This window comes from Pseudomonas sp. RA_105y_Pfl2_P56, from assembly GCF_963970845.1.
Lineage (GTDB): Bacteria > Pseudomonadota > Gammaproteobacteria > Pseudomonadales > Pseudomonadaceae > Aquipseudomonas > Aquipseudomonas baetica_A.
This window is the reverse complement of the sequence record NZ_CAXAPL010000008.1, coordinates 1-115,343: the sequence shown is the minus strand read 5'-3', so window position 1 is coordinate 115,343 and position 115,343 is coordinate 1. Positions and strand designations below refer to the sequence as shown.

The 115,343-nt window shown below is 58.9% G+C and carries 92 protein-coding genes and 1 tRNA gene (1 of these 93 running past the window's edge); 44 read left to right on the top strand and 49 right to left on the bottom strand.

Features of this window, described 5'->3' with window-relative positions; all coding sequences use genetic code 11:
- The 3 genes in view from arnA to arnB are tightly spaced (each overlapping or abutting the next) and all read right to left on the bottom strand, a layout consistent with a single transcriptional unit that may run on beyond the window.
- A protein-coding gene (arnA, locus tag AACY11_RS08100; RefSeq protein WP_339465076.1) for a bifunctional UDP-4-amino-4-deoxy-L-arabinose formyltransferase/UDP-glucuronic acid oxidase ArnA crosses the window boundary here: on the bottom strand, positions 1-1,847 show its 5' portion. 160 nt of this gene lie to the left of the window's left edge; only the first 1,847 of its 2,007 coding nucleotides appear in the window; its start codon is at positions 1,845-1,847; the stop codon falls past the left edge of the window.
- A complete protein-coding gene (gene arnC / locus AACY11_RS08095; RefSeq protein WP_339494364.1) occupies positions 1,844-2,866 on the bottom strand; it encodes an undecaprenyl-phosphate 4-deoxy-4-formamido-L-arabinose transferase in 1,023 nt (340 codons plus the stop codon). Before arnC ends, arnA begins: the two co-directional genes overlap by 4 nt.
- Positions 2,863-4,011 (bottom strand): UDP-4-amino-4-deoxy-L-arabinose aminotransferase, encoded by a 1,149-nt coding sequence (gene arnB / locus AACY11_RS08090; protein WP_339494363.1) that lies wholly within the window; start codon positions 4,009-4,011, stop codon positions 2,863-2,865. The genes arnC and arnB overlap by 4 nt, the downstream gene beginning before the upstream one ends.
- 429 nt (positions 4,012-4,440) lie before the next feature.
- Between arnB and AACY11_RS08085 the strand changes: the two genes are divergently transcribed.
- A complete protein-coding gene (locus AACY11_RS08085) occupies positions 4,441-5,331 on the top strand; it encodes a site-specific integrase (RefSeq protein WP_339465112.1) in 891 nt (296 codons plus the stop codon).
- Here AACY11_RS08085 and AACY11_RS08080 read toward each other — a convergent pair whose 3' ends face one another.
- The 6 genes from AACY11_RS08080 to AACY11_RS08055 all read right to left on the bottom strand — a co-directional run bounded on the left by AACY11_RS08080 (position 5,332) and on the right by AACY11_RS08055 (position 13,387).
- Positions 5,332-6,390, bottom strand: a complete 1,059-nt coding sequence (locus tag AACY11_RS08080) for an ABC transporter ATP-binding protein (RefSeq protein WP_339465073.1) — start codon at positions 6,388-6,390, stop codon at positions 5,332-5,334. It abuts the gene before it with no gap.
- Positions 6,387-7,982 carry an ABC transporter permease gene (locus tag AACY11_RS08075; RefSeq protein WP_445261976.1) on the bottom strand — a complete coding sequence of 532 codons (1,596 nt, stop codon included), beginning with the start codon at positions 7,980-7,982 and terminating at the stop codon, positions 6,387-6,389. The genes AACY11_RS08080 and AACY11_RS08075 overlap by 4 nt, the downstream gene beginning before the upstream one ends.
- Before the next feature lie 3 nt (positions 7,983-7,985).
- Entirely contained in the window at positions 7,986-8,999 is a 1,014-nt protein-coding gene (locus AACY11_RS08070; protein WP_339494361.1) for an iron ABC transporter substrate-binding protein, read from the bottom strand.
- Positions 9,000-9,210: 211 nt separating this feature from the next.
- The gene (locus AACY11_RS08065) at positions 9,211-10,728 is read right to left on the bottom strand and encodes an ArnT family glycosyltransferase (protein ID WP_339465069.1); all 1,518 of its coding nucleotides are present in this window, start codon (positions 10,726-10,728) and stop codon (positions 9,211-9,213) included.
- Positions 10,725-12,446 (bottom strand): lipid IV(A) 4-amino-4-deoxy-L-arabinosyltransferase, encoded by a 1,722-nt coding sequence (arnT, locus tag AACY11_RS08060; protein ID WP_339494359.1) that lies wholly within the window; start codon positions 12,444-12,446, stop codon positions 10,725-10,727. The genes AACY11_RS08065 and arnT overlap by 4 nt, the downstream gene beginning before the upstream one ends.
- A gap of 275 nt (positions 12,447-12,721) precedes the next feature.
- A complete protein-coding gene (locus AACY11_RS08055) occupies positions 12,722-13,387 on the bottom strand; it encodes a histidine phosphatase family protein (RefSeq protein ID WP_339465067.1) in 666 nt (221 codons plus the stop codon).
- Between the two features lie 327 nt (positions 13,388-13,714).
- Between AACY11_RS08055 and AACY11_RS08050 the strand changes: the two genes are divergently transcribed.
- Complete coding sequence (locus AACY11_RS08050; RefSeq protein WP_339465066.1) at positions 13,715-15,019, top strand: sensor histidine kinase; 1,305 nt, start codon at positions 13,715-13,717, stop codon at positions 15,017-15,019.
- On the opposite strand, the gene AACY11_RS08045 is transcribed toward AACY11_RS08050, so the two are convergent.
- The 5 genes from AACY11_RS08045 to AACY11_RS08025 form a co-directional block, all read right to left on the bottom strand.
- Entirely contained in the window at positions 14,977-15,528 is a 552-nt protein-coding gene (locus tag AACY11_RS08045) for a PqiC family protein (RefSeq protein ID WP_339494357.1), read from the bottom strand. The two genes, AACY11_RS08050 and AACY11_RS08045, sit on opposite strands and share 43 nt — an antisense overlap.
- Before the next feature lie 16 nt (positions 15,529-15,544).
- The gene (locus AACY11_RS08040) at positions 15,545-17,200 is read right to left on the bottom strand and encodes a PqiB family protein (RefSeq protein ID WP_339465064.1); all 1,656 of its coding nucleotides are present in this window, start codon (positions 17,198-17,200) and stop codon (positions 15,545-15,547) included.
- A 105-nt stretch (positions 17,201-17,305) separates the two neighbouring features.
- Entirely contained in the window at positions 17,306-18,607 is a 1,302-nt protein-coding gene (locus AACY11_RS08035) for an NAD(P)/FAD-dependent oxidoreductase (protein WP_339494356.1), read from the bottom strand.
- A complete protein-coding gene (locus AACY11_RS08030; protein ID WP_339465062.1) occupies positions 18,604-19,692 on the bottom strand; it encodes a polyamine ABC transporter substrate-binding protein in 1,089 nt (362 codons plus the stop codon). Before AACY11_RS08030 ends, AACY11_RS08035 begins: the two co-directional genes overlap by 4 nt.
- A gap of 98 nt (positions 19,693-19,790) precedes the next feature.
- The gene (locus AACY11_RS08025) at positions 19,791-21,149 is read right to left on the bottom strand and encodes a glutamine synthetase family protein (RefSeq protein ID WP_339494354.1); all 1,359 of its coding nucleotides are present in this window, start codon (positions 21,147-21,149) and stop codon (positions 19,791-19,793) included.
- Positions 21,150-21,311: 162 nt separating this feature from the next.
- Here AACY11_RS08025 and AACY11_RS08020 point away from each other — a divergent pair, with 162 nt between their 5' ends.
- Entirely contained in the window at positions 21,312-22,220 is a 909-nt protein-coding gene (locus AACY11_RS08020) for a helix-turn-helix domain-containing protein (RefSeq protein ID WP_339494353.1), read from the top strand.
- 83 nt (positions 22,221-22,303) lie between these two features.
- Here AACY11_RS08020 and AACY11_RS08015 read toward each other — a convergent pair whose 3' ends face one another.
- Positions 22,304-24,553, bottom strand: a complete 2,250-nt coding sequence (locus tag AACY11_RS08015; protein ID WP_339494351.1) for a response regulator — start codon at positions 24,551-24,553, stop codon at positions 22,304-22,306.
- Between the two features lie 377 nt (positions 24,554-24,930).
- Complete coding sequence (locus AACY11_RS08010) at positions 24,931-25,632, bottom strand: VIT1/CCC1 transporter family protein (RefSeq protein WP_339494394.1); 702 nt, start codon at positions 25,630-25,632, stop codon at positions 24,931-24,933.
- A 216-nt stretch (positions 25,633-25,848) separates the two neighbouring features.
- Here AACY11_RS08010 and AACY11_RS08005 point away from each other — a divergent pair, with 216 nt between their 5' ends.
- Genes AACY11_RS08005 through AACY11_RS07985 form a run of 5 tightly spaced genes read left to right on the top strand, consistent with a single transcriptional unit; the run spans position 25,849 to position 29,663 of the window.
- Positions 25,849-26,097 (top strand): hypothetical protein, encoded by a 249-nt coding sequence (locus tag AACY11_RS08005; protein ID WP_339465058.1) that lies wholly within the window; start codon positions 25,849-25,851, stop codon positions 26,095-26,097.
- Complete coding sequence (gene adhP, locus AACY11_RS08000; RefSeq protein WP_339494349.1) at positions 26,094-27,128, top strand: alcohol dehydrogenase AdhP; 1,035 nt, start codon at positions 26,094-26,096, stop codon at positions 27,126-27,128. Before AACY11_RS08005 ends, adhP begins: the two co-directional genes overlap by 4 nt.
- A 13-nt stretch (positions 27,129-27,141) precedes the next feature.
- Positions 27,142-28,632, top strand: a complete 1,491-nt coding sequence (locus tag AACY11_RS07995) for an NAD(P)H-hydrate dehydratase (protein ID WP_339494348.1) — start codon at positions 27,142-27,144, stop codon at positions 28,630-28,632.
- Between the two features lie 25 nt (positions 28,633-28,657).
- On the top strand, positions 28,658-29,470 hold the full coding sequence (locus AACY11_RS07990; protein ID WP_339494346.1) for a c-type cytochrome: 813 nt from the start codon (positions 28,658-28,660) through the stop codon (positions 29,468-29,470).
- 7 nt (positions 29,471-29,477) lie between these two features.
- The gene (locus AACY11_RS07985) at positions 29,478-29,663 is read left to right on the top strand and encodes a hypothetical protein (RefSeq protein ID WP_445261955.1); all 186 of its coding nucleotides are present in this window, start codon (positions 29,478-29,480) and stop codon (positions 29,661-29,663) included.
- Positions 29,664-29,741: 78 nt separating this feature from the next.
- Here the strand turns inward: AACY11_RS07985 and AACY11_RS07980 are convergent, their stop codons facing one another.
- The 6 genes from AACY11_RS07980 to AACY11_RS07955 form a co-directional block, all read right to left on the bottom strand.
- The gene (locus AACY11_RS07980) at positions 29,742-30,548 is read right to left on the bottom strand and encodes a PRC-barrel domain-containing protein (RefSeq protein ID WP_339494345.1); all 807 of its coding nucleotides are present in this window, start codon (positions 30,546-30,548) and stop codon (positions 29,742-29,744) included.
- Between the two features lie 141 nt (positions 30,549-30,689).
- Positions 30,690-31,145: a YeeE/YedE family protein gene (locus AACY11_RS07975; RefSeq protein WP_339465052.1), complete on the bottom strand. Its 456-nt coding sequence runs from the start codon at positions 31,143-31,145 to the stop codon at positions 30,690-30,692.
- A 2-nt stretch (positions 31,146-31,147) separates the two neighbouring features.
- Positions 31,148-31,582, bottom strand: coding sequence for a YeeE/YedE family protein (locus tag AACY11_RS07970; RefSeq protein ID WP_339494343.1), 435 nt, complete (start codon positions 31,580-31,582; stop codon positions 31,148-31,150).
- Between the two features lie 181 nt (positions 31,583-31,763).
- On the bottom strand, positions 31,764-33,047 hold the full coding sequence (gene dctM, locus AACY11_RS07965; protein WP_339465050.1) for a C4-dicarboxylate TRAP transporter large permease protein DctM: 1,284 nt from the start codon (positions 33,045-33,047) through the stop codon (positions 31,764-31,766).
- A complete protein-coding gene (locus AACY11_RS07960) occupies positions 33,044-33,676 on the bottom strand; it encodes a TRAP transporter small permease (RefSeq protein ID WP_339465049.1) in 633 nt (210 codons plus the stop codon). The genes dctM and AACY11_RS07960 overlap by 4 nt, the downstream gene beginning before the upstream one ends.
- A gap of 62 nt (positions 33,677-33,738) precedes the next feature.
- Positions 33,739-34,734, bottom strand: coding sequence for a TRAP transporter substrate-binding protein (locus AACY11_RS07955; RefSeq protein WP_401157649.1), 996 nt, complete (start codon positions 34,732-34,734; stop codon positions 33,739-33,741).
- Positions 34,735-35,177: 443 nt separating this feature from the next.
- Here AACY11_RS07955 and AACY11_RS07950 point away from each other — a divergent pair, with 443 nt between their 5' ends.
- From AACY11_RS07950 to arcC, 11 genes are all read left to right on the top strand, one after another.
- Complete coding sequence (locus AACY11_RS07950; RefSeq protein WP_339465048.1) at positions 35,178-35,942, top strand: Crp/Fnr family transcriptional regulator; 765 nt, start codon at positions 35,178-35,180, stop codon at positions 35,940-35,942.
- 89 nt (positions 35,943-36,031) lie between these two features.
- Entirely contained in the window at positions 36,032-37,492 is a 1,461-nt protein-coding gene (gene atpD, locus AACY11_RS07945) for a F0F1 ATP synthase subunit beta (protein WP_339494342.1), read from the top strand.
- The gene (locus AACY11_RS07940; RefSeq protein ID WP_339494341.1) at positions 37,473-37,877 is read left to right on the top strand and encodes a F0F1 ATP synthase subunit epsilon; all 405 of its coding nucleotides are present in this window, start codon (positions 37,473-37,475) and stop codon (positions 37,875-37,877) included. The genes atpD and AACY11_RS07940 overlap by 20 nt, the downstream gene beginning before the upstream one ends.
- Entirely contained in the window at positions 37,874-38,215 is a 342-nt protein-coding gene (locus AACY11_RS07935) for an AtpZ/AtpI family protein (protein WP_339494340.1), read from the top strand. Before AACY11_RS07940 ends, AACY11_RS07935 begins: the two co-directional genes overlap by 4 nt.
- A complete protein-coding gene (locus AACY11_RS07930; RefSeq protein ID WP_221731736.1) occupies positions 38,208-38,534 on the top strand; it encodes an ATP synthase subunit I in 327 nt (108 codons plus the stop codon). The genes AACY11_RS07935 and AACY11_RS07930 overlap by 8 nt, the downstream gene beginning before the upstream one ends.
- On the top strand, positions 38,525-39,226 hold the full coding sequence (locus tag AACY11_RS07925; protein ID WP_339494339.1) for a F0F1 ATP synthase subunit A: 702 nt from the start codon (positions 38,525-38,527) through the stop codon (positions 39,224-39,226). The genes AACY11_RS07930 and AACY11_RS07925 overlap by 10 nt, the downstream gene beginning before the upstream one ends.
- 42 nt (positions 39,227-39,268) lie before the next feature.
- Positions 39,269-39,559, top strand: coding sequence for a F0F1 ATP synthase subunit C (locus tag AACY11_RS07920; protein WP_221731738.1), 291 nt, complete (start codon positions 39,269-39,271; stop codon positions 39,557-39,559).
- Positions 39,560-39,562: 3 nt separating this feature from the next.
- Positions 39,563-40,336, top strand: a complete 774-nt coding sequence (locus tag AACY11_RS07915; RefSeq protein WP_339494337.1) for a F0F1 ATP synthase subunit delta — start codon at positions 39,563-39,565, stop codon at positions 40,334-40,336.
- The gene (locus AACY11_RS07910) at positions 40,333-41,931 is read left to right on the top strand and encodes an alternate F1F0 ATPase, F1 subunit alpha (RefSeq protein ID WP_339494336.1); all 1,599 of its coding nucleotides are present in this window, start codon (positions 40,333-40,335) and stop codon (positions 41,929-41,931) included. The genes AACY11_RS07915 and AACY11_RS07910 overlap by 4 nt, the downstream gene beginning before the upstream one ends.
- Entirely contained in the window at positions 41,931-42,839 is a 909-nt protein-coding gene (locus AACY11_RS07905) for a F0F1 ATP synthase subunit gamma (protein ID WP_339494335.1), read from the top strand. The genes AACY11_RS07910 and AACY11_RS07905 overlap by 1 nt, the downstream gene beginning before the upstream one ends.
- Before the next feature lie 29 nt (positions 42,840-42,868).
- Positions 42,869-43,819, top strand: a complete 951-nt coding sequence (gene arcC / locus AACY11_RS07900) for a carbamate kinase (RefSeq protein ID WP_339465044.1) — start codon at positions 42,869-42,871, stop codon at positions 43,817-43,819.
- Positions 43,820-43,887: 68 nt separating this feature from the next.
- Here arcC and AACY11_RS07895 read toward each other — a convergent pair whose 3' ends face one another.
- The 3 genes from AACY11_RS07895 to AACY11_RS07885 form a co-directional block, all read right to left on the bottom strand.
- Positions 43,888-44,274 (bottom strand): DUF1850 domain-containing protein, encoded by a 387-nt coding sequence (locus AACY11_RS07895; protein WP_339465042.1) that lies wholly within the window; start codon positions 44,272-44,274, stop codon positions 43,888-43,890.
- A complete protein-coding gene (locus AACY11_RS07890) occupies positions 44,271-46,298 on the bottom strand; it encodes a TRAP transporter permease (protein ID WP_339494334.1) in 2,028 nt (675 codons plus the stop codon). Before AACY11_RS07890 ends, AACY11_RS07895 begins: the two co-directional genes overlap by 4 nt.
- 82 nt (positions 46,299-46,380) lie before the next feature.
- Positions 46,381-47,334, bottom strand: coding sequence for a TAXI family TRAP transporter solute-binding subunit (locus tag AACY11_RS07885; RefSeq protein ID WP_339494332.1), 954 nt, complete (start codon positions 47,332-47,334; stop codon positions 46,381-46,383).
- Positions 47,335-47,566: 232 nt separating this feature from the next.
- Here AACY11_RS07885 and AACY11_RS07880 point away from each other — a divergent pair, with 232 nt between their 5' ends.
- On the top strand, positions 47,567-48,889 hold the full coding sequence (locus AACY11_RS07880; protein ID WP_339465109.1) for a chloride channel protein: 1,323 nt from the start codon (positions 47,567-47,569) through the stop codon (positions 48,887-48,889).
- Here AACY11_RS07880 and AACY11_RS07875 read toward each other — a convergent pair.
- The gene (locus AACY11_RS07875) at positions 48,883-50,178 is read right to left on the bottom strand and encodes a DUF2254 domain-containing protein (RefSeq protein ID WP_339465039.1); all 1,296 of its coding nucleotides are present in this window, start codon (positions 50,176-50,178) and stop codon (positions 48,883-48,885) included. The two genes, AACY11_RS07880 and AACY11_RS07875, sit on opposite strands and share 7 nt — an antisense overlap.
- Positions 50,179-50,472: 294 nt before the next feature.
- Between AACY11_RS07875 and AACY11_RS07870 the strand changes: the two genes are divergently transcribed.
- The 3 genes from AACY11_RS07870 to AACY11_RS07860 all read left to right on the top strand — a co-directional run bounded on the left by AACY11_RS07870 (position 50,473) and on the right by AACY11_RS07860 (position 54,686).
- A complete protein-coding gene (locus tag AACY11_RS07870) occupies positions 50,473-51,927 on the top strand; it encodes a TrkH family potassium uptake protein (RefSeq protein WP_339494330.1) in 1,455 nt (484 codons plus the stop codon).
- A gap of 162 nt (positions 51,928-52,089) precedes the next feature.
- The gene (locus AACY11_RS07865) at positions 52,090-53,964 is read left to right on the top strand and encodes a DUF294 nucleotidyltransferase-like domain-containing protein (protein ID WP_339494329.1); all 1,875 of its coding nucleotides are present in this window, start codon (positions 52,090-52,092) and stop codon (positions 53,962-53,964) included.
- Positions 53,964-54,686 (top strand): 3'-5' exonuclease, encoded by a 723-nt coding sequence (locus tag AACY11_RS07860; RefSeq protein WP_339465036.1) that lies wholly within the window; start codon positions 53,964-53,966, stop codon positions 54,684-54,686. Before AACY11_RS07865 ends, AACY11_RS07860 begins: the two co-directional genes overlap by 1 nt.
- A gap of 28 nt (positions 54,687-54,714) precedes the next feature.
- Here AACY11_RS07860 and AACY11_RS07855 read toward each other — a convergent pair whose 3' ends face one another.
- The 5 genes from AACY11_RS07855 to AACY11_RS07835 form a co-directional block, all read right to left on the bottom strand.
- Positions 54,715-56,202: a SulP family inorganic anion transporter gene (locus tag AACY11_RS07855; protein ID WP_339494327.1), complete on the bottom strand. Its 1,488-nt coding sequence runs from the start codon at positions 56,200-56,202 to the stop codon at positions 54,715-54,717.
- Positions 56,203-56,363: 161 nt separating this feature from the next.
- Entirely contained in the window at positions 56,364-57,485 is a 1,122-nt protein-coding gene (locus AACY11_RS07850) for a mechanosensitive ion channel family protein (protein ID WP_339465034.1), read from the bottom strand.
- 101 nt (positions 57,486-57,586) lie between these two features.
- Positions 57,587-59,257 carry a BCCT family transporter gene (locus AACY11_RS07845; protein ID WP_339494326.1) on the bottom strand — a complete coding sequence of 557 codons (1,671 nt, stop codon included), beginning with the start codon at positions 59,255-59,257 and terminating at the stop codon, positions 57,587-57,589.
- 195 nt (positions 59,258-59,452) lie between these two features.
- A complete protein-coding gene (locus AACY11_RS07840) occupies positions 59,453-68,098 on the bottom strand; it encodes a GH36-type glycosyl hydrolase domain-containing protein (protein WP_339494324.1) in 8,646 nt (2,881 codons plus the stop codon).
- Between the two features lie 58 nt (positions 68,099-68,156).
- Positions 68,157-68,804, bottom strand: coding sequence for a BON domain-containing protein (locus tag AACY11_RS07835; protein WP_339465029.1), 648 nt, complete (start codon positions 68,802-68,804; stop codon positions 68,157-68,159).
- Between the two features lie 205 nt (positions 68,805-69,009).
- On the opposite strand from AACY11_RS07835, the gene AACY11_RS07830 reads away from it, so the two are divergent.
- Positions 69,010-69,702, top strand: coding sequence for an HAD family hydrolase (locus AACY11_RS07830; protein ID WP_339494321.1), 693 nt, complete (start codon positions 69,010-69,012; stop codon positions 69,700-69,702).
- Here the strand turns inward: AACY11_RS07830 and AACY11_RS07825 are convergent.
- Genes AACY11_RS07825 through tpiA form a run of 3 tightly spaced genes read right to left on the bottom strand, consistent with a single transcriptional unit; the run spans position 69,689 to position 74,006 of the window.
- Entirely contained in the window at positions 69,689-70,732 is a 1,044-nt protein-coding gene (locus tag AACY11_RS07825; protein ID WP_339494319.1) for a class I fructose-bisphosphate aldolase, read from the bottom strand. The two genes, AACY11_RS07830 and AACY11_RS07825, sit on opposite strands and share 14 nt — an antisense overlap.
- Complete coding sequence (locus AACY11_RS07820) at positions 70,729-73,155, bottom strand: phosphoketolase family protein (RefSeq protein WP_339494317.1); 2,427 nt, start codon at positions 73,153-73,155, stop codon at positions 70,729-70,731. Before AACY11_RS07820 ends, AACY11_RS07825 begins: the two co-directional genes overlap by 4 nt.
- Positions 73,156-73,157: 2 nt before the next feature.
- Positions 73,158-74,006 carry a triose-phosphate isomerase gene (tpiA, locus tag AACY11_RS07815; protein WP_339465025.1) on the bottom strand — a complete coding sequence of 283 codons (849 nt, stop codon included), beginning with the start codon at positions 74,004-74,006 and terminating at the stop codon, positions 73,158-73,160.
- Between tpiA and AACY11_RS07810 the strand changes: the two genes are divergently transcribed.
- The 7 genes from AACY11_RS07810 to AACY11_RS07780 all read left to right on the top strand — a co-directional run bounded on the left by AACY11_RS07810 (position 74,005) and on the right by AACY11_RS07780 (position 83,453).
- Positions 74,005-74,202, top strand: a complete 198-nt coding sequence (locus tag AACY11_RS07810; RefSeq protein ID WP_339494315.1) for a hypothetical protein — start codon at positions 74,005-74,007, stop codon at positions 74,200-74,202. The two genes, tpiA and AACY11_RS07810, sit on opposite strands and share 2 nt — an antisense overlap.
- Positions 74,203-74,301: 99 nt before the next feature.
- Positions 74,302-74,910, top strand: a complete 609-nt coding sequence (locus AACY11_RS07805; RefSeq protein ID WP_339465023.1) for a hypothetical protein — start codon at positions 74,302-74,304, stop codon at positions 74,908-74,910.
- Positions 74,911-75,474: 564 nt separating this feature from the next.
- Positions 75,475-77,400 carry an IucA/IucC family protein gene (locus AACY11_RS07800; protein ID WP_339494313.1) on the top strand — a complete coding sequence of 642 codons (1,926 nt, stop codon included), beginning with the start codon at positions 75,475-75,477 and terminating at the stop codon, positions 77,398-77,400.
- Positions 77,390-78,598 (top strand): MFS transporter, encoded by a 1,209-nt coding sequence (locus tag AACY11_RS07795; RefSeq protein WP_339494310.1) that lies wholly within the window; start codon positions 77,390-77,392, stop codon positions 78,596-78,598. The genes AACY11_RS07800 and AACY11_RS07795 overlap by 11 nt, the downstream gene beginning before the upstream one ends.
- A gap of 14 nt (positions 78,599-78,612) precedes the next feature.
- The gene (locus tag AACY11_RS07790) at positions 78,613-80,718 is read left to right on the top strand and encodes a TonB-dependent receptor (RefSeq protein WP_339464182.1); all 2,106 of its coding nucleotides are present in this window, start codon (positions 78,613-78,615) and stop codon (positions 80,716-80,718) included.
- A 373-nt stretch (positions 80,719-81,091) separates the two neighbouring features.
- Positions 81,092-82,189 (top strand): carboxynorspermidine decarboxylase, encoded by a 1,098-nt coding sequence (locus AACY11_RS07785; protein WP_339464183.1) that lies wholly within the window; start codon positions 81,092-81,094, stop codon positions 82,187-82,189.
- Between the two features lie 28 nt (positions 82,190-82,217).
- Entirely contained in the window at positions 82,218-83,453 is a 1,236-nt protein-coding gene (locus tag AACY11_RS07780) for a saccharopine dehydrogenase family protein (RefSeq protein ID WP_339464184.1), read from the top strand.
- Between the two features lie 89 nt (positions 83,454-83,542).
- On the opposite strand, the gene AACY11_RS07775 is transcribed toward AACY11_RS07780, so the two are convergent.
- From AACY11_RS07775 to AACY11_RS07745, 7 genes are all read right to left on the bottom strand, one after another.
- Complete coding sequence (locus tag AACY11_RS07775; RefSeq protein ID WP_445261492.1) at positions 83,543-84,175, bottom strand: hypothetical protein; 633 nt, start codon at positions 84,173-84,175, stop codon at positions 83,543-83,545.
- Complete coding sequence (locus tag AACY11_RS07770; RefSeq protein WP_339464186.1) at positions 84,175-84,873, bottom strand: hypothetical protein; 699 nt, start codon at positions 84,871-84,873, stop codon at positions 84,175-84,177. Before AACY11_RS07770 ends, AACY11_RS07775 begins: the two co-directional genes overlap by 1 nt.
- 53 nt (positions 84,874-84,926) lie before the next feature.
- The gene (pstB, locus tag AACY11_RS07765; RefSeq protein ID WP_339494393.1) at positions 84,927-85,688 is read right to left on the bottom strand and encodes a phosphate ABC transporter ATP-binding protein PstB; all 762 of its coding nucleotides are present in this window, start codon (positions 85,686-85,688) and stop codon (positions 84,927-84,929) included.
- 76 nt (positions 85,689-85,764) lie between these two features.
- Positions 85,765-86,658, bottom strand: a complete 894-nt coding sequence (gene pstA / locus AACY11_RS07760; RefSeq protein WP_339464187.1) for a phosphate ABC transporter permease PstA — start codon at positions 86,656-86,658, stop codon at positions 85,765-85,767.
- Positions 86,658-87,623: a phosphate ABC transporter permease subunit PstC gene (gene pstC / locus AACY11_RS07755; protein WP_339494308.1), complete on the bottom strand. Its 966-nt coding sequence runs from the start codon at positions 87,621-87,623 to the stop codon at positions 86,658-86,660. Before pstC ends, pstA begins: the two co-directional genes overlap by 1 nt.
- A 75-nt stretch (positions 87,624-87,698) precedes the next feature.
- On the bottom strand, positions 87,699-88,730 hold the full coding sequence (pstS, locus tag AACY11_RS07750) for a phosphate ABC transporter substrate-binding protein PstS (protein ID WP_339464189.1): 1,032 nt from the start codon (positions 88,728-88,730) through the stop codon (positions 87,699-87,701).
- 198 nt (positions 88,731-88,928) lie between these two features.
- The gene (locus AACY11_RS07745; RefSeq protein WP_339494306.1) at positions 88,929-89,537 is read right to left on the bottom strand and encodes a dTMP kinase; all 609 of its coding nucleotides are present in this window, start codon (positions 89,535-89,537) and stop codon (positions 88,929-88,931) included.
- A gap of 212 nt (positions 89,538-89,749) precedes the next feature.
- Between AACY11_RS07745 and AACY11_RS07740 the strand changes: the two genes are divergently transcribed.
- From AACY11_RS07740 to AACY11_RS07690, 11 genes are all read left to right on the top strand, one after another.
- Positions 89,750-91,552 carry a sensor domain-containing phosphodiesterase gene (locus AACY11_RS07740; protein ID WP_339494304.1) on the top strand — a complete coding sequence of 601 codons (1,803 nt, stop codon included), beginning with the start codon at positions 89,750-89,752 and terminating at the stop codon, positions 91,550-91,552.
- Between the two features lie 144 nt (positions 91,553-91,696).
- Positions 91,697-94,102, top strand: coding sequence for a glucose/quinate/shikimate family membrane-bound PQQ-dependent dehydrogenase (locus AACY11_RS07735; protein ID WP_339494303.1), 2,406 nt, complete (start codon positions 91,697-91,699; stop codon positions 94,100-94,102).
- A gap of 369 nt (positions 94,103-94,471) precedes the next feature.
- Entirely contained in the window at positions 94,472-95,152 is a 681-nt protein-coding gene (locus tag AACY11_RS07730; RefSeq protein ID WP_339494302.1) for a response regulator transcription factor, read from the top strand.
- Positions 95,130-96,515 carry a sensor histidine kinase gene (locus AACY11_RS07725; RefSeq protein ID WP_339494301.1) on the top strand — a complete coding sequence of 462 codons (1,386 nt, stop codon included), beginning with the start codon at positions 95,130-95,132 and terminating at the stop codon, positions 96,513-96,515. Before AACY11_RS07730 ends, AACY11_RS07725 begins: the two co-directional genes overlap by 23 nt.
- Positions 96,516-96,732: 217 nt before the next feature.
- The gene (locus tag AACY11_RS07720; protein ID WP_339494300.1) at positions 96,733-97,839 is read left to right on the top strand and encodes a D-alanyl-D-alanine carboxypeptidase family protein; all 1,107 of its coding nucleotides are present in this window, start codon (positions 96,733-96,735) and stop codon (positions 97,837-97,839) included.
- A 178-nt stretch (positions 97,840-98,017) separates the two neighbouring features.
- Entirely contained in the window at positions 98,018-99,712 is a 1,695-nt protein-coding gene (locus AACY11_RS07715; RefSeq protein WP_339494299.1) for an amidase, read from the top strand.
- 138 nt (positions 99,713-99,850) lie between these two features.
- Positions 99,851-101,143: an OprD family porin gene (locus AACY11_RS07710; protein WP_339464197.1), complete on the top strand. Its 1,293-nt coding sequence runs from the start codon at positions 99,851-99,853 to the stop codon at positions 101,141-101,143.
- A gap of 288 nt (positions 101,144-101,431) precedes the next feature.
- A complete protein-coding gene (locus AACY11_RS07705; RefSeq protein ID WP_339494297.1) occupies positions 101,432-102,085 on the top strand; it encodes a hypothetical protein in 654 nt (217 codons plus the stop codon).
- The gene (locus tag AACY11_RS07700) at positions 102,082-102,603 is read left to right on the top strand and encodes a hypothetical protein (RefSeq protein ID WP_339464199.1); all 522 of its coding nucleotides are present in this window, start codon (positions 102,082-102,084) and stop codon (positions 102,601-102,603) included. Before AACY11_RS07705 ends, AACY11_RS07700 begins: the two co-directional genes overlap by 4 nt.
- The gene (locus tag AACY11_RS07695) at positions 102,600-103,121 is read left to right on the top strand and encodes a hypothetical protein (protein ID WP_339464201.1); all 522 of its coding nucleotides are present in this window, start codon (positions 102,600-102,602) and stop codon (positions 103,119-103,121) included. The genes AACY11_RS07700 and AACY11_RS07695 overlap by 4 nt, the downstream gene beginning before the upstream one ends.
- A gap of 540 nt (positions 103,122-103,661) precedes the next feature.
- Positions 103,662-104,021 carry a DUF6124 family protein gene (locus tag AACY11_RS07690; protein WP_339494296.1) on the top strand — a complete coding sequence of 120 codons (360 nt, stop codon included), beginning with the start codon at positions 103,662-103,664 and terminating at the stop codon, positions 104,019-104,021.
- A 73-nt stretch (positions 104,022-104,094) separates the two neighbouring features.
- On the opposite strand, the gene AACY11_RS07685 is transcribed toward AACY11_RS07690, so the two are convergent.
- The 7 genes from AACY11_RS07685 to fdnG all read right to left on the bottom strand — a co-directional run bounded on the left by AACY11_RS07685 (position 104,095) and on the right by fdnG (position 113,178).
- Positions 104,095-104,190, bottom strand: a tRNA-Sec gene (locus tag AACY11_RS07685).
- Between the two features lie 6 nt (positions 104,191-104,196).
- A complete protein-coding gene (selB, locus tag AACY11_RS07680; protein ID WP_339464308.1) occupies positions 104,197-106,113 on the bottom strand; it encodes a selenocysteine-specific translation elongation factor in 1,917 nt (638 codons plus the stop codon).
- Entirely contained in the window at positions 106,110-107,522 is a 1,413-nt protein-coding gene (gene selA / locus AACY11_RS07675) for an L-seryl-tRNA(Sec) selenium transferase (protein WP_339494295.1), read from the bottom strand. The genes selB and selA overlap by 4 nt, the downstream gene beginning before the upstream one ends.
- Positions 107,523-107,570: 48 nt before the next feature.
- Positions 107,571-108,497 (bottom strand): formate dehydrogenase accessory protein FdhE, encoded by a 927-nt coding sequence (gene fdhE, locus AACY11_RS07670; RefSeq protein ID WP_339464203.1) that lies wholly within the window; start codon positions 108,495-108,497, stop codon positions 107,571-107,573.
- 3 nt (positions 108,498-108,500) lie between these two features.
- Entirely contained in the window at positions 108,501-109,166 is a 666-nt protein-coding gene (locus tag AACY11_RS07665; RefSeq protein WP_339464204.1) for a formate dehydrogenase subunit gamma, read from the bottom strand.
- Positions 109,163-110,098, bottom strand: a complete 936-nt coding sequence (gene fdxH, locus AACY11_RS07660; protein WP_339494292.1) for a formate dehydrogenase subunit beta — start codon at positions 110,096-110,098, stop codon at positions 109,163-109,165. The genes AACY11_RS07665 and fdxH overlap by 4 nt, the downstream gene beginning before the upstream one ends.
- Positions 110,099-110,112: 14 nt before the next feature.
- On the bottom strand, positions 110,113-113,178 hold the full coding sequence (gene fdnG / locus AACY11_RS07655; RefSeq protein WP_339494291.1) for a formate dehydrogenase-N subunit alpha: 3,066 nt from the start codon (positions 113,176-113,178) through the stop codon (positions 110,113-110,115).
- Between the two features lie 321 nt (positions 113,179-113,499).
- Here fdnG and AACY11_RS07650 point away from each other — a divergent pair, with 321 nt between their 5' ends.
- The gene (locus tag AACY11_RS07650) at positions 113,500-114,648 is read left to right on the top strand and encodes a MalY/PatB family protein (protein ID WP_339494289.1); all 1,149 of its coding nucleotides are present in this window, start codon (positions 113,500-113,502) and stop codon (positions 114,646-114,648) included.
- Positions 114,649-114,885: 237 nt separating this feature from the next.
- The gene (locus AACY11_RS07645) at positions 114,886-115,179 is read left to right on the top strand and encodes a hypothetical protein (protein ID WP_339464208.1); all 294 of its coding nucleotides are present in this window, start codon (positions 114,886-114,888) and stop codon (positions 115,177-115,179) included.
- A gap of 40 nt (positions 115,180-115,219) precedes the next feature.
- Here the strand turns inward: AACY11_RS07645 and AACY11_RS07640 are convergent.
- Positions 115,220-115,343 (bottom strand): integrase core domain-containing protein (locus AACY11_RS07640; protein ID WP_445261975.1); only part of this gene is annotated, 124 nt, incomplete at its 5' end.

Sequence of the window (115,343 nt, the reverse complement as noted above, 5' to 3'; positions counted from 1 at the left end):
TGATAACCGGCACCGTAGAACGCCTTGCTCTCGACGTCGCGGAAACCGGCGAACGGCGGGAAGTTGTCGCGCAGCGGGTGGGCTTCGAACTGACGCAGCAGCTCTTCGCCCAACTGACGGATGCTCGCTTCGTTGTCCGGGTTGCCGATGTTGATGATCTGGCCGTTGCAGGCGTCGTTGTCGTTATCGATGATCCGCGCCAGCGCTTCGACGCCGTCGGCGATGTCGGTGAAGCAGCGTTTCTGCTCGCCACCGTCGAACAAACGAATCGGCGTGCCTTCCACCAGGTTGAGGATCAGTTGGGTGATTGCACGGGAGCTGCCGATACGCGCCGAATCCAGACGATCGAGGCGCGGCCCCATCCAGTTGAATGGGCGGAACAGGGTGAAATTCAGCCCCTTGGCGCCATAAGCCCAGATCACCCGGTCCAGCAGTTGCTTGGACACCGAATAGATCCAGCGCTGCTTGTTGATCGGGCCAACAATCAGGTTTGAAGTGTCTTCGTCGAAGTTCTTGTCTTGGCACATGCCATAGACTTCCGACGTCGACGGGAAGATCACGCGCTTGTTGTACTTGACGCAGTAGCGCACCAGTTTCAGGTTTTCTTCGAAGTCGAGCTCGAACACGCGCAGCGGATTGCGGGTGTATTCGATCGGCGTGGCGATGGCCACCAGTGGCAGCACCACGTCGCACTTCTTGATGTGGTACTCGATCCATTCGGAGTGAATGCTGATGTCGCCTTCAACGTAGTGGAAGTGCGGATGACTGCGCAGACGGTCGATGGCATCAGAGCCGATGTCCAGACCGTAGACTTCATAGCGATCATCACGCAGCAGGCGCTCGGACAGGTGATTACCGATGAACCCGTTGACGCCCAGGATCAGCACGCGAGTACGGCGTGGCCCACGACCGGATTCAGCGCCGCGCAGCAACGAGCCGTCGACCAGACCCAGTTCGCTGGCCAGTTGCGGGCCACTGAGGAACAGACCGTTGTCGTTGCGCTGACCCGAGAGGATCACCAGCGAATCTTCACCGCAGGCAATGCGCAGCGGATCGACACTGATCACCCGGCCCGGGGCCTGGCCTTCGTTGCCTTTGACGACTTCGGCGCTCCAGACGATCAGCTTGTGTTCGCCCACGGCGCAGAAAGCGCCCGGATACGGCTGAGTCACGGCGCGAGTCAGATTGAACAGTTGCTCGGCCGGATTGGCCCAGACCAATTTGCCGTCCGCCGGCGTACGACGCCCAAACACCGTGGCTTTGGATTCGTCTTGCGGCGTTTCGCTGATCTTGCCTTGAAGCATCGCTGGCAAGGTGTCGCGCAACAGATCAGCGGCGGCAGTACGCAGTTTGCCGTGCAGGCTCAGTGCGGTGTCGCTGCGTTCGATGGCGACGCGTTGCTGAGCCACGATGGCGCCGGCATCGGCACGTTTGACCATGCGGTGCAGGGTCACCCCGGTTTCGGTTTCGCCGTTGACCAGCACCCAGTTCGCCGGAGCGCGGCCACGGTAGCGCGGCAGCAGCGAACCGTGCAGGTTGAACGCGCCTTTTTTGGCAAGGGCCAGCAGCGGCTCGCTCAGCAGGTTGCGGTAGTAGAACGAGAAAATGTACTCAGGGTCGAGTTTGGCAATGCGCTCGATCCACAGTGGGTGGTTAACGTCTTCCGGCGCGTGAACCGGGATACCTTTGTTGGCGCACAGTTGCGCCACAGAACTGTAGAAGGCGTTTTCTTTCGGGTCGTCGGCGTGAGTGAACACCGCTGCGATGTCAAAGCCGCTGTCGAGCAGGGCTTGAATGCCGGCGCAGCCAATATCGTGGTAAGCGAAGACAACAGTTTTTGCACTCATGAGTGAACCTGACCGGTAGTAGAGGAAGAAGAGAGACCATCAACAGTGACGGCAGGCGCCGGGCTATCGGCGTGGCTGCGCAACACTTTTTCAATGAAGAAACGCGGGCGGGCGCGCACATCGCTGTACATGCGGCCCAGGTATTCGCCGAGCAGGCCCATGCCGATGAACTGGCCGCCGGTGAACACGAACAGCACGGCGAACAGCACGAACGTGCCGTCACCGGCCCAACCGGCGCCGAAGGCCAGCCGCAGTACGATCAACGCCACCGCAAACAGCACGCCCAGCCCAGCCATCGCGAAGCCGACAATGCTCAGCAAACGCAGCGGTGTGGTGGTCATGCAGGTGGTCAAGTCGAACATCAGGTTGATCAGGCGCATCGGGCTGTACTTCGAATCGCCATGCTCACGCTCAGCGTGGGCGACGACGATTTCCGTGGTGTGGCGGGCGAAGCTGTTGGCCAGAATCGGAATGAACGTGCTGCGTTCGCGGCAGGCGAGCATCGCGTCAATGATCGTGCGGCGGTAGGCGCGCAGCATGCAGCCGTAGTCGCTCATGGCGACGCCGGTTGAGCGTTGCACGGCAAGGTTGATCAGCTTCGACGGATAGCGGCGCAGGGCCGAGTCCTGACGGTTGCCGCGCACGGTGCCGACCACGTCGTAACCCTTTTCGGCTTCGGCCACCAGTCGCGGGATTTCTTCTGGCGGGTTCTGCAGGTCGGCATCGAGGGTGATGACCACGTCGCCCTTGCACTGTTCGAAACCGGCCATGATCGCCGCGTGCTGGCCGTAGTTGCGGTTGAGGATGACCGCCACAAACGGGCTGTCTTCGCGGGTGGCGGCTTCTTCAAGAAGCATGGCGGAGTCGTCGCGACTGCCATCGTCCACGAGGACAATTTCAAAGTCGTGACGCAGCAGCCGGCAGGCCGCTTCGGTGCGGCGCAGCAGTTCCGGCAGGCTCTCCTGTTCGTTGTAGACCGGGATAACGATCGACACGCAACGGATTGGGTAAGGTTTCACAGGCGTTTGTCCATTAGGGTGGCGATGGCGCCGACCACGCGATCAAGGTCTTGATCGGTCATGTCGGGGAACAGCGGAATCGAGCACAGCCGCGCCGAGTTCCATTCGGTGTTGGGCAGGTACAGGTCGGGGTCACGCTGGCGATACCAGGTGTGCAGGTGGGTGGCGATGAAATGGATACCGGTGCCGATGCCCTGATCCTGCAAACCTTTCATGAAGGCTTCGCGGTCCATGCCGCAACGCTCGCTGTCGATGCGCAGGATGAACAGGTGCCAGGCGTGCTGTTGCGCGTAGTCGGGCACGGCCAGTGGCTGCACCGGCAGGCCTTCGAGTTTTTGTCGGTAGGCAGTGGCCAACTCGGTACGGCGGGCGTTGATCGCTTCGAGGCGCTGCAACTGCACCAATGCAATCGCTGCGTTGATGTCGGCCAGGTTGTATTTGAAACCCGGCTCCATCACTTGCGCCTGTGGCTTGCGCCCGCCGGTCAGGCGGTCGTAGGCATCGACGCCCAGACCATGGAATTTGAGCATGCGCACGCGACTGGCCAGGGCTTCATCGTCGGTGACGAACATCGCGCCTTCGGCGCAGGTCATGTTCTTGATCGCATGGAAGGAAAAGATGGCTGTGCCTTGCGCGCCAACGTGGCGGCCCTTGTAGCGGGTGCCGGCGGCATGGGCCGCGTCTTCGATCACTGCGATACCGTGCTTGTCGGCCAGGGCGTACAGCGGATCGAGATCGAACGCGGCACCGGCGTAATGCACCGGAATAATCGCTTTGGTGCGTGGGGTGATGGCCGCTTCGATGCGCACAACGTCGGTCATCAAGGTGTCGCGGTCGACGTCGACAAACACCGGTTTGGCGCCGATCAGCGAGATCATGTTGGCGGTCGACACCCAGGTTTGCGACGGCGTAATGACTTCATCGCCCGGGCCGATGCCCAACGCCAGCAACGTAATATGCATCCCGCCGGTAGCCGAAGACAGTGCCACGGCATGATGGCACCCCACGTATTGAGCGAACTGTTCTTCAAGTGCCTGGTTTTTCGGTCCGGTGGTGATCCAGCCCGAGCGCAATACTTGCTCGACGGCTGCAATTTCTTCATCGCCGATACTCGGGCGGGAGAAGGGGAGAAACGCCTGACTCATGGGCACCTCAATGAGAAAAAAAGAAAGCCTCACGATTTTCATCGGATCCAGTACCAGCGTAGACGCAGAATTCTTTTCTACATCAACAGGTTGTTAGAACAACCTGACGTCGGGCTTTGGTTGACTTTTCGAGCCTCGCCCGGCAGTTTGTTCACTGCCGCCGCTGGCTCTATCGGGCTTAAGGTTATGCCCGATTTTGTGAAAGGAATATGAAAAAGTAGTCGGCGATTCGTTTATCTAAAGTTCATTAAGGCACTGTTCAGACTTCTGCCTTTTATTGATTTTTTTACAGGAAAAGTCTTACGGAATTAATCGGCTTATATTAAAAACATTACATTTTAAAGTTGTTGTGTTGAACAGTTTTTACTCAAGGCATTTCGTTTGATTGACTTACCCCTTACACCGACAGAACCGCCAAAAACCAACCCGATGTCTCTGTATCTGGCGCGCTTGGCCCCCTCCAGCCAACTGACCATGCGCTATGTTCTGCAGGACGCCGCTGACCGTCTCGGCTTCGAAGACATGAATGTCGAGGACATTCCCTGGCACGCTTTACAACCGGAAGATGTTGTTGCGTTAGTCGCAGCATTGCGCGAAGACAACTATGCGCCGAATACGTCTTCGCTTTATGTAAATGCCGTGCGCGGCGTCATGAACGAAGCCTGGCGCATGAGCCTGATTAGTCAGGATCACCTGTTAAAGATGCGTTCGGTAAAAGGTATTGCCGGCACGCGACTGTCTCAGGGCCGAAATCTAAAGCGCACGCTGATCCATGAGTTGATGGAAGTCTGCGCCGCCGACCCTCGTCCGCAAGGGCTGCGCGACGCGGCGGTGATTGCGTTGCTGTACGGCACCGGCATGCGCAAGTCAGAGTCGGTGGACCTGGATCTGAACCAGGTCGACTTCAGCGAGCGCAGCCTGACCGTGGTGGGCAAGGGCAACAAGCAACTGATCAAGTACGCCCCCGCTTGGGCGTTTGCCAAGCTCAATGCATGGCTGGAATTGCGCCGTACGCAACTCAAGGAAGGCGAGAGCGACGATGCGTTTCTGTTCAACCGCATCCGCCGTGGCAGCCATATCACCCGCGAGCGCATCACCAAACACGCGATCTATTACATCGCCCGTCAGCGTGGCACGCAGGTCGGGGTAAAAATCATGCCCCACGACTTCCGGCGCTCATTCATCACCCGCGTCATCGAAGAACATGATCTGTCGATTGCACAGAAACTGGCGCACCACAGCAATATCCAGACGACCGCCAACTACGACGTGCGTGATGACAACGAGCGGCGGCGTGCGGTGGATCGCTTCGATCTGTGATCAGGCCATCGCCAACACATGGGCCGCGCCGAGTACCGACAGATGAACCTCGCTACCGGCCGGCGGCGCGTGCATGCCGGAGCTGCGCACCAACAGTGAACGGCCAGGGCCATGGCTGGTTTCTGCGCGTAGTTCGACCGTCAATGTGCAGGTGTTACCCGCGAACTCCCGCTCAGTGACCACCGCATGACAGCCTTTGGTGCTGGTCATGGCGTCGGACAACTGCAATTGCTCAGGGCGCAACATGATCTGTGCATGGCCGATGAAACCGTCGCTGTTGACCGGCACCGCGCCCAACTCGCAATGGGCCCAGCCGAATTCGATGCGCGCCGGCATCACGACGGCTTCACCGAGAAAATGCGCGGTCTGCTCATCGTCCGGGTATCGGTAGAGATCCATGGGATGCCCGGATTGCACCAGACGCCCTGCACGCATGACCGCCAATTGATCGGCAAACGACAGCGCCTCACCTTGGTCATGGGTGACCAGGATCGTGGTGACGCCAGCGTCTTCGAGCAGCCGCGCGACCATTTTGCGCATGGCGCTGCGCAGGCCGGTGTCGAGGGCAGAAAACGGCTCATCGAGAAGCATCAGTCGGGGCTGCTGGGCCAGTGCCCGGGCGAGTGAAACCCTTTGTTGCTGGCCGCCGGACAATTCGTGGGGCCATCGACCCGCCATGTTGGCCTCCAGCGATACGCTGTCCATCAGCTGTGCGATGCGTTCATTTCGAGCCTCACCCGTCAGCGTCAGCCCAAAGCCGATGTTGGCGGCGACGGTCATGTGCGGAAACAGTGCCCCGTCCTGCGGCACATAGCCGATCTGGCGTTGATACGCCGGCACCGCATGAGTGCTGTCTACCAGCACCTGACCGTTAAGCAACAGGCTGCCGGCATCAGGAAATTCGAATCCGGCGATCATTCGCAGCAACGTGGTTTTGCCGGAGCCGGAAGGGCCGACGATGACCGTGCGGCTGCCGGTGGGGACGGACAGACAGATGTTATCCAGCGCTTTCTGTGCGCCAAAGGATTTGCTCAGGGTAATCAGTTCGAGTGCGTTCATCGGCCAGCGGTGCGCCTGGATTGGTGATAGAGAATGGCCGTCAGCGGTAGCGATAGCAGCACCATCAACAGTGCATAAGGCGCCGCAGCGGCGTAGTCGATTTCGCTGGTCATGGCCCAGAAGCCCGTGGCCAATGTCCGCGTGCCGTTGGGAGCGAGCAGCAGGGTCGCCGTCAGTTCATTGGTGATCGCCAGAAACACCAACGCGGCACCTGCCGCTGCGCCCGGTGCGGCCAGGCGCAAGGTGATCAGCCACACGGCGCGTAACGGCGAGCGGCCGAGGCTTTGCGCGATGTTTTCCAACTCCACCGGCGCTTGGGCGAAACCGGCACGCAGGCTGACCAGCGCCCGTGGCAGGAACATCAGCAGATAGGCCAGCAGCACAGTGATGGTGGTCTGGTAGATCGGCCGGGCGAAATGGATAGTGATCGTCACCAACGCCAGCGCCACAACGATTCCTGGCAATGAACTGGTGATGTAATTGCAGCCTTCAAGCAGGCGCTGCAACCTGCCCGGTGCGCGGATCGACAGCCAGGCAATCGGAATTGCCGCCAGGCTGGTCAACAGTGCACCGGCCACGCCCAATGACAGGGTTTGCAGTAAAGCGGGCAACAACTCACCGCCTTGCCAGACCTCAACGCCGCCAGTGACGAGCCAACGCCCCAACGTCAGTAAAGGCACCCCGAGGGCGAGCAGAGCGATCACGGTTTGCAGGGTCAGCCCGAGTGCAACGGTGCCGCGGCCCAAAAGCACCGTGCGTTGTTCACGCGCACTGCCTGAACCCACGCGGGCATAACGCGCCTGACCACGGGCGGCAGATTCGACCGTCAGCATCGCCAGACAACACAACGCCAGAACCCCGGCCAGCATGTTTGCCGCCGGGCCGTTAAAGGTCGATTTGAACTGATCGAAAATAGCCGTGGTGAAGGTGTCGAAACGGATCATCGCGTAGAGGCCGTATTCGGCGAGCAAATGCAGGCCGACCAGCAAGGCACCGCCGCCAATCGCCAGGCGCAACTGCGGCAATACCACCCTGAAAAACACCGCCCACGGTTTGAGACCCAGGGATTCGGCGACGTCTTCAATGGCCGGATCCAGTCGACGCAACGTTGCCGCAATCGGCAGATAAAGAAACGGGAAATAGGCGATCACCGAGACCAGCACACCGGCCGGCAGTCCGTGAATCGATGGAATCAGACTGACCCACGCATAACTGTGAACGAACGCCGGCACCGCCAGCGGCGCGACGGCCAATAAGGACCAAAAGCGCCGACCGGGCAGGTCAGTGCGCTCAGTCAGCCACGCGAGCGCGGTGCCGATCACGATGCACAGCGGCAGAGTGATCAACACCAGCAGCACCGTGTTGATCAACAACTCGGCTACCCGAGGGCGAAACACCAACGCTTCGATGGTCGCCCAACCCGTGGCCCACGACACACCGACCACAAACGCAATCGGTAGCAGCGACAACAATGAAACCCCGATCGCCAGGGCGACCACCCACGAGCCCCGACGCCCCGTCACGGCGCGGGCTCTGCGCGGGCGGTGGGCACCCGTGGTCGCGGCAACTTGTGCAGGTAAGGTTTGCGGCAGCACTTACAGCAGTCCTGCCTGGGTCATCAGCTCGACGGCTTTTTGGCTGTCGAGTTTCGACGCATCGACTTTGGGCGCATCCAGATCTTTCAGCGGCGTCAGCTTGGCATTGGACGGTGCGCCTTTGCCTACGGCGTATTCAAACGAATTGCCGCTATGCAGAATTTCCTGACCTTGTTTGCCCGTGATGTAGTTGAGGAACTGCTGGGCCTCCTCCTGGTGTTTGCTGGAGGCCAGCACGCCTGCGCCGGAAATGCTCACGAATGCACCCGGATCCTGATGTTTGAAGTAATGCAGTCGGGTGTTCTTGCTGTTTTCGCCGGTTTTGGACTGATCGACGAAGCTGTAATAGTGATAGATCACGCCGCTGTCGATCTGCCCGGCGTTCACCGCTTTGAGCACGGCGCTGTTCCCACGATACACGGAGACATTGGCTTTCATGCCTTTGAGCCAATCGAGCGTGGCGGCTTCGCCTTTCTGCTCAAGCACGGCGGCGACGATCGCCTGGAAGTCGGCACCGGCAGGGGAGGCGGCCCAGCGATCTTTCCAGCCGGGTTCTGCCAGATCGAGCAGGGATTTGGGCAAATCTTTTTCCGCGAGTTTGGCCGGGTTGTAGACGAACACCGTCGAACGCGCAGCGATACCGACCCAACGCCCGTGAGCCGGGCGGTACGCCGAATCCACTTGTTCCAGCGTTTTCGGCGCTACGGGGGCGAACAGCTTGGCGTTGTCGACCAGCACCATCGCCGGTGAGTTCTCGGTGAGGAACACGTCTGCCGGTGAGGCTGAGCCTTCCTGTACGAGCTGATTGCCCATCTCGGTGTCATCGCCATTACGAATCGTCACGGGAATACCGGTCTCTTGAGTGAATCCGGCGACCCAGGCCTTGGTCAGGCTTTCGTGCTGTGCGTTGTAGACCAGCAGGCCAACGCTATCAGCGGCGAACGTCTGGCCCGCACCGAGCAGGGCGGTGGCGAGCAACGCGCGTTTCAGAAAGGACGGAAACTGTGGATTCATGACGAGAACGCTCCTGATTTTCAGACGTTATGGGCAAGCACTCGCGCGCAGACTTCAATGCGAATGATTTGCATATGTTGGGCCGTCGGCAATGTAGAGAAACAAATGAGAAAAAAACGTCAAACGCACCGTTAATACATGTCATTTCTATTCAGATTGCCAGCGGCGTCGCAGACGCACGATTGCCGTGCGTCATTCAACGTCAGGTTATTCAGGAGGGATTGGGGATGTACGCGATGCTTTGGTCTGTGCGCCCGTGGAAAAACTGCTCGCCACGCGTGGGGGTGGTGGTGACGATCTGGTGATCGGCGCTCAGGTATTGGAGCGGCAGTGGGTCGCCTTTGCGGTACTGGGCAACGATGATTGTGCGTTGCGGCTTCCAGTGCTCGCCGCTGGTGCGTTCCAGCCACGCCATCATCTGCGCCGAACTGCCGGTGCGCGGAAAATCACGGCTTTGCGGCACATAGTAGAAGGGCGCGCCACCGGTTTGCAGGTACATCGGCACTTTGTTGTCGACCTCGACCATCACCATGCGCCACTGATTGAGTGGCGCCTGCAGGCTGGCCTGCTCGCGCACGGTTTCGCCAAAGCGAATCGCACCGCCACCGCTATTGGTCCATGGATAGATGACGCCGAGCACGGCGACCAGCACGACGGTGGCCGCAGCGAATCCTCTCATCCATCCGCGCCCCTGGGTATTGCGCGCCGCCATGCGCCGGGTGATCCACCACGCACCGAGCAGTTGCGCGAAAGGTACCAGCGGCAGTACGTAGTAACTGCGCCGACTGCCACTGGCGGTGAAAAACAGCATCAGCAGGGCCAGGCCCTGGATCAGCCAGCGGGCGTCGGGTTCGATGTGGCGCCAGCGCCGCGCCGCGACCCACAGCGCAATGATCCAGCATGGCGCCCATGGCAAGGTATAAACCGGCAGATAGAGCAGATAAGTGTAAATCGGGCCCATGTTGTCGAACGGCTCGAAGAACCGCACGACGTTTTCACGCAGTACCAGGCCCAGACCGCTTTGGCTGTAATTCGGCGCGCCATAGAGGTGGGACAGCAGGAACGGCAGCATGTAAAACGCCCCGGCGATCACCAGCGCTACCGCCAGACGTCCATTCAAATGACGTTTCCAGCGGCCTTCGCTGAGCAGGTGCGGCAACAGCAGCAGGCCCGGAAGGATGAATCCGATCAGCCCCTTGAACAGCGACGTCAGCGACAGCAGCCCGAAGAAGACGACGTAACGCCAGAGCCTTGTGTCCTCCGGCCCGCGCCAATACCACCAGAACGCAGCCAGTACGCCGCACACCGTCAGGATGTCGGCGGTGGCGACCCGCGCCCAGAAAACAAAATAGAAGGTCGTGGCGAGCATCCACCCGGCGATCAATCCCGTGCCTTTGCGAAATAGCTGCTCGCCGATCAGATACACCAGCCAAACACTCAGCCATGCCGCGATGACCGAAGACAGCCGTAACGACCAGTGGCCCAAACCGCCCATCAGCCAGGCTGAAGCGGTGATCAGCCAATACGACAGCAGCGGCTTGTCGTAGTACGGATCGCCTTTGAGATACGGGTCGAAATAGTCACCGCTTTGCAGCATCTGCAAGGCGATGTTGGCCCAGCGGGTCTCCGCGCCCCAGAGTTCACGGCTGCCCAGCCCCAGCAGCAACATCAGCGCGGTGGCGGCGAGAAGGATCAGCAAGGCACGCCGATCATTGGCACTCGATGTCATGGCTGGCTCTGCGCAAAGATGAAAATTTGCAGGTTGCCCCGCTGAAAGTGCTTGCCGTCCACCGGCAACAACTCAATTTCCTGGAACTCCTGGGCGCTGTTGACCCGCATCACCACCCCCACCGAGCCTTTCTTGCGCGCTTCGGTCATCCACTGGCCGACGCCGTCGAGACTGACCTTGCGTGAGGCCATGGCCGGGTCGTCGAGGCCGTACTTGAGTTCGCCGACCGTGTTGAACAGATCCACCTGCGGTCGTTTCAAGCGCCACGCCAGGGCTGACGCCGCACCGAGGTCGTTACTCAGCAGCGAGGTGGTTTCGCTCAGCGCCTGCTGATGCTCGGCAATAAACTGATCCGGCATCTTGCTGTCGACGATCTGCGCGGGCATCGCCGCAGGCAGCAGCGCGATCAACAAGCCTATCCCCAACGCCGGCATTGCCCACAACGTCAGTGGCCGCAGCACCTGCAGCGCGTTGGCGATGATCCAGCCGATCAGCACGATGTAGGCCAACGACAGGCTGAACATCTCGGTATTCTGGTAAATCTCTTTGGTGCCCTGCAGGTAGAGCAGCGCAATCAGCGCAACACTCGCCAGCACGGTATTGATCACGCCGTTCAGGCGCAGTACCCGCGCCTTTCGCTCGTCCAGCCAGTTGACCACCGTGCGCCCCATCACCAGAGCCAAAGGCAACAGGCACGGCATGATGTACGTCGGCAGTTTGCCGCTGCTCAGGCTGAAAAATGCCAGGGGCAGTAGAAACCACAGGGCAACGAAGGCGATTTTCGGGTCGTGCCTCTCGCGCCAGGTGCGGATGATGGTCGAGGGCAGGAGCACGGCCCACGGCAGGCTGCAAGCGAAAAGCAGCGGCAGGTAGAACCACCACGGACGTGCATGCTGCGCGGCGGCGCCAGCGGCAAAACGGCGGATGTGCTCATGCCAGAAGAAAAACCGCCAGAAGTCCGGTTCACGGTAATAAACGGCTAATGCCCAAGGTACGCTGACGATGGCTGCGACCAGCACCGCCACCGGGCCGTAACGCAACAGTTCGCCAAACCGGCGTTGCCAGACCATGTAGGGCAGGGCGACCAGCACCGGCAATAGCAACGCGAGAAAGCCCTTGGTCATCAGGCCCATGCCACACGCGATCCCCAACAGGGCCCAACTGCCGAGGCGGGCGCGGGGAGTGGAACTGTCGATGGCAAACCACACCGCGACCAGACTCAGGTTGACCCATAGCGTGAATTGCGGATCGAGATTGGCATAACCGGCTTGCCCGGCGATCAGGCCGAAGCTCATGTACAGCAGAGCGACGGCTGCGCTGATTCGCGGGTTATTCCACAAACGGCGCGCTATGAGATAGGCCAACCAGACGCTTGCGCCGGTACTCAGTGCCGAGGCGATCCGCACGCCGAACAGGTTGTCGCCGAAAATCGCCTGACCGATGGCGATCATCCAGTAACCGGCAATCGGTTTTTCAAAATAACGAATGCCCATGAAATGTGGTGCAACCCAGTTGCCGCTCAGCAGCATTTCCTGGCTGATCTGGCCGTAACGGGTTTCATCGGGGATCCACAAGCCGTGACTCATCAGCGGCAGCAGGTAAAACACCACGAAGGCGAGTATCAGGCCCGGGATCGCCAGGCGTTCGGCGAGGGAGGGTGCATTGTGTAGCGGTGAGTTGCGGGCAGTGTGGCGCAGTGGATTATTCTCAGACGTCATGACTGGACCTTGGGGCAGAGCAGGGTGTTTGTTTCAATAACGCACTTGGCACAATCCGAGGCGAGCGTGTTATTGGTGGATGAATGCAAGTAAGTTAAGTCCGACAGACATTTCCTGTATTCAGCGAACTTTTCTGCTTCCAGTACAAAGTTCGCCTTGCTAAGACAAGCTAAAAAAACGCGAATGTCCAGCGTTCAAATATGTACAAAATCAATTATTACAAAGTCAGGGGCAAGTCGGAGAGACTTTTATGTTCGCTGCATTCATTGACCGGTTTATTGCTGGGCGATTTTCGACCACGCGTTTTCATTCAAAATGCCCAGGACTTTAAGTTCGCCTTGGGGGGCTATGCGTACCAACAATGCACTGCCGTATTGAGCTGTCACCGCGTGGGGGTAACCGGTCTGCTTTTCAAAATCGCTGATGCAGCCGCTGTGGGTGATCAGCACCAGGTTATGACCTGCCGTCTTGTGCGCCACGACGTCATTGCGCATCGTCGGCCCACACACCTCCAGCCAGTCCTGTGTGATGGCGTCCTGGCCGAACATGGAGTGGGCGGTTTGTGCGGTACGGGTGAGCGGACTACTGAACACTTCGGCCCGCTTCATGCCCAGCCGCACGAACCCTTGTCCGACGGCAACAGCCGCGTCACGTCCTACCTGAGTAATGCCATCTGCCGGCCCCAGGCAAAGGTTGGTTGACCGGTCACACCGTTCGGTATGTCGCACCAGTGCGACAACTTCTCCAGCCTGCCAGGCTTTCATCCATTGGGCGGTGACGGTGCTCGCAGCGTTGCCCAAATCCTTTGGGGAACGCTGTGACCAGACAAAACCGCTGACCAATGCGGTGACCAGCACCAGGCCAAAAGCCGTTAGCAAGAGACGCAGACGGGAATAACGCCATTGTTTGGCAGGTCTTTTTAATTGTAATGATTCAATCAAGTTACTGCCCCTTGTGTAGATACTTGAAGTCTCGCTGGTGCAATGGAGGGATGACGATTAAACCAGCTTCACGATTGTTTACTTGAATGGAGGCTGAACATTGCGCTGATGATCATGGCGGTGTGGTGAAGAACATGTGAAAAATTTGCGAGCGCATCAGCAAACAAACTAAAACGGCTATTTGATAACCAAACTCAATTGCTGTTTTATTCGTGAAGCCCCCTTAACAAAAGTTGCCAGTGCCGGTAAAGCTGCAAGCATGAACACAACCGTGCAGCGCCCTTTTTTTGCGATTGAACTGAGCAGTCGTGGAGTCATTTCTAGCCAATGGACTTTAAGCAAAGCCTCACCAAACGGATTGTGGTCGTCTTCGCCTCGATGAGCGCCCTGGTCGCCGGTGTGTTTGCGCTAGGGATTGTCGCCACCGTGCACGTGGTCGAGCGCAATTTGACCCGTACCACGCTCGGCGGAGGGTTGCACCGGTTACTGGCGATGGATGACATCAGCCACTGGAACCATAAACCTGAAAAAAGTGAGCTGTTTTTTTTTGAGGGCGGACGAGGGGCCATGGCGCTCACCGCGCAACTGGCAGCATTGCCTTTGGGCTTTCAGGAGATCCAGTTTGACGGCGATGACTTCTACGCGATGGTGGAAGCTGTTGGCGGACGAAAATACGTACTGTTGCGGGACCAGGAAAACCTTGAGCAGCGTGAGCGCTTGCTGTTCATCGTGGTGATTGTCGGTTTCATGCTCAGCGTGTTGCTGGCCATTGGGCTGGGCCGTCTACTGGCGCGGCGGGTCATGGCCCCGGTGATCCGCCTGGCGAACCAGGTCAGGCATCGCGACCAACTCATTGAACTGGCTCCGCCTCTGCATCCGGACTATGCCGCCGACGAAGTCGGCGAACTGGCGTTGTCGTTCGATCAGACGCTGGGCCGGTTAAGGCAAACGCTGAGCCGGGAGAAACTCTTCACCAGCGACGTCAGCCACGAATTGCGCACACCGCTGATGGTGCTCGCCAGTTCCTGCGAACTGTTGCTGGCCAACCCTTCACTGGACGCGCGCTCCTCGGCGCAAGTCAACCGCATCGCCCGGGCCAGCGACGAAATGCGCCAGTTGGTCGAGACATTCTTGCTGCTGGCCCGCAAGCAACAGGAAGCCGGCACTGAATCTGCCTGCTCGCTCAGGGAGGTCGCCGATGCTTTGGTTGAAGTCTGGGGGCGGTTGATTCGTGAAAAGGGCCTGGAATTTATCTACGACGCGCAACACGCAGGAACGGCACTCTACAACCTGACCTTTGTGCAGTCGGTCATGGGCAATCTGTTGCGCAACGCCTGGCACTACACCGATCAAGGGTTTGTCCGCCTGACCCTCCACGAAAACAGCTTTGTGGTCGAGGATAGCGGCATCGGTATCCCCGAGGAGCAACACCATGCGATGTTCCAGCCATTCGTGCGCGGCGATGAGCAACGCGGGGAGGGCCTCGGCTTGGGGCTTTCACTGGTGCAGAGAATCTGTAACCAGCAGCATTGGCAGGTGCAACTCACCAGCCGTGAGCCCAACGGGTGTCGTTTTACCGTGACGCTGACTCAGGAAGACGCTGGGCACCTGTGCAGATCGCCGGCGGTCTGACTGATCAGGGCAGCCAGACGTTTGACGTTGTTCTGCTGGGCCGAGACCAGTTCATCGATACTGGGGCCTGACGGCGTTTGCAGCGTGGAACGGCAGGTCAACAGGCCGTTGTCGGTATCGCCGAGCGGCCGCAGTCGCCATGTTGCATCGATCAACGCGTACTGGCCGGGAATCGAGTCGAAGCGTTGTACATCGATACGCACCGAGACAGTGCCCCGCCCGCTGATGTTGCTCAGTTGGTCGGTCAAGGCACTGCGCAACTCATCCGCCAGACTCGCGCCCCACCAGTGGGTTTCCAGAATCGCCAGGCCGCTGCTGCCCTCGCGGACGACAATTTGCGGACGATCCACCTGGGGCGGCACGGTGATCCCTTCAATCGGGATTTGTGTGCCCGCCCGGTGACTACCGGGTTGCACCGGCGTCAGGGTGTGAAAGCTGATCGGGTCGCTGCGGCAAGCACCCAGCAACATGAACGCAGCGAGCACGGTGATCTTCAGTGGTAAAGCCATGGGTTAGCTCCTGTGCTCAATTGCGTGGCGGTCCTTTCAGGTCCAGTGGCGCGGCGTTGTCGGGGCGCCCGCGAATCAGCGATTCCGGGTGACGGCCCAGATAATCCGACAGCTCACGCAAGGAGCGCGACATGCGTGCGAGTTCATCGAGGGTCTGGTTGAGTTTTTCGCGCTGCGGCGAATCTTCGGCCAGGGTCGAGTTGGCGGACTGCAAGGTTTTGCTGACGTCGGCGAGGGTGGTCTGCACGCCCGGCAGGGTCTTGGCGTTGAACTGGGTCAGACCTTTGCGCAGTTCGACCAGATTGCTGTCCAGGTTGCTGGCGATGCTGCCGACCGGGAGTTTGTTGAGCTTGTCGATCATGGCTTCGAGTTTGACCTGTAGCTGTTCGAGGCTGCCGGGAACCGTCGGAATCACCACTGGGCGCTGCGTCGGGTCAAACGCGACTTTTTCGGCTTTCGGGAAGAAGTCCAGGGCGATGTACAACTGTCCGGTCAGCAGGTTGCCGCTGCGGGCTTGCGCACGCAGGCCCTTGTCGATGAAGGTGCCGATCAGGCGTATGCCGGCAGCTTCGTCATCGGGGTTGTGCTTGAAGGTCTTGAGCATTTTTCCGTAGGCCAGACCGAGGCGCTGCGGGTATATGACAATGCCGACATTCAGCGGGAAGCTGCTTTTGTTCGCGTCGAAATCCAGATTGATCGCCACCACCCGGCCGATCTCTATGCCGAGGAACTCCACCGGAGCGCCGACCTTGAGCCCGCGCAAGGACTGGTCGAAACGCAAGCTCAGGTATTGCGCTTTGCCGCTGGGTGGGGCGAGGGCGGTTTGCTGGTCTTCGAACAGTTCGAAGTGTTTGTCATCGGCCGCAGCAACGTCATTGGGGCTGTAGTCCGGCGCCCGAAAGGCAATACCACCGACCAGCATCGACGACAACGATTCGGTCTTTAACTGAAAGCCGTTGGCGCCGACGCTGACGTCAATACCGCTCGCGTTCCAGAAACGGGTGTTTTCGGTGACAAAAGCATCGTTGGGCGCATGAATGAACACTTCAATGTCCACGCCCTTGCCGTCAGATGCCAGTGCGTAGCTGACGACCTGACCGACCGGGATCTTGCGGTAGTAGATCGGCGAGCCGATGTCCAGCGAACCGAGATCCGGGGCGTGCAACATGAAGCGCTTGCCGGGTTCGCCATAGGTGATCGGTGGTGGGTTTTCCAGACCTTTGAAGTGTTTGGCTCGGGTGTTGGACTGGCCGATATCGGCACCAATGTAGTCGCCGGAAAGCAGGGTATCGATACCCGACACACCGCCGGCCCCAATACGCGGGCGCACCACCCAGAACTGGGAGTCTTCGCGGGTGAAGGATTCGGCACGCTTGGCCAGTTTGATGGTGGCGTTGACGCTTTTCTGGTCATCGCTCAGTTCGACATCGGTCACCTGACCGATCACCACGTTGCGGTATTTGACCTCGGTCTTGTTGGCCACCAGGCCGCTGCCGGTCTTGAAGTTGACGGCGATGGTCGGCCCTTCCTGCAGAAGGTTGTGCACCACCAGCGAAATCCCCACCAGCACCGCAACGATTGGCACGATCCAGACCAATGACACACTGAAGCGTCGGGTCTTTATCGGCGCCTGGCCTGGTGCTCGCGGCTCGTCGGTGGCTGACGACTTCATCCGTGTCCTCCTTCAATAATTGGGCACTGAGCGTCAGGAACGCAAAAGCACTTCATCAATATAGAAGTGCTGGGCGATAGAGCAAATGTGCGGAAGGGAAAGACCTCAGCCGAGCATCTCGCGTAACCGATACCAGAACATTCCCAGTGCCAGCAGCGGCGAACGCAAGGCCGGGCCGCCGGGGAAGGTCATGTGCGGCACGCCGCTGAACACGTCCATGCCCTGGCTGTGACCGGCATCAATCGCCTCGCCGAGCAGTTTCGCGCACCAGTGTGTGACGTTCAGGCCATGGCCGGAATACCCCTGGGCGTAGAACACGTTCGGGTGCTGCTTGAGTCGGCCGACCTGCGGGAAGCGGTTGGCGGTGATGCCGATTTTGCCGCCCCACTGATATTCCACGCGCACGTCCGCCAGTTGCGGGAAGACCTTGAGCATCTTCGGCCGCATGTAGGCGGCGATGTCCGCCGGATCGCGTCCGGAATAATGGCAAGCACCGCCGAACAGCAGGCGCCGGTCCGCCGAGAGCCGGTAATAATCAAGCCCGACCTTCTGGTCGCACAGCGCAAAATTGTTCGGGATCAGTTGCGCGGCACGTTCGTCGGACAATGGTTCGGTGGCGATGATGTAACTGCCCGCCGGCAGCACTTTGCCGCTGAGCTGTTTTTCGAGCTCATCCAGGTGCGCGTTGCAACCGAGTACCAGGCTGCCGGCACGTACGGTGCCGGTGGCGCAACGCACTTGCACGGTTGTGCCGTGGATGATTTCCAGCACCGGACTCTGCTCGAAGATGCGCACACCCAGGGACGCGGCCAACCGCGCTTCGCCCTGTACAAGATCAAGCGGATGCAGGTGACCTGAGCCCATGTCGATCAGACCGCCCGCATAGCCTTCGGCGTTGACCACTTGCTGGCGGATCTGCTCGGGGCCGACCAGCCGGGTTTCATGGGTGTAACCGAGTTCGGCGAGGCCAACGTGTTCGTCCTTGAAGGCAGCAAATTGCGCGGCCGTGTTGGCCAGCTCACAGAACCCCCAGTGCAGATCGCAATCGATGCTGTTGTCGCCGATGCGCTGGCGCACCAGCTCCACCGAATCAATGCCGGAGCGCTGCAAGTAGCGCACGCCTTCCTGACCGACATAACGGGCGAAACCTTCGACCTCGTGGCCGATCCCGCGAATCAACTGACCGCCATTGCGCCCGCTGGCGCCCCAGCCAATGCGCCGGGCTTCGATCAGGATCACCGAGAGTCCGCGCTGCGCCAGTTCGATGGCGGTATTGACCCCGGTGAACCCGCCGCCGATCACGCAGACATCGGCACTCAGATCGCTGTCCAGTATCGGGTAGGGCGTGGTCGCCCGCGCTGAAGCAGCGTAATAGGAGCGGGCGTGTTCTTGGCTGTACTGATTCATTTGTTGGACTTCACTTTGCTCCAGGAGCGGGTCATCAGACGCATGATCGCCTGGGGCGGGGTAGAGGAGATGTAGAGTTTGTCGAGCACGGCCTGCGAGGGATAAACCTCAGGGTTGTTGACCAGGTCCTGATCCATGTATTGCTTGGCGGCCGGGTTCGGATTGGCGTAACCGACCGAAGTGCTGACTTTGGCGATCACTTGCGGATCGAGCAGGTAATTGATGAAGGCGTGGGCTTCTTTCGGGTTGCTGGCGTCTGCCGGGATGGCTAGCAGGTCGAACCACAGGTTGGCGCCTTCTTTGGGAATGGCGTAGGCGATGTTCACGCCGTTCTTGGCTTCTTTGGCGCGGTTGGCAGCCTGGAACACGTCGCCGGAGTAACCGAAGGCTACACAGATGTCGCCGTTGGCCAGGTCCGAGACGTATTTCGATGAGTGGAAATAGGTGATGTAAGGGCGAACGCTCAGCAGCTTCGCTTCAGCCTTTTTAAAGTCTTTCGGGTTTTCACTACGAGGGTCCATGCCCATGTAGTTGAGTACGGCGGGGAAAACTTCGTCGGCCGAGTCCATCATCGAGACGCCGCACTGGCTGAGTTTTTTCATGTTCTCAGGCTCGAACAGCACGGCCCAGGAGTCGATGTGATCGATGCCCAACACTTGCTTGACCTTGTCGACGTTGTAACCGATGCCGTTGGTGCCCCACAGGTAAGGCACTGAGTGCAAGTTACCGGGATCGTTCTTTTCCAGCAGCGTGAGCAATTTCGGGTCGATGTTCTTCCAGTTCGGCAACTGCGAACGATCCAGTTTGAGAAAGGCGCCGGCCTTCACCTGACGGGCGAGGAAATGGTTGGACGGCACCACGACGTCATAACCGGTGCGACCGGCGAGCAGCTTGCCTTCGAGGGTTTCGTTGGAGTCGAAAACATCGTAGATCACCTTGATTCCGGTCTTGGCCTGGAAGTCGGCGAGGGTGGTTTCACCGATGTAGTCGGTCCAGTTGTAGACGCTGACCTGGGGTTCGGCGTGGGCCACGGCGCTGAACAGCACGCTCAGAGCAACCGGAAGTACGGATTTCAATAGACGCATATCGACACCTCTTCGAATTATTGGATTTTTCAGGTGGTTCGCTATTCCCCTTATGGGAGGGGGCTTGCCCCCTCCCACAGAGGATTTGTGGAATTGGCTTAAACGCTCAGCATCAGGAACTCGCGTTCCCACGAGCTGATCACGCGCTTGAAGTTTTCATGCTCGGCACGTTTCACCGCGACGTAGCCGCGTACGAATTTGTCGCCCAGGTAGTGCGCAACGGTGTCGCACTCTTCCATTTGCGTCAGGGCTTCTTCGATGGTGATCGGCAAACGCAGGTTGCGGCGTTCGTAGGCGCGGCCTTGTACTGCCGCACTTGGCTCGATGCCCTCGACCATGCCGATGTAACCGCAGAGCAGACTCGCGGCAATTGCCAGGTACGGGTTGGCATCGGCACCCGGCAGGCGGTTTTCAACGCGCATGGCTTGCGGGCTGGAGGTCGGCACACGCAAACCAACGGTGCGGTTCTCTTCGCCCCATTCGACGTTGACCGGTGCCGAGGTGTCCGGCAGGAAACGGCGGAACGAGTTCACATTGGGCGCGAACATCGGCAGCACTTTAGGGATGTACTTCTGCAAACCGCCGATGTAATGCAGGAACAACTCGCTCATTTGCCCATCGGCGGTGGCGAAGATCGGCTGGCCGGTGGCGATATCCACCACACTTTGGTGGATGTGCATGGCGCTGCCCGGTTCGTCACCAATGGGCTTGGCCATGAACGTCGCCGCGACGTTGTGCTTGAGCGCCGCCTCACGCATGGTTCGTTTGAACACGGTGATCTGGTCGGCCAGATCCAGGGCGTCGCCGTGACGGAAGTTGATTTCCATCTGCGCCGGGCCGTCTTCGTGGATCAGCGTGTCGAGGTCCAGACCTTGCAGTTCGCACCAGTCATAGACGTCTTCGAACAGCGGATCGAATTCATTGGCCGCATCGATGGAGAACGACTGCCGGCCGCTCTCGGCGCGCCCCGAACGACCCAGCGGTGCCTTGAGCGGCAAGTCCGGGTCTTCGCAGCGCTGGGTCAGGTAGAACTCCATTTCCGGCGCCACAATCGGCTTCCAGCCTTTGTCGGTATACAGCTGCAAGACTTTCTTCAGCACGTTGCGCGGCGACAGTTCGATCGGGTTGCCGAACTTGTCGAAGGTGTCGTGGATGACGATGGCCGTCGGCTCGATGGCCCATGGAATCACGTAGACCGCATCGCTCACCGGTTTGCAGATCATGTCGATGTCGGCCGGGTCGAGCAGGTCGTAGTAAATGTCGTCGTCGACAAAATCCCCGGTTACCGTTTGCAGCAGCACACTCTCCGGCAGGCGCATGCCGCGCTCCTGGAGGAACTTGTTGGTCGGTGCGATCTTGCCGCGGGCGATGCCGGTCAGGTCGCTGACCACACATTCAACTTCGGTAATCTTGTGATCTTTCAGCCAAGTGAACAGCTGATCGAAAGGGGCATTCATAAAGACCTCGTTATTGGTTTTAGAGACGCCGGGCAGGGCGGGTTTCATCTTCCGCCCCTTCCCCTGTGGCGCATTGACGACTATCTTGGGCGAGCTTTGCGGTTCCATCTATCCACTTTAAGCAGCACCAAAGCGCACCAAAAGAGTGCGCAAGGTCACCCCATGACAACGTGCAATCCGCTACAGGTTCAAGCATTCAACACCGCCGATGTGGCCGAGCAAGTCCGCGCCACACCGGGCTGGGTTCAGCATTACCAACAGATGTCGCCGGGGCATTTCGCCGGGCAGATTCGTTATCTGGATCTGCAGGGTGTCGAGGTCTACGAAGAGCAGATGAACACCCGGGTCGAGCAGAATTTCAGCGCGCCGCAAGGGGCTTTGGCGTTCTGTTTTGATCGCAGTGACAACGCGCTGTATCTGCTCAATGAAGACAGTCGCAACATCTGGATCACCCCGGAGAACTACCAGGAAATCGCCGTGGTGTTCGGCCCGGAGTTTGTCCGTCAGCAAGGTCTGGATCTGGCGAAACTCGAAGGCTTGTTCATGACGCAACTCAAGGGCGGGCAGAACGCGCTGTTCAGTCGCTGGTTAAGCTCGATTCTCACGAAGCTTTCGCAACCCATTGATTCAAAAGAAAAAGACGCGCTTACTCGGCAGCTTTTAGAGGATTGTCTGTTTATCCTCGACAACGCACGTATAGGCCTGGATCACGGTGAATTGCAGCGTCGTACCGAAGAGCGAACGCTCATGAAACGGATCGGGGAGTGGGCTGCCGATTCACCGGAAGAGACGTTGAATTTGCTGGAGCTTTCCCAAGTGGCAGGGGTGTCATTGCGGCAGTTGCAACAGGCGTTCAAGGCCTACACCGGGATGACCCCGAGTCAATGGTTGCGTCTGCGCCGGTTGAACAGTGCTCACCGCGAATTACTCAAGTGCACACCGACGCAAACGACGGTCGCCGAAGTGGCGATGAATTGGTCGTTCTGGCACTTGGGGCGGTTTTCCAACAGTTACCGGTCGCTGTTCAAGGAACTGCCAAGCGAGACGCTCAAGCGTTCACCCATGGCGTAGCGAAGCAAAGTCCTTTGTGACCCACACCAGAATGCGAACAACGTGCACGACCACTGTGCGCAACCCGGGAGCCCGCCGCTCATTCAAACTCTCAAATCGGCGGCCAGTGCCACACGCGCCAGGGCGGGAATGGACTTGGAGTGGGTTCGAGTCATGACCGCGGCGCGGTGGTTTTCCACCGTGCGCTGGCTGATTCCGAGTTGCGCTGCAATGTGTTTGCTCGCAAATCCTGCCAGTACCATGTCCATGACTTGTCGCTGCCGCAAGGTCAGGCTATCGATGCAATGAGTCGCTTCCTGCATCCACGCCAGTTTTTTATTGGCGTCCTGCGAGTGTTCCAAGGCTCGCGCAATGCTCTGAAGCATCTCACTACGACCGAATGGCTTTTCAATGAAATCTGAAGCGCCGGCCTTCATGGCATCGACGGCAATCGACACTTCATTGCTGCCGCTGATCACGACAGCGGGCAAGTCATCGCCGTTCTTTCTCAGTTGGTGCAGCAGTTCAACGCCTTCCATTCCTGGCAGGTGGGCATCGATCAGCAGGCAGGCGGGCGGGCCGGGGGCATAGTCTGCAAGAAACGCTTCACTGGTCGCGTAGTCGTGAACCGCGTAGCCGTGGGATTCAAGCACGCCGCGAATCGTGTGGCGAAAGAGATCGTCGCGATCGACTACGAAGATGATCGATGAGCGCGCAATGCCAGGGGCGAATTGTTCGGGTCGCTCACTTTCGTTTTTTGCGGCGCGTTGCTGTGCAAGCAACGACGCAATGACGAACGTGACCTCTTTTAGCTTCGCCGGTTTGTTCAGTTGAACGCAGTGTTCGAACGCTACGTCGCGGGAGGTCAGGCGCGAGATATCTCCCGTCAGAATGATGGCAGGCATGCTGCGATGAAGTGCCATGCGTAACTGAGTGATCATCTGTAAGCCGTTGATCGCCCCGGGCAGATTGAAGTCGGCCAGAATCAGATCGGGTTGTACGCCGCCACGCGTGACACTTTCCAGTGCCGTCATCCCGTCTTTGGCCATTGCCACTTGATAGCCTGCGGATTTGAGCAATGTCCCCAACAACTCGAGCAGTTCGACGTCATCCTCGACAACCAGGATCATTTCACCGTTTGCCGTGCAGCCTTGCGTCGACTGATCCGTTGGATGCATGGCACCTGGCAACGCTGCACTTTCAGGCGTCAAGACGACATCAATGGCGAAGGCAGACCCCTTTTGGATGCGCGATTGCGCACGCAGTCGATGCCCGAGCAGGGCACATAAGCGTTTGACGGCAGGCAAACCCGTTTCAAATCCAGCGACAGGCTCTTTGCCTGGCGGATCGGCCGCAAGGATGGATTCCAGATGGGACGGCTCGATACCCAGGCCTGTGTCCCAAACTTCGATACTCAGCCACCCGCCATGTCGCCGGCAGCCCAGGAGTATCCGACCTTCATGGGTGTAATGCAGCGCGTTGGACAGCAGATTGCGCAGGATCTGCTCCAATAGGCGCGGATCACTTTCGACCGAGAGATGGCAGGGCACGACCTTCAGCCTCAACCCTTGGGCAGAGGCTTTGTAATTGAATTCGTCGGCGAGTCGGTCCAGCAGATCACTCACTCGAAAAGTAACGGGGTTTGCCTGAACGGCACCGGTTTCAATGTGGTTGATATCCAGTAGTGCATTCAACATGCCGGACATGGCGCCCACTGTTTCGCCAATTCTGATGGTCAGTTTTCGAGGCTGTTCCTCTTTCAACAGGCTCAGTAACAGGCCTTGCAACAACTTGAGCGTTTGTAAAGGCTGGCGCAGATCATGACTGGCACAGGCCAGAAACCGTGTACGGTCAGCCGTTGCCAACTGCGCGTTATGCGTCGCTTCTTCAAGTGCCTGGGTGACCTGCTTTTTGTCGCAGATGTCGGTAAAGGTGATGATGACCCCTTCCACACAATGGTCGTGCTTGATGTAAGGGGAAATCCGCCGAGTAAAACTCATACCGCTCTGTGATCGGACTTCTCGCTCCAGCGGCGTCGTGTCACGCATCACCGCTCTGGCGTCTTCCAGAAGATTGGCGTCTGTTGCCAACGAGCATAGCTCGGCCAGCGGACGTCCAATGTCGGCGGCACGCATGCTGAACAAGGTTTGGGTGGCCGGTGTGAACAGACGAATGTTCAACTGCTCGTCCAGCAAGACAGCCGCTATGTTGATGCCGTTCAGCACATTCTGGCAGTCCAGCGCAGCGTCCCGTTGCTGGTCGAGCTTGCTACGAAGCTCATGATTCATCTCGGCCAACTGGCCATTGAGCAAACGTAACTGATCGAGGGCGTCTGTTGTTTCATTGGGGGCCATTCGCGCTTTGGAGCCCAACGTTGCAGCATCAGCCAAAGGAGATGGAGTCATCATCCTGGGCGTGGCGGTTCCAGTGTCGAGTGGCGGACGAACTGCCATTGTGACTTTCCGCGTGAGTGCATTCCGGGTGAACACGTCCTTGGATCCTACACCCCTTTAATCACCAGGCAATGCTCGCTGGCGCGCGAGGGGCGGTTCAACGACGTGAACGGACGCAATGATTGGGCGCAGGACGGCGTCAGACATTTCTCTCCGACCGGCGGTCGTCGCTTGAGGCTTTGCGCAACGACTTTCGCTTAGCGCTGAGTAGTTTCCGAGCCCATTGACGCAGTCCGGCTGAGCGCCGCCGATGGGGCGTTGACAAAGACTGACCGGCCCTAGACAACCGCACCGAACAAATGCCCAACCACAGCGGTGCTGACCATCGCCAACGCCCCCCAGAAGGTCACACGCCAGGCGCCTTTGAGCAAAGAGGCGCCTCCGGCCTGCGCGGCGACTGCGCCCAGGGAGGCCAGGAAAAGCAGCGACATGATCGATATCCAGAGAATCACGTTCTGAAGCGGCACGATCAGCGTGACCGCCACTGGCAAAACGGCGCCGACGACAAAGCTCGTCGCCGACGCGAAAGCGGCAGAAAGGGGTTTGGCACTGAGCGTCTCTGAAATACCCAACTCGTCGCGGGCATGTGCGCCCAATGCGTCGTGAGCCATTAGCTGACTGGCGACCTGGCTGGCCAACTCGGGTTCAACCCCTCGATGGATGTAGATCTGCGCCAGCTCCCGGTGTTCTGCCGCAGGTTTGGTATCAATCTCTTTTTGCTCTTTTGCCAGATCCGCGTGCTCGGTGTCGGCCTGAGAATGCACCGAAACGTACTCGCCTGCGGCCATCGACATGGCGCCCGCTACAAGGCCGGCCATGCCGGTCACCATCAGCGTGTTGTGCGTGGCGCCGGCGGCGGCGACGCCTATCAACAGGCTGGCGGTTGAGACGATCCCGTCATTTGCCCCCAGCACGGCCGCTCTGAGCCAGCCGATACGGTCGCTGTTATGGGTTTCGGCATGACGGCGTGTGAACCTGATCATTGTGTTTGGCCTTTTGCGCGATGGTTTCAGCACGGAGTGTAGGTAGTTTCCGAGGCTACTCATTAGCGGGTCAGGCGCCTAAGTTGAGGTTTGTGACGTTGGCTCGACACGTCAGCATCCTCGTCTCCTTCTGACGTTCAGGCGGTGCGCGACGGATGAGCACACGTGTCTTGCAGCGTTTTCAGACATGTTTCAACGATCAGGCCTGCGACCATGAGCATCAGCCGTAATAATTTCTACATTTTCAAGACCCACGCCGACGCTGAAGAAGCAATCCGTACTCTGAATCAGGCAGATTTTGACGTTAAGAAACTCTCCCTCGTGGGCAAGGGCTACCAGACTGAAGAGCATCCGATTGGCTTCTACCAACTCGGTGACAAGGTGATGGCCTGGGGTGGCATGGGTGCCTTGTGCGGATCGTTCTGGGGGCTTACGGGGCACCTCAAGAGGAACATTTCATGACGATGAAAATGCAGGCCGCGGTGGTCGAGCAGTTCGGCCAACCGCTGGTCATCAGAGAGTTTGACGTCCCTTCAGTGGGCCCTGGGCAGATCCTGGTCAAGACCGAAGCCTGTGGTGTCTGCCATACCGATCTTCACGCCGCGCGTGGTGACTGGCCATTGAAGCCGACGCTGCCCTTTATTCCCGGGCATGAGGGGATTGGCGTGGTAACGCAGATCGGGGCAGGGGTCAGCAACGTAAAAATCGGGGAACGGGTGGGTGTGCCATGGCTTTACTCGGCCTGTGGGCATTGCGAGTACTGCCTCTCGGCCTGGGAAACGGTCTGCGCCCAAGCACAGTTCGGTGGCTATACGAAGAACGGCGGCTTTGCCCAATACATCCTCGCCGACCCGAACTACGTGGCGCACATCCCCCATGGTCTTGATCCGCGGGAGGCTGCGCCGATCATCTGTGCCGGCGTCACGACTTACAAAGGCATCAAAGAGACCGGAGCCCGACCAGGACAGTGGATTGCGATTTCCGGTGTCGGTGGCCTCGGTCACCTGGCGGTTCAGTACGCCAAAGCGATGGGGCTGCAAGTCTGCGCCGTGGATATTGATGAGCGCAAACTGGCCCATGCCACCCGGCTTGGTGCCGATGCCGTGGTCAACGCCAAAAATGGGGATCCGGCGGCGGCGGTCAAAGAGGCTACCGACGGTGGCGCCCATGGCGTACTCATCACGGCCCCCTCGCTCAGTGCGTTCAAACAGGGTGTGGCAATGCCCCGTAAACATGGGGTTTGCGTACTCGTGGGATTGCCGCCGGGCGAGTTTCCGGTGCCGCTGTTTGATGTGGTTGCCAATTGCATCACCGTTCGCGGTTCTTTTGTCGGCAACCGCCAGGACATGGCCGAAGCACTGGCCTTCGCCGCTCAGGGCAAGGTCAAGGCCGACATCGAGTTGCAGCCGTTATCGGCGATCAACCAGATTTTCGAGCGGCTGGAACACGGTGATGTTCCATCGCGCGTGGTCATCGATTTCAGTGCCGGTTGAAGAGTGCCAAAGCATGAACATCTTGATTGGCGAGGTGGCGCTGAAAAGTCGTCAGACTTCGGTCTTGACGATTCGGCAGATGGCAGAGGCCGATCGCTTGTCGGTCGTTGCCGGCGTGTCGTCTTTCGAGCTGATGGCCAACGCTGGTGCAGCCGTAGCGCACCAAATCGAGCGGCGCTGGGCACCACGGGCGGTGCTGGTGCTGTGCGGGCCGGGCAACAACGGTGGTGACGGTTTCGTCACGGCGCATGTGTTGGCGCAAGCCGGCTGGCCGGTGCGGGTGGCGATGCTGGGCAGTCGATTCAGCCTGAAGGACGAAGCCCGGCAACACGCCCAGCGCTGGGAAGGGGACGTTGAAGACATGAGCCCCACGGTGCTTGAGGGGGCTGAACTGATTGTCGATGCGCTTTTCGGTGCCGGCCTCAGCCGCCCCCTTGAAGGCCAGGCATTGGCGACGCTTGCTGCCGCCAGCAAGGGCGGTGTGCCCCTCATCGCAATCGATATGCCCAGCGGGGTCATGGGGGATACCGGTGAAACGCTGGGGGCAGCCGCGGCGGTGCTGACGGTCACGTTCTTGTGCAAGAAAGCGGGGCACTTGCTATTGCCAGGCCGGGACCTGTGCGGCGAAGTCATTGTTGTGGACATTGGCACTCCCAACGCGGTGATCGACACCATCGCCCCCCGCACCTTTGAGAACAGCCCGGCGTTATGGCTGGCCAGTTTGCCCCGCCCCAAGGCGAGTACCGACAAACACAGTCGTGGGCATGCCCTGATCTTTGGCGGGTATCCAATGACCGGTGCGGCTCGAATGGCTGCAAGAGCTGCAGCCAGAGCGGGCGCGGGGCTTACCACCATTGCGGTGCCGGAACTGGCGTTGGCCATTTATGCGACAGCGCTGGACAGCATCATGGTGCGTCCATGGGTGACTCCGGAAGATTTTGGGCACCTGCTCAACGGCAGTCGCTTTTCTGCCTGGTTGATAGGACCCGGTGCAGGCGTGGACAAGGAAACCTTTGGGCACGTACTGGCGATGCTTGCCAGTGGACGCCCGACCGTCATCGACGCGGACGCGATCAGCGCTTTTGAGGACGAACCCGGTGTACTCGATCGAGCGATTCACGGCCCCTGCGTGCTGACACCTCATGAGGGGGAGTTTCGACGGGTGTTCGACTTCGCCGGCGACAAGCTCACACGCACCCGTGCTGCGGCCCTGCGTTGCGGCGCCGTCGTGGTGCTCAAAGGCAGCGACACGGTGATAGCCGCGCCCGACGGCAGGGCAATCATCAATGCCAACGCGCCTCCGACATTGGCCACCGCTGGCTCGGGCGACGTCTTGAGCGGGATCATTCTTGGTTTGCTTGCGCAAGGAATGCCGGCCTTCGCCAGCGCGGCGGCGGGGGTCTGGCTACACGGTGCGGCGGCCGCCGAATTCGGTCCCGGCTTACTGGCCGAGGACCTGCCCGACCTGTTGCCAAAGGTGTTGTGTCGACTGCTCGACGTCTAGCTACCCGTCGAGGCCCGATAGCCCCGTGCACGCGGTTCATACCGGCGGCGACAGACTATTTTGGGAAGACATTCCTACCGACGTGCTGATGACGCAGGCGCAATTGTCGGTCATCGCGCCGCCGTCCATGGCAGCGATCCTGGGGTCGATTGCCGGCAAATGGGGCGAGTACTTCGTTGGTATCGCTATGGGTTTCCACTGTAGTGATGCAGGCCGTGATGATCCTCATGTATTTCTCCAACAACGCCTGGAACATGATGATCTCCATCACGGGCGTGATGATATTTCCGGCCTATATCGGCGCTACCGGTTTTTTGTGGAAAGTCATGGCAAGCGGGCGCTATCCAGCCACCGCAAAATCGGCAACCTGGTGTTCATCTGTGCGCGCGCAGCCCACTCACGCAGACGAAAATGGCTCGTGTGTCTACGCAAAAGGCCAGACCGCAGGGCTTGGCCCACTCACAACCGGGAGCTTTCGATGAAAAGTTCATATCTTGCGATTGTGTTGCTCTTGAGTTCGACCTTTTGCCTGGCCGCGCCACTCGATGGCGCGGCCCTGTACCAAAGCAACTGCGCCCAATGCCATGGCGAACGTGGAATGGGTGGGGCGGTTGGCATGGGCGCGATGACACCCGGTATGGGAGGTTCAAACGGCGGGCAGGGCATGATGAATGGGATGGGCACAATGGGCGGTCAGGGCGGCTCGGGAATGACGGGGCTTCAAGCGCCCAAACTGGTAGGCGATGCCAGTGCCTGGAAGCCTGAGTTATTTGAGCGTGCAGTGCTCCAAGGCATCGATGATGAAGGTGAACCTCTGAGCAGGGTCATGCCGCCCTGAGTGTGGCATGACGCTGGAACCCGTCATCCAGAACCTTGGCTTTGCGCTTGTCTACAATGCGCTCGGCGTGCCGTTGGCTGCCGGTTTGTTGTTTCCGTTCACGGGTTGGTTGTTGTCGCCGATGGTTGCCGCGTTTGCCATGAGTCTGAGTTCATTGTCGGTCGTGACCAATGCACTGCGCTTGCGTGGCTAGGGTTCTACTGCGCAGAGTCACTTGCCCGTTCAGATATCTGACGGGCAAACGATGTTTTCTCTTTGATTTGTCGCGCACTTACTGCTTGTGCTCGATAACGGTTTCAACCAGCCAATAGCCGGTCCGTCCGTAGTGGTGATGCAGATTCGATTCCTGTTCCCGGTTCAACTGCTCAGACGACTCATAAGGCGGCGATGCCTTGATCGAGGCGCATTCGAGGTCGACCGACACGGATTTATCCAGCCAACGGATATCGTCAATCCATTCAGGAGCAATCAACACTTTGTGCCCGAGCCACCAGTTGCTGGTGTTGACCACAAGGTATTGAATCGCCCAGGTCTGTTCGTTGATCAGCACGCTGTCGACATGCCCGACCTCGCCATCGGTGGCTTTGATGTGATACCCGATGATGGCTTTGCAACTGCGTAAGTGCGGGTCGTCATCTTCATGGCGCGCGCGCTCGGCTTTTGCGCTCTGTTCGCGGGCATGTTCATCTTGAGCGGGACCACCCGGCAGCCCGTAGCCACCGGGGTACATCCCGGCATTCCACATGCCTGCGTTTCCCCAGTAATACGGATACCCGTAGTAACCCAGGTATTGCATTTCATGTTGTCGAGAGACCGGTTTGTCGACGTCGATACCTGGGCTGTTTTTGACTTGATCCTTGGTGAGCGCTACGTGCAGCCGACGTTGCGTCCAGTCGGCGTCCTGGATGGAAAGGGGCGTGATCAGGACCTTGCGGCTGGCAAGCCAGGCGCCGGTCTCGACGACAAAATAACGGATCACCCACGCCTCACTGTCGAAATAGAAGTCTTTGACTTCCCCGATGTCACCATCGGTTGCCGCAATGGTGTAATCCTTGAGATCTCGCATGCTTCGTAACATAGGACTGTCCTTCGTAGCGCACCGATCGATGTCCTCGGCACATGGAAAGGCTGCAGGCCGATTATTCGACCTGCCCAAGGACAGGGTGTGCTTTTAGCGGCGTCAACGTCTGTTCGCTGGCGCACGCTGAAGACGCAGGAATCAGGTGGGTTTATTCACGGAGGACGGGATCGGCGACCCGCGACGTTTTTGTCGCTCAAGCCATTCAAACAGCCCCATGCCGACCAGCATGGCGATGACGAAAACGGCGCCTTTGCCGATGCCCGCACCGAGCAGAACCAGGGAAGGCCCCGGGCAAATGCCTGCCAGGCCCCAGCCCACCCCGAACAAGAGGCTGCCGATGACCAGACGCCGGTCGATGTGTCGAGCGGTGGGCAGGTTCATGGGCAGGCCGAGCAGTGATCGGGTGCGTGCTCTGGCGAACTTGAAGCCTACCGCCGCCACCGCGATGGCGCCGGCCATGACGAAGGCCAGCGAGGGGTCCCAGCGCCCGCCCAGATCGAGGAAACCAATGACTTTGGCCGGGTTTGTCATGCCGGAAATCAGCAAACCGAAACCGAAAATCAGCCCGGCAAGCCACGCGTAGAAGAGTGGCATGGTCAAAGGCCTCCCAGAAGGTGCTTAACGACGAAAACGGTAACGAAACCCGCCCCCATGAATACCAGTGTCGCGACCGCAGAGCGCGTCGATAATCGCGATAACCCACACACACCGTGGCCGCTGGTGCAGCCAGCGCCATAGCGCGTGCCGATGCCGACGATCAGGCCCGCGACAATCAACAGCGGATACCCGGCATCGATCTCTATCGCGGGCAAAGTGGCGACCAGACCAAAAGCCAGTGGTGCCATTAGCAGGCCCAAAACAAACGCCGCACGCCAGGCGATATCCCCGGTTATCGGGCGCAGCAGACCGCCGACAATGCCGCTGATGCCTGCGATGCGCCCGTTGAACAGTATCAACAGCACTGCACCCGAGCCGATCAGCAAGCCTCCGATCAAGGCGCTCAACGGCGTGAAGTGGTTCATGTCGATCATGACGCTCTCCTTACAGGGGCGTGTGGAGTGAAGGTTGATCGCGATGCAATCCTGATCATCTGATGGCCGTCGCGCTGGCCGCCAAAGCGGTCAGCGCGAGGATAGGCTGATTGAAGCTCCCGAGTGGCAAATATCGCAAGATCTGTCGGGAGCCCTCGTCAAGGATTGGGAGAACCTGGGATTAATTCATGCCCAGCCAGTTGGGGAGCGCCAGGGTTATCCATGGGACATAGGTGATCAGTATCAGGAACAGCAGCAAAAGCATCAGCCAAGGCATCGCGGCCTTGATGGTCGCGGGCACTGACATCCCCGTCACGGCGGAAGTCACGAACAGGTTCAGACCGACGGGCGGTGTGATCAAGCCGATCTCCAGGTTGACCACCATGATGATGCCAAGGTGAATCGGGTCGATACCCAGCTTCATGGCAATGGGGAAAAGGATCGGGGCCAGAATCAGGATAATGGCCGAGGGTTCCATGAAGGCACCGGCGATCAACAAAACCACGTTCACCACCAGCAGGAAGGTCACTGGCGTCAGCCCTGCTTCAATGACCCAGGCCGTGATTTGCTGGGGCAGTTGCTCGGTGGTCAATACGTGAGCAAACAACATGGCGTTGGCAATGATGAACATCAGCATGATGCTCAGCTTGGCCGAGTCCAGCAGGACTTTGGGCGTTTCGCGAAACGTCAGGTCCTTGTAGACGAACAAGGCGATGAATGCCGAATACACCGCAGCAACGGCAGCAGCCTCGGTGGGGGTGAACATCCCGCTGTAAATGCCTCCCAGGATGATCAGCATCAACAGCAGGCCCCAGATCGCCTTGCGTGCGGTGCTGAGAAACTCACGCAGTGTGGCGCGCGGCATGGCGGGCAGGTTTTTCTTCACCGCGACGATGTAGATGGCCACCATCAGCGATACACCCAGCAACAAACCGGGTATGACGCCGGCCATGAACAACTTGCCGACGGAGGTCTCGGTGGCAGCCGCATAGACCACCATCACGATCGAGGGCGGTATCAGAATGCCCAAGGTCCCGGCGTTACAGACGATTCCCGCGCCGAATTCCTGCGGATATCCAGAGCGAACCATGCCGGCAATGGCAATCGACCCGACGGCTGCCACCGTTGCCGGGCTGGAGCCGGAAAGGGCTGCGAACAGCATGCAGGCCAATACGGCGGCAATCGCCAGGCCGCCACGGATATGACCGACACAAGCGTTGGCAAAGTCGATCAGGCGACGTGCAACGCCACCGGTGGTCATGAAGGCGCCTGCCAGCAAGAAAAACGGAATGGCCAACAGTGTGTAGTGTTCTGAGGTCTCAAACAGCTTGATCGCGAGAGAGCGGACGGAGTCCGGACTGAAAAACACAATGGTCAGTGAACCGGCCAGGCCCAGGGATATGGCAATCGGTACACCGATGAACATCAGTGCAAAGAGTGTCGCGAACAGGAAGGCAATGGTCATTGTTTGTCGTCCTCGTGCTCGGTCAGTTTCATCACGTCAGCGGCTTCATCGGCCAGGCCCAGCCCGGTCTGGCGGTGCAACAGGATGCGCACGAAAATTTCGGCGAAACGGATGAATACCAACGCAAAACCCACGGGAACAATCAGCCCTATGTGCCATTGCATGATGCCGAAATGGCCCAGATCTTCGGCGCCTATTCCTGCTGTCATCAAGGTATGAATCCACTCGAAGCTGGCCACACTGAGCAGCCCGGCGTAGGTCAGGCAGCACAGACAGGCCAAAATGCCGATCAATCGCTGCACGGGTTTGCTGGCCAGTTTTACCAGGGCGTCCACGCCAATATGCCCGGCGGTACGCACGCCGTAGGACAACCCGAAAAAGATCAGCCAGCCAAATAGCGCCTTGGTGAGCGAGGTACTCCAGGTCATGGCCTGCGCCATTGTCATGACCTGATCGCCCATGGCGAATAGTGTTTCGCTGGCGCCTTCCCAGTTGTCGGCAAGTCGGTAGAAGAGCGTATAGAGGTTGTTGAGGATGACGTAGACGAACGTCACCAGGGTCATGGCGGCCAAAAGGAAGACAATGAAACCCTCCTCGAAGTGTTCCCATATGCGCCGAAAGGCATTCATGGATGGCATCTCCTGTAGCGTGATGACAGGCAGGTGCTGGCGTGCCAGCACCTACCCTCCGGTCATTTGGCCTTGTTGGCGGCTTCGGCAGCAGTGATCAGCTCAGGGCCGATATCGGCTTCGAATTTTTTCCAGACCGGCTTCATCGCGACGCGCCATTGCTCGCGTTGCTCAGGTGTCAGGGTGATGATTTCGGTGGTTTTGGCGGCAACGATGCTTTGCTTGGCGTCCTGATTGAGTTGCTCGGCCTCTTTGTTCACCTGGGCGGTGACTTCCACAATGATTTTGTCCAGTTCACTGCGAATATCCGGCGGCAAGCCATTCCAGAACTTGGTGTTGGTGATCAGCATGTAATCCAGCACGCCATGGTTGGACTCGGTGATGTATTTCTGTACCTCGTTCATTTTCTGGCTGTAGATGTTCGAGTAAGGGTTTTCCGCACCGTTGACCACACCGGTTTGCAAGCCCTGATACACCTCGGCAAAGCTCATTTTGCGCGGATTGGCGCGCAAGGCCTTGAACTGCTCTTCAAGTACGGCCGAGGCCTGTACCCGGAATTTCAGGCCTCGGGCATCGCCAGGAACACGCAGCGGCTTGTTGGCAGACAGTTGCTTCATCCCGTTGTGCCAGTAGGCCAGGCCCGTGATGTTCTTGCTCTCCATGGATTTGAGCAGACCCTGGCCCTGCGGGCTCATTTGAAAACGGTCTACCGCGGTGATGTCGTCAAACAGAAAGGGCAGGTCGAACAACTGGAGGGTCTTGGTGTACTGCTCGAATTTGGCCAGCGATGGCGCAATCAACTGTACGTCGCCCAACAGCAGGGCTTCCATTTCCTTACCGTCACCAAACAAGGACGAGTTCGGATAGACCTCAACTTTGACCTTGCCGGGCAAACGTTCCTCGACCAGCTTCTTGAACAGCACCGCGCCTTGCCCCTTCGGGGTCTGCTCGGCGACAACGTGTGAGAACTTGATGATGATCGGATCAGCGGCCATGGCCGTGCCCATGCTGCCTAAAGCAAGCGTGCAGGCGAGTGCCTTGCATAGGGATTTGAACATTTGGGGGAATTCCTCTTCTTTTAGTTTTTGTACAGTTCAATGTTCTGACGCGCATTCGTTATACGGCCAACCACAAGTCTAGGCAAAAAATCATGTTTGAAGGCTGAATTGCTGATTTCGCTGGAGCGCAATGCGAATAACGTCAGGCCCCCGCGCGCCAAGACCTGCAATTGCCCCTGAGTAGTTTCCGAACCTTTTGCCAATCACCTTGGCTGCCCAGGCACTCGAGATACGGTGCGTATAGGTAGTTTCCGAGGCTACTCATCAACCCTTCAGACGCCTAGATTGAAGTCATCGCAATGCAAAGCCAGGGCGGGCGCTTTGGCGTTTTTGCCGAATGCCTGGCAGTGGTTGCCGGCCCTCACAGGCGCAGCCATGGCCCCATCCATTTTGATAGAGACAGACAGGCAGGCTTATCTGGCTCTGAACAAAAGGCGACTGACATGTCCGAGTTACCAAACCCTCAGCAAAATCATTTGCTTGCCGCGCTGCCGGTCGAGATTCGGCATCGCCTGCTGCCTCAACTGGAGCTGGTGTCATTCCCGCTGGGCAAAGTCCTTTACGAGTCCGGAGACGTTTTGCGCTACGTCTATTTCCCGACTGACTCCATCATTTCATTGCTCTACGTCATGGAAAACGGCGCGGCGGCTGATATTTCGGTGGTGGGTAATGAAGGGCTGATCGGTGTCGCCTTGTTCATGGGCGGCGAGAGCACCTCAAGCCGGGCGGTCGTGCAGAGCGCCGGCTACGCGTTCCGGCTCAGAGGGCAACTGCTCAAGGACGAGTTCAATCGTCACGGCGAAATGTTGCGTCTGATGCTGCGTTACACCCAGGCGTTGATCACGCAAATGGCGCAGACGGCGGTCTGTAATCGTCATCACTCAATCGACCAGCGCCTGTGCCGTTGGCTGTTGTTGTCGCTGGATCGCCTGCCGGGTAACCAACTCGTCATGACTCAAGAGCTCATTGGCAACATGCTCGGTGTGCGGCGTGAAGGCATTACCGAGGCCGCCCGCAAGTTGCAGAAGCTTGGTGTGATCGAGTACTGCCGAGGGCTGATCACCGTGCTCGACCGCCCCCAACTCGAGGAATTGAGTTGCGAGTGTTACGCCGTCGTTAAGCATGAAACCGACCGACTTCTGCCTTGCGCCCAGCCAGAGCACTTGCGCAGGCCTGTCTGTCATGCACTCACGGCGCATGTCCACTGATGCTGTGACGGCCTCCTGTGTTCGCTACCGCACAGCGGCCAGTGAGCGCGCGAGTGATGATGGAGCAAGGTTTGACGGGAGACGACACGATGAAGGAACGCCAGGCTGGAACCGGGAAGGATGCGGCTGACATCGGTGTGGTCGCGGCCATACGTGGCAGCGTCGTGGACATTCGTTTCGCTGCCGCGCTGCCGCCCATCCACACCCTGTTGCGCGCAGGCGATGCGGGCAAGATAGCCATCGAGGTCTTGGCCCAGCGCGACGAACATCATGTGCGGGGTATCGCGCTGACGCCCACGCAGGGCCTGGCGCGAGGGATGCCGGTACATGACACCGGCGGGCCGTTGCAGGCCCCGGTCGGCAAGCAGATTCTGTCGCGCATGTTCGACGTCTTTGGCAATACCATCGATCGCCAGCCCGCGTTGGATGCTGTGCAATGGCGTTCGGTGCATCAGCCGCCACCGCCTCTGGTGCGTCGTTCAACCCGCTCCGAAGTCTTCGAGACAGGTATCAAAGCCATTGATGTGCTGACGCCGCTGGAACGCGGCGGCAAGGCGGGCCTCTTCGGTGGGGCCGGCGTCGGCAAGACGGTGCTGCTGACCGAAATGATCCATAACATGATCGGTCATCAGGAGGGCGTGAGCATTTTCTGCGGTATCGGTGAGCGCTCCCGTGAGGGCGAAGAGTTGTACCGGGAAATGAAGGCCGCCGGCGTGCTGCCCAACATGGTGATGATCTTCGCCCAGATGAATGAGCCGCCCGGCGCGCGTTTTCGCGTGGGGCATGCGGCGCTGACGATGGCCGAATACTTTCGCGACGACGAACAACGCGATGTGTTGCTGCTCATCGATAACATTTTTCGCTTCATCCAGGCCGGCTCGGAAGTCTCTGGTCTGATGGGGCAGATGCCATCCCGTCTGGGTTACCAGCCGACGATGGGCACCGAACTGGCGGCACTGGAAGAACGTATCGCCAACACCGACAGCGGTGCGATCACCTCGATTCAGGCGGTGTATGTGCCCGCCGACGACTTCACCGATCCGGCGGCGGTGCATACCTTCTCGCACCTTTCGGCGTCGATCGTGCTGTCGCGCAAACGTGCCAGCGAAGGCCTGTTTCCAGCCATCGATCCGCTGCAGTCCAGCTCCAAAGTGCTGACGCCGGGTATCGTCGGCGAGCGCCACTACCAACTGGCGCAGGCCATCCGCCGCACGCTGGCCCAATACGCCGAACTCAAGGACATCATCGCCATGCTCGGGCTGGAGCAATTGTCGCCCGACGACCGCAACGTGGTGGCCCGTGCGCGGCGTCTGGAGCGCTTTCTCACACAGCCATTCTTCACCACCGAGCAGTTCACCAACATGAGCGGCAAGCTCGTCAGCCTGGAGGATGCGCTGGATGGCTGTGAGCGCATTCTGGCGGACGAATTCAAGGATTTCCCCGAGAGCGCGCTGTACATGATCGGGGCGGTCGACGAAGCCAAAGCCAAGGTTAAACCGCCTGCCAGCAAGGCTGCCAAGGAGCCCACTCATGCTGTTGATGACACTTAAAGTGTTGTTGCCCTTCGAAGTGTTTGCCGTCGAAGCGAACGTGTCGAGCATCGTTGCCGAGACGGCACAAGGGGCATTCGGCTTGCTGCCCAGGCGTCTGGACTGCGTCGCGGCGCTTGTGCCGGGCATCCTCAGTTTCGAGAGCGAGGCGCACGGCGAAGTGTTTCTGGCGCTGGACGAGGGTGTGCTGGTCAAGACCGGGGCGGATGTGGTGATTTCGGTGCGTCGGGCGCTTCGTGGTGATGATCTGGACCACCTGCGCGGCGCCATCGAGCAGCAATTCCTGGCCCTGGATGCGCAAGAGCAAGCCATGCGCCAGACCATGACACGGCTGGAAACCGGGTTCATGCGCCGGTTCGTTTCGTTGCGTGATCACACGTCATGAAAACGGATCCCAAGCGCACGCCTGCCGGCCCGACACTGGCTGAACAAGTCGGCGCCAAAGCCGCCCGAAAACTCAAAGCGCGGCGCAGGGGCACACCCGTGGTGTGGTTCGGCCTGGGCATGATGGGCTTGATTGGCTGGTCGGTGGTGGTCCCTACGTTACTGGGTGCAGCCCTTGGACTGTGGATCGATCAGCACCATCCCGGCGGCCACTCCTGGACGTTGGCCCTGCTGGTGGCGGGGCTCACCCTCGGTTGCCTGAACGCCTGGCACTGGATGTCCAAGGAAGATCAGGCCATGTATGACGAACCCGATGAGAAGGAGCAGGGTGATGATTGATCAAGGTACTTGGGCGCTGGTTTGGCTGGCGGCGTTGTTGGCGGGTGCCGCGCTGGGCGGCGTGTTTTTCGGCGGTCTGTGGTGGACGGTGCGTCGGGGCGCGTCATCGCCGACACCGGCACGCTGGTTTCTCGCCAGCCTGCTGCTGCGAACCGCTACCGTGCTATTTGGCTTTTACCTGGTCGGTGCCGGTCAACCGCTGCGACTGGGCCTGTGCATGTTGGGTTTCGTCATGGCTCGCGTGATTGTCTTGCGTGTCACTCAACCGAGTGCGGTCGCCATGGCGCCGCCAACCTCCGGACCGCCACCATGCGCCTGACCCCTGATGCCTGGATCTTTTGGCAATACGGTTTGTTCAAGCTCAACGCGACCATTGTCTTCACTTGGGCACTGATGATCGTGCTGGTGCTGGGTGCCGCGCTGATTACGCGACGTCTTGCCACCGGTCACCAACGCTCACGCTGGCAAAACCTGCTGGAGATTGTGGTCACCGCCATCAGCGGGCAGATCAAGGATGTCGGCCTGCAGCAACCTCAGCGCTACCTGAGTTTTCTCGGTACGTTGTTCCTGTTCATCGCGGCGGCGGCGTTAGCCACCGTGATCCCCGGCTACGAACCGCCCACCGCATCGCTGTCGACTACCGTAGCGCTGGCCCTGTGCGTACTGGTGGCGGTTCCGCTGTTCGGTATCTGGGGTCAGGGGCTGGCCGGCTACCTGAAATCGTACATGCAGCCGACGCCAATCATGCTGCCCTTCAACCTCATCAGTGAAGCCTCGCGCACGCTGGCGCTGGCTGTGCGCCTGTTTGGCAACATGATGAGCGGTGCGATGATCATCGCCATCCTCCTATCCATCACGCCGTTTGTCTTCCCGATCGTGATGACGGTTCTGGGCCTGCTCACCGGCATGGTGCAAGCCTACATCTTCACCATTTTGGCGGCGGTTTACATCGCCGCCGCCACCCGCCGCAGCCCAGCGGTCAACCCCCCTTCATCGACGCCGGACACCTGAGCCGCCGCGCGATTTCCTGTCAACTCACACAGAGGCACGCTTATGGACTCTCTCACCTTGATCGCCGTCGCCTCCATCGTCATGGCAGGCCTGACGACCGGCTTCGGCACAATGGCGCCCGCACTGGCGGAGGGCAGGGCGGTTGCTACGGCGCTCAGCTCGTTGGCCCAACAGCCCGACGCGTCGGCCACCATCACCCGGACGCTGTTCGTGGGGCTGGCGATGATCGAGTCGACGGCCATCTACTGCTTTGTTGTGTCGATGATCCTGATCTTCGCTAATCCGTTCTGGAATGCCGCCGTCACGGCGGCGGCCCAAGCGGCAGGAAAATAGACCGTGCTTATCGACTGGTTCACCGTCGGCGCGCAGGTGCTGAACTTCCTCATTCTGGTGTGGCTGATGAAGCGTTTTCTGTACCAACCGGTGCTGGACGCCATCGCGTCGCGGGAGGCGAAGATTGCCGCCGAACTCAAGGACGCCGCCGACACCAAAGCCAAGGCCCATCAGCAGCAAGATGAGTTTGAGCACAGGAATCAGGCTTTCGACGAACAGCGAGACGCTTTGCTGAGCAAAGCCACCGAGGAGGCCAACGCGCAGCGTCTGCGCTTGTTGGCCGAGGCACGCCAAGCCGCCGAGGCTGCCAGTGTGGCGCGAGCAAAGGCTCTGGCGACTGAGAGGCAGCACCTGCACGCCGAGATCGTGCGCCGCACACAACGGCAGGTTTACGACATCTCACGCCGGGTGCTGGGCGACCTCGCATCCGTCAGCCTGGAACAGCGTGCTTGCGAGGTGTTCATTCAACGCTTGCAGGCTCTGGAGGGCACCACGCTGGACGCATTGATCGCTGCACTCAAGGCGACGAGCCAAGGCGAATCGGCGCGGGTGCGCAGCGCCTTTGAATTGCCGGACGCACAACGTGCCTCGATTCAGGCCGCGCTCGACGCGTTGCTCGGCCAGCCGATCACGCTGACGTTCGAGTCGGACCCTGACCTGGTCACTGGTATTGAACTGAGTGTGAAGGGCGTGAAACTGGCCTGGAGCATTGCCGAGTACCTTGACGCCTTGGCAGTAACCACGAAAAAACCACAGCCGACAACGGAGCACGCGTGACCTTGCCCGCGTCGCTGGACGTGACGCTGCAAAGCGTCCTTGAAGACGCGTTCGCCAGCATCAGCCAAGGGCTCCAGGCGTTCACTGCGCAATTGGTATTGCACGAAGTGGGCACGGTGGTCAGCGTTTCAACCGGCATTGCCCGCGTCCAAGGCTTGCTGCACCTGGGCTTTGAGGAGCTGGTGTGGTTTCCCGGTGGCTTGTCGGGCATCGCCTTCAACCTGGACGAGGAGGGTGTCGATGTGGTGCTGCTGGGTGACTACGCTCATCTGCGGGCGGGTCAGGAAGTCCACCGCACCGGCCGCGTGATGGACGTGGCGGTGGGCGAGGCGTTGTTGGGCCGAGTGATTGATCCCTTGGGCCGGCCGCTGGATGGTGGTGCGCCGTTGGCGACTGAAGAACGCCTGCCAATCGAGCGGCCGGCGGCGCCGATCATGGACCGCGCGCCCGTGACCGAGCCGCTGCAAAGCGGATTGAAGGTCATTGATGCGCTGATCCCCATCGGGCGTGGCCAGCGCGAACTGATTCTGGGCGACCGCCAGACCGGCAAGACCGCGATCGCCATCGACACCATTTTCAACCAGCGTGACAAAAACGTTTTGTGCGTTTACTGCGCCATCGGCCAGCGCGCGTCGGCAGTGGCCAAAGCGGTGGCCAACCTGCGTGAGAAAGGGGCGCTGGCCTACACCGTTGTCGTGGTGGCCGAAGGTAACGAGGCGCCGGGGCTGGCCTACATTGCGCCTTACGCGGCCACCAGCATCGCCGAGTACTTCATGGAGTCTGGTCGTGACGTGCTGATTGTCTACGATGACCTCACCCACCACGCCCGCGCCTATCGCGAACTGTCGCTGCTGCTGCGTCGTCCTCCGGGCCGCGAGGCGTTTCCGGGGGATATTTTCTACATCCATTCGCGCATGCTGGAACGCGCCACGCACCTCAATGAGGAGCGCGGAGGCGGTTCGATGACCGCACTGCCCATCATTGAAACCGAAGCACAGAATATTTCGGCTTATATCCCGACCAATCTGATATCCATCACCGACGGGCAGATTGTGCTGTCGCCATCGCTGTTCGAACTGGGCGTGCTGCCGGCCATCGATGTCGGGCAGTCTGTCTCGCGGGTGGGCGGCAAGGCGCAGCGCGCGGCGTATCGTGCGGTGGCGGGCGACCTCAAGCTTGCCTACGCGCAGTTCGAAGAACTGGAAACCTTTGCGCGCTTCGGCGCCCGACTGGACGAAGACACGCGACAGTCCATCGTCCATGGCAAGCGTATCCGCGCCTGCCTGGCTCAGGCCGAGTTCTCGCCGGTGACGGTGCCTGCACAGATTGCCATTTTGCTGGCGTTAAATGCCGCGCTGTTCGACCCGGTGCCGCTCGACAGCATGCTTGCCGCGCAGCAAGCCGTGGAGAAAGCCGCTGATGGGCTGCCCGAAGACGTGAGCCAACGACTGACAGCCGCCGGTAAACTGACCGACGCCGATCGCGAGCAGGTCACCGAGGTGGCGCGCCAGGCCCTTGCCGCGTTCCTGGCGCCAGCGCAGCCAAACACGGTTGCACCCAAGGATGGTGTCGTGACCGACACCGGCCAAGCCTGATGGCTGCCACCATCACCGCACTGCGTCGCCAGATCAGCAGCGCAGGGGACCTGAAGTCCGTGGTCCGTGTCATGAAAGCGTCGGCAGCCTCGGCGATCGGGCAGTACGAGCGCTCAGTGGCGGCCTTGGCCGATTACGCGCGCACGGTCGAACTGGGATTGGGGGTGTGTTTGCGCTCGGTCGATTCCAGTGGGCCGCCTCCACGGTTATCGGCAGCGCGCGCCGAAGACATCGTGGTGCACGCGTTGGTATTCGGGTCGGATCAGGGATTGGTGGGGCGGTTCAACGAGGCGGTGGTCGACTATGCCTTGGGCCAGTCGGCATCCCCGGCGACAAAGCTCTGGGCCGTGGGCGAACGCGTGCATGAGCGATTGCTTGATGCGGGCCGAGAACTCGAAGGCACCTTTGTCGTTCCAGGATCGGTCGAGCAAATCACGCGACTGGTCGGCCAGATTCTGCAAAGAATCCCCATGGCCGGCAGCGAATTTGAACCGCACAACACCACGCTGATTCTTTTCTATAACCGACCCAATGGCGCTGGCTACACGCCCGTGAGCCAGCGATTGCTGCCTCTGGACGGACATTGGCAGCGGGACTTGGCACACCAGCCCTGGCCCACGGCGCAACGGCCCGAAGTGCTGAGCGCCAATGCGCAGACGCTGCGCGCGTTCATTCGCGAGCACCTGTTCGTGTCTTTGTTTCGAGCCAGCGCCGAGTCGTTGGCCAGCGAGAACGCCAGTCGTCTCGCCGCCATGCAGCGCGCCGATCGCAACATCGGCGAACTTCTGCAAGCGCTGAACGCCAACTACCACCGTTTACGCCAGGCCGGCATCGACGAAGAGCTGTTCGACGTGATTTCTGGCTTCGACGCCTTGCTGCCGAGTGCAGATTCTGGCCCTCAGCACTGAACAGACAACTGTGAACAGGAAACCGAATCATGAAAGTCGTGGTCGCCTTGGGCGGAAATGCACTGTTGCGGCGCGACCAACCGCCGACGGCAGAAAATCAGTTGGAGAACATTCGCGGTGCAGCCGCACAACTGGCGCGCGTGGCCGCGCATCACGATCTGGTGCTGACGCATGGCAATGGTCCTCAGGTGGGGTTGCTGGCGCTTCAGGCGGCGGCCTATGAAAAAGTGCAAGCCTATCCGCTGGATGTGTTGGGCGCGCAGACCGACGGCATGCTGGGCTATCTGCTGGAGCAGGAATTGGCCAACCTGCTGCCGCAAACGCGCACGGTAACCACACTGATCACACGCGTAGAGGTCGATCCGCACGATCCTGCGTTCAGCCATCCCAGCAAGCCGATAGGACCGATGTACAACCAGGCCGAGTCTGCGCGTATCGCCTCGCAAAAGGGCTGGGTGATGGCCAGGGACGGTGATGCGTTTCGGCGCGTCGTTGCATCACCAGCGCCCTTGCGAGTGCTCGGGCTGCAATCGATCCGCTGGCTGCTGGAACATGGCGCACTGGTCATTGCCGCCGGTGGTGGCGGCATTCCGGTGGCGGCCACGGGGGAGAAGGGCGACAAGAAACTGCACGGCGTGTCAGCGGTGATCGACAAGGATCAGTGCACCAGCCTGCTCGCCCGCGACCTTGAAGCCGACTTGCTGGTCATCGCCACTGACGTGTCGGCGGTCTATCTCGACTGGGGTTTGCCCACGCAGCGCGCGCTCGGCAACGTCACACCGCAGGAACTTGCCCAGTACCCGTTCCCTGAGGGTTCGATGGGGCCGAAGGTCGAGGCGGCGCGAAGCTTTGTACTCGCCACGGGGCATCGCGCTGTCATCGGTTCGCTCGAGCAGATCGAAGAAATGATCGCCGGCCATGCGGGCACTCAAGTGGCCCTTGCGAAAAGCACTGATGGCGGTGGCCCGTTGAGGTCCTGAATGGGGGCGCTGACACGCTGACAGGTCCGGAGCCTCTGGCTGGACTGTCAACCGGAACGGGAATTCATTCAGCCCGCCTCGCAGGCCCACATCTCAATGGACGGCTGGCTGGAAGTCGGCATACCAACCCATTGGCTCATTGGCTGGCACTGGCCGTTGAAGCACAACTGGTAGTCGCCAGCCTCGGGGGTGCGCCCCAGACTCAGTGGCTGCATAGGCGCCAGTGTGCGGCGGTAGTGCCAACTGCCATTGTCCAGTCGGGCACCCTCGGGAATTTCCATGCCCGCGCCGTTACCGCGCACCCGAGCCTCTTCCAGCACAAGGCCTTGGGCAGTGACGCGGTAATCTTCCTCCCAGCGAATCTTTTCGATGGTGTGATTCCACGCCAGCGTGAAGTGCGAAATCGGTAGCTGAGCCCACACCGCCCCTGTGAGGCCCAGACACAAACCGATCATGCGCGGGCTATCCTGGCCTGGCGGGAACGCCAGATGTGCTGAAGGATCACGGCGGCCCCAAGGGCGAAGCCCAGTTCATCGGTCAACGGCAATGCCACCACCAGCAAGCCTCCAGCCGCCACGCACAATAAGCGCTCCCATGCGGGCATTTTTCGTTGTAGATAACCGGTGGAGGCCATTCCCCAGAGTCCGACCGCCAATACCGATTTGATCACCATGTAGGCGGTCATCCACAAATTATCGCCTTGCAGCATGAGCGCCGGGTTGTAGACCGCCATGAATGGAATGACAAATCCGGCCAACGCGATTCGCACCGCCCAGAGGCTGATCTTGAAACCGGACTCTTTGGCAATCGGTGCCGCAGCAAAGCAGGCAAGGGCGACAGGGGGTGTCAGGTCGGCGAGGATGCCGAAATAGAACACGAACATATGCGACACGATCAGCGGCACACCCAATTCCAGCAGGGCAGGGGCCGCGATCGAGCTGGTGATGATGTAGTTGGGAATGGTCGGAATGCCCATGCCCAGCACCAGGCAGGTGATCATTGTCAGTATCAGCGACAGCAGCAGGTTGTCTCGGCCAATGGCCAATATGTAGCCTGCAAACGTAGAGGCCACACCGGTCAGTGACACCACACCGATAATGATGCCCACCAGTGCACAGGCAATGCCCACCGGAACGGCATGGCGCGCGCCTTCGACCAGCGCGTGCAGGCAGATGATCAGTGTGTCGTGCCCTCCTTTGATGAACGCACAAATCAACACCAGCACCGCAACGACCGCAAAGATCACACCGATCCCCAACTGGAAGAAACCGGTACACAGAATCCCGAGCGCGATCCAGAAGGCGCAGCGCAGGCCGAAACTCTGCACCCTGAGAATGATGGCCGAGCCGAGAATCACGATGGCGGTCAGGGCCAGTCCGACCATGCCGGAGAACAACGGCGTGCGCCCGGAAAACAGCAGATAGACCAGAACCAGCAGCGGGATCAGCAGGTACCATTTCTCCTTGACGGCGCCCAGTGCGCTGGGACATTGATCCTTGGGCAGGCCCATGAGATTGGAGCGTTTGGCCTCCAGATGAACCATCCAGAACACCGAGCCGAAGTAGAGGGTGGCAGGAATCAACGCCGCCTTGGCTATTTCCACGAACGGCACGTTGATGGTTTCGGCCATGATGAAGGCGACAGCGCCCATCACCGGCGGCATCAGTTGGCTGCCCATGCTGGAGGTCGCTTCAACGCCGGCAGCAAACGCGGGCCGGTATCCAAAGCGTTTCATCAACGGAATGGTGAATTGCCCCGTGGTCACGACGTTGGCAATCCCTGAGCCCGTGATGGTGCCCATCAACGCCGACGACGCGACCGCAACTTTGGCCGGGCCGCCCACCTTGTGGCCGAACAGGCCCATGGCGAAGTCGGTGAACAGTTTGATCATGCCCGCCTGTTCAAGGAACGCGCCGAACAGGATGAACAGAAAGATGTAGGTTGCCGAAACATAGGTCGGAGTGCCGTACAGCCCTTCGGTGCCAAAAGAGAGCTGGTTGATGATCTGATCGAAGCCGTAGCCGCGATGCGCCAACTCTCCCGGTAGATACTCGCCGAACAGACCGTAGGCCAGGAACAGGCCGCAAATGATCGGCAGGGCAATCCCCATCACTCGCCGTGCGGCTTCGAACACCAGCACGATCAACACAATGCCCGTCACCGTGTCAGTGAGCGTCAGATCCCCGGAGCGCTGAATCAGGTCAGCCTCAAACACCCACTGATAGATGGCCGTAGCAATGGCGGCCAGGCTGAGTATCCAGGCCAGCGGCTGCCATGGACGGTCCTTGCCATAAGCGGGGTAGCTCAGAAAAACCACCCACAGCAGGAAACCTACGTGTACGGCGCGCAAGACCTGGCTTGAGATCGGTGCAAATGCGGCGGTGACGATCTGAAAGATCGAGAACAACAAGGCTACGTAAAACAGGGTTTTCGGCCACTCTCGCGGATTCGTGGAGATGCCGTGATGATCATCACTCATTAGTTGCCTGCCTCATGACTGCATTGAACAAGGGCGAACAATGGGCGCAGCGACAATGGGCGGACGCTGCGCCTCTAAGCCGTTAAAACGCGCCTTTTTCCTTGTAGTAGCGCTCGGCGCCTGGATGCAGGGCAATGGGCAGGTTCTTGGCGGCGCTTTCAAGCGTGATGTCTTTGGCCGCCGAATGAGAGTTCCCCAGACGGGTGAGGTTTTCGAACAGCAACTTTGTCATCTGATAGGCCAGTTCGTCGGGTACATCCGCGCGGGTGACGAGGATATTGGTGATCGCAACAGTGGGCACCGCCTCAGGCTGCCCGTCATAGGTATTGGCCGGGATCATTGCACTTTGATACGCCGGATTGCCGATTTTGGCGACAACGTCAGTAGGGATCGCAACATAGTTCAATGGCATTACCGAGGACAGGTCGCGAATGGCCGCCATGCCCAAACCGGAGGACTGCAACGTGGCATCCAGTTGCCGGTTCTTGATCAGTTCGACCGATTCGGCAAAGGGCAGGTATTGCACCTTGCCCATGTCTTCGTAGGTCAGACCCGCCGCCTTGAAGATCGCCCGGGCGTTGAGTTCGGTGCCCGACTTCGGCGCCCCGACCGAGATGGACTTGCCTTTGAGGTCTGCAAGCGTCTTGATTCCGGACTCTTTGCTGGCCACGATTTGAATGTAGTTGGGGTATGCCCCGGCAATTGCGCGCAATTTGCTCAGCGGCGCTTTGAAGCCTGCATCTTCAACGCCGTTTTTTGCATCGGCCACGGAGTCACCCAGTGCCAAGGCCAACTCGCCTCGACCGGCCTGCAGCAAGTTCAGGTTCTCCACTGACGCCTTGGTGGCCTGCACCGACGTCTTTACGTCTGGAATGCCGTCACTGTAGATCTGCGACAGACCGACACCAATCGGGTAATACACCCCGCTGGTTCCCCCCGTCAGTATGTTGATGAACACCGGCGCAGCATGCGTCGCGGTCGTTATTGCCAAGGTTGCAGCGGCGACCAGGAGGGTGAGGCGGTTTTTTACTGGCATGGGAAACTCTCCGTCTTTTTATGGCTTTATGCAGAGTGACTCAACTGTAGTTGATCGCGCCGCAGAAGTGGCAACTGATCGTCAATATCGCAATCGCCTGGCGAGCGAGAGGCGTGACTTAGCCGTGTTTGGCGGTTTTTTGATGGATCAGGGCCGCCGCGGTTGGAGGTCACCCCCTAACCGGTTAATCTTGGTGCTTCACATTCTTGAACTTCCACGGGAATCCGCTCGGGTGATCAAACCGCTATTGCTGATACGACGTCGTTTTACCTCGATCCGTTGGCGCACTCGAGTGACGCTCTGGGCCGCCGCCACCCTCGCGGGCCTGCTGGTGGTGATGTTCGCTCGACTGGCCGACCTGGCATTGACGCAATTTGCCCAACAGACCGCCGAACGCCCTTGGCTGCCGTTCATTTACACGCCTCTGGTCGGCATGCTCGTGGTATGGATGACCACGCGGTTCTTTGAAGGCGCTCAAGGCAGCGGCATTCCCCAGGTCATCGCGGCCACACGTCTTGCTCATCAAGGCAAACCCCTTGGCAAGCTGATATCGCTGCGTATTGCGTTCGCCAAGATAGGCCTCGGCACCCTGGCACTGACCGGTGGTTTTTCTGCCGGGCGCGAGGGGCCTTCGGTTCAGGTTGCCGCCTCGATCATGCACTTCTTTCACCGTTACCTGCCCAATGCACGAATCATCCGTCCCGAGGATCTCATCCTGGCCGGTGGCGCTGCAGGCATCGCGGCGGCGTTCAATACGCCTCTGGCCGGTGTCGCCTTTGCGGTCGAGGAGTTGGGGCGCAAGCTGGAAACCCGTACCAGCGGGGTATTGCTCAGCACGATCATCCTGTCAGGGATGGTCGCTATCGCCTTGCAGGGCAATTACAACTACTTCGGCCATTTCGACGTTCAGGGCATCAATCTGGGTATTGTGGTGCCGGTGCTGGCAAGCGGAATCGGCTGCGGTCTACTGGGTGGGCTGTTCAGCCGGATGCTCCTGTGGCCGCAACGGCATCATCGATTTGTGGTCTGGGAGTGGCGCCGCATGCATCCGGTCTGGTTCGCCGGTGCGTGTGGATTGATCGTGGCAATACTGGGCTGGCTCAGCGGCGGGATGTCATTTGGCAGTGGTTACGGGGTGACGTCGCAGATCATTGCGTCGGATGTCGGCCTGCCCTGGCACGCGCCGATCACGCGTTTTCTTGCGACCGTGGTGACTTATTTTTCCGGTATCCCGGGCGGCATTTTTGCCCCATCCCTGGCGGTAGGGGCAGCGGTGGGGGCCAATGCTGCCGAATTCTTCCACTTGGCTGCGCAGCCGATCATTGCGCTGTGCATGGTCGGTTTCCTGGCGGCGGTCACGCAATCACCCATCACGTCCGCCATCATCGTTATGGAGATGATTGACAGCCATGGGATGGTGATCAGTCTCATGGCGGTCGCGCTGATTGCCAAAGCGGTCAGTACAAGGATGGGCCCCGAGTTGTATCAGCAGTTGGCACGGGGCTTTCTGCAATCATCAACGGTGAAACCGCCGGTCGACAAAGCCAATCAGTAGTCAGGAACGTTCTCGTGCAAAAGCTCCCCGGCCGATGCTCGCAGCCGTTCTTTGTCCTCCTTGAGCGTGAGTGCATGGTCTGCCCGCTGGAGTAATAGGATCGCGTGCCGGGTACAGGCGCTTTTGAACAACACCGGGTTGATTTGCGCGAGGCTGACAAGGGTCTTCATCATCCGAAGATCGACCTCGAGCAGGGCCGCCCCATCCCGGGCAATCGGCGCGAAAAAGTCATCGAACAGATCGTCGACCACCAGACCGCGCAGGTAAACCTGCTCGCAATCTGAATGGACCTTGGCCACGGGGTCTTGTGGTGTGCCCCAGCAAGTAAAGCTTCTGAGTCCGCGGCCAATCACGTCAATCGCCGTGCCGGGATCGTTGACCGCTGGCGACAGGGCCCGTGAGGCGATCTCTGACAGCACCGACAGCCCAAACCGCGGGTCGTGTTCAAAGGTGCGCCGCACGCCTATGGTCAGGGCCGCGAGGATCTTCTCGTTGCAGGCATGCTGCTCATCGACGCGCTCAGTGTTCAAACTCACGATCCGGGCGAGCGGCATGCCAAGGTGAACAAAACTCCCCGGAAGCACCTCCAGAAAAAGCTGTATCTCGCAAGCCTTGGCGACGGCGCCCAACGCGTTCACATCGATGTGCTGCACATACCCGGTTTGCTGACTTTGCAGCGCATAGGCGCTGGAGGGAATGCTCGTGACGTCAGGGTAGGGCGCACCGCCCAAGTGAGGCCATTGCACGCGATTGTCTATTGCGTCGATAGTCGCCTGTTCGACACGATCGATGGTTTCGCCCACCCGCCCAAGCTTGGAAAGATGATCGATCCAGCGCAGCAGGGTGTAGACAATCAGAATCACGACGGCAATCGTCACTGCAAACAGCAAGACCCTTCCTTGCCTGCCGTAAGCCCCTGTACTCAAGGCGATGATCCCCACGAGGCTGAACAGAAATGAGCCGATGAAGGTTGCGAGGGCATTTTGTGTTGTGGTGTCTTCCATCACCAGCGTGGTGGCGCGGGGCGTGACGCCGCTGCTGGCCGCACCGTAGGCGGTGACCATCGTGCTTAGAGAAAAGGTGGTCACTGCCAGCATGCTTGAGGCGATGATGCCCAGTATCTTGTCGACGGCGTCGGCGCCAATACGTGCAGGCAGTGAGGCGGGAATGTAGTCCTTGAAGACAACGGCGAGCAACGCCGTTGCCACGCCCAGTAAGGAAAACAGGCTAGCTCTGAACCACAGCCGTTTGGTCAGTTGTTGTAACAGCCAGCGCCAGCGAGCGATCATTTTTCATACCTTTGAATAGTGGTGTGATCAATCTTCAGGTTCCGGTCAGTAAAGACCGCAAGATCACGCCCCATGATTGAGTTCCCATGGGTACGGATGGTTCATCCAACAGTCGCCCTGAGCACACAATATTGGGATAAAACCGGGGAGATAATAAAGTTTTGAGGTGGACGCCCCCCTTAATCGGCGAGAATCACGCCAACGCATTGTGATCCTGCTGATCGCACTTAGAATGGCGGGTCCCGGAGGCTGAGCCTCCGATACCGCGCGGCACTCATATTTCAGGTTAGTTCTATGTCCATAGCGGCAATACGGCTTATTGGCTTCATTTTGGGTATTTTCCTTATCACGCTGGCTGTCAGTATGGCCATCCCCATGCTGACGTTAGTGCTCTATGACCGCAGCGACGATCTGTCAGCCTTTCTCTGGTCCAGTCTGATTACCTTCATCTGCGGTCTTTTGCTGATCGTGCGCGGGCGCCCGGAGACGGCACAACTTCGTCCCCGGGATATGTACTTGCTCACGACCGGCAGTTGGGTGGTGGTGTGTACCTTCGCCGCGTTGCCAATGGTCTTTATCAGCCACATCAGTTACACCGACGCTTTTTTTGAAACCATGTCCGGTATCACAACCACCGGCTCAACCGTTCTGAGTGGCTTGGATACGGCCTCGCCGGGTTTGTTGATCTGGCGTTCGATGCTGCAGTGGCTGGGCGGCATCGGCTTTATCGGTATGGCCGTGGCGATCCTTCCGCTGCTGCGAGTGGGGGGCATGCGTCTTTTCCAGACAGAATCCTCGGATTGGTCGGAAAAGGTTACTCCACGCTCTCATGTGGCTGCCAAGTACATCCTCTTCCTTTACCTGGGGCTTACCGGGGCCGGCGCACTTGCGCTCTGGATCGCCGGGATGACGCCGTTTGAAGCGATCAACCACGCCATGTCGATGATCTCCACCGGGGGATTCTCAACCTCGGACGCCTCACTTGGGCATTGGACGCAGCCCGCAATTCACTGGGTGGCGGTGGTGATCATGATTCTGGGCAGTCTGCCCTTTACCTTGTATGTCGCGACCTTGCGTGGTCATCGACGTGCGCTGCTCAAGGATCATCAGGTACGCGGTTTTATCGGATTCTTGATCGTCACCTGGCTGGCGGTGGGGACCTGGCTGTGCTTTAACAGCGACTACGGATGGTGGGATGCCCTGCGTATCGTGGCTGTCAATGTGACCTCGGTCGTCACCACCACGGGTGTTGCATTGGGTGATTACACCCTATGGGGCAGCTTCGCCGTTCTGCTCTTTTTCTACCTGACCTTCGTCGGCGGATGTTCAGGCTCCACGGCGGGCGGACTGAAGATTTTCCGTTTTCAAGTGGCTGCCACGTTGCTGGTCAGCAGCTTGAAACAACTGATTCACCCTCGTGCCGTGATTCAAAAGAAGTACAACGGTCACCCCATCGATGAGGAGATCTTGCGTTCGCTTTTGACCTTCTCGTTTTTTTTCACCATTACCATTGCCGCCATCGCTTTGGGCCTGGCCCTTATCGGGCTTGACTGGACAACAGCCCTGAGCGGCGCAGCGACGGCAGTGTGTAACGTCGGGCCTGGGCTTGGCACGATCATTGGGCCGGCCGGTAATTTCGAATCATTGCCTGACGCTGCCAAATGGCTATTGACCATCGGAATGCTCCTCGGACGGCTGGAAATCCTGACGGTGCTGGTGCTCATAACGCCAGTGTTCTGGAGATATTGACCGTCGATGTCATGGCTCACGAAGGTGGGACGCGACGTGATCACTGCCAAAGGTTGAACAACGTGACTGGATATGGTCTGGTAAGCGCTGTCTTCAGCGCGCCAGACCCCATAGGCAGGTGCCAGGCTCAGTCATCTTTTTCTTGATCATCTCCGAGGTTCCATGCAAATCGAGTTACAGGAGATTCGCGACCACCTTCATCGTTTCCCTCCCTTTGATCAGTTGCCTCAGGAGTCGCTGGACGCAATCGCCCGGCGTATCGACGTCAGTTATTTCAAGGCCGGCAGCGAAATTCTTGTGGCCGGCGCCGTCATTCAGGATTTGCACTACGTGCGCAGCGGCGCCGTGGAGATTTATCGGCGCAACGGCGATCTCTATAACCGCCTCGTCGAGGGCGATATCTTCGGGCAGGCGGGTTTATTACGCAGCAACAAAGTTCGTTTTCCCGCCAGGGCTCTCGAAGACAGCCTGATCTACTTTATTCCCGCCGATATGTTCGCAGACTTGTGCGCGCAGCATGATGCGTTCGCTGACTTCGTCGAGGCTGAAGGTCACTCAAGGCTACAGACCGCCGTCGAGGCACAGGGCCGCGCGAGTGAACTCATCCAGTTGAAATGCCGCGCCTTGATATCGCGTGAACTGGTGTGGGTGAGCAGCGACACTTCAGTTCATGAAGCGGCGAAAGTGATGACCGAGCAAAGCGTTTCTTGTGTCGTGGTCATGGGACCCGCGGGGCGGCAAGCGGAAATGGTCGGCATTGTCACCGACCGCGACTTGCGTACCCGTGTGGTCGCTGAAGGACGAAGTGACAGTGCTACCTGCATCAGTGAAATCATGTCGACCGATCCGGCGGCGATCCAGGGCGATGACTCGGTATTCGAAGCCATGCTGGTCATGTTGCGACGTAATATCCATCACCTCCCGGTCGTCCATAAAGGCAGGACTTTAGGTCTGATCAACCTGTCGGACATCATCCGGTACGAATCCCAAAGCAGCTTGTACCTGGTCAACCGGATCTCCAATCAAACCTCAGTCGAGGGCCTGCGATCACTGTTGCGTGATCTGCGCGCGACCTACATCCGCATGGTGCGTGACGGCGCTACAGCGCACATGATCGGCAGCGCGATTGCAGGTGTTGGTCGTGCCTTCACTCAGCGTTTGATCGAGTTGGCGGAGAAACAACTGGGGCCGCCACCGGTGCCGTATTGCTTCATGGTGCTGGGGTCGATGGCCCGAGACGAGCAGTTGCTGGTGACCGACCAGGACAACGCCCTGGTACTCGATGATCGATTCGACCCCGTTCAGCATGATGAATACTTCAAGCGCCTGGCCACATTTGTCAGCGATGGCCTGGCCGCCTGCGGTTATAGCTATTGCAAGGGTGGAATCATGGCCACCAACGATCAATGGCGGCAACCGCTGCGGGTTTGGCGCACGTACTTTGAGCAATGGATCGAAAAGCCCAATCCGGCCACTTTGCTTAACAGCTGTATTTTTTTCGATCTGGACGGGGTCTACGGTCAACTTGAGTTAGTGCAGGAGCTCAAGAATTTGTGCGCCAGTAAATCCAGTCGCAACCCAGGGTTTCTCCATGCCCTGGCCCGGATCGCACTTAATCGGACGCCGCCGCTGGGGTTCTTCCGCACGTTCGTGGTGGAAACAGACGGCCGGCAGAAGGGCATCATCAACCTCAAGGGCCGAGGCACTGCGCCGCTGACTGACCTTATTCGCATCCACGCCCTTGCTTGCGCAAGCACGGCGCAAAACTCCTTTGATCGCCTCGATGCCATCAGCAATACCCAGCTCATGCCACCGGACGCATTGATGCACCTGCGTTACGCTCTGGAGTTCCTGTCCATGGTCCGGATCCGGCACCAGGCCGATGCGCTGGAGCAAGGAACCCTGCCCGACAACTACATCGAGCCGGAGCGGTTTTCCACCAGCGAACGGCATAACCTCAAAGATGCATTTCAGGTCTTGAGCAACGCGCAGAATTTCTTGCGATTCCGCTACCCACTCAAGGGGCGTCAATCGTAATGAACACCGTAAAAGTCGATCGACAGTTCGAGAAAATAGACTGGGCTGCAAGGTTTCAGGTATTGGCAGAGGGCGCTTGCCATCCCCATCTGAAGACGTTCTATCAGGCCGGGGCTGTGCCGGCACAGACCTCAATAGAGCAGGTGCAACTGCTGGCGATGGACATTGAAACGACCGGTCTTGATGCCCAGGCCCACAGCATCGTCAGCATTGGCCTGATCCCGTTCACGCTGCAGCGGATACATTGCGGTCAGGCGTTGTATTGGGTCATACAACCGCCGTCAGAGCTTAACGACCAGTCGGTGACTTTCCACCACATTACCCACACCGATATTGTGGACGCCCCGCGACTTTCCGAGATCGTCGGGGCGTTGCTGGAAGCCATGGCCGGTAAAGTCATGGTCGTGCATTACCGAAACATCGAGCGGGGTTTCCTCGATCAGGCGCTTCGCCTTCTGTTGGGGGAGGGCGTGCAATTTCCGGTGATCGACACGATGCAGCTGGAAGCACGCATGCATCGACAAAAGCGAACCTGGCTCGACCGGCTGCTGCGCCGCCCCAGGCGTTCAATAAGGCTGGCCGACAGTCGCGCGCGCTACCACCTGCCGGCTTACCACGCGCACCATGCCTTGACCGATGCCCTGGCGGCCGCCGAACTGTTGCAGGCACAAATCGCCAACCACTATTCACCGTCGACGCCGATTGAGGCGCTGTGGAACTGAGGTCGCCTCTCAATCTTTGAGCTGTCGATTAATGGCCTATCAGCGTGTCAATGCCATCCGGCTTGTCGTGCACGCCGAATCGATCCACGAGCGTGGCTGTCGCCCGGTTCATGCCAATCACATCGACTTCAATGCCTTCGCGACGAAGCTTGAGTACCACTTTGTCCAAGGCCGCGACGGCGGTGATGTCCCACAAATGCGCTTCGCGCAGATCGATGGTGAGCGTTTCGAGCTGTTCATTGAGGTCGAACGCGTTGGCAAAGCGATCTGCCGAGCCGAAGAAAACTTGCCCCGTCACATAGTACGTACGGTGACGATGCTCAGGATCACGTTTTGAGGAGATGTCCAGGTAGTGGGCAATCTTGTTGGCGAAGAACATCGCGGCCAGCAATGTCCCGGCGATCACACCAAAGGCCAGGTTGTGGGTGGCAACGACGACGATCACGGTCACGACCATTACCACGTTCGTGGACAGCGGGTATTGCTTGAGGTTGCGAATGGAGCCCCAACTGAACGTGCTGATCGACACCATGATCATCACCGCCACCAGTGCGGCCATCGGAATGCGCGCCAGCCAGTCGCCCAGGAAGAGCATCATGATCAGCAACAACACGCCCGCGCTGAGCGTCGACAGGCGAGTGCGGCCGCCGGACTTCACGTTGATCATCGACTGGCCAATCATGGCGCAACCGGCCATACCGCCAATCAGCCCACTCACGATATTGGCAACGCCCTGACCTTTGCATTCGCGGCTCTTGTCGCTGGACGTATCGGTCAGATCATCGACGATCGTGGCGGTCATCATCGATTCCAGCAGACCCACCACCGCCAGCGCGGCGGAATAAGGCAGCACGATGAGTAGGGTGTTCAGATTCAGCGGCACCTCAGGCCACATGAAGATCGGCAGGCTGTCCGGCAGCGACCCCATGTCGCCGACATTATGGATATTGAGCCCCATCGACACGGAAATCGCGGTAAGCACCAGGATGCACACCAAAGGCGAGGGCAGCACCTTACCCACGACCGGTAATAGTGGGAACAGGTAAATGATCGCCAAACCTGCAGCCGTCATTGCATAGACAGGCCAGGTGACGCCGGTGAGTTCCGGTAGTTGCGCCATGAAAATGAGGATCGCCAGTGCATTGACGAATCCGGTCACGACCGAGCGCGAAACGAAGCGCATCAGCTCGCCTAGTCGCAGGTAACCGGCAATGACCTGCAAGACGCCGCAGAGGAGCGTGGCAACCAGCAAATATTGCAGACCGTGATCCTTGACCAGATTGACCATCAGCAATGCCATGGCGCCGGTGGCCGCAGAGATCATCGCCGGGCGACCGCCGACAAAGGCGATGACGGTACAGATACAGAAAGAAGCATAGAGGCCAACCTTGGGGTCGACTCCGGCAATGATGGAGAAGGCGATAGCCTCGGGAATGAGAGCGAGCGCAACGACGAGACCCGCCAGTACATCCGCCCGGATGTTTGATAGCCAAGCGGCTTTGATATTCTCAAGCATTCATTTACCCATATCAGGCACGTCATGACCCGTAGCTCAGAGCGCTGAGCCATGCAGGCGTGGCTGTATCCAGTTGGTTGTGGGTTTGCTACGGCAAAAATTGCGTGCAGCAGAGTTGGACCGCAGCAGGGAGGCGGGCCGGTTTTTGCTCGATCACTGCATCAACGGTGCTGTTCAGCGGCCATGTTGGCCGTCTCGGGCGCCTTGGCATCCGGTAATGAAGCGACATAAACAGTGCGCGAAGGGAACGCAAAACTCACACCCAGTTCGGCAAAAGCGTCCATCATCCCCAGGTTTATGTCTTGCTGAACATCCATGTAAACGTTGTAGCTGGGATCAAGCACGATATACACCGTTTCGAACTCCAGGGCGCTATCGCCGAAACTGCGGAAGTGCGAGCGGTCGAACCGCGCCAGCTTTTGCGCTTTGATGATTTTCTCGATCCGCTGCGGTACTTCCTTGACCTGTTGGGCAGAGCAGTCGTAGGTCAGGCCAACCTCAAACACAATGCGGCGCTCTTGCAGGCGTTTATAGTTTTGTATGGTGCTGCCGATCATTTGCGCATTCGCCATCACGATCTGCTCGCCACCGAGGCTGCGGATCCGTGTGGTTTTCAGACCGACATGTTCGACCGTACCGGACAGCGAGCCGACGACAATAAAGTCGCCCACTTCAAAAGGCTTGTCGACCGCGATGGAGAGAGAGGCGAATACGTCTCCAAGGATGTTCTGCACCGCTAACGCAATCGCAATACCGCCCACGCCAAGGCTGGCAACGAAGGCGGTGATGTTCACCCCGACGTTTGACAGCATTGCCATGACCACGACGACCCACAGAAATACTTTCGCACCCCATAGGCTGAGCGTTGCCAAGGCACTGGCCTGGAAAGTCTCGGCAGAGCCATGGCGTCGAAAGTAGCGTGCTAGCGCCAGTGCAATCGCACGGTTCGCCCAAAGGCCCGCTTGCAAGGCGGCAACCACGAACCACAGGCTGCTGACACGCCCCAGCCAGCGCTCAGGCAAATCAAGAAAGCCGATGCCGATAAGGACCGAGGCTAAAAACAAAAGGGTGTTGCTGGTAACCGAAAGCACTTCGAGCGCGATGTGACTGAGGTCAGCGTCGGGTAGCGAGGATCTCTTTCGGATTTTCTTGAGGGCAAATCGAATGGCCGTTCTGGCCAGAATGAAGCTGAGGACTGTTGCCAGGAGCGCCAGTAGCCAATGCCCTAAAGCGATCCCCAGAAAACTGTAATTTACAAAGAGGTCAATTGTGTTTTGTAGCATGCAGGTCTCCAGTAAAGCCCTGCGAGACATGTAATCGAACAACCAAATCACAGTCTCGCAGGTAAATCGAACTTACCTATCCATTTGAAAGCAATGACGCATCAGGATCGGGGTTCAGACAGCAGTCCTTTGACCAGAGAGATACATCCCACCATCAGCACAATAGCGAAAGGCAGACCGGTGGAGACCGCCATGGCCTGTAGCGCCACCAAACCACCGCCGAGCAGCAACGCGATAGCAATCACACCTTCGATCACAGCCCAGAAAACACGCTGCGGAACAGGTGCGTCGACCTTGCCACCCGCGGTAATGGTGTCGATCACCAGCGAGCCGGAGTCCGAGGAGGTAATGAAAAACACGATGACAAGAACAATGCCCAGGAATGAAGTGATTTCCTTGAGCGGCAAATGCCCCAGCATGGCGAACAGCTTCAGTTCGAGGACGGCATCTTTAACGCCCACAAAACCTTGAACGGTCGCTTGATCAATCGCCGTTCCGCCGAACGTCGTCATCCACAGTACCGAAACCACAGTAGGCACCAGCAGAACGGAGATCAGGAACTCTCGTACGGTACGACCACGGCTCACCCGGGCAATGAACATCCCGACAAAAGGCGACCAACTGATCCACCACGCCCAGTAGAACGCCGTCCAGCCTTCGGTGAACTCAGTGTCGGTTCGTCCAAAAGGATTGGAAAGGGCGGGCAGATACTCGGCATAACTCACCAGGTTTTTGAAAAAACCCGTGAAGATGGCCAGGGTAGGGCCCACGACAATGATGAACCCGAGCAGAAGCAAGGCCAGGCCCATGTTGATCTGGGACAGCACCTTGACGCCCTTGTCCAGGCCGGCAAGCACCGACCACAACGCGACCATGGTAATGCCGATGATCAGCAGTACTTTGCTGAGATTCGTCGACTTGATGCCAAAGAGATATTCGATCCCCGCTGCGGCCTGTTCCGCGCCGATGCCCAGGGACGTCGCCAACCCGAACAGTGTCGCGAATACCGCGAGGATATCGATGATATGCCCCGGCCAGCCCCAGACCCGTTCACCCAGCAATGGGTAAAAGATCGAACGGATCGACAGTGGCAAGCCTTTGTTATAGGAGAACAGCGCGAGCGACAGAGCAACAATCGCGTAAATCGCCCAAGGGTGCAGGCCCCAGTGGAAGATCGTCGTGGCCATGGCCAGTTCGGCTGAGCCTTTCATATCGCCTGCGGCACCAGTCAGAGGAGCCCAGTCAGTACGAACCCCATTGGCGTCAAGCGTGACGCCCCCCATCGAGGCCGCGTAGTGCGACATGGGTTCGGCAACGCCGTAGAACATCAGACCGATGCCCATGCCGGCAGCGAAGAGCATTGAAAACCAGCCCAGATACGTGTGATCAGGCTTGGCGTCGCGGCCGCCCAACCGAACCTTTCCCAGTGGCGAAACGATCAACGCCAGACACAGCACTACAAAGATGTTGGCGACGCTCATGAAGAACCAGGCCAAATGGCTGGTCAACCAGTTACGGATCGAACTGAAGAGTGGCTCTACTTCGTTTTGCAGTGCCAGCGTCAAGATGACGAAGAGCACGATCGTGGCTGCCGAGATGATGAAAACTTTGCCGTGGATATCGAGCGAGAACGAAAACTCACCTTTGATATTGTCTTGACCGATGACGTAGTCGGTATCGATCAGATTGGCTGCTCCGCTTGGAGCCGGGATGCCATCCTCACTGGCAGATTGAGAATTAGCTGGTAGATCATCCATAGGGTTTTTCCCCATGAGAGCCTCCTTGGTAGTGGCACGCTTGTGCGTGCGATGGTCTGTAGCCCCGCTGTTCCTATGTTTAAACGAGAAATTTGCCGCTCTATCCTAACAAGTTTTGACACAAATCCCGAAAATCCATCGAAATCTCCAATCAATATCGACGTAGAAATGAATAGATTTGTCCAGACACCTATACGTCGACAGATATATCTACTCATCGTTCGCTTTCGCATACTCGCGCTGCTGCCGGCCAGGCGAGCGAACGCGGCACTCGATGTGAACCCGGTGTTCGATGCCATCATCGATCAGCAACAGTGCATCCTCTTCAACGCGCTGGTCGTCAAGCGTCATTGAGGTGGTGTCTGTCGTGCCTTGATTGATTTGGAAATGGTACTGGGTTGCACCGAAGCGGTAGGTCAGCGTAAACCCGGGCCAATCCTGCGGGATCAACGGCTCGATCCTGAGCGTGTTGCCACTGCGTTGCAGGCCGAGCAGTGACTCCACCCCCAAGCGGTACATCCAGCCCGCCGAGCCGGTATACCACGTCCAGCCGCCCCGTCCGGCGTGGGGGGCTTTGGCGTAAACATCGGCGGCCATCACGTAGGGCTCGACTTTGTAGGTCTCGATCCTGGCGTTGTTGAGCGGGTCGGCGGGGTTGATCAGGTTCAGCAATTCCCAGGCTTTGTCGGTATCGCCCAACTGAGCAAACGCCATCGCCGCCCAGATTGCGGCGTGGGTGTATTGTCCGCCGTTCTCTCGCACACCTGGCACATAGCCCTTGATATAACCGGGGTCTTGTTCGCCTTTGTCAAACGGCGGATCAAGCAGTAACACGGCGCGAATTTCCGGTTTTACCAAGTGCTGATCCAGTGCTCGCATGGCCAGGCGCTGACGGTTTGCCGAACCCACACCCGACAGGACTGACCAGCTCTGGGCGATGGAGTCGATGCGGCAATCATCGTTGATCGATGAGCCCAATGGCTGGCCATCATCAAACCATGCACGGCGATACCAGGCGCCGTCCCACGCCGCTTTCTCCAGATGGTCACTGAGCAGCCTGGCATTTTCGTTACAGCGCTGCGCAAAGTCATCATCACCGTAGCGCTGCGCGACAGCGGCGAAACGCTTGAGCACATCGCAAGAAAAGAAGCCCAGCCACACACTTTCGCCTTCGCCGAGATAACCGACTCGGTTCATTCCGTCGTTCCAGTCGCCGCTCCCCATCAACGGCAATCCCTGCCTGCCACGGGGCAGACTGTGCTCGATAGCGCGAACACAATGGCGATAAAGTGGCTCGCGCAAGTCCGACACGCCCGGCAAGTCGTAATAGGACTCCTCGCCACTGTTCAATTGGCGGCCTTCCAGAAATCCGGCAGACTCGTCCAGCACAGACAGGTCACCGGTTATTTCCACATAGCGGTTGGTGGCCGCCACCAGCCACAGGAAATCGTCCGAGCAGGCCGTGCGCACACCGCGATTGAGTGGTGGATGCCACCAGTGCTGAACATCACCGTTCTGGTACTGATGATTGGCGCACAGCAATAAATGCGCGCGCACCGTTGCAGGGTCTGCGTGAATCATGGCCATGCTGTCTTGCAACTGATCGCGAAATCCGATGGCACCACCCGATTGGTAATAGCCACTGCGGGCCAGGAAGCGGCAGGCAATGACCTGGTACATCAGCCAGCCATTGAGCATCACGTTCAGCCCGGCTAACGGTGTCTTCACCTGGATTACCGAAAGCAGCGAGCGCCAGTGCTCTCGAACGTTCTTTAACTGTGTGGCGGCAGCCTGGGCGCCCCGGTAGCTCTGCACCAATTGAGTCGCCGCTTGTGCGTTCTTCTCTGCGCCCATGCGCAGAATCACTTCTGTGCTTTCCCCGGGCGCGAGTGTCACGGCTATTTGAATCGCCGCACAAGGATCCAGGCCTCCACCGGTGCGCCCGGACAGTCCTGCATGCCGCATGGCGGCGGGGGATTGCAGAGTGCCGCTGCGGCCAATGAACTCGCTGCGATCGCCGGTGATGGTGTGGTCAATGGTGTCGGTGTCAAAGAACGCCACACGCTCTCCGAATTCGACCGAGTAAGCGTTCCGGGCGAATAACGCACCGCTGACCGGATCGGATTGTGTCACCACATGCATCGCTGACTTGCTGCGCAAATCCCCCAGTACCCACTCGACGTAACCCGTCACCGTGAGTGTTCGGGTGCGTGTGGACATGTTGCGCACCACCAGCCGTGAGAATTTGATCGGTGCATCAAGTGCGACATACACCCACAACTCTGTTTTGACTCCGTCGCCCTCACGCTCGAAAACGCTGTATCCGAAGCCGTGGCGCGTTTGATAGTGACCCGCGCCAGGGCAGGGCTGGGGAGTGGCTGACCAGAAATGCCCGGTTTCCTCATCGCGCAAATAGATGACTTCGCCGCTGGGATCGGAAACCGGGTCGTTGTGCCAGGGTGTGAGCCGGTATTCATGCGCGTTTTGCGCCCAGGTGTAGGCACTGCCGGACTCGGATATCACAGTGCCCAGTTGTGCGTTCGCGATGACATTGGCCCAAGGGGCCGGAGTGGGCGTGGAGGCTGTCGAGTTGATCACGTATTCGCAGCCATCCTCACTGAAACCGCCATAGGCGTTGTCCAGTATTAGCGCAGGAGGGATTGGCGCAAGCCGCTTTGCCGCTGCAGAGGGTCGGTACTGACGTGTCGCCACGAATGGAGCGTAGACCGGTGCTACGCGTCGGCGGTTGATTTGTTCGCCAATAGACCCCAACCCTTCGCTGATCAGCAACCGAGCGGCAGACAGGAACAGCACGCGATCTTCGTTCGACATCTGTTGGGCGCTACGCACGAAAATCCCGCCCGGACGGTCCATCAGCGTGGCTTCGCTGCCGGAGCTGACAAGTCCCATGATCGCGTCCTGCAGTTGCTGGCGGTAGCCGCTCTGATCTTCGTTCCAGATCAACAGATCCACCACCAGGCCTTTCTGACGCCAGTACGCATGGGCCTGAATCATCTTCTGGACCCACTCGAAATTATCCAGACTTTTGACGCGCAAGAGCACGATGGGCAGATCTCCGGAAATCGACTGCCCCCACAGTCCCTGCTGGTTGCGTCGATTGCTCATCAATATGGCGCTGTCTGCGCGCAATGCGGCGTTGGCGTAGAGCAGCGACGCGGCCATCTGCTCAAACAACCGGGCGTCTGCGGGTGAAGCGTTGAGCTGGCGCAACAGAACCTGACTGTGGGTCCATGACAAATCGAAGACCCTGTCGGCCAGGTGCCGATCGCGATATTTGTTGATCAGCGCGATGCAGTCGTCTCGGTTGTCAGCCACGCCCGTTACAAGGTCGATGGTGGCCTGTTGGCCTGGTTGCAGTGTGATACGGCAGCGGATTGCCACGATCGGATCAAGCACCGCGCCTTGACTGCCCGATAGCTGTTCACATCCGGGCGCCAAAGCGGCGGGTGCACTCAGGTCCAGCCCTCGACCGATGAAGCGGGCGCGGTCGGTTTCGTAGGAAATCGAATCGATATGAACCCCGTGCGCCGCCAACAGATGACACATCCACGGCGTGGGCTCAACGCTGGACCGAGGCCGGCGACTGCAAAGGATGGCTTGCAGCGGCAACAGCAACTCGGTTTGTACGAACAACTTGCTGAACGCCGGATGCATGGCATCGGTATCAGGCGCGGCCAGCACCACTTCAGCGTAGGTGGTGATCTCGAATTTCCTGGCAGAAGTGCCACGGTTGGTGATGCGCAGCCGTCGTAGCTCGATGTCGTCCTCTGGCGAAACGACGATTTCCATGTGGGAGTCGTAATCCATTTCCAGCGCGCGATATTCCGCACGAGCGTCGCTGAAAATGGCCTCCTGACTCTCTGTTCGGCGCAAAGTGGGTTGAAACGCCGCCGACCAGAACTCGCCGCTGGCGATGTCCCGCAAATAACAGAACGTGCCCCCATTATCTTGCGTGATGTCCTCGCGCCAACGCGTCACGGCCATGTCGCTACGGCGACTGTAGCCGCCGCCGACACTGCTGAGCATCACATGGTAGTTGCCGTTCGAGAGCAATTGAACGGCGGTGCGCTTATGCCCTGGATGGGCAAAAAAACGCAGTGTGTTGTCCTGGTTGAGACCCTTGTCACCCACGGCTGTCGGTTGTTCGGTTTGCAGATAAGGCTCTGCGGTCTTGGGGACGCGCTCTTGCAACAACAGCAGGGCCGATCGCAATGCCGGGTCGGACTCGAAACGACGTTGCATCGGCTGGTTGAGCAGTACGCTCGTCAAGGCGAGCAGGCTCATGCCTTGATGGTGAGCCATGAACGATTGCACTAAGGCGAACCGCTGGCCTCGCGGCAATCGGGCTTCGGTGTAGTCAACGGCTTCGTAAAGTCCGAAACGTCCCGCCGCCCCCTGACTCGCCAGGCGTTGCAGGTTTTTGCAGGCCGCCTCGGGATTTACCATCAGCGCCAGGGCACTGGCGTAGGGCGCTATCACCACGTCTTCGCTCAAGCCGCGCTTTAGGCCCAGCGCCTGCACGCCAAACGCTCGGTATTGGTAATTGAAGTGGGTATCGAGCATGTAGTAGCCCGACTCCGATACGCCCCAAGGGATGCCCAGGCCTTTGCCTTGTTCGATCTGTAGAGTGACGGCGGCACGACAAGTCTGGTCGAGCAGACTGCCGTCATAGTTGGGCATGACCAGCAACGGCATCAGGTATTCGAACATCGATCCGGACCAGGACATCAGGGTCGGTACGCCGGCATAGACGCCTAACAATCGGCCCAGGGTAAACCAGGCCCGTTGGGGTATTTGGCTCTGAGCAATCACCACGAAATTGGTCAGGCGCACCTCGGAGGCCAGCAGGTCGTAGTAGCCGGTGTCCAGGCGACGTTCTTCAGCGTTGTAGCCGATGAAGAACAAATCGCGGTTGCTGTCAAAGAGCAACGAGAAATCCATCTGCGCGAGGTCGCCGCTCAGCTCGATCAACCGGTCCAGGACGCTGATGGCCTCGCCGGCGCGTTTACGTAACGCCTCAATACAATCATGGTGTTCGGCGGACCAGTCGTCACGGTTGAGCCGGGCCAGTTGCCTTAGCGTTTGGCTGAACGGTTCGTGGTTGCTGAGTGGCGCCGGCAGTTGATAGCGAGCAAGTGTGGCGATCCAGTCGTCGCATTGAGCGGTGAACACACGCTGCCAGTAGGCGCTTTCGTCATCGGCGTTTGCCTGCGCGGCGGTGGCGATGGCCCTAGCCGTTTGCAAGTGATCCAGCAAGGCATGGGGTTCGATGGTTTGCGCGGCGCGCTCAAGGACCGGGCTTAGCTGATCACACAGCGCTTTCGTGCCTTGGGTTTCAGCCAGTGTGTTCAACGTGTCTTGCAGGCCCTTAATGACGCCAAGGTCGAAGAGTGGTTGATCCGGCAGTTGCACCAGGCCCGCCCGCAAAGTGAGTAACAAGCCCGCCAGGTTGCCGCTGTCCACCGTCGAGATGTATTGCGGCCTCAGTGGCTGGCAGGTCTGCGTGTCGTACCAGTTGTAGAAATGCTGCCGGTGACGCTCCAGCGCATTCATGCTGTCCAATGAGGCGGCCAAGCGTTGCAACAGGCGATCGGTACTTAAATAACCGAAGTCGTGGGCCGCCAGGTGGGCGAGCAGCGCCATGCCCATATTGGTGGGGGAGGTGCGGTGGGCAATCGCCGCTTTAGGTTCTTCTTGAATATTGTCCGGCGGTAACCAGTTGTCCTGCGGGCCTACGTACTCATCGAAAAACGCCCAGGTTCGACGGGCCAGCACCCGCAAAAAGTTCAACGACTCGGGCGAAGGGGTGAATGTCGCGTGCTCAGGTTTGGCGCTCAGGCGCCAGGCGATCCATGGGCCGACCAACCAGGCCAGTAGCAGTGGGGCGGCAATGGCCAGCCTGAGCGGTTCAGTCAATAACCCGGCCAGCGCGATCAGCGCAAGCACTGGCCCAAACCACATCTCGCGGTAGAGTCCGGACAGCCGATTCGCCGAACTACGCTCCACCTCGCGGGACGGTTGCCATTGCAACAGCAAACGCCGGCTGAAAAACATCCGCCACAGCGACCGCGCAATAGCGCCAGCGCTGTAGTACATCTCGAAAGGCAGCCAGGCGATGGTGACGCAGACTTGTGCGAGGTCTTGTGCCAGCCCATCAAGAAGGGCTCTGAGGTACGCCCGATAAGGCACGTTCAGCGGCGGTTGCAGGACATCGGTAAGGGTTCTGAGCAACGGCTGGATGACGAGCAAACCGACCACCGCCAATGTCCAGGCCAAGGGCTCACTGCTGGCAAACCAGCCCCAGACCAGCATTGACAGCAACGCCAGTGGCTCCAGGCTGCGCCGCAGATTGTCGAGAATCTTCCAGCGCGCCATGACACCCAAGCGATTGCGCGTCCATTCACCTCGTGTATTGCGCGCCCAAGGGAGCAGCCATGGGACTAACTGCCAGTCACCACGGATCCAGCGATGCCTGCGTTTAATGTCAGCGCTGTAACGCGAGGGGTATTGCTCATACAACTGCACATCGCTGAGCAAACCCGAGCGTGCATAGCAGCCCTCGATCAAGTCGTGGCTGAGTATCTGGTTATCGGGCAGGCAGCCTTCCAGCGCACAGGTAAAGGCATCCACGTCATAGATGCCCTTGCCAATGAAAGACCCTTGCTGGAACAGATCCTGATAGATGTCCGACACCGCACGGGTGTAGGGGTCGACACCCCCGTCACAACCAAACAGCCGTGAGTACAGGGTGCGTGGTGTGCTCGCCAGGCTGATGCCGACACGCGGCTGCAACAACGCGTAACCGGATACGATTTTTTCCTTGCCAGTGTCGAACAAGGGCCGGCTGAGTGGGTGCATCATGGCGGCCACACATTGGCGAGCAACATCCTGCGGCAGCAATGTATCGGTATCCAGAGTCAGCACGTAACGCACGGACAGAAGGGGGCGTATGTCGCCGACAATCGTCGTGAAACGCGTCTCGCCCGTGCCACGCAGCAACGCATTGAGGTCGTTGAGTTTGCCGCGCTTGCGTTCATGCCCCATCCACACCTGTTGGCCGGGATTCCAGCAACGCGATCGATGAAACAGGAAAAACCGGTCGACCGTGCCTTCAGCATATTTACGATTGAGCTGGTTGATCGCCTGAGCGGCGAGTGCCAGCAATTGTGCGTCGTGAACCTCGACCTCTTCTGGCGCATCGAGAAAATCAGTGAGCAAGGCGAAAAACAGATTGCCGTCACGATTGGCCAGGTACCTGACCTCAAGGCCTTCTACCAACTCCTCGACATCGGCACGCGTGGCGATGAGTGAAGGAATGGCTACCAGCGTGCGAGCTTCCTCAGGAATACCGCCGGCGTAGTCCATCTTCGGCAATATCGTGGGCAATAGGCTGAAGGTCACCAGCCAGTTGATCAGGCTGATGGCCAGGCGACTGGTCATGATCAGGCAGGGCACTGCCAGCGCCAGCAAGGCAACGTCGGGCAGTCCGTCGCGACTTGCAGATGCGAGCAATGGCAAGGCAAAAATCAGCGTGAGAACGCCAACCGGTGTCAGGTAAAACACCAAAGGAGAAAACTGCAGAAGGCGTTTCCAACGCTCATGCAGAGGCACTTTGGCGACAAGCCTTTGCTCAAGAGCACCGATGCCGGCGCCGATCAGGTAATACCCGATGTGGTTGTGCAGCGCACTGTCGAGTGCCGCGGCGTGCTGCTGTCCCGATAGATCCACGACGATCTGAGCCACCTGGATCTCTGAGCGATGGCTACGCCTGGCGAGCCGTTCGATCATGTGTCGATAACTGTCGCGGGTGGCGAAATCCATGAATGGGTAAACGGCGGCGGGGTCGTTCTTCAGGGTCTGTTCGACATGACTCATCGATTCGACGAACTCGCGCCAATTGGTGGCCGTCAGCAGGCGCAGGCTTGCGATGCTATTGCTGATAGACACTTGGTCGGCAGACTGTTGCTGCGCGTCGAGGTGCACCTGACGCTCTGTGCTGGAGCCCGTTTCACCCAGTATTTGTTCGATCCAGTTGAGGGGCAGGGCGAGGGCCACACTCTGGCCCTGCAAGCGGCGGGCGAACTCGGCGACGAACGCAGCGCTCAATCGGGGTCCCGAATGGGCCATGTCGGCGACGGTCAGTACGACATTTTTTACATCGCGACCGGAGACCTCGATCAGACGTTCGGCCCAGTCGTCCGCCCTGTTTCGGTCGTCCGAATTTGCCATTACCCGTGACGCCACTCGGCGCAGGTTTTCGATCAATGCAAGGCGCACCATGATCGGGATCGCCCACAGTTCCCCCAGTGCCAGCGGCATGACGGTCTGATAAGCAACGATGAAGCGCCTGAGGCTCAACTCATCGAATCGGCCGTCGCCATGGGAGATCGTTTCCAGCGCAATGTCGTAGACCCTTGGAAGGCCCGCGGAAGGGCCGTTGGTCAGGCGTGGCAACTCTCGGCTATAGCCTTTGGGCAGATGCTTTCTGGCGGTACGAATGTGATCTTCAACGAGGAAGTAGTTGTCCAGTAACCACTCGGCGGCCGGGGTGACAGGCCGACTGGAAGACTGCGCCTGTGTCAGCGCGGTGCAACTGCGGTTGAGCACCACCTCATTGTCGTCCAGCCTGCCCAGTAGAGCGTCGCGGGAAGACACGGCACTGACCTGATGCTGGTTGGCCAGAGCGATGCCGTGACTGGCCATTTGGTCAGCATTGAACAGTTCGGCGCGCAGAATCGGCTCATAGGCGAACTTGAGACTGGGGAACTTGCCGGTTCGACAAAAGGCAGCCAAACGAGGTAACAACAGCCTGATGCGTGTCCCTATGCTGGTCATATTTCTCCTGATCTGAGACATGCGCGCGCACACCCGGATAACCGCGCGCGGTGCTGGGTCAACTGATGAGCAGGTGATTTTCTACACGATAGACACCGGGTACTGCCCAGGCTGTGTGTTCCACCGCTTTACGTTCGAGCCATCTGTTAACAGTGCCTTCGAGCGTTACTTGATTGCCATGAACCGTGACGTGAATCTTGCCGGCATCCAGTTCGGCACTTCGTGCCAAGGCTTCTTCGATAAGTGTTTTGATGTCTTGAATGCTGTCTTTAGGCTTTATCGCTAGGCAATTGTCGATGCCCACAATCCCTTGCAATTGTTGTATGAGCGCTTTCACGGCGTCTTTCTGATATTGCCACTCCACGTTTCCCTCAATCGTTACCCACCCGTGCTGCACTTTGATGTGAATGGGTTCCTTGGAAATCGCCGTGTCCCAGCGGATCAGATCCAGGCAACGCGAGGCGATCACGCCATCATCGATAGTGTGAGCGCCGGACACCCGCACTTCGAGTTCCTCGGCCACAGCGACGACGCCTTTAACGCTCTGGACGGCGCGCTCAGCGGCGATTTTTTCAGCGTAAGTCCGCACATGCCCGCGGAGCACGACAACGCCGTTTTCGAGGGTGACACCGATAGCCGCAGCATCGATGTGCGGCAAAAATTCCAGCTCGTCCAGAATGGTTCTGCGTAACGTCAGGTCATTCATCATCAATCCTTTTGGCGCTTGCCCGAAGACACAGTGACCTCAAGAAAAACAGCCGTCTGTGCGTCAGCACACAGACGTGCTGCAACGACCTCGCGCACGCTGCCTGATCGTCTGCCAACACCACAAAGGAGCGTCGCGCCTTGAATCCTCACGGCATTGCCCCAGATGCACTGCTACAGGTCGGTCAAGCCCAACGAGCCTGCCGATGATGACTGACGTGGTGTTCCTGCTGGACGTCGACAACACGTTGCTGGACGGCGACAGCGTTGTCGCCGATTTTCACCGGCACTTGAAGGCGCAATTGGGTGACGTCCTTGCACAGCGATACTGGGCGGTCTTCAACGCGTTGCGCAAAGAGCTCGGCTATGTCGATTACCTGGGCGCCTTGCAGCGCTTTCGGCTGGAGATTGGGCAGGGCAGTGCGGATGAACAAAGACTGTTGTTGATGTCATCCTTCCTCATCGACTACCCGTTTGCCGATCGACTCTATCCCCACGCAATGGACGTCATCACGCATTTGGGCCTGTACGGCCTGACCGTAATCCTGTCCGACGGCGATGTGGTTTTACAGCCGCGCAAGTTACAGCGCTCAGGTCTGTGGCAGGCCATGGAGGGCCGTGCATTGGTCTATGTTCACAAGGAAAAGATGCTACAGGCCGTAGAACGCCACTATCCCGCCCGGCATTACGTGATGGTCGACGACAAGCTGGCGATTCTGGCGGCCATGAAGGCCATATGGGGTGAACGGTTGACCAGCGTTTTTGTGCGACAGGGCCATTACGCGATGGATCCGCGAATCATCGCCGCCCACCCGCAAGCCGATTTAACGATTGAGTGCATCGGCGATCTCGCCACGCTTGATCTCTCGCACCTGTGTCCGCCGGCTATGCGCCGATGATCAGGTTTACCGGGTTTTCCATGTCGAGCGAGTAATCACCTTGCCGCGCCGCCCGGTTGCAGGCGGCGCGGTGCAGTAACGCACGTTGAGCTTGCGCGACTTTACCGGGGTCGCCGCCCCAGATCTCGAGGGCTGGCTGCTGGATTGCGCGCGCGAAAGAAAACGTCAACGCCCAAGGCAATCGCGACTTGAAGCGTCGGTTCATCGCGTTCAGCCGCGCAGAAGCCAACTCGGGACTCTGCCCGCCAGACAGGAACGCAATGCCCGCCACGGCGGCTGGCACGGCACGTAGCAGGGTCGTCACGGTGGCGTCGGCGACCTCGTCGACACTGTCCTGATGGCGGCAGCTCAGGCCCGGCAGGAGCATGTTCGGTTTCAACACCATGCCTTTGAGCAGCACGCCCTGTACCTGTAGCTGCTCGAAGACCTCGTGCAGCAGTTTTGCGCTGACGTCAGCACAATGTTGTAGCGAGTGATCACCCGTCATCAACACTTCAGGTTCGACCACGGGGACAAGCCCGGCCTCTTGGCAAAGGGCCGCGTAGCGCGCCAGTGCATGGGCGTTGGCCACGATGCACGCCGCACTGGGAAGATCGACGCCCATTGAGATCACTGCGCGCCATTTAGCAAAGCGCGCACCGATGGCCGCATAGCCTTGCAAACGCTCACGCAAACCGTCCAACCCTTCGGTAATCCTTTCGCCGGGATGCCCCGCCAGTGCTTTCGCACCGGCATCAACCTTAATCCCGACCAGGATGCCGGCGTCAGTCAGCGCCTTCACGAACGGCGTGCCGTCGGTACACTTCTGGTGGATTGTCTCGTCGTAGAGAATGGCGCCGCCGATACTCTCGCACAGCCCCGGCGCCGTGATGAGCAGTTCACGCCAGGCACGGCGCGACGCTTCAGACGGCGTAATGCCGAGTGCAGCGAAGCGGTCGTTGCAAGTCGGTGAACTTTCGTCCATCGCCAGCAGGCCCTTGCCGTTAGCCAGCATCTGGCGCGCCGTGTCGACAAGTTGAACAGCGTTCATGCGGGCGCCCCCCATTTCCAGTTACGAATCTGCGGCAGATCCTCGCCGTGCTCGTTGATGTAGAGTTTGTGTTCGACCAGCTTGTCCCGTGCCATCTGCTTCAGATAAGCCCCCCGGCTGCCGAGATGAGGGAGGCGGTCGACAACGTCCTGTACCAAATGGAACCGGTCCAGGTCGTTCTGAACGCGCATATCGAACGCCGTGGTAATCGTGCCTTCTTCCTTGTAGCCACGTACGTGCAGGTTGCGGTTGTTTCGGCGATAGGTAAGCCGGTGCACCAGGCTGGGGTAGCCGTGGAAGCCAAAGATGATGTGCTTGTCCTTGGTGAACAGTGAGTCGTAGTCCGCATCGCTCAACCCGTGCGGATGTTCGCTGGCGGACTGCAACTTCATCAGATCAACGACGTTGACCACGCGGATTTTCAGTTCGGGCAAAAACTCGCGCAGGATGGACACCGCCGCCAGAATCTCCAGTGTCGGCGTATCGCCGCAGCAAGCCATGACGACATCCGGTTCGCTGTCCTGATCGTTGCTCGCCCACTGCCAGATGCCAACGCCCTGAGCGCAGTGCACGATTGCCTCATCCATGGTCAGCCATTGCGGCAACGCATGCTTGCCGGCGACGACGACATTGACGTAATTGCGGCTGCGCAGGCAGTGATCGAATGTCGATAACAGGCAGTTCGCATCGGGCGGCAGATAGACGCGAACGATGTCGGCTTTCTTGTTGATCACATGATCGAGGAAGCCGGGATCCTGGTGCGTGAAACCATTATGGTCCTGCTGCCAGACGTGTGAGGCGAGCAGATAGTTCAGCGAGGCGATCGGCCGCCGCCACGCCAGCTCTTTGGTGACCTTGAGCCATTTGGCATGCTGGCTGAACATCGAATCGATGATACGGATAAAGGCTTCGTAGCTATTGAAAAGCCCATGCCGACCGGTCAGCAGGTAGCCCTCCAGCCAACCTTCGCACTGATGCTCGCTGAGCATCGAATCGAGCACGCGGCCGGCCGGTGCAAGAAACTCGTCGTTTGAAACGGTCGCCGCATCCCATTGGCGGTTGGTGACCTTGAAGACGGCGCCAAGCAGGTTCGACATGGTCTCGTCCGGGCCAAAGATACGAAAGTTGTCGGGGTTCAGCTGGATGATGTCCTTGAAGAACTCACCGAGTACCAGAGTGTCCTGGGCGAAGACGGCGCCGGGGGAGGGGACACGCACCGCGTGCACACGGAAGTCGGGCATGTGCAGATCGCGTAGCAACAGACCGCCGTTGGCGTTTGGATTTGCACCCATGCGCCGCAGGCCTTTGGGCGCCATTTCAGCCAGTTCTTCGATCAATCGGCCGTTGGCATCGAACAGTTCTTCGGCCTTGTAACGCTTCATCCAGCGCTCAAGCTCGGCCACGTGCTCAGGGTGATTGGCATCGACCAGCAACGGCACCTGGTGCGAGCGGAAGGTCCCTTCGACAGGCAGCCCGTCGACAACTTTCGGCCCGGTCCAGCCCTTGGGCGATCTGAGAACAATCATCGGCCAGAGGGGGAGTGTGGGCGTATCGGTCGTTCGGGCGTGCGTTTGCAATTGCTGGATTTGCGCGATGGCTTTGTCAGTGGCACGGGCCATCAACTCGTGCATCGTCATTGGGTCGTCGCCTTCGACAAAGTACGGTTCCCAGCCGGAGCCTCGAAGGAACTGCTCCAGATCGTCATGACCGATGCGCGCAAGTACCGTCGGATTACTGATCTTGTAGCCGTTCAAATGCAGGATCGGAAGCACCGCACCGTCGGTGACCGGATCGAGAAACTTGTTGGACTGCCACGCCGTAGCCAAGGGGCCGGTTTCGGCTTCGCCATCGCCGATGACACAGGCGACGATCAGATTAGGGTTATCAAATGCGGCACCGAAGGCGTGGCTGAGCGAATAGCCGAGTTCACCCCCCTCATGAATCGAGCCTGGCGTCGTCGGTGCGACATGACTGGAAATACCGCCCGGAAAGGAGAACTGCTTGAACAACTTCTTCAGCCCGGCTTCATCCTCACCCACATCCGGATAGACCTCGCTCCAGGTGCCTTCGAGGTAAACGTTGCCCACGATTGCCGGGCCGCCGTGGCCGGGACCGGCAACGTAGATCATGTCCAGATCGTGGTTCTTGATGACTCGGTTCAAATGGACGTAGATGAAGTTTTGTCCCGGTGTCGTGCCCCAGTGACTGACAACAAGCGGCTTGACGTGCGCCATTGTCAGCGGCTCGCGCAGCAGCGGGTTGTCGTAGAGGTACATCTGGCCGACCGAGAGGTAATTGGCGGCGCGCCAGTAGGCGTTCATCCGCTGCAGTTCTTCTGCACCCAATGTTGGGACATCAGCGGCTGAAAGGCCGGGGAGTTCTACGTTTTCACTCTCTTGCGTCAACGTGATCGCATCATTCATGGTCACTGTTCCTTTGGGAAATTGGCGGAATGAGCAGACGTGGCCGTGCTTGCCTGGCAGATCGCAAGAAAATCCGCAGACTTCTGGCTGGCGCCGCCGACGAGGACACCACCGACTTCCGGCAGCGTGAGGATGGAGTGGGCACTGGCCGGTTTGACCGACCCGCCATACAGGATGCGCAGGTTTTTACCCTCAGCCCCCAGACTCTGGGTCAGACAGGCCCGGATGTGCGCATGCATTTCAATGATTTGTTCGCACGTTGGTATGTGGCCCGATCCGATCGCCCAGAGAGGCTCGTAGGCGATCACCGCGTTGGACGCCGTCATGCCTTCAGGCACGCTCCCGGCGATCTGATCACCACAGACGGACATGGCGTTCCCTGCCAGCCGCTGTTCACTCGTTTCACCGATGCAGATGATTGCCAGAAGACCTGCGCGCCGCGCCGCTTTTGCCTTCCTCGCCACGATTGCATCGGTCTCCGCGTGATGTTGGCGGCGTTCCGAATGCCCAACGATGACCGCGCTGGCGCCGGCCCCCTTAAGCATCTCTGCGCTGAGGTCGCCGGTAAAAGCCCCCGAAATATCGCCACTGCAATCCTCACCGCCAATGGCGATGCGGCCAGCGGCCGTCAACACCGCTTGCGCAATCAGCGTCGCGGGCAGGCACATCAAAACCTCGACCGGTGGCTGCTTCGTTTGCACCGAAGTCGCCACCGCTTCAACTTCACTGAGCTGGGCCACCATGCCATTCATCTTCCAGTTGCCGGCGATCAGCGGCTGCCGGTACTTCTGGAGCGACACAGGATCGACATTGGGCGGATGAACCGCTTGTGCTGGGTCAAGCATCGTCATGAAAACCATCCCGCAAGGCTCATCAATAAGGCTCGACGATGCGCTTGAACAGCGCTTTGTTCTGTGCGCCAGCGCACGCTGCGCTCGACTCGTGTTATTGCCCAAGCTCAACGACAGGAGCGAACTGAAAGGCAAGGGCGGTGAAGCGGTAGGTCGCGTCAGCAAGGACTTAGGCAAGCTTCTTGTTTATAACTAAACTAAATTGCTATTTAGTGTAGTTATATCTTCAGGTTATTAGTTTCCACTATTAGGAAGGCTACAATTTGCTTCAGCAACGAAGAATAACGAGGATCAGATGACCATACCTGTAACGATTGATTGTTGTGCATGGGACTTTTTTTTCGACAATAACTACGACCTTTGCGTCGAGTTACCTGCTGAGAGATTTTCTTTGTTCATCACTCGCGAGGTTGAATTAGAGCTGCTTCAGATCCCTGACGAGTCCAAGCAAGGTGTTGATAAGCGGCCCTTGAAGGAGTTCATCCGCAATAGCATCGAGCGCCGTCAGGTTGAGACCACCTGCGTGTTTGGTTTTTATTGTGGAGAAAGCCCCGATGATCCTGCTCGTTATGGCGGCTTTGGCCAAGGCACCTTTGAATCTGATATCGAGCGAGATTGGCGTCAGCGCGAGAATACTAAGCGTTATGTGATCGGCGCTTCGAAGAGTAAATCCTCGGTCCTGAGAAAAAATGAAGCGGACGTTTCTCAGGCTGTGGCCTCACTGAGTTCAGTTCTGATCACCGTTGACCAGAAGAAAGGTGCAAAGCTAGGAAAGAAAGGTCCAATCCATGATGCAGCTATCAATGGTGGCCGGGTCGTATACACCGGAGATTTCAAGAGCAGTGGCTTGACGTTGGCCGACTTCATCGAAAAGCGTTTTGTCGAGCCTAGCGGCACTTCATGATCGAGGCTTTGGCCTGGCTCGAAATCTGACCAGCAGAGCCCCCCAAGCCCGCATAGGAAGGTACGCATAATGTATATTATGTTAAACCAGATGCCATGTTAGAAATGTTCATTTTCACTTATCCCCGGTCGGTTTTGCACAAACCCCCGTTTCTCAAGATATCAACCCCTTACCCTCCCATCCTTACACCTTCCATTACGTTGCTCTGTCAAGAAACTGCGTTTTCGCCGCTGGCGCCTCGAAAGCTTGAATTCTTGATGCTCAAAACCTCGCAGGCCCGAGGCGCCTTTTCAACCTGCCGCAGTTGCTGATTCTCTTCTTGAAGCGACGCTACCAACGGCACGGTTTCTTGCTTACGCAGATCGACTAAAGCGGCAGCCTATGGCGACGGACGTTGTACCCGGCAGCCCGAGATAATTCAGCACGCAGCCAATAAGCATTACGCGCTAAGCAATAACGGCGCATTCATGAGTGCTAATAACAACAGTTATCATTGGCGTTTGTGTTTTTGAAGCGTATTATCCGCACGCTTTGTATCTGAATCATGTCCATAAGGAGTCGGGCTTGACGCACAGTAATCCGGAAAAACAACAGCTATTGCTCTCGCGCTGGAGTGAGGCGCTCGATACCCCCGCCTTTAGAGCCCATCGCATCACGCTCGATCATTTGACCAATGCACTGGAGCCCGCGTCGCAGCGTAGCTTCCAACGTCTGATCCAGGCGCTGTTTCGCGAAGATCTGATCAAGCCCGACGACTGTGAATACGACGAACACAACCACTGTTGGTTACCGCTTGAGAATGGTGCCCGTCTTTGTTTCGAACACTTGTCTGCCGGGCGAATGAACAGTTGGGACGTGCGTGGCAGCATTACGCTGCACAGCCCCGCAAGCCTGCCGCAAAAAATCCTGCTGCCCTCTGAATTGCTGGCCCAGCTCAGCACCCAACTCAACCCTGCTGCTTCACAGGAAGTACTGGAGCGTCTGGCCTTGGAGCTCGATGACAGCTTCAGCAATGACACGCTGTGCCTGGCCTTCCATCACGACTGGACTCTCCAGCTCAAGAGCCGGATCGCCCCGGACTACGACGACAACTTGTTGGCCTGGCTCAAAGACAGCAGCGCGTTGGAGAACCCGACCTCGCTGTTGGAGCAATGGGGCACGCTGGGCCATCCCTGGCATCCGAACTACAAGACCAAACTCGGCCTCAGTGCCTCTCAGGTGATCGCCTTCTCGCCGGAATTCGAGGCGAAGTTTCCGATTGTGCTGTGCGCTTTGCACCGTCAATACGCCCACGTCGAATCACTGACAGGTACGCCGGATTATTGGGACTGGTGGCAAGGCAATTTCCCACTGGCCGCCGAACACCTGCACGCTCATTTGCAAAGCAGAGGACTGGATGCAGCGGATTACCTCCCACTCCCCGCGCACCCTTGGCAAGCCCATGAAGAGTTACCACGCTCATTTGCCAATGAGATCGCCGACAACCTGCTGATCCTGACCGATATCGTCGCGTTCACCGCACATCCCACCATGTCGTTTCGCACTGTTGTACCGGGTGCCAGCTGCACCGCGCCGATGGTCAAACTCCCGGTGGCGTTGCGTCTGACCAGCGTGCAGCGCACCGTCTCGCCGCGCTCGGCGCGGATGGGACCGCGTATCAGTCATTTGTTGCTGAAAATTCTCGACCAGGAGCCGCAGATCCAGCGCTTGCTGAACATCGTGCCGGAACGTATCGGCGTGCATTACGCGCCGCAACCGGCCGATGATGAACGCTCACGGCATGCCGCCGTGCTTTACCGGGACAACCCGCTGAGCCTGTTGCAAACCGGTGAAATGGCTGTTCCGGTCGGCAGCCTGTTCGCGATGGATGAGCATCAGCAGCCATTACTTCGTCAGTGGGTGCGCCTGGCCCAGGGGCGTGATGACAGCGAAGCCATGCAGGCATTCTTTCGCCATTACCTGTCGATTGCCGTACCGAGTCTGCTCGGCATCTATCTGATGTATGGCGTGGCCTTCGAAGCCCACCAGCAAAACAGCTTTATGGTGATGGGCGCCGACGGGCAATTGAGTCGCCTGCTGCTGCGCGACTTCGGTGACATTCGAATTGATCGCAAGACCCTGCATGCCCATGGCCTCGATATTGAGCTGCACGACCCGAAGATGACGCTCTACGACGAATCAGGTTTTGTCCGGGACAAACTCCTGCACACCACATTCATGTGCCATTTGGGTGAACTGGCCCTGCTCTGCGCCCGTCATTGGAGCGTGCCGGAAAACCTCCTGTGGGAAGAGTTGGCGGCGCAGGTCAGTGATTGCTTTGACGCATTGCGCGAGCGCGTCGAACCGCAACGCTGGGAAACCGAACGTCAAGCCCTGCTTGTGCAGGACTGGCCGGCCAAGTCATTTATGCGCATGCGCTTGCTCGACAGCCACGCCGACATTGTCGGCCGTCTCAGCAACCCACTGAAAGTCAGCGCCCATGGCGGCTAACGGCAGCGCTTTAAGGCTGTTGGTGCTGATCCAGTTGATTTCCATGGGTGCCATGGAGATGAGCGGCCCGTTCTGGCCCTTGCAAATTCAGCATCTGCTCGGGCCCGAACAGGCCCGTTACACTGCACTGCTATCCGCCATGGTCTATGCCGGCCCAATGCTTGCGGCCATGCTCTTGACGCCGTTGTGGGGCCGTCTGGGTGACCGCACCGGACACAAGCCGATGATCGTTCGGGCATTGCTGGCATTGGCGCTGTGCCAGGGGCTGGCGGCCATTACGCTCGATCCCTGGTTGTTGGTCGCGATCCGGGTGATGCAAGGCGCACTGGCCGGCTTTCTAGCCGCCGCTCAGGCGTACGCCCTCGCCTGTTGCGCCAGCTCGGATCGCGGACGAACCCTGGCGCGATTGCAATCGGCAACCGCGGTCGGCTCGTTGGTGGGGCCGGTGCTGGGCGGTTGGTTGATGGACGTCTCAGGGTTTGCCCTGCTCTGCTATGGCGCCACGCTGATTTGCCTGCTGTGTGCGTTGGGTAGTCTCTTTCTGCCGGCCGATACGGCGCGGCCAGCACAGAAAAAAACGTCTGCCCGCGCGGCCTTGCCGAAAGGCTGGATGGGCGGAATTTTGCTGGTGATCGTGCTGATCCAGGCCGCCAAGATGATGCCTCAACCCTTCTATGCGCTGTACGTCGCCAATGTACTGCAAGCGCCCGGCTGGCTGATTGGCGCTACCTACGCCGCCAGCGCCGCAACCCTGGCCATTTCCGCGCCGCTGTGGGGGCGGCTGTTCGATCGCTGGCAACCGGCCTATACCCTGCGCGTCATCGAAGGCGTCGCTTGGTTGTGTGCATTGACCCTCGCCGCGACCGCACTGGCTAACGAATGGATCGGCTTTCTCGCCACCCGACTGCTGTGGGGCCTTTGGCAAGGTGCCTTGCTGCCAGTGGCCTATGCCCTGATCGCCAATACCGTTTGCCCCACCAGGCAGGGTTTTGCCCTCGGCCTGGGCAACAGCGCGGCGAAAGCCGGCGCTCTGCTGGGTGCCGTCCTGGGCGGCATCGGCATGGGGCTGGTCGGGCTGGACCATAGCTTCTGGCTGGTGGCCCTGACCTACGCCTTGGCTGCTTTGGGTATCCGCGCGGTACGAGCTTCAACTGCGATGCAGCCCACCGCTTTCTCTACCAACACTCATCACAACTAAAAAAAGACTACATCATGACCCGAACCAAGCTATCCCTGTTGATTGCGCTGCTCAGCTCCTTCAGTGCCCAGACCTGGGCTGTGGAATCCGAGAAGCCAGGTACCCTGAACATGCAAGCTACCGTCGTTTCGGCCACCCGCAGCGAAGCGAGCATTGCCTCGATTCCCGGCTCGGTACAAGTTATCGACGAGCAACAGATCCGTGAACAAAGCGGCGCCGGTCGTCGAGTGTCCGACATCCTTGGCCAACTGGTGCCGGGGATAGCACCGCCCACTGGCGGTATGAGCAACTTCGGCCAGACCCTGCGCGGGCGCAACATTCTGGTATTGGTGGACGGAGTGTCGCAAAACGCTACCCGAGACAACTTCCGCCAGTTGAACAGCATCTCGCCCGCCAGCATCGAGCGCATCGAAGTGGTGTCCGGCGCAAGCAGCATCTACGGTGCCGGCGCTTCGGGCGGCATCATCAACATCATCACCAAGCGCAACCAGGGCCAGGACGTCGCGTTCAGCAGCAAACTGGGAATGAGCAGCGGTAACAACCTCAACCGTAAAGGCTTCGTCTACGAGGCGTTCCAGAGTGCGACAGGCCGTCAGGACGCACTGGACTGGTATGTTTCGGCAGACATGACGCAACGCAACGACCAGTTCGACGGCAACGGCAACCGCATTCCTCAGGACACGTCCCAAGGCAGCAACATGGACACCGAAACCTATGACCTGCAAGGTCGATTCGGGTATGAACTGGATGCCGACAAGAAGCTCAACCTGTCGCTACAAGACTACAAGGACCAGCAGGACACCGGGTACACCAAAGCCTCGCGCAATGGTGAGGCCGTCGCGGTCCAGGGTTTGAAACTCGACGACCAGCCCTACACCCATAACCAGGCAGTCAATCTCAACTACGCCGACAAGGATTTCTACGGCCAGGGTCTGCAAGTCGAAAGCTACTGGCGTCGTGCCGATGCACTGTTCTTCCCCGACCTGTCACGGGGCAAGGCCGGCGTTTCGGACAACAACAGCGTGCAAGACGTATATGGCCTGCGTGCGGCCATCGACACCCCGCTGCCGTCGATCGGCGATGCTACCGGCAATCTGGTCTGGGGCGCCGACTACGACCACGAACGCTCTCGTCAGCGCGGCGACCAGTACCGGGTCAACGGTCTGAACTACACCAAGACCGGCACCACCTATGAACTGGGCCCGGACACCGAAACCACCACCAAAGCGCTGTTCGGGCAAATGTCCTGGGACATCGGCGACTGGACCCTGCGCGGTGGCATACGGCGCGAGTGGATCGAAAGCGAAGTCTCCGACAGCATCGCCTACGGTGAAATCGTCCAGACCGGCAAACGCGCGACCTTGCCCGGCGACACTCTCAAATATGATGCGACCCTCTACAACCTGGGTGCGGTCTATCACCTGAGCGCAAACCAGGACATCTTCGCCAATTACAGTCAGGGCTTCTCGCTGCCCGACATCCAACGCTTCCTGCGGGACGTCAACAGTCGCTTCGATATTCAGACCCTCAACGCCCAAGCGATCAAGGTCGACAGCTACGAGTTGGGCTGGCGCGGCAATTGGGACAAATGGCAAGCCGACGTCACCCTGTATGAGAACACCTCGGACGTCACCCAGTTCTTTGACGCCAACGATCGTGTGTTACGCCTGATCAACCAGAAGGAACGCGTGCGCGGCATCGAGAACAGCCTGACGTATCGCCCGACCGAGCACTGGTCGGTGGGCGGCACTTACGCATGGGCCAAAGGTGAAACCCAACAGAACGGCAAATGGATCGACCTGCCGGCCACCCGCATTTCACCGGCCAAAACTACGTTGTTCGTCGGTTTCACCGAGGACGACTACAGCCTGCGTCTGCAGGGTATGCATCTGTCCAGCTACGATGAGGCTGCCAAAGACAACAACGGCCGCGAAATCCAGGGCTATACCCTGGTGGACATGCTCGGTTCGGTGGAGCTGCCGGTCGGCCGACTTGAAGGCGGGGTCTACAACCTCACCAACCGCACCTACCAAAACCTCTTCGCCCAGGCCAACGCCCGTGCGCCTTTTGCCAATGCCGAAGGGCGTACGCTGAGCGTCAGCTACTCGGTCGACTGGTAACTCAAGGGGTATATAACTTGTGAACTGTCATCGTTTTTTAAACGATGACAGTTCACAAGCGCTCGCACTGACCGAACATATCCGGGCTTTCTTTCGGTCAGACTGCGTTGCTCTTTGCCGACGCTCCGCGTAAAAAAGTCTGTCCCTAATCGATCGTGCAAGAAGCATTGGATGCTGGCGTTACACACGACACATGGTTTGACGACCTGATCTTCCATCTTCGGCTCAGCTAATGAGTCGCCCAAACACTAGCACCCAGGCCTCACTGCGCGCCCTGCCCCATCCGACTCGCTAGCTTCTGCTCTTTCGATATGCCGTCAGTCCGGGCACAATGCGCATCCTTTTTTTGGCTGGCCGTGCCGGAGGCCTCGAAATGATCAAAACGCCGTACTACCTCATCGACAAACAGAAACTGCTGACGAACATGCAGAAGATCGCCTATGTGCGCGAACAGTCCGGGGCAAAGGCCCTGCTGGCGCTCAAGTGCTTCGCTACATGGTCGGTGTTCGATTTGATGCAGCAATACATGGACGGCACCACATCGTCGTCGCTGTACGAACTCAAGCTCGGTCGTCAGAAGTTCGAAGGCGAAACCCACGCCTACAGCGTGGCCTGGGCTGACGATGAGATTGAGGAGATGCTCGACAATTGCGACAAGATCATCTTCAACTCCATCGGCCAGTTGCAACGCTTTGCCGAGCGCTCTGAAGGCAAAACCCGTGGCCTGCGCGTCAACCCGCAGGTCAGCAGCTCTGATTATCTGCTGGCCGACCCGGCGCGTCCGTTCAGTCGTCTGGGCGAGTGGGACCCGGTTAAGATCGAAGGCGTCATCGACCAGATCTCCGGCTTCATGTTCCACAACAACTGTGAGAACGGCGACTTCAGCCTGTTCGACCAAATGCTCTGCACCATCGAAGAACGCTTCGGTGAGCTGCTGCACAAGGTCAGTTGGGTCAGCTTGGGCGGTGGTATTCACTTCACCGGCGAAGGCTATGCGCTGGATGCGTTTTGCGCACGGCTCAAGGCGTTTTCGCAAAAGTACGGCGTTCAGGTCTACCTGGAACCTGGCGAAGCGGCGATCACCAACAGCGCCTCGCTGGAAGTCACGGTGCTCGACACCCTCTACAACGGCAAGCACCTGGCGATAGTGGACAGCTCCATCGAAGCCCATTTGCTTGACCTGCTGATCTATCGCCTCAACGCTAAACTGGCGCCGAGCGAGGGTGATCACACCTACATGGTGTGCGGTAAGTCGTGCCTGGCCGGGGACATCTTCGGTGAGTATCAATTTGATCGTCCGCTGGCCATCGGTGACCGGCTTTCATTCGTCGATACCGCGGGCTACACCATGGTCAAGAAAAACTGGTTCAACGGCCTGAAAATGCCATCCATCGTTGTGAAACAACTCGACGGTACAGTCGAAGTGGTTCGCGAATTTGGTTATGAAGACTACCTGTCCAGCCTTTCGTAAACGGACAGATACAGGAGAGAGAAAGCAATTGAAAAAGAACGTTCTTATCATTGGTGCAGGAGGTGTCGCTAAGGTGGTGGCCCACAAGTGCGCGCAGCACAACGACGAACTCGGTCGTATTGCTATCGCGTCGCGCAACATCTCCAAGTGCCAGGCCATCATCGACAGCGTCAAGGCCAAGGGTAGCCTCAAGGTACCCGCCGACATCTGCGCCTTTTCGCTCAATGCACTGGATGTTGAAGCAACCAAGGCGCTGATCCTGAAAACCGAATCACAGATCGTGATCAACGTCGGTTCCGCGTTCCTTAACATGTCGGTGCTGCGTGCCTGCATCGATACCGGAGTGGCCTACCTGGACACCGCCATTCACGAAGAGCCAGGCAAGGTCTGCGAGACCCCGCCGTGGTACGGCAACTACGAGTGGAACCACCTGGATGAGTGCAAACAGAAGAACATCACGGCCATCCTCGGCGTGGGCTTCGACCCAGGTGTCGTCAACGCTTATGCAGCGCTGGCGCAACAACAGTATTTCGACAGCATTGATTCGATCGACATTCTCGACGTCAACGCTGGCTCCCATGGCAAATATTTCGCCACCAATTTCGACCCGGAGATCAACTTCCGTGAGTTCACCGGACAGGTGTGGAGCTGGCAGAACAGCCAGTGGACCAGCAACACCATGTTCGAAGTCAAGCGTACCGACGACCTGCCGGTAGTCGGCTCGCAGAATCTGTATCTGACCGGCCACGATGAAGTGCACTCGTTGTCCAAGAATCTCGACGTGCCCAATGTGCGTTTCTGGATGAGCTTCGGCGAACACTACATCAATGTGTTTACGGTACTGAAAAACCTCGGTCTGCTCTCCGAGCAACCGGTCATGACCGCCGAAGGCCTGGAAGTTGTGCCGCTCAAAGTGGTGAAGGCCGTGCTGCCTGATCCGAGCTCGCTGGCGCCCGGCTACACCGGCAAGACCTGCATCGGCGATCTGGTCAAGGGCACCAAGGATGGTCAACCGCGCGAGGTGTTTATCTACAACGTGGCCGACCACGAGGAAGCCTACGCCGAAACCGATAGCCAGGGCATTTCCTATACCGCTGGCGTACCACCGGTAGCCGCAGCGTTGCTGGTCGCCCGTGGCGAGTGGGATGTGCAGCGAATGGCCAACGTCGAGGAACTGCCGGCCGAGCCGTTCCTCAAGGCGCTGGATGTGATGGGCCTGCCGACCCGCATCAAGGACGAGAACGGAGACCGTCCCTGGATCTGAAGCGACTGAGGCTCACAACATATAGCTGAGCTTCATTGCCTGCTCCAAAAACGCCGCTCACTGAGCGGCGTTTTTGTATGTATTAAAAATCAGGAGGGTACGGCTTCTGGGCGTTGTGGCGCTGCGGTGTTGCTCCTGAGCTGCTGCCAAGCGAGCTGCGCCTGGACTTGGGCGACGGCATCCAGAACTCTCTGCGCCCAGCGCTCATCCTCCGGATGCACGACAACCACGCGAAAGCCATGATCATGCCCTTCCGTGCGCACGCCCTCGGAGTCATCGACATGCAAGTCGATATCGAAGGCCGGCGGAAATTTCGACGGGCCTTTTGACAGCCCGTTGTTCATCAGCGCACGGTTATGCAACACACTGTTGACCACCCCGTCGACACGGATGCCATATAGCAACAACCAACGCCTGATGTAGGACGGTGTCCGGCCGGACGACGTATAGACCCAGATACTGCAGCCTTGGCGACGCAACTCTCGGGTCAGAGCGCGGGTTCCGATGCGCAACGGTTCTCCCAGCCAACGATGAACACAGGCCGGCAACCAGCTCTGCTCGACTGCGCAGTGGTGGAGTTGGCAGGCCAGCGTGTCATCGATATCGAACGAAACCCGGATGCGCTGACGTCTGGATACGTGCATCGCGATAGCACACCGCAACGCTTGCCATACTCGGCTACCGGAGGCTCGATACTTGGCGGGTATTGGATACCAGTTCATCAATTTCCCCCCTGGAAGACGTGCAAGGCCCTGTCGTTGAGAAAAAAACTCATCGATTCAGGCGCCTGATTTTCCAGGAAGGCTGCATATTTTTTTTTGATCTTGGGCAATTCGTACAACGCCTTGACTCCATGCTTTGCAGAGTTGCGTATGACCGAGGATGGGTTGAAGTAGCCCTCGGCGTTTTCCAGCGTCAGCACGAACGGAGGCAAACCGGCGCGCATGAGCAAATAGCTCACCAGGAGCGACCCCGTGCGGTTATTGCCTTCAATAAACAACTGCGGCTTGCTGAGGATTCGCACATAGACACCGGCCGCACGCTTCCAGACTGATTCGCTGCGATACGCGCAGTACCAATTGAACAGGTCCTTTATTCCTCCCTCAACGTTGTTGAAGAAGTGTTCCTCGGTGGCGGCCAGATGTTGAGCATACTCCTGCCGACGCACCGGGTCTGTGCCACAGAGCACGGTGGCATTGATCTCCAGCATCAGGTTCAGTTGCTGAAGGTCGAACAGGTCGACGCCGCTGGCGACATAGCTGTCAATCAACGCATAACCTTCAAGCACATTGTGCAGCACTTCGTCAGTCAAGGGATCGCGCTGCTCGGTAAAGTGCCTGCTGAGCTCGCAGAAGCGACCCTGCACCTCTCGCAGGGCGCGTTCAATGGCAGACAAATCCAGACGACGCGTTACAGACATTGGCAATCCTGAGAAACGGTGGATAAGAAGGTAAACAACCGGACGTTGGTTGTTTAGCTGAACTTGCCGCTGATGTAATCCCCTGTCATTTGTTCGCGCGGGTTATCGAAAATCTGCGCCGTTGGGCCCATCTCAACCAGATAGCCGGCGCGCGTGCCCTGGGAAATATCAACTGAGAAAAAGGCCGTCGTATCAGCAACACGGATGGCCTGCTGCATATTGTGGGTGACCAGAGCGATGGTGTAATCCTTCTTCAACTCAACCATCAGCTCCTCGACCCGTCGGGTAGCGATCGGGTCAAGTGCAGAACAGGGCTCGTCCAGCAACAGGACTTCCGGTTCGGTCGCGATGGCGCGAGCGATGCAAAGCCGTTGCTGCTGGCCTCCGGAGAGTGACAGGCCGCTGACCTTGAGCTTGTCCTTGACTTCATCCCACAACGCCGCGCCCTGCAAGGCGTGCTTGACGCGGTCACCCAGGTCGCCCTTGTAGCGGTTGAGGCGCAGGCCAAACGCAACGTTGTCGAAAATGCTCATCGAGAACGGATTCGGTTGTTGAAACACCATCCCGATGTAACGCCGCACGACCACCGGATCAACGCCCTTGCCATAAACGTCTTGCCCAAGGAAATGCACGTGCCCTTCAAACCTAAAGCCTTTGACCAGATCGTTCATCCGGTTGAGGCTGCGCAGCACCGTGCTTTTGCCGCAACCAGACGGACCGATGAAGCCGGTGATTTTGTTTTTTTCGATGGGGACATGGCTGTCACGTACCGCCATGAAGTTGCCGTAGAAAATCTTGTCGAGCTTGCAGTCCATGACCACAGGCGTCTGGGTGACAAAAGGAGCGGCTATTGGCGCAGTTGATACGTTCAAAATTCAGATGCTCCCGTTTTCAATACTTGGGCTTGCCGAAAATGCGGCTCAGAATGTTCACGACCAGCACGATCATCACCAGCACCAGCGAAGCTGCCCAGGCGAGTTCGAGTTGGTTGTCGAATGGCATGCCGGAGAAGTTGTAAATCAGCACGGCGAGCGATGCTGTCGGGTTCATGACCGCCAGGCTGCCGTCGTGGAAGATCCAGTAGTTGCTGAACAACGCGGTAAACAACAACGGCGCGGTTTCGCCCGCCGCACGAGCCACGGCCAGCATGACGCCCGTCAGGATCGCCGGCATACCGGTAGGCAATACGATTTTCCAGATGACCTGCGAGCGGGTGCAGCCCATGCCGTAGGCGGCATCCTTCATGATCTTGGGCACCATCTTCATCGACTCTTCAGCCGTGAGTACGACGATGGGCAACATCAGTACCGCCAGCGCCACGCCGCCCGCCGGTGCCGAGTAAGTACCGGTGGTCATCACCACCAGCGCGTAGGCAAACACCCCGGCCAGAATCGATGGCAGGCCCGTGAGCATCTTGGCGGCAAAGCGCGAGGCGTTTGCCAGCTTGCTGTCCGGCCCCAGTTCAGCCAGAAAGATAGCCGCCATGATGCCGACCGGAACCGCGATTGCCGCGGCGATACCGACCATGACGAAGGTGCCTGCCATCGCGTTGCCGAAGCCTCCGCCGGTCTCGAACCCGGTTGGCGGCAGTTCGGTGAAAACCTCCAGGCTCAGGCGTGCCCCTCCCCGCGTGATCAGCATGTAGAGCACGGAAATCAGCGGCACGCTGGCCAGTAGAGCGCCAGCCCAGACCAGTGTCGTCAGCACCAGGCTGCGCAGGGCACGGCCTTCAAACCGGCGCTGCAGGCTCGGCATCGCGGTGATAGGAGATGTGAGATCAGTCATTATTTGGTACCCCGCTGGGCGTAGACCATGATCATTGATCCGATAATGTTCACCAGTAGCGTGATGAACATCAGCACCAGTGCGGCGTACATCAACACTTCGATCTCGTTCGGCCCGGCTTCGGGGAAATTCAGCGCCAGCAAGGCCGCCAGCGTATTGGCTGGTGCAAACAGAGAAAGCGAAATGTTGTTAGCGTTGCCCACCAGCATGGCCAGCGCCATGGTTTCACCCAGTGCGCGGCCCAGGCCGAGAACCAGCGAGCCGAAAATACCAGTGGCCGCGGAGGGCACCATCACCTTGAGAATCGCTTCCCAATGGGTGGTCCCCATGCCGTAGGCGGCCTGCTTGGTTTTCATCGGGACACCGGTGAGGGCGTCCTGCGAAACGGCGGCTATGGTCGGCAGAATCATGATGGCCAGTACCAGCGCCGCAGGAAGCAGTCCAGGCCCGCTCAAGGACGTGCCAAAAAAAGGTATCCAGCCCAGCTCGCTGTTCAGCCACGCCGTGAGCGGACGAATCGCCGGGATTACCACGTAAATGCCCCAGAGGCCATAAACGACGCTGGGGATGGCTGCCAGTAATTCGACGATGGTGCGAAACACGGCTGCCAGCTTCGCCGGCAGGAAATCCTGGGTCAGGAAAATCGCCATGCTCACGCCGAAAAACCCTGCGATCAGCAACGCGATCAGGGCGCTGTACAGCGTGCCCCAAATGGCCGGCAGAATGCCGTATTTACCTTGGTTAACGTCCCAGACGGATCCCAAAAGCACATCCAGACCGTGCTTTTCCATGCCAGGAATGGCCTTGCGTCCCACTTCAAATATGAGCGCAAAGACCAACGCCAGAATCAGAACCCCCCCTATTCGCGCTAGCGCACGGAAGATGCGATCAACCAGGAAGTCCTTTGCAGAGGGCGGCTGGCAGGCGGAAGCCGGGTTAACCGGTACGACAAAAGGTGTGTTCATTGGCGAGTTCCGGATCAGAGGGGGGAACTCCCCCGGCATGGCTCACCGCGCATACCGAGAGAGGCCTCGCGAGCGTTACTGAATATTGGCGGAGGCTTTGCGAACCTGATCGACGATCGATGGCGGCAAGGGGATGTAGCCCATCGAGTCGGCGATTTTCTGCCCTTCGGTCAGGCTGTATTCGACCATTTCACGCATGGCCTTGGCTTTGGCCGGGCTCTCGTTGTGCTTGCGGAAGATCATCCAGGTGTAGGAGGTGATCGGGTACGACTTGGCGCCGTCCGGATCCGGCAGCCAGGCCACCAGGCTTTCGGGCATTTTCACCGCTGCCAGGGCCTCGGCACCGCTTTGAGCGTTAGGTACAACGTAATTGCCGGCCTTGTTCTGCAGTTGGGCAAAGTTGACCTTGGCCAGCTTGGCGAAACCGTACTCGATGTAGCCGATAGCGCCCGGAGTCTGGCGCACGGTAGCCGTCACACCATCGTTCTTCGGCGATTTGATGAATTTGTCACTGGCCGGCCAGTTGACGGTGTTGCCTTCACCCAAGTCCTTGTGAAACTGCGGGTTGATCGCCGACAAGTGCTTGGTGAATACCGCTGTGGTACCGCTGGAGTCTGCACGCACGACAACGGTGATCGGCATATCAGGCAGTTTCACGCCCGGGTTTGCTGCGACGATCTGCGGGTCGTTCCACTGGGTGATTTTGCCCAGGAAAATGTTGGAGTAAACGTCGCGTGGCAATTTGAGCTCTTTAGGGTTGCCCGGCAGGTTAAATGCCAACACGATTTCACCCGCGGTCATCGGCAGCAACTGCGCACCTTCGGCGACCTTGGCGATGTCTTCGTCTTTCATCGCCGAGTCACTGGCGGCGAAATCAACGGTTTTATTCAGGAAGTCCTGCACACCCGCCCCGCTGCCCTTGGATTGGTAATCCACAGTGACACCTTCGGTTTTTTTGCTGAAATCCTTGAACCAGGTGAGGTAGATCGGTGCCGGGAAGCTGGCTCCCGAGCCCGTGAGTCGGACGCTTTCCGCTGCGAAGGACATTGAGGTCGCCAAAAGAGATGCGGTAACGGCAAGCGCAGCAGACTTCATCAAACGTATCATCGAGGAAACTCCTTATAAGGGTTCCCGAACACTGCAGCATTTTCGTGAAGCTTTGATGAACGTTGGATTGCAGGATCTCGTCTCGACTTGAAGTGGTCTATGAAAACGGCCACCTGCTTAAGCGAGCATATTCGCCAGATCGAGCTGTCGGATGCCCCGGCAACGTCGTCCGTTTTCTTTTGGAATATCCAAAAATCATCAAAGAACTCTGTAAATCTCAGAAACCACCTGCATCGTTGCGTCTTCGATCGTTCCTTCGTTACGGCATAGCACCCAGCCGTTTTCTGCAATCGCTTGCTCGAATGCCTTGGTACAAGCGATCTGTTCTTCCAGCGTATGGATCACCGTACTGCTCAGTCCACGCCGTCGTGTCGCAGCCCTGGCCCATGAAATATCAGGGGCGGTGACAACCCCGACATGCACGTCTGGCACTCGCACGGCTCGATCAATGTTCAACTGTAGAATCTCTGCAAACGGGACTATCCGCCGAAACGCGGCCTCAGACGGGTACCAGCGATCGATCAGGATGATGCTGTCCGGGGGGTGTTTATCCAGCACGTTTCGGGAAATCCAGTGACGGCTATCGGCAAAGCGCTCACAGACCCTCAATTCCAGATCCCGGGAGGGATGCCGGACGAACTGGTTAACGAGAGCCATTGTTTCACCTCTGTAGGGATCGCTTTTTTTCTCGCAGAGCCGGATCACCTTTTTATTGTCAGCCCTCAGTGCTTTTGTAACGGCTTCCAACAGCGTGGTTTTACCAGTCCCCTTGGGCCCGTCCAGAGAAACAAACAGCGGACGATTCATTCTTCACATAACGATTGATGTACGGTTTTTTTGCCCGACCGTTCGCGGAAACCGCTTGGCGCGACGGCACGAATCGAGCGAGGGGTCTTATGAGCAGACATTGGCGGACACTCTATCCTGTTGGGGAGGGCTGGTGAATTGGAGAAATAACATCATAATGATGGCCATGCCTGATACTTTGTCGAAAGAACTCAGCCACTGCGAGGGATATCATGGGCGAAGGCGCTCCCATTCCGCCGAATGAAATTGAACGGCTAAAAGAGGTCGAAAAACTGTGTCCAACCGACTGCGAAGACGACGATGTCTTCGACAAGATCGTCGCGATGACCTCTGCGTACTACAACGCACCAATAGCACTGATTTCAATCGTCGATAAACACCAGCAGTGGTTCAAGGCACGCGTGGGGCTTGAAGAGACTCAGACACCCAGAGAGGCTTCCTTTTGCGCCTACTCTACGCTGGACAACACCCGGCTGGAGGTGTTGGACGCAACACTTGATACCCGTTTCAAGAACAATCCGTTGGTCACGGGGCATCCGCATATTCGTTATTACGCGGGTGCGCCACTCATTACGGAGGATGGTTTTACACTGGGAAGTCTTTGCATCATTGATACCGTTGCACGCTCTCCCATGAGTGATCGTGACGTGACGATGCTCAATGCCTTCGCTGAATTGGTCATGATGCGCATACGTGGTGTGCGATCTCGCAACTTCGTGGATCAACCCACCGGCCTGTTCAATCGAGTGAGGTTTGAGGAAGATATACGTCAAGCGATAAAGATCAAAGACGCCTGCCAGATCTATGCGATTGACGTCATTTCGCCAAAGTTCCTCAACGATATAGTGAAAGCACTGGGTTATAGTTTTTCAGGAGACCTGATCCTGGCTATCAAGTCCCGACTACAGAAACTGTTACCTCAAGACTGCTTGCTTTATAAAATCAGCCCGACGCGCTTTGGCTTCATTCTCAAGGGTGATCAAACGGCTGAGCCTATTTGCGAAAGCATCCTGCATAACTTCAAAAAACCGGTTGAATGCCACGCTATCCCCATTTTGATGCAGGTGGGGATAGGTGTGCTGCCTGTTCTAGAATCGGAAGATCCCCAGCAGGACTGGCTGCGTCTGGTCGTCAGCGCTGCAGATGAAGCCCGTGACCGCCAGTTGGGATGGTCTCTTTATGAGCCGCAATTTGATGCAGCGCAACAACGCGCCTTCAGGTTACTCAGTTCGTTACCTGAAGCGGTCAACGCGGACAAACAGTTCAGCCTCGTGTATCAGCCCAAAATAAATCTATCGTCAGGAAACTGTGATTCAGTCGAAGCATTGCTCCGTTGGACTCATCCGACGCTCGGGAACATCAGCCCTGCTGAATTCATACCTTTGGCTGAGAAGACCGCACTAATACCCTCCATAGGAATATGGGTGCTCAACGCGATTGTGCAACAAGCCGTTGTTTGGAAAGCACAAGGTTTGAGCCTGCGGATAGCGATGAATATAAACGTCAGCGATCTGGAAAGCGCAGAGTTCGTGGACGAGATGATTCATGAGGTTCAACAGCACGATTTGGCCCCTGCCAGCATTGAACTTGAGTTCACCGAAAGTATGCTGATGACAAACCCTGAAGAAGTCATACGGCAGCTGGAGCGTGTTCGTCAATTTGGCGTAGAAGTGGCCGTTGACGACTTTGGCTCCGGATACAGTAACTGGGCGTACTTGAAGGAACTTCCAGCCAACACCATCAAACTTGATCAATCGCTGATCAGCGGGCTGGGCAGCAATCAAAATGATAAGAAACTCGTCAAAACCCTCATAGGGTTGGCGAAGGGACTTGGCTACCGGGTGGTTGCGGAAGGTGTAGAAAACGGAGAAATCCTCGATCTTTTAATCCAGTGGGGATGCTCGGATGCACAAGGCTACTTCATAGCCAAACCTATGAGTGCGAAGGCTTTGGAAGCCTGGATAGGACAAGGAGGCTATGGAGCAGGTACCCGTCCGGCAATCGACGAACGGTGATTGGCGTCCTGAGGGCACGCACGCCCCCCCCCTTCCCTTGAGCGGTTGATTGCTCTGCGTACGGCGCTTCACTTCGAAATTATGTTTTAACCAGATAGTTACCTATCTATATACTGCCCGCCTCATTTCGACGGGACATTCAACGTGAAGCAGAGTCAACGCCTCTCGGGCGTATCAACATTCATTCTGGTCGGGCTAGGCGTGATCATTGCCCTCCTCGGTCTGGCACTCGCTGTTGGCGGCGTGAAATTGGTCAGTCTGGGAGGTTCCTTGTACTTCCTGGTGGGTGGGCTGGTGATGGCGGCCTCCGGTCTGCTGATTGCTCGCTTCAAACCGGCCGGTGCCTGGTTGTTCGCAGCGTTTCTGGTGGGGACAGCGATCTGGGCAGTAAACGATGCCGGCCTGGTGTTCTGGCCAGTGTTCTCGCGCCTGTTCATGTTCAGCGCAGTGGGACTGGTCGTCACGCTGGTCTATCCATTATTGAAACGTGCCAACGGCGGCGCTCCGGGGCGCGGTGCTTATGCCGTTGCCGGGGTACTGGCGGTCGGTCTGGCCTTGGCCGCCGGCAACATGTTCGTCGCGCACCCGACGGTTGCAGCTACGGGCACCGGCCCGGGCCTCACGCCGGTAGATCCGCAAAAAACCCAGAAAGACTGGGCTCACTACGGCAATACCGAGGGCGGCAGCCGCTTTGCTGCACTGGATCAGATCAACCGCCACAACGTCGACAAGTTGCAAGTGGCGTGGACCTATCACACCGCAGACGTCGCCGAGAGCGACGGTAACGGCGCCGAAGACCAGCTCACTCCACTGCAAATCGGCAACAAGGTGTTTATCTGCACCCCGCACAACAATCTGATTGCGCTGGATGCCGACACCGGCAAGGAACTCTGGAAAAACGCCATCAACGCCCAGTCAAAAGTCTGGCAACGTTGCCGTGGCATGGCCTATTTCGACGCGACTGCAGCAGTTGCCGAGTCGGGTAGTTCACCCGTTGCCGTAGGCCAGCCAGCGCCAGTTGCCAACTGCCAGCGCCGTTTGCTGACCAACACCATCGACGCTCGCCTGATCGCCGTGGATGCCAACACCGGCGAGTTCTGCCAGGGTTTTGGCAACAATGGTCAAGTGGATCTCAAGGCCGGTCTGGGCGATGTCCCGGACAGCTACTATCAGTTGTCCTCCGCACCGTTAATGGCAGGCACTACCGTGGTGGTTGGCGGTCGCGTGGCTGACAACGTGCAAGCCGACATGCCGGGCGGTGTGATCCGTGGTTTTGATGTGATCACCGGCGCCATGCGTTGGGCTTTCGACCCGGGCAACCCGCAGGATAAAAAGGCGCCGGCAGACGGCAACACCTATGTACGCAGCACGCCGAACAGCTGGGCGCCAATGTCTTACGACGCGGCCACCAACACGGTCTTCCTGCCCATGGGCAGTTCCTCCACCGACATCTATGGTGTCGAGCGCAGCAAGCTGGATCACACCTACGGTGCTTCGATCCTGGCCCTGGACGCCAACAATGGCGAGGAAAAGTGGGTCTTCCAGACGGTCCACAACGACCTCTGGGATTTCGATTTGCCGATGCAGCCGAGCCTGATCGACTTCACCAAGGACGGCAAAACCGTACCGGCGCTGGTCATCGGTACCAAGGCCGGGCAGATCTACGTGCTGGATCGCGCCACTGGCAAGCCGCTGACCAACGTTGAGGAAGTGCCGGTCAAGGCAGCGAACATCCCTAACGAGCCTTACTCGCCTACCCAGCCAAAATCGGTCGGCATGCCGCAGATTGGTGCCCAGCACCTGACCGAGTCGGACATGTGGGGGGCCACGCCTTACGACCAACTGTTGTGTCGTATCGATTTCAAATCGATGCGTTACGACGGTTTGTACACCGCGCCAGGCACCGACAAATCCCTGAGCTTCCCGGGCTCGCTGGGTGGCATGAACTGGGGCAGCATCTCCACTGACCCGGTGCATGGTTTCATCTTTGTGAACGATATGCGCCTGGGTCTGTGGATTCAGATGATCCCTTCGCAGAACAAGGGGCAGGCCACTTCCGGTAGCGAAGCGCTGAACACTGGCATGGGCGCCGTACCGCTCAAGGGCACGCCTTACGCGGTGAACAAGAACCGCTTCCTGTCGGTCGCCGGCATTCCTTGCCAGGCGCCGCCGTTCGGTACGCTGACAGCCATCGACATGAAGACCCAAAAAATCGCCTGGCAAGTACCCGTGGGTACCGTTGAAGACACCGGACCTTTGGGTATTCGCATGCACTTGCCAATCAAGGTCGGTCTGCCGACGCTCGGCGGCACCCTGTCGACTCAAGGAGGCTTGATCTTTATTGCCGGCACTCAGGACTTCTACCTGCGTGCCTTCAACAGCGGCAACGGTGAGGAAATCTGGAAATCCCGCCTGCCGGTCGGCAGCCAGGGCGGCCCGATGACTTATGTGTCGCCCAAAACCGGCAAACAGTACATCGTCATCACCGCAGGTGGCGCTCGTCAGTCGACCGATCGTGGCGACTACGTAATGGCTTACGCGTTGCCGTAAGGCACTGCACTCACCCGCGCTCTTGCAGAGCCGGGCTGACTGTCATGCGCGGTGCCCAAGGGCACCGCGCTGCATTTGTATATTGATCCGGTCTACAGCAGGAAAATCCAGTGATTGCGAGCTGCTCGTTTCACTTGTTGCGATCTGATCAAAGGCCACATTCGTCTGGCCAATTCGCCTACCCTCCCCCGCAAAGCTGACACAGGCCGTGCACTTGAACTTAAATGGGCACCCGCACGGCAGACGACGGCGTTAAGGTGGGTTAAATAATTTTGATGTTCGGCTTGATCGCAGATCACCAGGGTATGCCTGTACTGGGCGTCGACATTACGTCGCAATGGCCGAAAACAGATTCCAATGGAGGAAAACATGAGTTGCGCGTTGGTCATAGAGGACGACAAGGTGACGGCACAAGTCATCATCGCTGAACTCGAACGTCACGGGTTCAGTTCAAAATGGGCCGCTACCGGACGGGACGGACTGGCCTCGGCGATTGCCGGTGGTTTTGACGCCATTACCCTGGATCGCATGCTTCCCGACTTCGATGGACTGACGATTGTCAGCACATTGCGCAGCCTTGGGATTCAGACGCCGGTGCTGATGATCAGTGCACTGTCCGACGTCGATGAGCGCGTTCAGGGTCTGCGAGCGGGCGGCGACGATTATCTGACCAAACCCTTTTCCGCTACCGAGATGGTTGCGCGACTTGACGCATTGCTTCGGCGCACCCATGCCGACGCCAGCCATCCGCAACTCAGTTGCGGGAACCTGCGACTGGACCTGGTCGAGCACAAGCTGACTCGAAATGGCGAACCCATCGGGCTGCTGCCCACCGAGTTCAAACTGCTCAACTACCTGATGCGCAGCGCCGGCCAGTTGGTCACCCGCACGATGCTGTTCGAAGAGGTTTGGGGGTATCGATTCGACCCTGGCACCAACATTATCGATGTCCACATTGGTCGGCTGCGCAAAAAGCTTGAAGGCGATGAAGGGACGCCCGTCATTCATACGATACGCGGTGCGGGTTATGTCCTTGCTGCCAAAAACTGAGCAATGGCGCTCCTCAGGTAGTCGTTTGATCGGGTTCTATGCCCTGTTTTTCGTGGCCTGGGGTGCGCTCTTTACCGGCGTGTTGTACTGGAAAATCTCCCACTACCTGGGAACCGTTGCAGAGCGAACACTACTGCAGCGCGCCCACTACTATCAAAAGATCGATGACGAAAAACTGGTGAATGAACTGGCGGCCAGTGAAGCCTTTTCAACCCCCGGAATCGATGCCTACGGGTTGTTCACCGCCGAGGGGCAGCACGTTGCCGGAGACCTGCTCAAACTGCGCTCCAGCCTGCCCGATGATGGCAAGGTTCATTATCTGGAACGTGGGCTGAGCATTGCGCTACCCAATAAAGAAACCCGCAGCAGTTATGCCTTGTTAGCACGACGCCCCGACGGGCACATGCTTATCCTGGCGCGTGACGGTGGTTCGATTTCTGCCGTGGGCGGGATTATCGAACAGGCCTTGATGTGGGGTTTTTCGTTGACGCTGATTCCCGGATTAATCGGCTGGCGCCTATTGCGGCGCCGGCCGTTGCGGCGTGTCAAACGTCTTCAGTTGTGTACGGAAAGTATCGTCTCAGGCAACCTGGCTGAGCGCCTCCCCCTCTCCGCTCGCCGTGATGAACTGGACATGCTGGCCAATGCCGTCAATACAATGCTCGACCATATCGAGCAATTGATGCACGAAGTCAAAAGTGTCTGCGACGGGGTTGCCCATGATTTGCGCACACCACTGACACGTCTGCGCGCCAGGCTTTATCAGCTCCAGCAACTGCCACTCGACCTTGATCACCAGCAGACATTGAACCAGGCCCTTGAAGAAAGTGAATCGATCATGGTGCGCTTTCAGGGCTTGCTTCGGGTCGCCGAACTCGACGATATCCGCCGACGCTCGGCATTTGCGCCGTTTCCGATCATGGCGCTGTTGCAACAGGCACATGAGTTTTATGAGCCTATGGCGCTGGACCGTTCGCAGACACTGTCCCTGCAGATCACCAGTGACTTGCCCAAATTGGTTGGGGACTCATCGCTGCTGTTTGAGGCGCTGGTCAACTTGCTGGATAACGCGATCAAGTTTACGCCGCAGGGCGGGCATATCACGTTGCGCGGCAGCATCGAGGATTCAACGGTTGTCATTGAAGTCGCCGACGATGGGGCCGGGATACCCGAGGCGGACCGCTCGCACGTCATTCGCAGGCTCTATCGAGGGGAGGCAAGCAGAATGCAGCCCGGACATGGCCTGGGCTTATCGTTGGTCGCGGCCATCGTCAAATTGCACGGCTATTCGCTGGATATTCAGCCTGCCGCGACGGGACGTGGCACCCGCGTGCTGATTCATTGCCCGATGGCCCCTGCCTGAATGTCGGGCTATTCGTACCGGAACATTAAATTAAACTTAACCCGGCTTAATTTGAGCGCCCCATGCCCGGGGGCTAGCGTGGCGCTACTTTCTGCTGCCCCAAGGCTTCTTGCTTGTGAAATGCCTGTTGTTCCGATGTGTATTCACCCTGCTCTGCGCAACATCGCTTGTTGTGTTGGCCCACCCTGCTCTGGCTGACAACAACACCCGAGGCGCCATGATCCCTGCCGCACCGAAGCTCGGTGCCAAAGCCTGGATACTCATCGACGGCGCCACCGGTGCCGTTATCACCAGTCACAACAGCGATATGCGCCTGCCGCCGGCCAGCCTGACCAAAATGATGACGGCATTTGTCACCACGCGTGAAATCAAGGCCGGGCGTATCAAAGCGGATGGCATGGTCACTGTCAGCGAAAATGCCTGGCGTACCGGCGGTTCGCGCATGTTTCTTGACCCAGGCAGTTCCGTTTCGGTTCACGACTTGCTCAGCGGCGTGATCATCGACTCGGGTAATGACGCCAGCGTGGCGCTCGCCGAACATGTCGCCGGAAGCGAAGGCGTTTTCGTCGGCATGATGAACTCGACAGCTACGGCCTTGGGGATGCGCAACACACACTTCATGAACTCCACCGGCCTGCCTCAGCCAGACCATTACTCATCGGCCCGGGACATGGCGCTATTGGCGCGGGCGATCATCAACGAAGGCGCTGATACCTATGCGCTGTACGCCAGAAAACACTTCACCTGGAATGGCATACGGCAAGCCAACCGCAACCTTCTATTGTGGCGAGACGACAGCTTCGACGGACTGAAGACTGGCCATACCGAAGCGGCTGGCTATTGCATGGTAGCGTCGTCGCGTCGAGACGGGCGGCGTTTGATCAGTGTGATCTTTGGTGCAACCAGCACGCAAAAGCGCACCGCAGAAACTGAAAAACTCATGGGCTACGCCTTTCGTTTCTATGACACCCAAACCTACAAAAAAGCCGGGGAATTACTCAAAACGGCTGCGCTCTGGAAAGGCGAGAAACGATCGATCGCTCTGGGCTTACTCGACGACATGACCCTCACCCTGCCCAAGAACAGACATCGAAAAATAGAGACACGCATCGAGATTGACGGGCCGCTGCAAGCGCCTATCGCCATGGGCACCGTCGTCGGGAAACTGGAGCTGTACGATGCCGGGCAACTGCTGGGGAGTCGTCCGTTGATCGCACTTGAGGACGCTGAGGCAGGCAGTTGGTGGAAACGCTGGTGGGATACGACGCACCTGTTCTTTACCCAGATGATTCGTGGCTGGTTCGATGACACTCAAACGGCCTGAGGGGCGCGGATTCCAGCGGACCGTACGGCCCGTGACGTGGGTGTTCTGTCGTTTGGATGAAGGATTGGTGTTAAATAGGCGCCAGCCTTAACCTTGTCGCGTAAAGCCGTGCAGCGAGAACCGATATGAATGCCCCTTCCAAGATAAATGACGCTCAACTGCAAATGGCGGTGACCGCATGATCGAAGTCACCGAAGTTTCCATTGCCCAACTGCGTGCTGCGCTGGAATCCGGCCAGACCACATCGGTTGAACTGGTGCAGGCCTATCTCGCCCGCATCGATGCCTACGACACCCCGACAGCGCTGAACGCCGTTGTCGTGCGCAATCGCGAAGCCCTCAACGAAGCACTGGCCAGCGACGCCCGCCGCGCCAAGGGCGAAACGCTGAGCCCGCTCGACGGTATTCCTTACACCGCCAAGGACAGTTATCTGGTCAAAGGCCTGACTGCAGCGTCCGGCAGCCCGGCGTTTGCCGATCTGGTCGCTTATCGCGATGCGTTCACCATTGAGCGCCTGCGCGGTGCCGGAGCGATTTGCCTGGGCAAGACCAACATGCCGCCGATGGCCAATGGCGGGATGCAACGGGGTGTCTACGGCCGTGCCGAAAGCCCTTATAACGCTGACTACCTGACTGCGCCGTTCGCCTCGGGTTCGTCCAATGGTGCCGGCACCGCCACGGCCGCGAGTTTCGCCGCGTTCGGTCTGGCCGAAGAAACCTGGTCGAGCGGTCGCGGCCCAGCGTCGAACAATGGCTTGTGTGCCTATACCCCGTCGCGCGGGGTGATCTCGGTGCGCGGTAACTGGCCGTTGACCCCGACCATGGACGTGGTCGTGCCGTACGCCCGCACCATGGCTGATCTGCTGGAAGTGCTCGACATCATCGTCGCCGAAGACCCCGACACCCGAGGCGACCTGTGGCGCCTGCAACCGTGGGTGCCGATCCCGAGCGTCAGTTCCGTGCGCCCCGCCGCTTACGCCGAACTGGCTGCCGACAGCGCCGCGCTGGCCGGCAAGCGTTTCGCCGTGCCGCGCATGTTCATCAACGCCGACCCTGATGCAGGCACCAGCGAAGCGCCGGGCATCGGTGGCCCGACCGGCCAGCGCATCAACACCCGTGCTTCGGTGATCGAGCTGTGGAAACAGGCGCGGCAGGCCCTCGAAGCGGCCGGTGCCGAAGTCATCGAAACCGATTTCCCGCTGGTCTCCAACTGTGAAGGTGACCGTCCCGGTGCGCCGACCGTGTTCACCCGTGGTCTGGTGTCGAAAGAGTTTCTTCATCATGAATTGTGGGATCTGAGCGCCTGGGCGTTCGACGATTTTCTGCAAGCCAACGGCGACCCTAAACTCAATCGTCTGGTCGACGTCGACGGGCCGAAGATCTTCCCGCACGACCCGGGCACCCTGCCCAACCGTGAGGGCGACCTGGCCGCAGGCATGGACGAATACGTGCGCATGGCCGAACGCGGCATCACGCCGTGGAACGAAATCCCGACCGTGCCCGATGGCCTGCGCGGCCTCGAACAGACCCGGCGCATCGACCTTGAAGACTGGATGGATAAACTGGGCCTCGACGCCGTGCTGTTTCCGACCGTTGCTGACGTCGGTCCGGCGGACTCGGACATCAATCCAGAATCGGCCGACATCGCCTGGAGCAATGGCGTCTGGGTCGCCAATGGCAACCTCGCGATCCGTCACCTGGGCGTGCCGACGGTCACCGTGCCCATGGGCGTGATGGCGGATATCGGCATGCCGGTCGGCCTGACCTTCGCCGGCCGTGCCTACGACGATTCGAGCCTGCTGCGTCTGGCGGCGGCGTTTGAGTCGACAGGCAGCAAACGGATGATCCCGCCACGCACGCCACCGTTGTCGTAAGGTGATCGGCCCTGTGGGAGCGGGGTTGCTCGCTCCCACAGGGCCGTGTGGTGCCCTCAACTGAGCACATAAGCTCAATCCCCTCGCCCGTATTCCCTCGATCATCACGGCCACATTCCTGTTTGCTGGCTACTCATCATGATCGACTGCGCCCTCTCGCGTATCACCCTGCTCGCCTTGCTCTGTGGCCTGAACACAGCCCACGCCAGCGGTTTTTTTGACGATTCAAAGTCCGAAGTACTCAGTCGCAACTTCTACCTGAGCAATGACTATCGCTCGCCCTCGCCCTCCGAAAAGAACTATAAACAGGAATGGGCTCAAGGGTTTATCGGCACTTTCTCATCCGGCTTCACGGCCGGAACCGTCGGGTTTGGTATCGATGCGCATGCCTTTACCGGCCTGAAACTGGACGGCGGCAAGGGCCATTCCGGCACCGGGTTGTTGCCGGTCGACAGCGACGGCCGCAGCGAGAGCAACTATTCCAGCGCCGGCGGCGCCCTCAAGTTGAAGGCATCGCGCACCACCCTGGCGTTCGGCGAAATGACCGTGGAAACCCCAGTGTTCGACACCTCCGACAAACGTCTGCAACCGGAGTACGCCACGGGTTTTCTGCTCAACAGCCGGGAAATCGACAACGTTAACGTCCAGGCGGGGCATTTCACGGCGTTCAAGAATCAGGACAGTTCTTCCGGCAAAGGCGATTTTTACGGCTACGGCGCCAACACCGAGGCTGGCGGGATCAGCTTTCTCGGCGCCGACCTGTTCAACGACCGTCCTATCGGAGGCGCCCTGTACGCCTCTGAACTGACAGACACCTGGCATCAGTACTATGCCAACCTGCACTTCAAGCAATCAGGCGTGCTGCTCGACGCCAACCTCTACCACACCCGCGACACAGGCCAGGCGCTGGCCGGGTCAATCGACAACACCGCGTTCAGCCTCTCCGGCAAATACGCCTTCGGCGCGCACGCGGTGATGCTCGGCTGGCAAAAGATCAATGGCGACACACCGTTCGATTTCGTCGGCGGTGACTCGATCTACCTCGCCAACTCGATCAAATACGCCGATTTCAACGGCGCCAACGAACGCTCCTGGCAGGCGCGCTACGACCTGGACCTCGGCACCTTCGGGATTCCAGGCCTGAAGTTCATGACCCGCTACGTCAGCGGTAGCCACATTGACGGCACCCACGCGCCCAAGGGCGGCGCCTACAACCCGTTTGATCCTGACAGCGGCAGTTATCAGCCTCAGCAAGGCGATGGTGGCAAGCACTGGGAGCGCGATATCGATTTGAAGTACGTCGTGCAATCGGGCGCGGCGAAGGATTTGTCGGTGCAGGTATCGCATGTTTCACACCGGGCCAATGATGCCCAGGCCGGCGATGACATCGACCGGATCTACGTGGTGATCCAGTACCCACTGGGTTTCTAACCCACCGCCCATCCCGATTTGAAACGCTATCCCCTGTAGGAGTGAGCCTGCTCGCGATAGCGTCTTTTCAGCAACATTCATGCTGACTGATACACCGCAATCGCGAGCAGGCTCATTCCTACAAGTCGGAGTTTCAGCCAAACATCCGTATACGCAACACACCTCTCACAGCTAGCCAAATGCCATCACCTCCCTTATCCTGCGCACCCGCAAAAAACGCCAAGCCAGGAAGGCATTGATTGACCTCCTGTTTGCCGTCAATCAACACACGCAGATTCAGGGATGTACATGTTCCAGTTATTCAAACTCGGCGCGGCCATTGTGCTCGCGGCGACACTCAGCGGCTGCATTACCGAAAGCGCCTCGTGGGTCAGCGAACCCTTGCAACCCAAAGCCAACGAGCCGGTCAGCTACCTCGTCGGCTCAATCGGGCCGCAGTCAGTCAAATTCCCTGCCGCTGACAACCAGCGCATTTTTTTCCGCAAGCGCGGTTCTGAATATGGCGCCGCCGGTGTCTGGAAACTGGCCGGTGCCTACTCGACGCCTCAGGACATTCAGGACGGTGTCGGCGCAGCGAGTGTATTCGTGCTGCCCCTGAAACCGGGCGACTATGAGTTCTATGACTTCCAGTTCTTTTCCGCCCGCTACCAGCCTGGCCTCGGCACGGTTTTCACCTCGGCCGAGGCACGAGAGGAATTCAACCTGCCGATGCGCCTTGAGCCCGGCAAGGCCTATTACATCGGTGAATTCCGCTCGTTCTGCCTGACTGCCGGTTTGTGCGCGTTCCGCTGGAGCGACCAGAACGCCCGTGACGCCGTGGTCGCTCAGCGCATGACCCCGGGGCTGCCAACCCTGCAACCGCTGAAACTCGATCTGAAACGCGCCGAACCCTACATCTTTACCGGCCCCACTCCGGGTGTGGCCGTGGACGTCAAGCCATGAAAAAAATCATCGCCCTCACCACCGCCGCTCTGTTGACCGGCTGCACAGCAACCAACACCTTGCCTGAGCGCACCCTCGCCGACGGTCAAGATTATCTGGCACCGATCCACGTCATGGTCGATGACCCGATGAACTCCTCGACCCTGCGCAACCATCTGCGCCAGACCGGAGTGTTCCGCGAGATCCAGACCGGCACCGCCAAAGGTGACGAGTACAGCGTCCAGATCAAACTGAACATGCAACGCGAGTTTCCGCCGTTTCCGCTGGTGTTGCTCAGTTGCGCCACGTTGTTCACGCTGCCCCTATCCAAGGAATACAACACCGAGGCGCAGTTCTCCGTGTATCAAGGCGACAAGCGTCTGAAGCAATACAGCTACCGCAACACCACGCAGAAATACACTTGGCTGCTGGATCAGGGTGGTGAACTGGAAGGCCAGAACCTGAGCCGCATCGCCCGCGCGTTTGCCCAGGACGTCCAGCGTGATCGCCTGATCCCCGCTGACGGGGCTGCGCAATGATCCTCAATGTCATCAAGCCTACCGCCCTGCTCTTCGCCCTGCTGACGCTGGGGGGTTGCGCCAATACCCTGCAACCGCTCGACTACAAGACCAGCCAGGCCTACGTCCCGGTCACACTCGGGCTCGGACCGGCCTACAGCCGGATCGATGAACAACACCAACGCGAAACCATCAGTGCCCTGAAAAACACCGGTGCGTTTTCCATGCTCGACGGTGGCTACAGCCGCAACGGCTACAGCCTGCTGATCACCGAACCCCACGATGGCAAGGTCAACTGGCTGGCATTGATGAACGTCTTCACCCTGTTCACCTTTCCCATGCCTTACCACTACCAGGACAACTTGCGCGGCTCCGTCTTCAAGGACGGCGAACTGCTCAAGACCTACAACTACTCGCGCGAAGGCTGGAGCGTGATCACGTGGTACGTGCCGATTCCAGCGTTTGAAAACAAGCGGCAGATGCTTGATCAGTTGCTGGTGGAAATGGACAAGGACAAGGTGATTCCGTATCAGCCGTGAGGGGATGAATGCGGATTCAACTAGAACAACGCCCCCCCCTTTGGGAGCAAGCCTGCTCGCGAAAGTGCTGGGCTAGCCACTGAGATGTCGGCTGTTGAATCGCCTTCGCGAGCAGGCTCGCTGTCACAGCGCTATCAGGGATAGACCATTCCCCCACATCTTCGCCCGACTTTTCGCCTTTTAAACTGGAGTGTTTAAAAGAAACCTCAAGACACGTCTCCGAGGCTACAAATTCTTGCGCCATTGCCTACAGCTACGCCAGAATCCGCCGGCTTGTGCGTCTTGGGGTCGGGTTCTATTGTGGTGCGGTCGCTGACGAATCAGCGATCGGGTTTAGCGATCCGATACCTTACAGACGCTCAATCCCCAGTCTCAATTGCAGCATTGTCTATCTGCACTTGGCGTCATGGTGGCTGTGCGTGGGAGACCTTCGGGTCTACCCGGGGTTTCTGTGACCCGGATCGCTAACCCGCGTACAGCCGCCACCTTTACTTGTTTAGCGATGAGCCGTGGCGGCTAAATCAACCACGGAGTTTCACCATGATCAAACCAACACCCAACCCACCCGAAACCGATCTCGCCTCCCCCTACGAATCCCTCGATTCCAAAAAACTCAACGACGCCGCCGAACGCGCCCTCGATCATTACCTCTGCCCACCCGGCTCGACCCCACCGCCGCGCAAAACCCGCCGGATCTACGCCGTTACCGCAGACTTCAAAAACGAGGAACTGCTGGCCGATGCCAGCGAAACCCTCGCCTCCGCCAGAACCATCGCCCATGACTTCGCCCACCTCATACCCGCGTCGCAGCGCAGGACACTGTTGGGGATCGCGCAATTGATCATGCTCGGGGAGCTGGCGGTGAATCGGGTGATGGATAATCTGGAATTGCCGCAGTAGCAGGGAACGATCAAAAACGGCTTTCGCGCGCAGGCTCGCTCACACACTGGATCGGGGAGGTCCGGAGGAAAACTGGCGGAAGGCAGCCGGAGTCGAACCTGCCCGGGAACGGATGCCGTCCCCAACCGGGTTTGAAGCCCGGCCGCGCCACCGGGCGCGATTGCCTTCCTTGAACTCATTGTGCGTCGGCGTGGGCCAGCGCGTTGTCGGGGCGGATCTGGCGGCATTCGCCGAGGCGCCGGGTCAGGCCGATACGGTCAAAATATTCGAGGAACTGAATACAACGTTTGCGTCCCAAGCCTAGCGCATCGCGCAAGGTTGTCACCTGGATCTGCGGATTTTCCTTGGCCAATTCCAGCAACACGTTCGCCATCTGCCGCAGCACCGTGTCACTGATAAACAGATCGCGCACCACTTGATGCATCAACCCCTGCCGCGCCAGTTTGCGCAACAGCAGACGTACCACCGCGTCCTCTTTCCCCACCGTCTTTGCCACATCGCGCACCCACGGCGGATCAAAGCCGGCTTGTTGAAACAGCGGCTGCAACTGCTGCGACAAGGCTTCGTCCTCGGCATTCAACTGCACCTGATGATCTGGCAGGTGCAGCCACGGCCCGCTCGCATTGATAGAACCCGCAGCGCGAAGTTCATCCAGCAGACTGATGAACGTAGACCGCTCCAGCGCCAACCCGCTGAAGCGGCGTAGACGATCCCGATCAGGGCCCATCTGATCGGGCTCCCGCTCATGGAACTGCGCCAGTTTTTCCAGCAGCGTAAATTTCAACTGCCCCCAGCGCTGTACATTGAACAGCACCGGGCCTTGGCGTGTGTCGATCAGGCGCACGTTCGTCGGTAATGACCAGCCTTCACGAGGGCGATTGAACTGGCGTTCCAGTCGCTGCGGATCGAGGCCGCCAGCACTGTGATCGAGCAAGACCGGCAACGCTTGTTCAAGGCTTTCACCACGCGCCAAGGCCTCAAGTTGCGCCAACCGTTCCGGACTGCGACGTTGTCGCGCCGGGGCTAACGGGTCAAGCACCAGGCCGCCACCGAGGGTGCGTTGCGCGCTCTGGTCACGCAGGATCAGGCGATCGCCCTTCACCGCGTGCACCGGCGCATTGATCAGCAGTTGCGCGAACATGTGCTCGCCGGGATTCAGGCGTGGGCCTTCGAGCAATGCGACGCGGGCGATCACGTCTTGTGTGCCGAGGTGCAGATGCACCGGATGGAAGTGTTCGAAGGTTCGTTCGCCGGGCAGCAATTGAAACTCGATATCCACCCGTTGCGTTGGCGCGTGCAACCATTCGCTCAGCAGCCATTGACCGCGATGGATCTGCTCCAGCGCCAAGCGCTCGCCACTGATATTCAACGCCACTCGTTGGCCGGCGCAGGCCTGTTCGGCGGGCTGATTCTGCGCGTGCAGGCCGCGAACCCGAACGGTTTTACCGAGAGGACCCAAAACTAATCGGTCCTCCACCGTGACCGCGCCCGACAACGCCGTCCCCGTGACCACAATCCCCGCCCCGGCGACACTGAACGCCCGATCAATCGCCAAGCGAAACCCACCCTCGCGACTGCGTTTCTGCACTTCACGTTGCGTCTGCAACAAAAGGCGCCGCAACGCATCGATACCCTGCCCGCTCACGCTCGACAAGGCCAGGATCGGCGCATCGGCAAACGGCCCGGCCCCCAGTAAATCCAGAATCTGCCGCTGAACCTCCTCCACCCTGCCCGCCTGGACCCGGTCACACTTGGTGATCGCCACCAACGCCCGGGGAATGCCGAGCAACTGGACAATCGCCAGATGCTCACGGGTTTGTGGCATCACGCCGTCGTCTGCTGCGACCACCAGCAACACCAGATCAATGCCCTGTGCCCCGGCGAGCATATTGTGGGTGAATTTCTCGTGGCCCGGCACGTCGATAAACCCGGTCAGCCCCGCGCCCGGTTCGAGTTCAGCGTAGAGATAACCAAGGTCGATGGTCATGCCGCGTTCGCGTTCCTGCGGGCGGCGGTCGCCGGTTTGTCCGGTCAGCGCTTGTAGCAGCGACGTCTTGCCGTGGTCAATGTGCCCCGCCGTGCCGACGATCACGGGTCGACCTGCAACTGCGGCAATTGCGCGAGCCATGCCGGTTCATCATCGAGTTGGCGCAGATCGAGCCACAGCGCATCGTCGTCGATACGACCGAGCACCGGGATCGGCAACGCTCGCAACGCCGCTTCCAGATTCAGCAGGCAGCGCCCGCGCAAACGCTTTGAAACCTGCGGACGGCAACACAGCGCCGCACTCGGTAAACGCGCCACCGGTTGGCTGCCGCTGCCGATCATGCCCAAGGCCTCAACTGCACTAACCTGCCAAACCGACCCCAAGATTTCAGCCATCAAGGGCTGCAAGCGTGAGGCCTGGGCGAAGATGTCGGCTTGCGGTCGAGTCAACAACCGCAAGCTCGGCAGACGTTCGGCCAGCCGATCCGGATCGCGATACAACCCGAGCACCGCCTCCAGCGCCGCCAGGGTCAATTTATCCACCCGCAATGCGCGTTTCAGCGGGTTTTTCTTGATCTTCGCGATCAGCTCTTTGCGCCCAACGATCAACCCGGCCTGCGGGCCACCCAGCAATTTGTCGCCGCTGAAAGTGACGATATCCGCACCGTCCAACAACGCTTGGCGCACCGTCGGTTCTGCCGGCAAACCCCAGCGCGTCAGATCCAGCAGACTGCCGCTGCCCAGATCCTCCAGCAGCGGCAAATCATGCCGATGGGCCAACTCGGCCAGTTCAGCGGTCGGCACGCGAGCAGTAAATCCTTCGATGCTGTAGTTGCTCGCATGCACGCGCATGATCAAACCGCTGCGTGGGTTGATCGCCGCTTCGTAGTCGCGGGCGTGGGTACGATTGGTCGTGCCGACTTCATGCAGGCGCACGCCGGCGCGGGCCATGATGTCGGGGATGCGGAAGGCGCCGCCGATCTCGATCAGCTCGCCGCGCGAAATAATGCCTTCTTTGCGCGCGCCGAGGCTGTTGAGCGTCAGCAGCACCGCAGCGGCATTGTTGTTGACCACGGTGACGGCTTCGGCGCCGGTCAGTTCGCGGATCAGGCCTTCGATCAGATCGTCACGGTCGCCGCGTTTGCCGCTGGCCAGATCGAATTCCAGGTTGAGCGGGTACCGCGCGCCCATTTGCACGGCGTCAATGGCTTCCTCCGGCAACAGCGCCCGCCCCAGATTGGTGTGCAGCACCGTGCCGGTCAGGTTGAACACCCGTCGAACCTGGCTGCGCTGTTGCTGGGCCAGGCGTTCACCGACGCGGCCGGCAAGCACCTCGGGGCGGATTTCAATCGCCGACAATTGCCCGTTCAGCACGCTCGAACGCAGCTCATCGAGCAACTGCCGCAAACAGGCCAACAACGCCTCACGCCCATAACGTTGGGCCAGCGGCAGGCACGCCGGATGACGCAACACACCATCAACGGAAGGTAAACGCAGGGCACCGCTGGCAGACATCAGCCACTCCCGAAACAAAAGACCGTTCGGCGAGTGTAGACGCTGTGGTCATTCGTCTCCTGGCGCCAGCAACAGATTGGGTGCCAAACGCTGAAAGCCGTCCTGGGCCAGACGCATGTCCAGCAGCAGGCTGGCGAGATCCGCCGACAACGCTTCGGCGTCGGCGTCGTTTTCCAGATAGAGCAACTTCAGATAGGTGTTGCAACCGGGGCAGACTTCGGCGCGCAACGGTGCTTGATTGGCGGCGTGGCGATCGTCCTCAAGGCTCAGGTAGTCGAGGCCTTTGCTTTGCTCGCAGTACACACACTTGACCCGCACCACATGCCATTCGCAGGCGCACAGCGAACACGCCAGATAGCGCAAACCGTTGTGTTTGCCGCGATGGCGGATGACACCGGCCATTGCCGGCGACCCGCAGGCCGGGCATTGGCTGAGGCTGTCGCCGGGTTTGAGTTTCAGGCTCGGCGCACTGAGTAACCAGTGACTCCACGCCACCTGCAACGCCGCGCCGAGAAACGGCACCAGTTGCGCCGGCACCATCGAATACTGGCCACTGATCAAGGCAACGGCCCAACTGCGCAACTGGCCAGGGCTGGCAGCGCGCAACGTGTCCACCGCATCAACGACAGCAAGCTGTTCAACCGGCTGATAGCGTTCTAATAAAGCGTCGAGATAAGCCTGCCAGCCCTCTTCGCGCACCAACGTATCGGCAGCGAACGGCGGCAAACCGTGTTGCTGACACGCCTCAATGCGCTGCGCATCGAATGGCGCCGTCAGCGGCGGATCGTCCATGACTTGTTGCTGAACCTGGCACAACCCGGCGATCAGGCGCAGATAATCGGTCAACGGATGCCCCTCGGCCAGTTGCTCCAGGCGCTGGGCGCGCAGGGAAAACAGGTTATGCGGTGGCAGGTACAGAAACGGCGGCGAACTGGCCGCCGCTTCGATTTCTCCGGGTTCGAGAATGGTTGGCAAAAGTCAGCCCTTTTTCGTCGCCGGTCGTTCCGGCGTCTCTTTATGAAGTTCATCGCGGGTGATGTCGCGATACCAGAGCTCGTGGTGTTTTTTCGCCCAGGCGCGGCTGACCCAGCCATGCATCATCGCGTCGATCGAGCCCTTGATCCACAGCCCGGCGTAGATGTGAATGATGATGCTCAGGATCAACACAAACCCGGCCAACGCATGCAACAGCATCGCCCAGCGGATCACGGTGATGCCGAAAAATGCGCTGAAATACGCCCGCCAGATCACCAGCCCGGTGAACAACAGCCCCAGCATGCACAGCAGTAAAGTCCAGAACAGCAGCTTCTGCCCGGCGTTGTACTTGCCCACCGGTGGCACGCTCTGTTCGTCGTTGACCAGCACCCGATCAATACGGCGCAGCCACTTCCCGTCATTGGCGATAAAGACGTTCGCGCGCCAGAAACGAAACACCAGCCCAAGGAACAACAGAAACATCAGCACGCCCATGAACGGGTGCAGAATCCGCGTCCACGGCCCGCCGCCGAACAGGTTGCTCAGCCAGAACATCGAGGGATGAAACAGCGCGAGCCCAGACAGCCCGGCCATGAAGAACAGGATCGCCACCAACCAGTGATTGGTGCGCTGGTTGGCGGTGTAACGCAGGATCGTCTTGTTGCTCATGGCCGGTCCTCCCCGCGTGGATCGAAGGTGTGTACCGCCGGATCAACGACATGCACCGAAGCATCGGGAGGTGCCGAATGCTCGTCTTCTTCGACGCGGTTCGGCCCGATTCGCACATAGTGGAAGAACCCTGCCAACACCGCCGCGCCCATGGCCAGCAAGCCAAGGGGTTTGCTGATGCCTTTCCACAGGCCTACCAAAGGACTGATCGCCGGACTTTCCGGCAGCCCCGCGTAGATGTTCGGCGTGTCGGCATGGTGCAGCACGTACATGACGTGGGTGCCGCCAACCCCTGACGGGTCATACAGGCCAGCGTTGTCAAAGCCACGACTCTTGAGATCGACGATGCGCTCGGCGGCGTGTTCCTTCATGTCTTCCTTGGTGCCGAAAACGATAGCGCCGGTCGGGCAGGTTTTCACGCAGGCCGGCTCCAGCCCTACTGCCACGCGGTCCGAACACAAGGTGCACTTGTAGGCCTTGTGATCCTTTTGCGAGATTCGCGGAACGTCGAACGGGCAACCGGTGATGCAATAACCACAACCGATGCAGTGATCCTGATCGAAATCGACGATGCCGTTGGCGTGCTTGATGATCGCACCTGGGCTGGGGCACGCCGCCAGGCAACCGGGCTCGGCGCAGTGCATGCAGCCGTCCTTGCGGATCAGCCATTCGAGGTTGCCGGCGTCGGTTTCGTGCTCGGTGAAACGCATCAACGTCCAGGTTTGTGCGCTCAAGTCCTGCGGATTGTCGTAGGTACCGTAGTTGTGACCAATATCGTCGCGCAGCTCGTTCCATTCCGAGCACGCGACCTGACAGGCCTTGCATCCGATGCATTTGGTGGTGTCGATCAGCTTCGCCACCTCCTGCTGATGCCTCACCGACGGCGGCTGTGTGGTCGTGGCCGAGCGGGCAATGATGTCTTGGCTGGCCATTTATAGATTCTCCACTATAGCTTCTCCACGTTGACCAGGAATGACTTGGATTCCGGAGTCTGGGTGTTGCCATCGCCGAGGAACGGCACCAGGGTGTTGGTCAGGTATCCGTGCCGCGTCAGTCCGGTGAACCCCCAGTGCAGCGGGATGCCGATCTGGTGCACCACCTGGCCGTTGACCTGCAACGGACGGATCCTTTTGGTCACCACAGCCACCGCTTCAATGAAGCCGCGTTTGCAACTGACCCGTACCCGATCACCGGCCGCGATGCCCTTCTCTTTCGCCAGCACTTCGCCGATCTCGACAAACTGCTCGGGCTGAGTAATCGCGTTCAACTTGCAGTGCTTGCTCCAGAAGTGGAAATGCTCGGTGAGCCGGTAACTGGTGCCCGCATACGGGAATTCCTTGGCCTCGCCGAGGCTGTCCCAGACCGAATCAAAGATCCGCGCCGCCGGGTTGCTGGTAGCGTTCTTGTTCTGCGGGTGCAGCGGGTTGATGCCAATCGGCGTCTCGAACGGTTCGTAATGCTCGGGGAATGGCCCTTCGGTCATCTTGTCGACGGCGAAGAACCGCGCCACGCCCTCGGGGTTCATGATGAACGGGTTCATCCCGGCTTCTGGCGGTATGTCAGCCTTGTAGTCCGGCACATCGGTGCCGCCCCAGGTTTTGCCGTTCCACCACACCAAGCGCTTTTTCGGATCCCACGGCTTGCCCGCAACGTCCGCCGACGCGCGGTTGTAGAGAATCCGCCGGTTGGCCGGCCAGGCCCACGCCCAGCCCAGATGCTGGTGCATGCCATAGGGGTCGGCATTGTCGCGCCGGGCCATCTGGTTGCCGGCCTCGGTCCAACTGCCGGCGAAAATCCAGCAGCCGGACGCGGTGCTGCCGTCGTCCTTGAGCTGGGCGAAACCGGCCAGTTGCGTATTGCCCTTGATCGTCGCGCCGCTGGCATCGTTGAAGTCTGTCGTGGCGTAGCCGTTTATCTCCTTGGCGATTTCCTCGGGGGAAGGTTCAGTGGCAATTTTGTAGGGCCAGGACAGTTTCAACAGCGGATCGGCGAAGGTGCCGCCGTTTGCCGCATAGCGCTGGCGCAGACGCAGGAACAACTCGCTCATGATCTGGACGTCCGTGCGCGCCTCGCCAGGTCCATCCGCCCCCTTCCAGTGCCATTGCAACCAACGACTGCTGTTGACCAGTGAGCCATCTTCTTCGGCAAAGCAGGTAGTCGGCAGGCGGATCACTTCGGTCTGGATGTCGGCGCTTTTCACATCGTTGTAAGGGCCGACGTTTTCCCAGAACTGCGAGGTTTCGGTGGCCAGCGGGTCCATCACCACCAACCATTTCAACTTGGCCAGTGCCGCCATCACCCGGTTCTTGTCCGGCAGCGCAGCGATCGGGTTGAACCCCTGGCACATGTAGCCGTTGACCTTGCCCAGACTCATCAGGTCGAACATCTTGAGGATGTCGTAATTGGGGATGTCGAGTTTCGGCAGGTAGTCGTAACACCACTGGTTCTCGGCGGTGGCATTGGCGCCGTACCAGGCCTTCATCAGGCTGACGTGGAACTTGCTGTAGTTCTGCCAGTAGGACAACTGCCCGGGGCGCAGCGGTTTTTGCGTGCGTTTGGTGATGTAGGCGCTGTAGTCCTGCTCGGCGTCCTGCGGCAGCGTCAGGTAGCCCGGCAGCAAGTTGGACAACAAGCCCAGATCCGTCAGGCCCTGAATATTGGAGTGTCCGCGCAAGGCATTGACGCCACCGCCCGGCATACCCACGTTGCCTAACAGAAGCTGCACCATTGCCGCACTGCGAATGATCTGCGAACCGGTCGAGTGCTGTGTCCAGCCCAGGGCGTAGAGAATCGTCATGGTCTTGCCGGGCTGGGCGCACGTAGCGATTTCGCCCCAGATTTTCTGCATCGCATCGACCGGCATGCCGCAAATCTGGCTCACCAGTTCGATGTTGTAGCGGCTGTAATGCTGCTTCATCAATTGATAGACGCAGCGCGGGTCCTGCAGCGTCGGGTCGATTTTGACGAAACCGTCCTCACCGATTTCATAGCCCCACCCGGACTTGTCGGTGTAACTGCGTTTGGCCGCATCGTAGCCACTGAAAATGCCATCTTCGAAGCCATACCCGGCTTTGACGATGAACGACACGTCGGTGTAGTTGCGCACGTATTCGTGCTGGATCTTGTCCTCGGTGAGCAGGTAATTGATCAACCCGCCCATGAAAGCAATGTCGGTGCCGGTGCGGATCGGCGCGTAATCATCGGCCACTGACGCGGTGCGGGTAAAACGCGGATCGACCACGATCAGCCGCGCAGCGTTGTGTGCTTTGGCTTCGGTCACCCATTTGAAGCCGCACGGATGCGCTTCTGCGGTGTTGCCGCCCATCACCAGAACCAGATTCGCGTTGGCGATATCGGTCCAGGTATTGGTCATGGCACCACGGCCGTACGTCGGGGCAAGACTTGCCACCGTCGGGCCGTGTCAGACACGCGCCTGGTTATCGAACCCCAGCATGCCGAGACTGCGGATGACCTTGTGCGTCATGTACCCCGCTTCGTTGGACGAAGCTGAAGCGGCAAGAAACCCGGTGGTAAGCCAGCGATTGACTGTTTCGCCTTTTTCATTCTGCTCGACGAAATTGGCGTCGCGGTCGGCTTTCATCAAATCGGCGATGCGATCGAGCGCTTGATCCCAACTGATCCGCGTCCACTCGCTGCTGCCCGGTTTGCGCGTTTGCGGGTACAGCAAGCGGCCCGGGCTGTGAATGAAGTCCAGCAGGCCCGCGCCTTTTGGACAGAGGGTGCCACGATTGACCGGATGGTCGGCGTCGCCCTCGATATGGATGATATTTTGCGCGACGTTCTTCGCAGCATCGCCCTGGCTGTACATGATCAAACCGCAACCGACCGAGCAATACGGGCAGGTGTTGCGGGTTTCATGGGTGTGGGCAAGCTTGAAGTGGCGCACCTGCTCGGCGAAGGCAAGCGTCGGGGCCATGCCCAACGCGCCAAGGCTTGAGCCTGCAAGGCCGATACCGGCGACCTTGAAGAACTGACGACGGCTGAGATCCATCGTGCACTCCTGATCAGGTGGAACCCGGTACTGGCGCCGGGTTGTATCTGGACAATCACGGTTGCGGCAGGATGACTGCCGGCTTTTTCACTGTAGACAAAGACCCTGCCACCTGCGTGAAAACCGACCGTCGGCCGTTTGTCGAGCGATCTCATGGCTTCATCCAGAGCCTCGCGGGCGCTGGCTTGCCAACGATAGCGGTTTGTCACGCACCCTCAATATTGACTGTGCCGACGCCATCGCGGGCCAGCCAACTCCCACCGGGATCGTGTTGGGCTTAGAATGGCCGACAGAATTAACCCCGCCTTCACGAGACCGCGCATGACTTTTGACTTTGATCAGGTATTCGACCGCCACAACACCGGCAGCACCAAGTGGAGCCGCTATGCAGCCGACGTGTTGCCTATGTGGGTCGCTGATATGGATTTCGCCGCGCCACCGGTTGTCATCGAGGCCCTGCAGCAGCGCTTGCTGCATCCGCTGGTGGGTTACAGCGTGGCCCAGGACAACCTGCGCGAAGCCATCGTTGCCGACCTCTGGAACAAGTTCGCCTGGCAGGTCAAACCGCAAGAGCTGATCTTCCTGCCGGGCGTTGAGTCGGGCTTCAACATGGCGCTCAAAGCCCTGGTTCAGTCTCAGCAGAACGTCGTGGTACAAGTGCCGAACTATCCACCGCTGCGTCACGCGCCGGGGCATTGGGGCTTGAACAGGGTTGAGCTGCAATTCACGCCGCAGGCCGACGGCACCTACGCCACACCACTGGATAGCCTGCGTGATGCGCTGAACGGCGGCGGCGCCCTGCTGTTGAGCAACCCGCACAACCCGATCGGCAAAGTGTTTGGCCGCGAAGAGCTGCAAGCAGTGGCGGACATCTGTGTTGCGCAGGACGCCTGGATCATCTCCGATGAAATCCACGCCGAACTGTGCTTCGACGGTCGCGTCCACATTCCGACTGCGTCCCTGAGCCCGCAAATCGCTCAGCGCACCATCACCCTGATGTCCGCGAGCAAGGCTTACAACATTGCCGGCCTGAAAACCTCGTTCATGATCATTCAGGACGCCGCGCTGCGTGAACGCGTCAACCACGCCCGTTGCGGCATGGTCGACAGCGTCAATCCGCTGGGTATGGAAGCGACTCGCGTGGCCTACAGCGAAGCCGGCCCATGGCTCGCCGAGATGAAAACCTACCTGCAGGCCAACCGGGATTATCTGGTTGAAGCGGTGCGCAGCCGCTTGCCGGGCGTGACCATGAATGTGCCGCAGGGCACTTATCTGGCCTGGCTCGATTGCTCGGCGCTGGATCTGGCCAACCCGCAGCAGTTTTTCCTTGAGCAGGCCAAGGTAGGGTTGAGCGCCGGTCTGGATTTTGGCGACCAAAGCCAACAGTTCGTACGCCTGAACTTTGGCTGCCCGCGCTCCATGCTCGAAGAAGGTATTGCGCGCATGGAGCGGGCACTGGCCAACCGCTGAATCTGAAAGCATCGCGAACCTGCTGCACGGCATCAGCGCACAACCGATCCTTGCCGGCCCTGAACAACGCAAAAACCAAAAACCCGAAAGTCTTCAGCAAAAAAATGGATCTCTCGCGGATTCTCAGTGGTCACAACCTTAACCCCTCGCCGGGAGTCACCGGCGGGGCCCGGCACGTTCGGTTCCCGTGTGGCGAAAGGCCTATGACAAGGAACCCCGAAGATTAAGGTTACGGTCATGAAAGAATGCTCGACTCCTGCGCAAATCAAGGCATGCAGGGCTTTGGCCCTGGAACGCAATCGTCAATTGTTCGAACAAGCGCAAGCGCTGAATCGAGCGGCGCATGAATTGCTCGAAGCCGGGCAACTGGATTTCGAACAGTTTGAGCACTACCGGGCCTTGCGCCGAAAAGCCGATGTGAAGTTCGCCGATGCCATTGAGCACCTGTGCGTATTGAATGAAGATTTCCCGCCGATTCCGATGTCAGTGCAGAACTCGCAGGGGTTGCGTCGCCAGCTTGAGACCAGTTGATGATCAAACTGTCTAGTCCTGAAATAGGTTTACACCTATCTCACCCTAACGCCCGATGCACTGCATCGGGCGTTTTGTATTTTAAGGACAGGTGCGGGCGCTCTTGGTTGTAGATCAAGACCGCTTCCCGCACCATCTGCTCCGCTTGCTTCAGGTCGGTCGGC

Coding starts and splice junctions, on each gene's coding strand:
- arnB (WP_339494363.1), bottom strand. CDS start 4,011: ATGAGTCAGGCGTTTCTCCCCTTCTCCCGCCCGAGTATCGGCGATGAA.
- AACY11_RS08085 (WP_339465112.1), top strand. CDS start 4,441: ATGTCTCTGTATCTGGCGCGCTTGGCCCCCTCCAGCCAACTGACCATG.
- AACY11_RS08080 (WP_339465073.1), bottom strand. CDS start 6,390: ATGAACGCACTCGAACTGATTACCCTGAGCAAATCCTTTGGCGCACAG.
- AACY11_RS08070 (WP_339494361.1), bottom strand. CDS start 8,999: ATGAATCCACAGTTTCCGTCCTTTCTGAAACGCGCGTTGCTCGCCACC.
- AACY11_RS08065 (WP_339465069.1), bottom strand. CDS start 10,728: ATGACATCGAGTGCCAATGATCGGCGTGCCTTGCTGATCCTTCTCGCC.
- arnT (WP_339494359.1), bottom strand. CDS start 12,446: ATGACGTCTGAGAATAATCCACTGCGCCACACTGCCCGCAACTCACCG.
- AACY11_RS08050 (WP_339465066.1), top strand. CDS start 13,715: ATGGACTTTAAGCAAAGCCTCACCAAACGGATTGTGGTCGTCTTCGCC.
- AACY11_RS08045 (WP_339494357.1), bottom strand. CDS start 15,528: ATGGCTTTACCACTGAAGATCACCGTGCTCGCTGCGTTCATGTTGCTG.
- AACY11_RS08040 (WP_339465064.1), bottom strand. CDS start 17,200: ATGAAGTCGTCAGCCACCGACGAGCCGCGAGCACCAGGCCAGGCGCCG.
- AACY11_RS08035 (WP_339494356.1), bottom strand. CDS start 18,607: ATGAATCAGTACAGCCAAGAACACGCCCGCTCCTATTACGCTGCTTCA.
- AACY11_RS08030 (WP_339465062.1), bottom strand. CDS start 19,692: ATGCGTCTATTGAAATCCGTACTTCCGGTTGCTCTGAGCGTGCTGTTC.
- AACY11_RS08025 (WP_339494354.1), bottom strand. CDS start 21,149: ATGAATGCCCCTTTCGATCAGCTGTTCACTTGGCTGAAAGATCACAAG.
- AACY11_RS08020 (WP_339494353.1), top strand. CDS start 21,312: ATGACAACGTGCAATCCGCTACAGGTTCAAGCATTCAACACCGCCGAT.
- AACY11_RS08015 (WP_339494351.1), bottom strand. CDS start 24,553: ATGGCCCCCAATGAAACAACAGACGCCCTCGATCAGTTACGTTTGCTC.
- AACY11_RS08005 (WP_339465058.1), top strand. CDS start 25,849: ATGAGCATCAGCCGTAATAATTTCTACATTTTCAAGACCCACGCCGAC.
- adhP (WP_339494349.1), top strand. CDS start 26,094: ATGACGATGAAAATGCAGGCCGCGGTGGTCGAGCAGTTCGGCCAACCG.
- AACY11_RS07995 (WP_339494348.1), top strand. CDS start 27,142: ATGAACATCTTGATTGGCGAGGTGGCGCTGAAAAGTCGTCAGACTTCG.
- AACY11_RS07985 (WP_445261955.1), top strand. CDS start 29,478: ATGACGCTGGAACCCGTCATCCAGAACCTTGGCTTTGCGCTTGTCTAC.
- AACY11_RS07980 (WP_339494345.1), bottom strand. CDS start 30,548: ATGTTACGAAGCATGCGAGATCTCAAGGATTACACCATTGCGGCAACC.
- AACY11_RS07975 (WP_339465052.1), bottom strand. CDS start 31,145: ATGCCACTCTTCTACGCGTGGCTTGCCGGGCTGATTTTCGGTTTCGGT.
- AACY11_RS07970 (WP_339494343.1), bottom strand. CDS start 31,582: ATGATCGACATGAACCACTTCACGCCGTTGAGCGCCTTGATCGGAGGC.
- dctM (WP_339465050.1), bottom strand. CDS start 33,047: ATGACCATTGCCTTCCTGTTCGCGACACTCTTTGCACTGATGTTCATC.
- AACY11_RS07960 (WP_339465049.1), bottom strand. CDS start 33,676: ATGAATGCCTTTCGGCGCATATGGGAACACTTCGAGGAGGGTTTCATT.
- AACY11_RS07955 (WP_401157649.1), bottom strand. CDS start 34,734: ATGTTCAAATCCCTATGCAAGGCACTCGCCTGCACGCTTGCTTTAGGC.
- AACY11_RS07950 (WP_339465048.1), top strand. CDS start 35,178: ATGTCCGAGTTACCAAACCCTCAGCAAAATCATTTGCTTGCCGCGCTG.
- atpD (WP_339494342.1), top strand. CDS start 36,032: ATGAAGGAACGCCAGGCTGGAACCGGGAAGGATGCGGCTGACATCGGT.
- AACY11_RS07940 (WP_339494341.1), top strand. CDS start 37,473: ATGCTGTTGATGACACTTAAAGTGTTGTTGCCCTTCGAAGTGTTTGCC.
- AACY11_RS07935 (WP_339494340.1), top strand. CDS start 37,874: ATGAAAACGGATCCCAAGCGCACGCCTGCCGGCCCGACACTGGCTGAA.
- AACY11_RS07930 (WP_221731736.1), top strand. CDS start 38,208: ATGATTGATCAAGGTACTTGGGCGCTGGTTTGGCTGGCGGCGTTGTTG.
- AACY11_RS07925 (WP_339494339.1), top strand. CDS start 38,525: ATGCGCCTGACCCCTGATGCCTGGATCTTTTGGCAATACGGTTTGTTC.
- AACY11_RS07920 (WP_221731738.1), top strand. CDS start 39,269: ATGGACTCTCTCACCTTGATCGCCGTCGCCTCCATCGTCATGGCAGGC.
- AACY11_RS07905 (WP_339494335.1), top strand. CDS start 41,931: ATGGCTGCCACCATCACCGCACTGCGTCGCCAGATCAGCAGCGCAGGG.
- arcC (WP_339465044.1), top strand. CDS start 42,869: ATGAAAGTCGTGGTCGCCTTGGGCGGAAATGCACTGTTGCGGCGCGAC.
- AACY11_RS07895 (WP_339465042.1), bottom strand. CDS start 44,274: ATGATCGGTTTGTGTCTGGGCCTCACAGGGGCGGTGTGGGCTCAGCTA.
- AACY11_RS07890 (WP_339494334.1), bottom strand. CDS start 46,298: ATGAGTGATGATCATCACGGCATCTCCACGAATCCGCGAGAGTGGCCG.
- AACY11_RS07885 (WP_339494332.1), bottom strand. CDS start 47,334: ATGCCAGTAAAAAACCGCCTCACCCTCCTGGTCGCCGCTGCAACCTTG.
- AACY11_RS07875 (WP_339465039.1), bottom strand. CDS start 50,178: ATGATCGCTCGCTGGCGCTGGCTGTTACAACAACTGACCAAACGGCTG.
- AACY11_RS07870 (WP_339494330.1), top strand. CDS start 50,473: ATGTCCATAGCGGCAATACGGCTTATTGGCTTCATTTTGGGTATTTTC.
- AACY11_RS07865 (WP_339494329.1), top strand. CDS start 52,090: ATGCAAATCGAGTTACAGGAGATTCGCGACCACCTTCATCGTTTCCCT.
- AACY11_RS07860 (WP_339465036.1), top strand. CDS start 53,964: ATGAACACCGTAAAAGTCGATCGACAGTTCGAGAAAATAGACTGGGCT.
- AACY11_RS07855 (WP_339494327.1), bottom strand. CDS start 56,202: ATGCTTGAGAATATCAAAGCCGCTTGGCTATCAAACATCCGGGCGGAT.
- AACY11_RS07850 (WP_339465034.1), bottom strand. CDS start 57,485: ATGCTACAAAACACAATTGACCTCTTTGTAAATTACAGTTTTCTGGGG.
- AACY11_RS07845 (WP_339494326.1), bottom strand. CDS start 59,257: ATGGGGAAAAACCCTATGGATGATCTACCAGCTAATTCTCAATCTGCC.
- AACY11_RS07840 (WP_339494324.1), bottom strand. CDS start 68,098: ATGACCAGCATAGGGACACGCATCAGGCTGTTGTTACCTCGTTTGGCT.
- AACY11_RS07835 (WP_339465029.1), bottom strand. CDS start 68,804: ATGAATGACCTGACGTTACGCAGAACCATTCTGGACGAGCTGGAATTT.
- AACY11_RS07830 (WP_339494321.1), top strand. CDS start 69,010: ATGATGACTGACGTGGTGTTCCTGCTGGACGTCGACAACACGTTGCTG.
- AACY11_RS07825 (WP_339494319.1), bottom strand. CDS start 70,732: ATGAACGCTGTTCAACTTGTCGACACGGCGCGCCAGATGCTGGCTAAC.
- AACY11_RS07820 (WP_339494317.1), bottom strand. CDS start 73,155: ATGAATGATGCGATCACGTTGACGCAAGAGAGTGAAAACGTAGAACTC.
- AACY11_RS07810 (WP_339494315.1), top strand. CDS start 74,005: ATGAAAACCATCCCGCAAGGCTCATCAATAAGGCTCGACGATGCGCTT.
- tpiA (WP_339465025.1), bottom strand. CDS start 74,006: ATGACGATGCTTGACCCAGCACAAGCGGTTCATCCGCCCAATGTCGAT.
- AACY11_RS07805 (WP_339465023.1), top strand. CDS start 74,302: ATGACCATACCTGTAACGATTGATTGTTGTGCATGGGACTTTTTTTTC.
- AACY11_RS07795 (WP_339494310.1), top strand. CDS start 77,390: ATGGCGGCTAACGGCAGCGCTTTAAGGCTGTTGGTGCTGATCCAGTTG.
- AACY11_RS07790 (WP_339464182.1), top strand. CDS start 78,613: ATGACCCGAACCAAGCTATCCCTGTTGATTGCGCTGCTCAGCTCCTTC.
- AACY11_RS07785 (WP_339464183.1), top strand. CDS start 81,092: ATGATCAAAACGCCGTACTACCTCATCGACAAACAGAAACTGCTGACG.
- AACY11_RS07775 (WP_445261492.1), bottom strand. CDS start 84,175: ATGAACTGGTATCCAATACCCGCCAAGTATCGAGCCTCCGGTAGCCGA.
- AACY11_RS07770 (WP_339464186.1), bottom strand. CDS start 84,873: ATGTCTGTAACGCGTCGTCTGGATTTGTCTGCCATTGAACGCGCCCTG.
- pstB (WP_339494393.1), bottom strand. CDS start 85,688: ATGGACTGCAAGCTCGACAAGATTTTCTACGGCAACTTCATGGCGGTA.
- pstA (WP_339464187.1), bottom strand. CDS start 86,658: ATGACTGATCTCACATCTCCTATCACCGCGATGCCGAGCCTGCAGCGC.
- pstC (WP_339494308.1), bottom strand. CDS start 87,623: ATGAACACACCTTTTGTCGTACCGGTTAACCCGGCTTCCGCCTGCCAG.
- pstS (WP_339464189.1), bottom strand. CDS start 88,730: ATGATACGTTTGATGAAGTCTGCTGCGCTTGCCGTTACCGCATCTCTT.
- AACY11_RS07745 (WP_339494306.1), bottom strand. CDS start 89,537: ATGAATCGTCCGCTGTTTGTTTCTCTGGACGGGCCCAAGGGGACTGGT.
- AACY11_RS07740 (WP_339494304.1), top strand. CDS start 89,750: ATGGGCGAAGGCGCTCCCATTCCGCCGAATGAAATTGAACGGCTAAAA.
- AACY11_RS07730 (WP_339494302.1), top strand. CDS start 94,472: ATGAGTTGCGCGTTGGTCATAGAGGACGACAAGGTGACGGCACAAGTC.
- AACY11_RS07725 (WP_339494301.1), top strand. CDS start 95,130: ATGTCCTTGCTGCCAAAAACTGAGCAATGGCGCTCCTCAGGTAGTCGT.
- AACY11_RS07720 (WP_339494300.1), top strand. CDS start 96,733: ATGATCCCTGCCGCACCGAAGCTCGGTGCCAAAGCCTGGATACTCATC.
- AACY11_RS07715 (WP_339494299.1), top strand. CDS start 98,018: ATGATCGAAGTCACCGAAGTTTCCATTGCCCAACTGCGTGCTGCGCTG.
- AACY11_RS07710 (WP_339464197.1), top strand. CDS start 99,851: ATGATCGACTGCGCCCTCTCGCGTATCACCCTGCTCGCCTTGCTCTGT.
- AACY11_RS07705 (WP_339494297.1), top strand. CDS start 101,432: ATGTTCCAGTTATTCAAACTCGGCGCGGCCATTGTGCTCGCGGCGACA.
- AACY11_RS07700 (WP_339464199.1), top strand. CDS start 102,082: ATGAAAAAAATCATCGCCCTCACCACCGCCGCTCTGTTGACCGGCTGC.
- AACY11_RS07695 (WP_339464201.1), top strand. CDS start 102,600: ATGATCCTCAATGTCATCAAGCCTACCGCCCTGCTCTTCGCCCTGCTG.
- AACY11_RS07690 (WP_339494296.1), top strand. CDS start 103,662: ATGATCAAACCAACACCCAACCCACCCGAAACCGATCTCGCCTCCCCC.
- selA (WP_339494295.1), bottom strand. CDS start 107,522: ATGTCTGCCAGCGGTGCCCTGCGTTTACCTTCCGTTGATGGTGTGTTG.
- AACY11_RS07665 (WP_339464204.1), bottom strand. CDS start 109,166: ATGAGCAACAAGACGATCCTGCGTTACACCGCCAACCAGCGCACCAAT.
- fdxH (WP_339494292.1), bottom strand. CDS start 110,098: ATGGCCAGCCAAGACATCATTGCCCGCTCGGCCACGACCACACAGCCG.
- AACY11_RS07650 (WP_339494289.1), top strand. CDS start 113,500: ATGACTTTTGACTTTGATCAGGTATTCGACCGCCACAACACCGGCAGC.
- AACY11_RS07645 (WP_339464208.1), top strand. CDS start 114,886: ATGAAAGAATGCTCGACTCCTGCGCAAATCAAGGCATGCAGGGCTTTG.